We start from the raw sequence: 113,259 nt of genomic DNA on the forward strand, positions 1-113,259 counted from the left end.
CCCGCCACTGCTGTCCGGAGTCCCCCAATGCGCGAAGAGTTGAACCAGGGCCTGATCGATTTCCTCAAGGCCTCGCCCACCCCCTTCCACGCCACCCGCAGCCTGGCCAAGCGCCTGGAAGCCGCCGGTTATGTGCGCCTCGACGAACGTGAGGCCTGGCGTATCGAAAGCGGTGGCCGTTATTACGTCACCCGCAATGACTCCTCCCTCATCGCCATCAAGCTGGGCAAGCGCCCGGTGCTGGAAGGCGGCCTGCGCCTGGTCGGTGCCCACACCGACAGTCCTTGCCTGCGCGTCAAGCCGAACCCCGAGCTGCACAAGCAGGGCTTCTGGCAACTGGGCGTCGAAGTCTATGGCGGCGCCCTGCTGGCGCCCTGGTTCGACCGCGACCTGTCGCTGGCCGGCCGCGTCACCTACCGCGCGGCGGGCATGGTGGAAAGCCAGTTGGTGGACTTCCAGGCGCCCATCGCCGTGATCCCCAACCTGGCCATCCACCTCAACCGTGAAGCCAACCAGGGCTGGGCCATCAACGCCCAGACCGAGCTGCCGCCAATCCTGGCGCAACTGGCAGCCGGCGAGGCCCGCGAATTCCGCGATCTGCTGGCCGAACAGCTGACCCTGGAACACGGCGTGGTTGCCGATGCGGTGCTGGATTACGAACTCTCCTTCTACGACACCCAGAGTGCAGCGGTGATCGGCCTGGACGGCGACTTCATCGCCGGTGCGCGCCTGGACAACCTGCTGTCCTGCTACGCCGGCCTGCTGGCCCTGCTGGCTGCCGAGGCCGACGAGAGCTGCGTGCTGGTCTGCACCGACCACGAGGAAGTGGGCTCCTGCTCCGCCTGCGGCGCCGACGGCCCGATGCTGGAACAGGTGCTGCGCCGCGTACTGCCCGAAGGCGACGCCTTCGCCCGGGTGATCCAGCGCTCCCTGCTGGTTTCCGCTGACAACGCCCACGGCGTGCACCCGAACTACGCCGACAAGCACGATGGCAACCACGGCCCGAAACTCAACGCCGGCCCGGTGATCAAGGTCAACAGCAACCAGCGCTACGCCACCAACAGCGAAACCGCCGGTTTCTTCCGCCACCTGTGCCTGGAGAACGAAGTGCCGGTACAGAGCTTCGTGACCCGCAGCGACATGGGTTGCGGCTCCACCATCGGTCCGATCACCGCCAGCCAGCTGGGCGTGCGTACCGTGGACATCGGCCTGCCCACCTTCGCCATGCACTCCATTCGCGAGCTGGCGGGCAGCCATGACCTGGCCCATCTGGTGAAGGTGCTGGCCGCCTTCTACTCCAGCCACGACCTGCCCTGATCAGGAAGGAAGCCCGCATGCTCAGCCATATTCGCAACAGCCTGGAGGAAGCCAGGCGCGCCCTGGACAACTTCATTGCCAACGAGCAGACGCTGAAGAACGTCGAGCGTGCGGCCGAACTCCTGGTCGAGAGCTTCGAGAACAAGGGCAAGGCGTTTTCCTGCGGTAACGGCGGTTCCATGTGCGATGCCATGCACTTCGCCGAGGAACTGACCGGCCGCTACCGCAAGAACCGCCCCGGCATCGCCGCCGTGTCCATCAGCGATCCCAGCCATATCAGCTGCGTCGCCAACGACTTCGGCTACGACTACATCTTCTCCCGCTACGTGGAATCCCACGGCCGCGCCGGCGACGTGCTGATCGCCATCAGCACCAGCGGCAAGAGCCCCAACGTCATCAAGGCCGCCGAAGCCGCCCGTGCCCTGGGCGTGAAAGTGGTGGCCCTGACCGGCAAGCCCGGCTCCGCCCTGGAAGCCCTGGCCGACGTCTGCATCTGCGCCCCCGGTGGCGACTTCGCCGATCGCGTGCAGGAACTGCACATCAAGGTGCTGCACATCCTGATCGAACTGGTCGAACGCAAGCTCAGCCCCGAGAACTACGCCTAGCCACCTCGCAGGTTAGCCCGGGCGCAGCAAAGCCCAACGGGTCCACCATCAGCCACGAAATGTTGGGTTTCGTTCCTCGCGGAGCGCCGCCCGACCCAACCTACAAGTGCCGCCGTTTCCTGTGGGGCGAACTCATTCGCCAAGGGCAGCGCAGCTGCCCCATAGGTTGGTCCGAGCCTGCGGGGCCCAACGTGGCGAGTCATAGGGGGTTCGTTCCTCCGCTCAACCTGCGACGTCACTCCGGCACTTCCACACTCACCTGAATGGCATCGTGCCGCCAGAACTCCAGGTCGCAGTCAATTAGCCGCCCGTGCTGGTCGCGGTTGATGCGGGTGATCTTCAGCGCCGGGCTGCCGGCTGACACCTTCAGCGCCGCTGCCGCCTCCGGGTGCAGGGCGGTGGGCACCATGTCGAAGCGTACGCGGCCGTAGCGGATGCCGTACTGGCTGTCGTACAGCTCGGTCAGCGAGCGGGTCAGGTCGAAATCGATGATGCCGGGGAAGCAGGCCGGATTCAGGTAGTGCTCCACGTAGAGCACCAGACGCCCGTCGATGCGGCGGGCGCGACGGATCTGGTAGACGCTGGACAGCGCCGGCAGCTCCAGCAACTCGCAGATTTCCACGCTGGCCGGAATCAGCCGCGCCCCCAGCACTTCGGTGGCGGGTACGCGCCCCTGCCCGGCCACCATGGCGTGGAAGTGGCTGCGCACCAGTGGGTTGTAAAGCAGTCGCGACGGCGAAACGAACCAGCCGCGGCGCTCCTCGCGGTAGATCAGCCCCTGGGCTTCCAGCTGCCCCAGCGCCTCGCGCAGGGTGATGCGGGTGGTACCGAACAATTCACTCAACTTGCGCTCGGCCGGCAGCTTGCTGCCCTGGGGCAACAGGCCGTGCCCGATCTGCTCCTGCAATGCATTGCAGATGGCGGTCAGGGTGCGGGGCGCCTCATCGCGCATCGAAAACTCCGATCTGGAATAGACCAGCACCACTCGGGTGCATCACGGCCGGACTTGCCCGCCATCCTAGGCAGCCTAGATGACTGCGGGATGACAGCAAGGCACGCCTGCAGGCGTCATGCCATCGTCAACCGCGACCTCCCCGGATTCAGCCCTCTGGCCATGGTCTACGCTTTTCAAGCGCTCTCCGCCGCAGGATGCTGCTGCACCCTGCAATCAAACCGTCATCCAGGGCTTTTAGATTTGGCCTGGGTCTTGCTGATCTAGACCAACCTGCAAACCTGCTAAGGAGCTTCATATGAAACGCCTGTTGCTGGCTTCACTGATGGGAACGGCCATTGCCCTGGGGACCCAGGCCATGGCGAGCGACGCAGATCTGAAAAGTCTCGAACAAGCCGCCCGCCAGGAAGGCGCGGTGAACAGCGTGGGCATGCCCGACAGCTGGGCCAACTGGAAGGACACCTGGGCCGACCTGAACAAGCAGTACGGCCTGAAGCACGTCGACACCGACATGAGCTCGGCCCAGGAAATCGCCAAGTTCGCCGCCGAGAAGGACAACGCCACCGCCGACATCGGCGACGTGGGCGCGGCCTTCGGCCCCATCGCCGTCCAGCAGGGCGTGACCCAGCCCTACAAGCCCAGCACCTGGGCGCAGATTCCCGACTGGGCCAAGGACGTCGACGGCCACTGGATGCTGGCCTATACCGGCTCCATCGCCTTCATCGTCAACAAGCAGCTGGTCAAGGAAGCGCCCAAGTCCTGGGCCGACCTGAAGCAGGGCAAGTACAAGGTCGCCATCGGTGACGTCAGCGCCGCCGCCCAGGCGGTCAACGGCGTGCTGGCCGCCGCCATCGCCAATGGCGGTGACGAGAAGAACATCCAGCCGGGCCTGGACTTCTTCGCCGAGATCGCCAGGCAGGGCCGCCTGTCGCTGTCCAACCCGACCATCCAGACGCTGGAGAAGGGTGAGGTGGAAGTGGGTATCGTCTGGGACTTCAACGGCCTGTCCTACCGCGACCAGATCGACCCCGGCCGCTTCGATGTGCTGATCCCCTCCGACGGCTCGGTGATCTCCGGCTACACCACCATCATCAACAAGTACGCGAAGAATCCGAACGCGGCGAAACTGGCCCGCGAGTACATCCTCAGCGACGCCGGCCAGATCAACCTGGCCAAGGGCTACGCCCGCCCGATCCGTGCCGAACACCTGACCCTGCCGGCCGATGTCCAGGCCAAGTTGCTGCCCAACGAGCAATACGCCAAGGTCCAGCCGATCAAGGACGCCAAGGCCTGGGAAGAGACCTCCAAGGTGCTGCCGCAGCTGTGGCAGGAGCACGTGATCATCGAGATGGAATGAAAATCGCCCAATGGCTGGCTGCGCTTGACCGATCTTGAGGCCAGGGAAAATGAACAAAGTCATCCTCGTCCTGCTGGATGGCCTGAACTACGAGGTGGCCCGGCATGCGCTGGGTCACCTTCAGGCCTGGTGCGGCGCCGGCAAGGCGGTGCTGTACAAGCTCCAGTGCGAGCTGCCGGCGCTGTCCCGCCCGCTCTACGAATGCATTCTCACCGGCGTTCCGCCGATCCGGAGCGGCATCGTCCACAACGATGTGTCGCGCCTGTCGAAGGAGCGCAGCATCTTCCACTACGCCAGCGCCGCCGGGCTGACCACCGCTGCCGCCGCCTATCACTGGGTCAGCGAGCTGTACAACAACTCGCCTTTCGACGCCGCCCGCGACCGCCACACCGAAGCGCCGCAGCTGCCGATCCAGCACGGCCACTTCTACTACGCCGACCACTACCCGGACTCGCACCTGTTCGCCGACGCCGAGAGCCTGCGCCAGCGCCACAACCCGGATTTCCTTCTGGTGCACCCGATGAACGTCGACGACGCCGGCCACAAGCACGGCCTGGACTCGCCGCAGTACCGCAACAGCGCGCGGGTCGCCGACATCCTCCTGGCCGAGTACCTGCAACGCTGGCTGGACGCCGGCTACCAGGTGCTGGTGACCGCCGACCACGGCATGAACAACGACCGCTCCCACAACGGCCTGCTCCCCGAGGAGCGCGAGGTGCCATTGTTCGTCATCGGCGACGCCTTCAGCCTGGACGCGACGGCACAACCGAAACAGACCGAGCTGTGTGGAACCGTTTGCGAACTGCTCGGCGCCGCCCACGACAAGTCCGTCTGCCGGGAGCTGCTCAAGTGAATACCTCCATCCGGGGCAAATGGCTGGCGCTGCTCTGCCTGCTGCCCTTCGCCCTGTTCTTCATCCTGTTCCAGATCGCGCCGCTGGCCTGGGTCGCCCTCCACAGCCTGAACACGCCGGATGGCTGGGGCCTGGGCAACTTCGCCAGGGTGTTCAGCTCGAAGTTCTACCTGCAGGCCATCAAGCACAGCCTGCAGATCGCCTTCTGGTCGAGCCTGTTCGGCATCATCATCGCGGTGATCGGCAGCTACTCGCTGCGCAAGGTGGATTCGAAGCTGCGCGACTTCGTCATGGCCTTCTCCAACATGACCAGCAACTTCGCCGGCGTGCCGCTGGCCTTCGCCTTCATCATCCTGCTCGGCTTCAATGGCGCGCTGACCCTCCTGCTCAAGCAGTCCGGCGTGATCGAGGACTTCAACCTCTATTCCAAGACTGGCCTGATCGTGCTCTACACCTACTTCCAGATTCCCCTCGGGGTGCTGCTGCTCTATCCGGCCTTCGACGCCTTGCGCGAAGACTGGCGCGAATCCGCGGCGCTGCTGGGCGCCAGCACCTGGCAGTTCTGGCGGCACATCGGCCTGCCGGTACTGACCCCCGCCCTGCTCGGCACCTTCGTCATCCTCCTGGCCAACGCCCTGGGCGCCTACGCCACCGTCTATGCCCTGACCACCGGCAACTTCAACGTCCTGACCATCCGCATCGCGGCCATGGTCGCCGGCGACATCGCGCTCAACCCCAATCTGGCCAGCGCCCTGGCGATGGTGCTGGTGGGGCTGATGGCGCTGATCACCGTGGTGCACCAGTGGCTGCTGAGGAGGAGCTACCATGTCTCCCGCTGAATCCTGCAGAGGCAGCCTCTACCATCGAGCGGTGGTCTGGTTGCTGTTCCTGATCCTGCTGCTGCCGCTTGCCGGCACCCTGCTCTACTCGCTCTCCACCAGCTGGTCAGCGACCATCCTTCCGGACGGCCTGACCTTCAAGTGGTACCTGGCGCTGTGGAGCGACAGCCGCTTCCTCACCGCCTTCGGCCAGTCGCTGCTGGTGTGCTTCGCTGCCCTGGCGCTGTCGGTGGTGCTGATCCTGCCGCTGCTGTTCGTGGTGCACTACCACTTCCCGAAGCTCGACGCCCTGATGAACATCCTCATCCTGCTGCCCTTCGCGGTGCCGCCGGTGGTGTCTTCGGTGGGCCTGCTGCAGATCTATGGTTCGGGTCCGCTGGCCATGGTGGGAACGCCCTGGATCCTGATCGGCTGCTTCTTCACCATCGCTCTGCCCTTCATGTACCGCGCCATCACCAACAACCTGCAAGCGATCAACCTGCGGGACCTGATGGACGCCGCCCAGCTGCTCGGCGCCAGCACCTGGAAGGCCGCCTTCCTGGTGGTGCTGCCCAACCTGCGCAAGGGCCTGATGGTCTCGCTGTTCCTGTCGTTCTCGTTCCTGTTCGGCGAGTTCGTCTTCGCCAACCTGCTGGTGGGCACCCGCTACGAGACCCTGCAGGTGTACCTGAACAACATGCGCAACAGCAGCGGCCACTTCAACAGCGCGCTGGTGATCTCCTACTTCTTCTTCGTGCTGCTGTTCACCTGGGCAGCCAACCGTCTGAACAAGGACAAGGCATGAGCTTTCTTTCCATCCGCGGCCTGCACAAAAGCTACGGCCAGACCGCGATCTTCAGCGACATTCACTGCGAAATCGGCAAGGGTGAATTCGTCACCCTGCTGGGCCCTTCCGGCTGCGGCAAGTCCACCCTGCTGCGCTGCATCGCCGGCCTGACCGAAGTGAACGGCGGGCAGATCCTGCTGGACGGGCAGGACCTGGTGCCGCTGTCGCCGCAGAAGCGCGGCATCGGCATGGTGTTCCAGAGCTATGCGCTGTTCCCCAACATGACGGTGCAGCAGAACGTCGCCTTCGGCCTGCGCATGCAGAAGGTCGGTGCCGCCGACAGCCAGCGCCGGGTGGACGAAGCCCTGGCCATGGTGGAGCTTGCCGACTTCGCCGCGCGCTATCCGCACCAGCTTTCCGGCGGCCAGTGCCAGCGTGTCGCCCTGGCGCGTTCGCTGGTCACCCGCCCACGCCTGTTGCTGCTGGACGAACCGCTGTCGGCACTGGATGCGCGCATCCGCAAGCACCTGCGCGAACAGATCCGCTCCATCCAGCAGGAGCTGGGCCTGACTACCATCTTCGTCACCCACGACCAGGAGGAAGCCCTGACCCTGTCGGACCGCATCTTCCTGATGAACGCCGGCCGCATCGTCCAGAGCGGCGACGCGGAAACTCTCTACACCGCTCCAGTGGACGCCTTCGCTGCCGGCTTCATCGGCAACTACAACCTGCTCGACGCCGACAGCGCCAGCCGCCTGCTGCAACGCCCGGTGAGCGGCCGCATCGCCATACGCCCGGAAGCCATCATTCTCAGCCACGAAGGCGGCATCGAGGCCGAAGTGCGCGGCCACAGCCTGCTGGGCAACGTGGTGCGCTACCGCGTCGAAGCTCGCGGCGTGGAACTGGTGGTGGACGTGCTCAACCGCTCCGTCGAAGACCTGCACTGCAAGGGACAACGCATCGGCCTGTGCATAGACGATCTGGCGATCCGGGAGGTGGCCTGATGACCCTGGCAATCTTCGACCTCGACGACACCCTGATAGACGGCGACTGCGCCAGCCTGTGGAGCGCCCACATGGCCGAACTGGGGTGGGTCGACGGAGAATCCTTCATCCGCAAGGACCGTGAACTCATGACCCTCTACGCCGAAGGCCAGCTGGCGATGGAGGACTACATGGCCTTCAGCCTGTCGCCGCTGGTGGGGCGCACCGCTGAGGAAGTGGACTTCGTGGCCGGGCCTTTCGTCGAGGACGTGATCGAACCGCTGATCCACTCCGACGCCATGCGCTGCCTGGCCCGGCACCGCGCCGCCGGCGACCGCATCCTGATCATCTCCGCCTCGGCGCACTTCCTGGTCAGCGCCATCGCCGAACGCCTGGGCGTGGCAGAAGTGCTGGCCATCGACCTGGAAGAACAGCACGGCTGCTACAGCGGCCGTACCCGCGGCGTACTCACCTACCGCGAAGGCAAGGTGACGCGCCTCAACGCCTGGCTGGAAGAACAGGGCGAAACCCTGGAAGGCGCCTACTTCTATTCCGACTCGCGCAACGACCTGCCGCTGCTCTCGCGGGTGGCCAACCCGCACACGGTCAACCCCGACCCGACCCTACGCGCCCACGCCGTACAGGCCGGCTGGCCGATCCTTGACTGGCGCTGACGCAACGGGCGCGGCATCAACCACGAAATGTTGGGTTTCGTTCCTCGCGGAACGCCGCCCGACCCAACCTACAAATGCCGTCTTTTCCTGTGGGGGCGAATTCATTCGCGAAGGGCCGCGCAGCGGCCCCGTAGGTTGGTGCGGGCGGCGTACCGTCAGAGCGCAGCGAGGCCCAACCGACGAGAAGAGAAGCGCCGTGCACCACCGCAAAACTTGACCACAAAATCAAAATCCGACAAGAATGCCAACCTTATCGCTGTATAGTTTTATACATAGCGAAAACCAGACAAGAATAAGCCCTGCCGGGAGCCCCCATGAGTCATCGCCTCACCCGCGCCACCGCCGCGCTTATCGCCCTGTTCGCCCTGGGCAGCGCTGCGGCTGCGGAAGTCCAGGTGGCCGCCGCCGCCAACTTCACCGCGCCGATTCAGGCCATCGCCAAGGTTTTCGAGAAGGACACCGGCCACAAGCTGATTGTCGCCTACGGCGCCACCGGCCAGTTCTACACCCAGATCAAGAACGGCGCGCCCTTCGAGGTCTTCCTCGCGGCTGACGACACCACCCCGGCCAGACTGGAGAAGGAAGGCGATGCCGTACCCGGTTCGCGCTTCACCTACGCCATTGGCACCTTGGTGCTCTGGTCGCCGCAGGACGGCTACGTGGATGCCAGGGGCGACGTACTGAAGACCGGCCAGTACAAGCACCTGTCCATCGCCAACCCGAAAACCGCGCCCTATGGCCTGGCAGCCACCCAGGTACTGGACAAACTGGGCCTGACCGCAACCGTGAAGCCCAGGCTGGTTGAAGGACAGAACATCACCCAGGCGCTGCAGTTCGTCTCCAGCGGCAATGCCGAGCTGGGCTTCGTTGCCCTGTCCCAGGTGTACAAGGACGGCAAGATCACCAGCGGTTCCGCCTGGATCGTGCCGGCCGAGCTGCATGAGCCGATCAGGCAGGACGCGCTGATTCTGAAGAAAGGTGAAACCAACCCGGCCGCCAAGGCGCTGGTGGACTACCTGAAGGGCCCGAAAGCCGCGGAAGTGATCAAGTCCTACGGCTATCAGCTGTAAGGATCGAGAGGGTCACCGTAGGTTGGGCTGAGCTCCGCGAAGCCCAACGTGCAAGGCATGAGCCAGGCAATCGTTGGGCTTCGCTTCGCTCAGCGCCAACCTACAAAAGCGGATACGGCGACACGACTCAGTCGTCGTCGCCCTCTTCCATCGCGGCCTTGAGGGCCTCGTAGGCCGGCGCGGCGTAGATGCCGACTTCCACCGCCAGCTGCATGACCCTTTCCAGGTCGCATTTGTAGACCAGCACGCACTGCAGTTCGTCATCCAGCGGTTCGCTGAAGTCCACCAGCACGTAGCCGCCCTTCTCCGGGTAGAGACTGGCCATCTGCACCTGGATGCGGTTCAGGGCCTTGAGCGGCTCGACCTTCACCAACTGCTTGGGTTTGAGCACGAAGTTCACGCTCGGGCCGAAGGAGTCCACCACCTGCTGGAACAACTGGTCGTAGCTGTCGGCCTGGAACAGCACGGTATCGGGCAGGCTGCCCACCACCACCCACTCGCCGAGGGGGATGGGGAAGCTGTCGTCGTAGTTGATATCGGGGTTCGCGGCGAGGAAGGCGTCCGCATCGGCGTAGGCCTGGGCCGCCTCAGTGGCGATACCGTCGATCTCATCCTCGGCCATGCAGCCGGAGCTGATTGCCGTAATCAATTCGATAAGTTGCTGTTTCACGCGATGAGCCCTGCCGCTTTAGGATCCAAAGCGCGAAGGATACAGGGAAGCCGCGCGGACATAAAAAAAGCGGAGGACTCTTGCGAGCCTCCGCCACTTCAGCACACCACGCTGAGTAAAATCAGGTCGTACGGATCAGGTGATCGAAGGCGCTGAGCGACGCCTTGGCGCCCTCGCCCACGGCGATCACGATCTGCTTGTACGGAACCGTAGTCACGTCACCGGCGGCGAACACACCGGGGATATTGGTCTGGCCCTTGGCGTCGATGATGATCTCGCCACGCGGCGACAGCTCCACCACGCCCTTGAGCCATTCGCTGTTGGGCAGCAGGCCGATCTGCACGAAGATGCCTTCCAGCTCGACGGTATGCAGCTCGTCGGTGGTGCGGTCCTTGTAGACCAGGCCGGTGACTTTCTGGCCATCGCCTTTCACCTCGGTGGTCAGCGCGCTCTTGATGACCTTGACGTTGGGCAGACTGGCCAGCTTGTTCTGCAGCACGGCGTCGGCACGCAGCTTGTCGTCGAACTCGATCAGGGTGACGTGGCCGACGATGCCGGCCAGGTCGATGGCCGCTTCCACGCCGGAGTTGCCGCCACCGATCACCGCCACGCGCTTGCCCTTGAACAGCGGGCCATCGCAGTGCGGGCAGAAGCACACGCCCTTGGCCTTGTATTCCCGCTCGCCCGGCACGTTCATTTCGCGCCAGCGGGCACCGGTGGACAGGATCACGGTCTTGGCCTTGAGGCTGGCACCGCTCTCGAATTTCACTTCATGCAACTCGCCTTCAGCCTTGGCCGGAACCAGTGCGCTGGCGCGCTGCAGGTTCATGATGTCTACCTCGTACTGCTTGACGTGCTCTTCCAGGGCACGGGCCAGTTTCGGACCTTCGGTCTCCTTCACGGAGATGAAGTTCTCGATGGCCATGGTGTCCAGCACCTGGCCGCCGAAACGCTCGGCAGCAACGCCGGTGCGGATGCCTTTACGCGCAGCGTAGATGGCCGCGGAGGCGCCAGCGGGACCACCGCCGATCACCAGCACGTCAAAGGCTTCCTTGGCGTTGAGTTTTTCGGCATCGCGAGTGGCGGCGCCGGTGTCGATTTTGGCGAGGATTTCCTCCACGCCCATGCGGCCCTGGCCGAACACTTCGCCATTCAGGTAGATGCTCGGCACCGACATGATTTGGCGCTCGTTGACCTCATCCTGGAACAGCGCGCCGTCGATGGCGACGTGGCGGATGTTCGAGTTGAGCACAGCCATCAGGTTCAGCGCCTGCACCACGTCGGGGCAATTCTGGCAGGACAGCGAGAAATAGGTTTCGAAATTGAACTCGCCCTCGATGGACTTGACCTGCTCGATCACATCACTGGCGAGCTTGGACGGGTGGCCGCCCACTTGCAGCAGGGCCAGCACCAGCGAGGTGAACTCGTGACCCATGGGGATGCCGGCAAAGCGCAGGGAAATGTCCGCACCGGGGCGGTTCAGGGAGAACGACGGACGACGGGCGTCGCTGCCATCGGTCTTCAGGGTGATCTTGTCGGTCAGGCCGACGATGTCTTGCAACAGCCCGAGCAGCTCACTGGATTTGTCGCTGTCATCGAGGGACGCGACGATCTCGAACGGCTGGGTGACCTTCTCGAGGTAGGCCTTCAACTGGGTTTTAAGATTGGCGTCCAACATGTGCGAACTCCTTTATTGCGGGCATGAGTCACCCCTCGACGGTCGTCGCCGGCCGCCCGAAGCGGGATGAGGGGTGTGAAGCAGGCGGATGGCCAGGCCATCCGCCGGAGCATGGAGCGAAAATGGGATGGAACACGTCGCGAGCGACGGCAGTGCAAGGTGAAATCAGGCCGGGGCGCGCAGTCAGGGCGCGGAGTTTACGAGCTGTAAATGAGCAGCCCGAGCCTGACTTCAACGCAGCAATGCCTAGCGCAGCAGCGTTCCGCCCATTTTTAGATCTTGCCTACCAGGTCGAGGGACGGAGCCAGAGTGGCTTCGCCTTCTTTCCACTTGGCCGGGCAGACTTCGCCCGGGTGAGCGGCAACGTACTGGGCAGCCTTGACCTTGCGCAGCAGCTCCTGGGCGTCACGGCCGATACCGCCGGCGTTGACTTCAACGATCTGGATCTTGCCTTCCGGGTCGATCACGAAGGTGCCACGGTCAGCCAGGCCAGCTTCTTCGATCAGCACTTCGAAGTTCTTGGACAGAACCCAGGTCGGGTCGCCAACCAGCGGGTACTGGATCTTGCCGATGGTGTCGGAAGTATCGTGCCAGGCCTTGTGGGTGAAGTGGGTGTCGGTGGACACGCCATAGATTTCCACGCCCAGCTTCTGGAATTCGGCGTAGTTGTCAGCCAGGTCGCCCAGTTCGGTCGGGCAAACGAAAGTGAAGTCAGCCGGGTAGAAGAAGAACACGGACCACTTGCCTTTCAGGTCGGCTTCGGTCAGCTCGACGAACTTGCCCTGGTGGTAGGCGGTGGCTTTGAACGGTTTGACTTCGGTGTTGATCAGAGACATCGCAACGTCCTCGTTGGGTTGGAAATTTACCCGACAAAGACTATTGGGTTATTCCAAAAAGATCATATTGATTGACCCCATCAGAACGATTGATTACCTCAATGTTGCCCCGACGCCCCGTGCCACGTGGGCTGGAGCATCGGAGCAGCGAGCCTCAGGCCAGGCTTTCGTCCAGCACCAGTACCAGTTTTCCTTCCACCTGGTTGCTGGCCAGGGTCTCGAAAGCGGCCTCGGCGTCCCGCGCAGGGAAGGCACGTTCCAGGCGCGGCTGCAGACGACGCTCCTCGAACAGCGGCCAGACATGCTGGCGCAACTCACTGATGAGGTCGGCCTTGAACTGATCGTCACGGCTGCGCAGGATCGAGCCGATCAGTTGCACCCGCTTGCCCAGCAGCAGGGCCATATCGAGTTCCGCCTTGCGGCCGCCCATCAGGCCGATGTTCACCCAGCGGCCGTCGACCGCGGCCAGTGCCAGGTTGAGACTGGCGTAGTTGCCGCCGACGGGGTCGAGGATCACATCGAAGGGACCGAAGTCGCGCAGGCTTTCCAGGCCCTCCCCCCGCAACACACCCCCCTGGGCACCAAGGGACTTGCAATAGGCCAGGCGCTCGGCAGAACCCACGCTGACCCAGCAGGGGCTGCCGAAGGCCTTGCACAGCTGGATGGCCGCGGAACCCACGCCACTGGCCCCGGCGTGCAACAGCACCTTCTCGCCGGGTTTCAGGGCCGCCAGCTGGAACAGGTTGAGCCAGGCGGTGGCATAGACTTCCGGCAGCGCCGCGGCTTCGGCCAGGGACAGCCCCTCGGGCACGGGCAGCACATGGCGCGCATCCACGACCACCTCCTCGGCCATGCCGCCGCCGGCCAGCAGGCAGCAGACGCGATCGCCCACCTGCCAGGCACCGCTGCCGGCGCCGACTTCGCTGATCACCCCGGAGGCTTCCAGGCCGAGGATGTCACTGGCCCCCGGCGGTGGCGGATAGAGCCCCGCACGCTGCAGCAGATCGGCACGGTTCAGGCCGGCGGCGGCCACACGGATCCGCACCTGCCCCACGTCACAGGCCGGGCTGGCCCGCTCCCCCCACTCCACGCGTCCGTCGACGCCTTGCAATGCCTTCACGGTGCCTCCATAGTGAAGTTGGATCCGGCCCGGCGACCTGCCGGGCCTTCGCGTTGCGCCAATGGAACCCGGCGCCCTCAAATACGGCCTAATATGCGTTATCACCTGTCCCGACGTCGAATCAGCATGAAGCGCTCCCTGATCAGTTCCGCACTTGCCCTGGCCCTCAGCATCAGCGCGCTGCCGCTGCATGCCGCCCAAACCGCCCCGAACAGCTGGGACGCCCTTCAGCCCGACCGTGAACAGGTCATTGCCAGCCTCAATGTGGTGGAGCTGCTCAAGCGCCATCACTACAACAAGCCGCCGCTCAACGACGAGCGCTCGGTGAAGATCTACGAGGGCTACCTGAAGATTCTCGACCCGGCGCGGATGTACTTCACTGCCGGCGATATTGCTGAATTCAACAAGTGGCGCACGCGGTTCGACGACCTGCTGAAAAGCGGCGACCTGGAGCCCGGATTCATCATCTACAAGCGCCACCTGGACCGCCTCAAGGAGCGCCTGGACTTCGCCCTGGCGATGCTCAGCCAGGGCGTCGACAAGATCGACTTCACCGTCGACGAAGACCTGGATACCGATCGCGAGAAAGCGCCCTGGGCCAAGGACCGCGCCGCCCTCGACGACCTCTGGCGCAAGCGCGTGAAGGACGAAGTCCTGCGCCTGAAGCTGGCCAAGAAGGAACCCAAGGCCATCCAGGAACTGCTGGTCAAGCGCTACAAGAACCAGCTTGCGCGCCTCGACCAGACCCGTGGCGAAGACGTGTTCCAGTCCTATATCAACGCCTTCGCCCAGACCTACGACCCGCACACCCAGTACCTCTCCCCGGACAACGCGGAGAACTTCGACATCAACATGAGCCTGTCCCTCGAGGGCATCGGCGCCGTGCTGCAGAGCGACAACGAGTACGTGAAGGTGGTGCGCCTGGTACCAGCCGGCCCGGCCGAGAAGAGCAAGCAGGTGGCCCCGGCCGACAAGATCGTCGGTGTCGCCCAAGGCAACGGCGAGATGGTCGACGTGATCGGCTGGCGCCTGGATGAAGTGGTCAAGCTGATCCGCGGACCGAAGGGTTCGGTGGTGCGCCTGGAATTGATTCCGGCAAGCAACGCGCCGAACGACCAGACCAGCAAGGTGGTCGCCATCACCCGTGAAGCGGTGAAGCTGGAAGAACAGGCGGCGAAGAAATCCGTCCTCAACCTCGAGCATGAAGGCACCAAATTCAAGCTCGGCGTGATCGAGGTGCCGGCCTTCTACCTGGACTTCAAGGCGTTCCGCGCCGGCGACCCCGAGTACAAGAGCACCACCCGCGACGTGAAGAAACTCCTCGGCGAACTGCAGAAGGAGAAGGTCGACGGCGTGGTCATCGACCTGCGCAACAACGGCGGCGGCTCCCTGCAGGAAGCCACCGAGCTGACCGGCCTGTTCATCGACCAGGGGCCGACCGTGCTGGTACGCAACAGCGACGGCCGCGTCGACGTGCTGGCCGACGAGAACACCGGCGCCTTCTACACCGGCCCGATGGCCGTGCTGGTCAACCGCCTGTCCGCCTCGGCTTCGGAAATCTTCGCCGGCGCCATGCAGGACTACCACCGAGCGCTGATCATCGGCGGCCAGACCTTCGGCAAGGGCACCGTGCAGACCATCCAGCCGCTGAACCACGGCGAACTGAAGCTGACCCTGGCCAAGTTCTACCGCGTCTCCGGCCAGAGCACCCAGCATCAGGGCGTACTGCCGGACATTGAGTACCCCTCGGTGGTGGATACCAAGCAGATCGGCGAAAGCGCCCTGCCCGAGGCCATGCCCTGGGACAGCATTCGCCCGGCGGTCAAGCCTGAGCTGGACCCGTTCAAGCCGTTCCTCGCCGAGCTGAAAGCCCGCCACGACGCACGTACCGCGCAGAACCCGGACTTCGTCTACAGCCGCGAGCGCCTGGCGCTGTCGCAGAAGCTGATGAAAGACACCGTGGTCAGCCTCAACGAGACCAAGCGCCGCGCCCAGCAGGCCGACATCGAGTCCAAGCAACTGGCGATGGAGAACACCCGCCGCAAGGCCAAGGGCGAAGAGCTGCTGAAGGAACTCAAGCCGGAAGACGAGGACGCCGTGCCGGTGGAAGAGGAAAAGACCAAGCCGGAAGACGACGCCTACCTGGCCGAGACCGGGCAGATCCTGCTGGATTACCTGGGCCTGAATGCCGCGGTGGCCAAACACTGAAATGATGTCATCAGGTTACTGACGTGAAATCCGGGGCCGCAAATGCGGCCCCTTTGTTTTTCACGAGAAACAGCATGACTGTCACAAGGACGTGCTAAAGCCGATTGCCGAACTGAAGGTTCAGCAGGCCCGCCACGCCGGGGCCGTGCCCGGCTACAGCCTGCACATCATAGAAACGGGACGAGGACCTGCAGGCGCGGACAGCGCTTTCGCGAGCATGCTTGCGCCTGCGGGCAGGTACTGCATGGCGTCGCGACTCAGCCAGTCAGAGTCCCAGGCTGTCGGCCCGCCGCGCCATTTGCTCGGCGGCCTCGGCATCGGCCTCCAGACCCGGCCCGCCGTCGCGATAGAGATCGGCCAGTTTACGCGCGGCCAGCGGATGACCGGCATCGGCCGCCAGGCTCCACCATCGCGCAGCCTCGGCGGCATCCGGCGCCTGCCGGGCATCACCCGCTAGGCTCAGTACGCCCAGCTGGTAGGCGGATTTTCCATCACCGCCCTGCGCGGCCAGGCGCAACAGGCGAATGCCCTCCTCCCGCGCCCCAAATCCGTGACCACGATGCAGCAACAGGTGGCCGTAGAAGCTCTGCGCAGGCACGTCCCCCAGGGCTGCCATGCGCGAATACTGGCCCTGCATCCACTGCCAGGCACGGGGCTGGGCCACCAGTTTGGGGAAGCGCATCAGCCAACGCGCTACCTGGTAGCCGATCCGGGCCCGCAGTTTCCAGAGCATCATTGCTCCGTGGGGTAATTGAATTCGAACACGCGTACCACTTCGGCGGCATGCCAGGACGCCGCGGCAGTGCCATCCGGCGGACCGGAGAAGCGGCCCAGGCGTTCGACGCACTCGAAGAAGCCGGTGCGCGGCAGGCGACTGGCGCCCTGACTGATCACCAGGGAACTGCGCAGTGGACGCTCGGCACGGGCGTCGAGGGCGGCCAGGTGCTCAAGCGCCGCGGTGAGGGTCTGCATGGCCGGGGACGGCAGTTGCAGGCGCTCGATCAATGCACGATAGGTCAGCAGATGGCGCTGACGGCGGGCATCTTCCAGTTCGGTCAACAGGGCTTGCCAGTGCTGGCGGCTGATTCGCAGGCTCAAGATCCGGACTCCCAGCCGGAGACCCCGAGGACACGCGCCAAGCCGCGCTTGATGGCTTCATCAGGTTCGCGCTCGCCGCTTTCGATCAGCCCGAGGTAGTGGGGGCTGATGCCCACGGCGCGGGCCAGTTGCTCCAGGCTCTGGCCCTGGGCCTCGCGCAGCGACTTCAGTTGTCCGAGCGCTTTCCTGGCTGGTTCGGCGGCCGTTTCTGTCGTGGCCTGGCCGGCGGCGCGCAACAGCGCCTGGTACTCGGCCCAGGGCAGAACCGCATATTCCGCCTGGCCGTCACGCATGATCACTTGCACACTCATTGAAGCTCCCCGTGGAACGCAGTGCCGACGGCTTCAGCACCTCCATGCAGGCCGCCATCTTATCAGGCCAAGGGCCTGCAGAGGGTGAACTATACTGCGTCCACCAGGCAGGGGAAGGCTCGTGACGCGGCAATTTCGTGCAGTGTTGTGGATACTTGCCAGTCTCTGGCCCGGCCTGCTGCTGGCCCAAGAGCTGCGCTGGGGCTTCGACCCTGCCGACGGCATGCCTTACGCACAGATCAGTGACCATGCCCTGCTCGGCGGCTTCGTCCTCCGCCTGGGCGAGCGAATCGCCAGGGATCTGTCCGTCTCGGTGAGCTTCATCGAAACCCCGAACAAGCGCATCGAGGCCTCCCTGAAGAGCGGCCGCATCCACCTGATCTGCAATTCCAATCCGGAATGGATGATGGACGCCTCGGCCTATCACTGGTCACCGCCCCTGTTCGAGGAGGAATACGCCCTCCTCCAGCACCGCGACACCCCGAGCATCCAGGGTCTGGCCAACCTCAAGGGCAAGGTGCTGGGTACGAGCCTTGGCTTCGCCTACAGCCTGCCGCTGATGGAAGCCTTCGCCAGTCACGCTGTGGAACGCAAGGACGTACGCGACCTGGATACCCGCCTGAACCTGCTCAGCCATAAGCGGCTCGACGCCATCATCGACATGCGCCGCAGCCTGGCCTACGAACTGGCGACGCGCCCCGAAGCTCCACTGGTCTTCAGCCCCTGGGTGGTGGAGCGTTACCGCATCCATTGCGCCTATGGCAGCCAGTTGCCAATAGCGGCGGATCGACTGGATACCGCGCTGCAGAAGCTGCACGACAGCGGCGAACTGGAAGCGCTGCTACAGGGCGAGCAGCGGCGCGCCGGGCGTCAGGATCGCTGAGAGTCCGGCGCCGGCAAACGCTCCAGCGCCGCCTGAACCTCCGGGGCCTGCCCCGCGCGCCAGGCACGAAAGGCATCCAGCTCACCGCTCCAGGTCTTCAGGACCCAGGCCAGCACCGCCAGGTCGTCGACGAAGCCCATCCCCACCAGCCAATCCGGTAGCGCATCGAGCGGCGTGACGAAATAGAGCAAGGCACCCACCACGGCGAGAAACGCCTTGGGATTGATCTGCCGGTACTCGCCCTTCAGCCAGGCGTTGGCGAGGGACAGTAACAGTCGCAGGTCGTCCTTCACCGAACCGAGCCGGCCGCTCTGGCTCGAACTCTTGCGCGATACCGCCAGCAGCAGCGAAGGCAAGCGCCCTCCGGCGAGGAAACGCTGTGCCAGAGTCAGGTAACGCTCGAAGTTCCAGGGTGCTTTCATGGGGTGATCCTCGGCAGAAGCCTGGTCTAGAGAGGGCGGCGCGGTTATCCACGAAATCTGTGGATAACCTTGTTAGCAGTTTTCCACGAAACCGGGAAGAAGCCCATGTCATGGGGCTCCGCGACAGATCGGGCAAAATTTGCCCAGCGCCAAAAGACCAGCAAAATCAAGCATTTGACCGGACGGTCGGCAATGCGACTCCAGGTCGCAGCCATCGCGTCCGCGGCTGCCCGGTCATGTGCATAACCGTAACACTCAACCGACGCTCCACTCCCGATGTGACCAAAAGGTCGGTTCGTGGTTCAAGCGGGACCGCCGCGGAAACGAAAACGCCCCGTCGAGACGGGGCGTTGCGGGGGCCGGCTGTCGCTTACTCTTTGTCGGCAGCGTTCGGGTCCTTGATGCCGAGCAGTTCCAGGTCGAACACCAGCACCGAGTTGGCCGGAATGGCCGGGCTCGGGCTCTGCTCGCCATAGGCCAGCTCGCTGGGAATGTAGAGCTTGACCTTCTCGCCCACATGCATCAGCTGCAGACCTTCGACCCAGCCGGGAATCACGCCATTGACCGGCAGGTCGATGGGGCTGCCACGCTGGATGGAGCTGTCGAACACGGTGCCATCGGTCAACTTGCCTTCGTAGTGAACGGTCACCACGTCGTTGGGCTTGGGCTGGGCGCCTTCGGCCTTCTTCACGATTTCGTACTGCAGGCCGGAGGCGGTGGTCACCACGCCTTCGCGCTTGCCGTTGTCTTCGAGGAACTTCTTGCCGGCCTTGGCGTTCTCGGCGTTCAGTGCGGTCATGCGCTCTTCGGCACGCTTCTGCAAGAAGGCGAAGGCTTCCACCAGCTCTTCATCCTTCAGGCGCTGCTCCTTCTTGCCGATGGCGTCTTCGATGCCTTGGGCGACAGCCTTGGGATCGAGGTCATCCATGCCTTCCTGGGCGAGGCTCTTGCCCATGTTCAGGCCAATACCGTAGGAGGCCTTCTGGGCCGGAGTCTTGAGTTCAACGCTGGTCTGCGAATCGCAGCCCGCGAGAACCAGGCCCACGAGGGCCACGGCGGCGGCCAACCGATGTTGTTTCATGCTGAATCCTTGTCTGTCGCCATGCTGGCAATACGATGGAGCGGCGAGCTTAACAGGCCGCCGCGCAGAGTGGCTATGGGCAATAAGAACGGAGTTCCGGCAATTAGTTCAGCGACTTGCCCGGCATCACGTAAGCAATGATGTCGGACTTGCGGACACTTTCCGCAAGGCAAAGTAAAAGCCCTCAGGTATCGCTACCTGAGGGCTTTGTAGTGGCGCAGCGGACGGGACTCGAACCCGCGACCCCCGGCGTGACAGGCCGGTATTCTAACCGACTGAACTACCGCTGCGCGTAACTGCGAGATTGGTGGGTGATGACGGGATCGAACCGCCGACCCTCTGCTTGTAAGGCAGATGCTCTCCCGGCTGAGCTAATCACCCAAATACGATCCAAACAGGACCGCATTCAAATTAAAAGCCCTCAGGCATTACTACCTGAGGGCTCTGAATATGGCGCAGCGGACGGGACTCGAACCCGCGACCCCCGGCGTGACAGGCCGGTATTCTAACCGACTGAACTACCGCTGCGCGTAACTGCGAGATTGGTGGGTGATGACGGGATCGAACCGCCGACCCTCTGCTTGTAAGGCAGATGCTCTCCCGGCTGAGCTAATCACCCTTCACTCTCGAAGTGGGGCGCATTCTAGAGAGGTATCCGAACCCTGGCAAGCCCCTTTTGAAAAAAAATTCTCAGGCCTTCCAAAGGCTTAGCTCAGGGTTGAGCCCGACGCCTCCCGGTGAGAATAATGCGCGCTTTGTGTCCGGAGGTTTTCCCCCTATGTGGTTTCGCAACCTGCTTGTCTATCGCCTCACCCAGGATCTGAATATCGATGCCGAGGCGCTGGAAGCCGCGCTGGCAACCAAGCCGGCCCGGCCCTGTGCCAGCCAGGAGCTGACCACCTACGGTTTCGTGGCGCCCTTCGGCAAGGGCGCGGATGCGCCGCTGGTGCACGTGAGCGAGGGCTTCTTCCTGATCGCCGCGCGCAAGGAAGAGCGCATTCTGCCGGGCAGCGTGGTGCGCGATGCCCTCAAGGAGAAGGTCGACCAGATCGAAACCGAGCAGATGCGCAAGGTCTACAAGAAGGAACGCGACCAGTTGAAGGACGAGATTGTCCAGACCTTCCTGCCCCGCGCCTTCATCCGCAAGTCCACCACCTTCGCCGCCATCGCCCCGGCCCAGGGACTGATCCTGGTGGACGCTTCCAGCCCGAAGCGCGCCGAGGACCTGCTTTCCACCCTGCGTGAGGCCATCGGCTCGCTGCCGGTGCGCCCGGCCTCGGTGAAGATCGCCCCCACCGCCACCCTCACCCAGTGGGTCCAGACCCAGGAAGCCGCCAGCGACTTCTACGTGCTGGACGAGTGCGAACTGCGCGATACCGACGAAGACGGCGGCGTGGTGCGCTGCAAGCGCCAGGACCTGACCAGCGACGAAATCCAGCTGCACCTGACCTCCGGCAAGCTGGTCACCCAGCTGTCCCTGGCCTGGCAGGACAAGCTGTCCTTCATCCTCGACGACAAGCTGGTAATCAAGCGCCTGCGCTTCGAGGACCTGCTGCAGGAGAAGGCCGAGCAGGACGGTGGCGAAGATGCCCTGAGCCAGCTCGACGCCAGCTTCACCCTGATGATGCTGACCCTGGTGGAGTTCATCCCCCAGCTCTTCGAAGCCCTCGGCGGCGAAGAGATTCCCCAGGGCATCTGACCCTGCCGCGCCGGCCCCGACCGGCGCACTCCTGCCTGGGCAGGTCCGTCGATCCCGGCGGACTTGCCCAGCCAGTCAAGATGTGCAAAATACTGCACAGCGTAAGGACGACCTTACCACTCTGCGAGTGATCACCGGGGACGGCCCCGCCTCAACCTGTCGTCCATCTGGAGTTCACCATGTCCTGGATCATTCTCTTCTTCGCCGGCCTGTTCGAAGTGGGTTGGGCCGTAGGCCTGAAGTACACCGACGGTTTCAGCAAACCGCTGCCCACCGCCCTCACCGCCCTCGCCATGATTATCAGCCTTGGTCTGCTGGGCCTGGCCATGAAGGAGCTGCCGCTCGGCACCGCCTATGCCATCTGGACCGGCGTCGGCGCGGTCGGCACGGTGATCGCCGGGGTCATCCTGTTCGGCGAGTCGATGGCGCTGGTGCGCCTGCTCAGCGTCGCGCTGATCGTCGGCGGCCTGATCGGCCTCAAGCTCAGCCACTGACCGGCCACCCTGAAACGAACAGCCCGCCAATTGGCGGGCTGTTTCATTCAGCGGGCATCCCCCCGCAATTCGGCCACCTGCAACTGCAAGGTCTGCCGATCGGCCAGTTCCGGCGACAGGGGCGCACCGGCCACCAGACGGATGCGCGACCAGAATCGCTTGAAGAGCCCCTTGGCCGGGTCGCGGCTGAAGAAGCTGCCCCAGAGCCCCTGCAACGCCATGGGAATCACCGGCACCGGGTTTTCCTCGAGGATGCGTTCGATGCCGCTCTTGAACTCGTTCAGCTCGCCATCGCCAGTCAGCTTGCCCTCGGGGAAGATGCACACCACTTCGCCGTTGCGCAGGTACTCGGCGATCTTCTTGAAGGCCGCGTCGTACACCAGCAGGTCCTCGTGGCGCGCGGCGATGGGCACCGTCCCGGCGGTGCGGAAGATGAAGTTCAGCACCGGCAGCTGGTAGATCTTGTAGTACATGACGAAGCGCACCGGCCGCCGCACCGCGCCGCCGATCAGCAGCGCATCGACGAAGGACACGTGGTTGCACACCAGCACCGCCGGGCCTTCTTCGGGAATCGCTTCCAGGCCCTTGTGCTCCACGCGGTACATGGAATGGCCCAACAGCCAGACCAGGAAGCGCATGGTGAACTCGGGAACGATCTTGAAGATGTAGCTGTTCACCGCGATGTTCATCAGCGACACCACCAGGAACAACTCGGGAATCGACAGCCCGGCGACGCTGAGGAAAAGGATCGAGACGACGGCCGACACCACCATGAACAAGGCATTGAGGATGTTGTTCGCGGCGATCACCCGGGCCCGCTCGTTCTCCGCCGTGCGCGCCTGGATCAGCGCGTAGAGCGGCACGATGTAGAAGCCGCCGAACAGGCCGATGCCGAGGATGTCGCCGAGGATCAGCCAGGCCTGGCCGTGGCCCAGCAGCGCCAGCCAGTCGTGCGGCGCCGCGCCCTGCGGGAATTCGCCGGAATGCCACCAGAGCAGCAGGCCGAACAGGGTCAGGCCGATGGAGCCGAACGGCACCAGGCCGATCTCCACTTTGCCGCCCGAAAGGCGCTCGCAGAGCATCGAGCCCATGGCGATCCCCACCGAGAACACGGTGAGGATCAGCGTCACCACGCTCTCGTCGCCATGTAGCAGTTCCTTGGCATAGGCCGGGATCTGCGTCAGATACACCGCGCCGAGGAACCAGAACCAGGAGTTACCCACCAGCGAGCGCGACACCGACGGCCGCTGGCCCAGCCCCAGGCGCATGATCTGCCAGGACTGGCGGAAGATGTTCCAGTCCAGTTTCAGTGCCGGCAGCGCCGCCGCCGCCCGGGGAATGCCCCGGCTGGCGAGATAGCCCAGGCTCGCGGTGAAGACGATGGCGCAAGCCACCACCGGCTCGTAGCGTTCGACGGACATCATGACGCCGGCGCTGATGGTGCCGGCGAGGATGGCCAGGAAGGTGCCCATTTCCACCAGGGCGTTGCCCCCCACCAGCTCATCCTCCCGCAGCACCTGCGGCAGGATCGAATACTTCACCGGGCCGAACAGCGCCGAGTGGGTGCCCATGGCGAACAGTGCCAGGAACAGCAGCGGCAGGCTGTCGAAGAAGAAACCCAGCGCCCCCACCGCCATGATCGCCACTTCGGCCAGCTTGATCGCGCGGATCAGCGCGTCCTTGGCGAACTTCTCGCCGAACTGTCCACCCAGGGCCGAGAACAGGAAGAACGGCAGGATGAACAGCAGCGCGCAGAGGTTGGTGAAGATGCTCTTGTCGCCAGAGATGGCGAGCTTGTAGAGGATGGCGAGGATCAGCGACTGCTTGAAGATGTTGTCGTTGAAGGCGCCGAGCAATTGGGTCACGAAGAACGGCAGGAACCGCCGCGTGCCCAGCAGGGCGAATTGCGAGTGTTGGCTCATCTTCCTTGGTACCTGGTGATTGGCTGGAAACCGCACGTCGCTGATTGGACAGCAGGACCATGGCCGAAAGCCACATCTACCAGGAAGATGTTTGCGCGAATTCGCAGGTGTCTCCGTGTAGGAGAATTCATTCGCCAAGGGCAGCGAAGCTCCCCCCCTGCAGAATCGAAGGGCGCACCTGCGGTCCGCGTGGCGATTGAAATCGCCCCTTCTACAAACCCGTTTCCCGATTCAGATCGGCAACTGCCCCAGCGCCCAGCGCAGCAGGAAGAACAGCACCAGGCCACCGAGGATGGTCGCCAGCAGGTGACGGCTCAGGGAGGCGATCAGGATGGCGCCGAGGCCCGCCAGCAGGTAGGCGTTATCCAGCGCCAGATGCAGGTTCTGGCCATCGGGCATCAGCATTCCCGGCACCACGATGGCGGTGAGCACGGCGGTTGGCACGTAGTGCAGACCCTGGCGCACCACCGGGGGAAAGCTCAGGTTCGGCCAGGCGAACAGGCTGTAGCGGATGGCGAAGGTAATGGCCGCCATGCCGAGAATCAGGCTCCAGGCTTGCACGAGATGTCCTCCCGGATCAGATCGAGGCGATAACGATGTTCCAGCACCACGCCCACGGCGATGCCGCAGAGGGCCGCGGCCATCAGGCCCAGCTTGTACGGCAGGCCCTGGCAGGCCAGCGCCACCGCGCCAGCCACCAGTGCGGCGGCCACCTGCGGCTTGTTGCGCAACATGGGCACGACAATGCCGATGAAGGTGGCGAGCATGGCGAAGTCCAGGCCCCATGCCGCCAGGTTGGGCACCGCCTGGCCGAAGAGCACGCCCACCAGGGTGCACAACTGCCAGTTCAGGTACATGGCCAGGGCGGCGCCGAGGAAGTACCAGTGCTTGTGCGGCGAATCGTCCTTCTCGGCGTAGCGGTGCTGCACCACGGCGAAGGCTTCGTCGGTCAGCCAGAAGGCCAGCGGCATCCGCCAGCGGGCAGGCAGGTGGCGCACGAAGGGCTGCAGGGTGGCGCTGTAGAGGGCATGGCGCAGATTGACCACGAAGGTGGTCAGCAGGACCACCGCGGCCCCGGCGCCGCCGCTGAGCAGGGTGATCGCGATGAACTGGGACGAACCGGCGAACACCAGCATCGACATGCCGATGGCCTGCCAGGCGGACAGCCCGGCACCGCCCGCGAGCGTGCCGAAGATGATGCCGAACGGGATGGCGCCGACGATCATCGGGACGATGTCGCGGGCGCCGTGGATGAACTCAGTGATACGGGACATGCGGCCTCCTTGTCCCGGAAGGCTAGCGGACGGCCGTCAATGGGTCTTGAACGATCTTGCGCAGGCGTTGCGGTATTCGCCCGGTCCCACGCCATAGGCCTGCTTGAACTGGCGGGTCAGGTGGCTCTGGTCGGCAAAGCCCAGCTGGGCCGCCACGCCGGCGGGCTCGCAACCGGCCTTGAGCAGGGCACGGGCCTGGTCCAGACGCTGCTGTTTGAGCCAGGCATGCGGCGGCATGCCAGTGGCGCGACGGAAGGTGCGGGCGAAATGGAATGGCGAAAGCCTTACCGCGGCGGCCAGTTCCTCCAGGGACGGCGGCTCGGCCAGGCGTTCGCGCAGCAACTCCTTGGCACGCAGCACGGCCAGGGGCTCGCGACCCGGGGCGCCGGGCTCCGGCAGCCGGGCATGGCGACGGAACAGCGCCAGCAGGGCCTCGCGCCAGGCGGTCTGTTGCTCCAGGGCACAGGCATTGGCCTCCAGCAACCGATGGAGATAGGTGAACATCCGCACCAGATCGGCATCGTGGTGAACGCTACCGATGAAGGCCGGCATTCCCGCCAGCGGCAGTTCGAGTTCTTCCAGGGCGCTGCGCACCTGGGCGATATCAGGATAGAACACCCGGTAGCGCCAGCCGTCGTCGTGCCCCTTGGAGCCGGTGTGCACCTCATCCGGGTTGATCAGCGCCAGGCTGCCGGCACCGGCCAGGTGATCGACGCCACGATAGCGGTAGCGCTCAGCGCCCGCCTCCACCACGGCGATCACATAGCCGTCGTGCACATGGGGCGCGAAGCGATGTTCGATATAGCGCGCAGACAGCAGCTCCAGGCCATCCAGATGGCCCGCCTGCCAGAAATGCGCGTCTTCCCTCTGCCCGCCCATGGCTATGCGCTGAACAGCGCCTCCAGGCGTTGCTTCACGTCCGGCCAGTCGCGGTCGGTGATGCTGTAGAGCACGCTGTCGTCGAGCCGGCCGTCCGCCAGACGGCGATGGTTGCGCAGCACACCCTCACGCTGGGCGCCGAGTTTCTCGATGGCGCGCTGGGAGCGCAGGTTGCTGGCGGCGGTCTTCAGTTGCACCCGCACCAGCTGCCATTCCTCGAAGGCGTGGCGCAGCATCAGGTACTTGATCGAGGCGTTCAGGCCACTGCCATGCTCGCCGGCGGCCAGCCAGGTCCAGCCGATCTCGGCGGCCGGCAGGCTGGGCATGAAATCGGAAAAGCGCGTGGTGCCCACCAGGTTGTCGCCCAGACGGATGGCGAAGACTACCGCCTGCCCTTCCCGCTGGGCAGCCACAGCCTGGCGATACCAGTCGGGCCGCAGCGGACCGTTCATGTACACCAGGGCTTCGCGATTGGCTTCGGCCAGGGTCACCAGCACCGGGATATCGGCCTCCGCCAGCGGTTCGAGGCGCAAGGCGCCGCGCTGCAGGGTGACCGGTTGTGGATTGAACATCTGCGCCCTCCTCAGGCGAAAGAACCCTGCCGGATGAGTACGTCGCGCCAAGCGAATTGCCGTGCAGGTGCCCGCGCAAAAAACCGGACGGCGCGGGTGAACGAGCACGCTAACAGCCCCGGTGCGGGCGCTCAAGAGCGCCTGCGACCTTGGTCGCAGCCGCCTGACGAATTGCCGACTTTGATGCGAAACTGCGGGAAGCCGAATTTTCGCGGGCCTCCCCCGCCACCGTACCAACCGGAGTCGCAATGTCGCTGTCCAGCGGGCTGATCGCCACGGTCGCCTTCCTCTATATGGCCATCCTCTTCGCCATAGCCTTCTACGGCGACCGCCGCAGTGCGCCGCTGTCCCCGCGCCTGCGCGCCTGGGTCTACAGCCTGTCGCTGGCGGTCTACTGCACCAGCTGGACCTTCTTCGGCGCCGTTGGCCAGGCCGCCGGACAGGTCTGGAACTTCCTGCCCATCTACCTCGGCCCGATACTCCTGCTGCTGCTGGCACCCTGGGTGGTGCAGAAGATGGTGCTCATCAGCAAGCAGGAGAACATCACCTCCATCGCCGACTTCATCGCCGCGCGCTATGGCAAGTCCCAGACCCTGGCGGTGGTGGTGGCGCTGATCTGCCTGGTCAGCGTGCTGCCCTACATCGCCCTGCAGCTCAAGGGCATCGTCCTCGGGGTGAACCTGCTGATCGGCTCCGGCGCCGACTCCTCCGGCACCCGCGCCCAGGACACGGCGCTGATCGTGTCCCTGGTGCTGGCCCTGTTCACCATCCTCTTCGGCACCCGCAACCTCGACGCCACCGAGCACCACCGCGGCATGGTGCTGGCGATCGCCTTCGAATCCCTGGTCAAGCTTCTGGCTTTCCTCGCGGTGGGCGCCTACGTCACCTTCGGCCTGTTCGACGGCTTCGACGACCTGTTCGAGCGCGCCCGCAATGCCCCGCAGCTGGAGCACTACTGGTCGCAGTCCATGGACTGGTCCTCGCTGCTGGTGCAGACCGGCGTCGCCATGCTCGCCATCATCTGCCTGCCCCGGCAGTTCCACGTCACCGTGGTGGAGAACATCGAACCCCGCGACCTGCGCCAGGCGCGCTGGGTGTTCCCGATCTACCTCGCCCTGGCCGCCCTGTTCGTCGTGCCCATCGCCCTGGCCGGACAGATGCTGCTGCCCGGCGGCGTGATGCCGGACTCCTTCGTCATCAGCCTACCGCTGGCCGAGGCCCATCCGACCCTGGCGCTGCTGGCCTTCATCGGCGGCGCCTCGGCGGCCACCGGCATGGTGATCGTCGAAGCCGTGGCGCTGTCGACCATGGTCTCCAACGACATGCTGCTGCCCTGGCTGCTGCGCCGGCAGAACGCCGAACGGCCGTTCGAGGCATTCCGCCACTGGATGCTCTCGGTACGCCGGGTGAGCATCGTGGTGATCATCCTGCTGGGTTACGTCAGCTACCGCCTGCTGGGTTCCACCGCGAGCCTGGCGACCATCGGCCAGATCGCCTTCGCCTCCATCGCCCAGCTCGGCCCGGCGATGATCGGCGCGCTGTTCTGGAAACAGGCCAACCGTCGCGGCGTGTTCGCCGGCCTCGCCGCCGGCGCCGCGCTCTGGGCCTACACCCTGGTGCTGCCGGTGATGGCGCGTGGCCTGGGCTGGCCGCTGGAGAACTTCCCGGGCCTGACCTGGATGATGAACAACCCCCTGAACCTGCCCATCGATCCACTGACCCAGGGCGTAGTGCTGTCCCTGGCCGGCAACTGGATCCTCTTCGCCTGGGTATCGGTGTTCTCCCGCACCCGCGTGTCCGAACACTGGCAGGCCAGCCGCTTCATCGGCCAGCAAGTGTCCGCGCGTTCCAGTTCCCGCACCCTGCTGGCGGTGCAGGTGGACGACCTGCTGATGCTGGCTTCGCGCTTTGTCGGCGAAGAACGCGCACAGCAGAGCTTCGTCCGCTTCGCCTATCGCCTGGGCATCAGCTTCAACCCGGCGCAGAACGCCAACCAGGACTGGATCACCCACACCGAACGCCTGCTCGCCGGCGTACTCGGCGCCTCCTCGGCGCGGGCCGTGGTGAAGGCGGCCATCGAAGGCCGCGAGATGCAGGTGGAAGACGTGGTGCGCATCGCCGACGAAGCCTCGGAGGTGCTGGAGTTCAACCGCGCCCTGCTGCAGGGCGCCATCGAGAACATCACCCAGGGCATCAGCGTGGTGGACCAGTCGCTGCGCCTGGTGGCCTGGAACCGCCGCTACCTGGAACTGTTCGACTACCCCGACGGGCTGATCAGCGTCGGCCGCCCCATCGCCGACATCATTCGCTACAACGCCGAACGCGGTCTGTGCGGCCCGGGCGAGGTGGAGTCCCATGTAGCCCGTCGCCTGTTCTGGATGCGCCAGGGCACGCCGCACACCTCCGAGCGCCTGTTCCCCAATGGCCGGGTGATCGAATTGATCGGCAACCCCATGCCCGGCGGCGGCTTCGTCATGAGCTTCACCGACATTACCGCCTTCCGCCAGGCCGAGCGGGGGCTCAAGGACGCCAACGAAGGGCTGGAACAGCGGGTCGCCGAACGTACCCGCGAGCTGTCCAAGCTCAACCAGGCGCTTACCGAGGCCAAGGGCACCGCGGAAGCGGCCAACCAGTCCAAGACCCGCTTCCTCGCCGCCGTCAGCCACGACCTGATGCAGCCCTTGAACGCTGCGCGACTGTTCTCCGCCGCCCTCAGCCACCAGCAGGACGCGCTGCCCCCTGAGGCCCGCGAACTGGTGAACCACCTGGACAGCTCGCTACGTTCGGCCGAGGACCTGATCACCGACCTGCTGGACATCTCGCGCCTGGAAAGCGGCCGTGTGACCCCCGACCGCAACGCCTTCCCCCTGGCCTCGCTGTTCGACACCCTCGGCGCCGAGTTCAAGGTGCTGGCCCAGGAGCAGGGCATGGACTTCCGCCTGCGTGGCAGCAAGCTGCGGGTAGAAAGCGACATGAAACTGCTGCGCCGGGTGCTGCAGAACTTCCTCACCAACGCCTTCCGCTATGCCAGGGGACGGGTGCTGCTGGGCGTGCGGCGCGACGGCAACAACCTGCGCCTGGAAGTCTGGGACCGTGGCCCGGGCATCCCGGAAGACAAGCGCAAGGTGATATTCGAGGAGTTCAAGCGCCTGGACAGCCACCAGACCCGCGCCGAAAAAGGCCTTGGCCTTGGCCTGGCGATTGCCGACGGTCTCTGCCGTGTGCTCGGCCACAAGCTGGAAGTGCGCTCCTGGCCGGGCAAGGGCAGCGTGTTCAGCGTCACCGTGCCCATGGCCCGCGCGCAGCAGCCCTCCCCCATCGTGCAGAAGCAGGCCGAAGCCAATGGTCAGGCCCTCGCCGGTACCCAGGTGCTGTGCATCGACAACGAGGACAGCATCCTCACCGGCATGCACAGCCTGCTATCGCGCTGGGGCTGCCAGGTCTGGACCGCGCGCAACCGCCTGGAATGCGAGCACCTGCTGGCCGAAGAAGTGCGGCCGCAACTGGCGCTGGTGGACTACCACCTGGATGAAGGGGAAACCGGCACCGAACTCATGGCCTGGCTACGCACCCGCCTGGGCGAACCGCTGCCCGGCGTGGTGATCAGCGCCGACGGCCGCGCCGAACTGGTGGCCGAAGTCCACGCCGCCGGCCTGGACTACCTGGCCAAACCGGTGAAGCCGGCTGCGCTGCGGGCACTGATCAGCCGGCATGTGAGCCTGCGCTGAAAAACGGTGGATGAAAGAGCGTCATCCACCGGCTGGCTGAAGCTCGCACGGAAACACAATCGCGGGCTCGGACTGCATCCTTGTGGGGGCGAATTCATTCGTCAAGGGCAACGCACCTGCCCCTGACACCAGAGAGCAGGCCCTTGGCCTGTCTGGCGAATGAATTCGCCCCTTCAGGAGTATCCCGGCCTACCCCACCACACAGGTTTCCAGACGCTATTCCAGGCCCCCTATGCGGGATCGATAAAGCGTGTCCACCCTGCAAACGGCATCAGCCCCGCAGCGGAACTCAGAGCTCCTCGTCTTCGCGCACCAGCACGCAATGCAGGCCGTCGTCGTCTTCGATGCAGTCGTAGAGATAGAACATCTGCACTTCGCTGGAGGCGGTGACCACTGCAACGAAATCGCCGGCATCGGCGAGGAAGAATTCGCGGGTTTCCGGGTCGGCCTGGCATTCGATCAGCGCGGTGACGAAGGCAGAAGGCTCGATGTCGCCGAAGTAGTCGTCGCGTTCCTGTGCGCTCCACTCGGCTGGTGCCTCGAAGTGGCCGGTGAAGAGGATGCGCGCATCGCCCAGGTCTTCCTCTTCGGCGTCCAGGTCGTTCTCGTCGGGGCGATAGAGGCTGCAGTCCAGGGCATCGGCGTGGCCGAGTACGGCCTGGCGGGCGGCCAGGCGCTTCTGCGGATCGAGGCCGGCAGCCAGGCAAATCTGCTCCCAGCTGTCTTGCGGGCGTGGGGACACGGATGGATTCCTTCTAGGATGGGGAGTGGTAAAGGAGTCTAGTGTCAGGCACGCCGAAGCGGCGGGCAATTCTCCTGTGCCCCGGGATGGGCTTCATCATCCCCGCCGCGACCCCGTCCGGCTCAGACAGCGCGGCGTCAGAAGCGTTCGAGCTGCATCTCGCGCAGGCGGCTCAGGGTACGTCGGAAAGGAAACTCCAGATAACCCTCGGTGTAGAGGCGCTCCAGGGCTACGGCCGCTTCCACGAAGAGCGGCACCCGGCGGTCGTAGCACTCGTCCACCAGGGCGATGAAGCGGCGCACGCCATCGTCATGCACTGACAGCTGCGGCAGCTCGCGGTCACCGGCGGCCACGCGCTCGACGCCATCCTCGGTACCACGGGCGATGCGCCCTTCGCGGCGGGCAGCGCTGAGGTTGGGTACATCTCCCAGCAGGATCGCCGGGAAACGGTCACACAGGGCGATGAAATCCAGCGCCGCCAACGGCTGCTCGCACAGGTCGGCATAGCGGAACCAGGCGGCTGCCGCGCATTGCCGCACCACCGGCACCGGGCGATGTCCCAGTTCCACCGGTTCGTCCGATACGCCCTGCCCCGCCGCCAAGGCCTCGAATACCCCGGCCAGGGCACTCGGCCGTCCGGGTTCGGCCACCCAGTAACGCTGGTGGGCCGCGCCGGGATGCAGGCGATGGTCCTGTCCACCGTCCACCGCCACCACCTGCATGTGCTGTTCGATGGCCTCGATGGCAGGCAGGAAGCGCTCGCGATTGAAGCCATCGGCATAGAGCTGCCGGGGCGGCTGGTTGGAGGTGGCGACCATGGCAACGCCCTCCTCGAACATCGCCCGCAGCAGGCGTCCGAGCAGCATGGCGTCACCGATGTCGTTGACGAACAGCTCGTCGAAGCAGAGCACCCGGACCTCTTCCGCCAGTTCACGGGCCAGCGCCCGCAGCGGGTCCGGCGTGCCGGTGAGCTGGAACAGCCGCTGGTGCACCCAGCGCATGAAGTGATGGAAGTGCTGACGCCGGGCCGGGACCTTGAGGCTCTGGTGGAAGCGATCCATCAGCCAGGTCTTGCCGCGCCCCACCGGGCCCCAGAGGTAAACGCCGGTCGCCTCGCCAGCACGGTGCAGCGCCTCATGACAGGCCTGCAGGCAATCCACGGCATGGCGCTGGGCCGGCTCCGGCTGGAACCCGCCCTGCTCCAGGGCATGGCGGTAGGCGGCAAGAGGGGATTCGAAAGTCATGGCGCCGCATTGTGCGGGTTGGGTCATGGGAAGCAAGGGTACCGGCCTATCGACTGCTCTGATTGTGGGGGCGATTTCAATCGCTAAGCAGACCGCAGGCCTGCCTTGCCAACTTCCTGGGGCCACGGTGTGGCCCTTGGCGAATGAATTCGCCCCCACAGATTTGCAGCAGGATTGATCCTTAGAACTGCTCCAGCGCCAGCAGGTCGGCCAGGGGCTGGCGACGGCGGATCAGGCGCAGCTCATCACCGTCCACCAGCACTTCCGGCAGCAGCGGACGGCTGTTGTAGTTGGAGGACATGGACGCGCCATAGGCACCGGTATCGTGGATCAGCAGCAGGTCGCCGACCTGCGCCGCCGGCAGGACACGCGGTGCCACCAGGCCGCCGTCGTGCTGGGTGAAGACGTCACCGGACTCGCACAGCGGGCCGGCCACCACCGTCTCACGCTGCGCAGCGGTGGACGGGTTGCCGTCGGCGTCCAGCAGGCTCATGCCGTGGAAGCTGCCGTACATGGATGGACGCATCAGGTCGTTGAAGCCGGCATCCACCAGGATGAAGTGGTTGTTACCCACATCCTTCACCGCACGCACTTCGCTGAGCAGGCAGCCGGATTCAGCCACCAGGAAACGCCCCGGTTCCAGCTCCAGGCGCACCGGATGCTGCACGATGCCCTCGATTTCGCGGCGGGCCAGGTTCCACAGCTCGGCATAGCGCGGAATGTCCACCGCCGGGTCGTTCTCGCGATAGGGAATCGACAGGCCGCCGCCGGCGGAAATCGCTTCCAGGTCGCAGCCCAGGTCGCGCACCGCGCCGACCATGGCGCCGCAGACTTCTTCCAGGTGGCGGTAGTCGACGCCCGAACCGATGTGCATGTGCAACCCCACCAGCACCAGGCCGTATTCGCGGATCACCGCCACCGCGTCGTGCAGCTGGCTGTGCCAAATGCCGTGCTTGCTGTTCTCACCGCCGGTGTTGGTCTTCTGGCTGTGGCCATGGCCGAAGCCGGGGTTGATGCGCAGCCAGACGCGGTGGCCGGGGCTCGCCTGGCCAAGCTGGGTGAGCATGTCGATGGAGCCGACGTTCACCTCGATGCCCAGTTCCACGGCGCGCGCCAGCGTGGCGCGGTCGAGCAGGTCGCAGGTCAGCACCACGCCGGCCGGTTCACCCTTGGGCGAGTAGCCGGCCAGCAGCGCGCGTTCGATCTCGCCGAGGGACACCGCGTCCACCTGCACGCCCTCCTCGCGCATCAGCCGCAGAATGCTCAGGTTGGAGCAGGCCTTCTGGGCGAAGCGGATCACGTCGAAGCCCTTGAGCTGGGCGATGCGCTCGCGGATCACCGCGGCGTCGTAGCACCACAGCGGGGTGCCGTGTTCACGGGCGAGAGTGGCGAGGGTAGCGGCGGGAATGTTCGGGCGCATGGCAGCCTCCGGATTCAGGATGGCGTCATCATGGCGAGGCGGGACGATTCAATAAAATACCAATTCATGAACACACCATTCATTATTGATATGTACCGACACCCGTTTCCGAGCGCCCCATGGACCTTTCCATTCGCCATATCGAAATCTTCCGCGCCGTGATGACCGCCGGCAGCGTCACCGGCGCCGCGCGCCTGCTGTTCACCTCGCAGCCCACCGTGAGCCGCGAGCTGGCGCGCTTCGAGCATTTGCTTGGATTCCAGCTGTTCGATCGCCAGGGCGGCCGTCTGACGCCCACCGCCCAGGGGCTGGCGCTGTACGACGAAGTGCAGCGTTCCTACGCCGGCCTGGAACGCATCGTCGGCGCGGCCCAGGCCATCCGCCGCTTCGACCAGGGCCAGTTGGCCATCACCGCCCTTCCGGTCTTTGCCCAGACCCTGCTGCCGGGGTTCTGCCAGGCCTTCCTCGAACGCCACCCGGGTGTGCGCCTGTCCATCAGCGCCCAAGAGTCGCCCCTGCTGGAGGAATCACTGAGCGGCCAGCGGCATGACCTGGGCCTGTCGGAAACCGACCTGCTGCCCCGAGGTACCCGGGGTTCGACGCTGTTCGCCGCCGATATGGTCTGCGTGCTGCCGGATGGCCACGAGTTGCTGGCCAGGTCAGAACTCACCCTGGCGGACTTCCACGGCCGACCGTTCATCAGCCTGGCCGGGCTGGACATCTACCGACAAAGCCTGGATGCCCACTTCCAGGCCGCCGGGGTGGAACGCCGGATGGTGGTGGAAACCAGCACCGCCGCCTCGGTCTGCGCCATGGTCCGCCGGGGGCTGGGCCTGGCCATCGTCAACCCGCTGAGTGCGCTGGACGAGGCCGGGCGCGGGGTGCAGATACGCCGGCTACAGACCTCCGTGCCCTTCCGCGTGCAGCTGATCCGCCCGGAGTACCGGCCCTCGTCGGCGCTGGTGGACGAAGCGGAGGACGTGTTGAAGGACGTGGCGGAGGGATTCCTGGGACGGCTGGAGTCCCGGCTGCGCGGAGTCATTGCATAGGGGCGCCGCGCGCACCGGGAAGCCGGCACCTGTCCTGGGCATTGCCTCGGTGCGCATGGCGCACCCTACGACCTGTGGGGGCGATTTCAATCGCTGGGCAGGTGAAAACCTGCCCTTCGCTCATTACTGCGAACCCGCCTGCACCGTCGCCTGGCGCAGCTGGTTGTCCTTGTACTGGCGGTAATTCTTCGCGGCCGCCGGCACCGGGCCGCTCTTGCCGGTTTCCAGCCAGCGGCGCATGCGCGTGGCGTCCGCCACGTGGGTGTATTTGCCGAAGGCATCCAGCAGCACCATGGCCACCGGGCGACCGTTCATGTGAGTCAGCATCACCAGGCAGTGACCCGCCTCATCGGTGAAGCCGGTCTTGGTGACCTGAATGCTCCAGCCGGCCTTGCGCACCAGATTGTTGGTATTGCGGAAGCCCAGGCTGTAGCGCGGCTTGACGAAAGTGATGGTCTTTTCCGGAGTGGTGCTGAGCTGGCTCAGCATCGGGTACTTGCGCGCTTCCTTGAGCAGCAGCACCAGGTCGTGGGCGCTGGAGACGTTGTGCAGCGACAGGCCGGTGGGTTCGACATAGCGGGTGCTGGTCATGCCCAGCGCGCGTGCCTTGGCGTTCATCGCCTTGATGAAGGCCGAATAGCCGCCCGGATAGGCCTCGGCCAGGGCGGTGGCGGCGCGGTTCTCCGACGACATCAGGGTCATCAGCATCATGTCGTGGCGGCTGACCTGGCTGCCCACGCGCACCCGCGAGTACACGCCTTTCATGTCCGGGTTGTCACGGATGGTCACGGTGATGATCTCGTCCATGGACTGTTTGGCGTCCAGCACCACCATGGCGGTCATCAGCTTGGTCACCGAGGCGATCGGGGCGACCAGGTCGGGATTGCGGGAATACAGGACCTTGTCGGTCTTGAGGTCCAGCAGCATCACGCTGCCGGAAGCCAGGTGCAGTTGCGCCGGGTCGCGAACCGGCGGCGGCGCTTCCTGGGCTTGGGCCGGGGAGCCTGCGAAGACGAACAGGCAGGTACCGAGAACGAACAGCTTGGCGATCGAACTGCAAATTTTCACGATGCGTCCAGTAAAGAAAGAAAAAAGGAAGGAAAAGAAGAGTAGGACCCATACCTCAGGAGTATAGGAAGGAAGACGCGCTGATACTCAGCACCTTCCGTCAATGAGGCCCGATTCTGCGCCTTTGGCCGTAGGACTGCCAGAGGAAGTACCAGGTGTTTCCGCTATATCTGCGTTAAGTGTCGGGACGTCTCGCCAAGACGGTTTCTACCAGGTTCCGAGGGCTGACTGGACGGTGGTCAGGCAAACCGGAGCGGATGGCTGGAACGAAGAAGGGGCGCTGCGCGGCGCCCCTTTTTTCCTGATTCAGATCACCCGTGCCGGATGCTGCTGGCGCGGGCTGCCGAGCATTTCGCGGTAGGACGGCGGCTGGCGGCCCTCTGCTTCGCCGATGCCATAGCCCTCGGCCAATTCGGCGGTGATCAGGGTCTGCCCGCTCAGCGCCTTGAGCTTCGGGTCGTTCAGCAACGCATGGATCACCCGGCCGTTGAACTCCGGCGTTTCCGCCATGGCGAGGAAGGCCTCGTACTGGTCGGCCCGCTCGGCACCGGCAATGGCGGTGCGTTCGGTACGCTGCGGCCCCAGCCACAGGGACACAGCGCTGACGCCGGTACCTTCGAGGTCCACCGCCATGTCCGCGGCGAACTTGTCCACGCCGGCCTTCTGCGCGCCGTAGGCCGGGCCGTGCATGTAGCAGCCAGCGCCGTAGGACGAAACGAAGGCGATGAGCCCGTGGCCGTTCTTCACCAGCAGCGGCGCCGCGTAGTAGCTGACCACGTAGGCCGAGCGCAGTCCCACGTCGAGGATGTCCACCAGTTCCAGGGGTTTCTCCCAGAAGGGACCGGGGTCGATCAGATTCTCGTGCAAGAAGGCCACGTTGTTCACCAGCAGGTCGAGGCAGCCCTGCTCCTCTTCGATACGGGCGAACAGCGCGCGCACCTGCTCGTCATCACGATGGTCGCAGGGCACGGCGATACCCAGGCCACCGGCGTGGGTCACTGCCTCGGCGGTTTCGGCGAGGCTGCCAGGCAACAACTGGCCACGCAGGTGGCTGGTGCTCTCGGTCGCGGAGCGGCCGCTGAGGTAAACGGTCATACCGGCGGCCCCCAGGGCAATGGCGATGCCCTTGCCGACGCCACGGCTGGCACCGGTGACCAGGGCGATGCGGGGTTTGTTTGCAGTCATGGGTTTCTCCCGTATGGGTGCGCCAAGCGCACCAAAAGCCCGCACGAATGCTTCGGTGCGCTTGGCGCACCCTGCGGGGCGTAGTTGGCTTCGCTCTTCCCGGACTCAGGAGGGCAGGCCTTCGGCCTGTTTCGCGAATGAATTTGCGTCTGCAGGTTCAGTGGCGGCGCCATGCATATGGCTGGCCGCCAGGAAGCCGAACACCATGGCCGGGCCGAGGGTGGCGCCGGCACCCGGATAGGTGCGGCCCATCATCGAGGCGGCGGTGTTGCCGATGGCATAGAGGCCCTCGATGGGGCTGCGGTCTTCGCGCAGCACGCGAGCATGCACGTCGGTGAGCAGGCCGCCCTTGGTGCCGATGTCTCCGGCATCCACCTTCACGGCGTAGTACGGCGCTTTCACCAACGGGGCGAGGCAGGGGTTGGGCTGCACGCTGGGGTCGCCGTAGTAGCGGTCGAAGAGCGAATCGCCCTTGTGGAAATCTTCATCCCGGCCCGCCTGGGCCATGGGGTTGAAGCGCTCGACGGTACGCAGCAGGCCGGCGGGATCGACGCCGATCTTCGCGGCCAGTTCCGCCAGGCTGTCGGCCTTCTGGTAGTAGTTGCGCAGGTTCTTCGGCAGCCGGCCGTCGGGCATGGCGTAGCCCGGCAGCAACGCGCCGCAGGGGTACTTGCGGCGGAACTCGGCATCGAACACCAGCCAGCAGGGCACGCTGCGGGCGCCTTCGCTGTCGTGCTGGTACATCGCATAGACGATATCGGTGTAGGGGGCTGCCTCGTTGACGAAGCGCTGGCCGGCCGAGTCCACCATGATGCAGCCGGGCAGGGTACGTTCGACGAACAGCGCGCGCTGCTTTTCTTCGCCCTCAACGAAAGTGGTCGGTGCCCACCAGCTGTGGTCCATCAACGCAGTGGCCGCGCCCAGGGCCTGGCCGGCGCGGATGGCATCACCGGTGTTGCAGGGCGGCGTGGCGCTCCAGCTGCTACGGGACGGCTGCGGATGATGCTGGCTACGCATCTCCTGGTTGCGCTCGAAACCACCGGCGCCGAGCACCACGCCACGACGGGCGCGGATCAGCAGGCGGCGGCCAGCGCGCATGACTTCGGCCCCCACCACCCGGCCGTTTGCCTCGATCAGCCGTTCCAGGCGGCAGCCGAGCCAGAGCGGCACGTCGCGATCCAGCAGCGAACAGCGCAACGCGCCGATCAACGCATTGCCCAGGGTGAGGAAGCGGTCGCGCTTCGAGCGCAGGCGCCCCGGCAGATCGCGCCAGTAACGCCAGAGAATCTTCAGGGTCAGGCCGAACCAGCCGGGGCCACGGCAGAGCAACACCTGGGCTTCCTTCATGGTCATCGCCACGCGGCCCATCATCAGGGTGCCGGGAGAAGGCTCGCGCATCTGGGCGAACGCATCGCCGAGCAGACGCGCATCGAAGGGCATCGGGTCCATGGAGCGGAAGCCGGGCTTGCCGCCCGGAACCTCCGGGTAGTAGTCGGCATAGGCCGGCTGCGACTCGAAACGCAGCCGCGAATGCTCTTCGAGGTAGCGCACCACCTTGTGACCGTGCTCGACGTAGGCCTCGATGCGGCCGTCGTCGATCTCGCCGTGGGTCACGGCGCGGATGTAGGCAATGGCTTCTTCCGCCGAATCCCGCCCGCCGAGAGCCTCCATGCGGTGGTTGCAGGGTATCCAGATACCGCCACCGGATACCGCCGAGGTCCCGCCGTAGCGGTCGCTCTTCTCCACCACCAGCACCTTCGACCCCAGGTCATGGGCACGCAGGGCGGCGGTCATCGCGCCGGCTCCCGATCCCACCACCAGCACGTCGCAACTGTGGTCCCACTGCAGGCTGTTCGCGCTCATCGGGTCGCTCCCTTGTTGTTCTGTATGCGCATTCCAGCCGGATTCTCGACAGCCCTTCTCGCCGCAACATCGTCCGTTGGGACTAACGGCCAGCCAAGTCGCCCGAACCGATCCGCGTAGTCTTTTTGGACGATGTTGCGCCCCCTCGCTGACCACATATTCAGGCCGCCTCATTCACCAACCCTTAGGTGTGGTCCGCGTGCGGCTGCGCCACGACTCCCCGGAGAGGGACCCGATGATAAGAACAACAATCGACAACACTGGAACTCCGCTCGGCAGGGCAATCCAAATCGCCTTGGTGGGCCTGCTCGGCGGGCTGGCCACACAGAGCCAGGCAATGAGCTTCAACCCCAATCCCGATATCAAGGTCGACTGGGATACCACCCTGAGCTATGGCATGGCCTGGCGCCTGGAGGACCGCGATCATCAGTTGAGCGACGAGGCACGCAACCCCGACGGCAATGACGGCGATAACGCCTTCGACAAGGGCAGCCTGATCAACAACCGGATCAGTTTCCTCAGCGAAGCCAACCTCAGCTGGCGCGAGGATTTCGGCATTTTCGTGCGCGCCACCGGCTTCTACGACGCGGTCTATGACCAGGGCAACGACAACGGCACCGGCACCTCCAACTGCTTCGCCGGCGGCAAGTGCTCACGCCCCGACCGCTTCTCCGATGAGACCATCGACCAGCACCGCGACGACCTGCGCTTCCTCGACTACTACGCCTACGGCACCTGGGATCTGGGCGGCCACGCCTTCAACCTGCGGGTTGGCGACCAGGTGGTGAGCTGGGGCGAGAGCCTGTTCTACCAGGGCATCTCCTCCGCACAGAGCCCGGTGGACGCGACCAAGGCCACCAGCCCCGGCGTAGAGGTCAAGGAAATCCTCCTGCCCGTCGGCCAGGTATTCGCCCAGTTCAGCCTGACCGACGACCTCAACCTGCAGGCCTACTACCAGTACGAGTGGGAGGAGACGCAACTCTTCGGTGTTGGCAGCTACCTGTCCACCACCGACTTCATCGACGAAGGCGGCTTCAACGATGCCACCGGTTTCGTGCGCCGGTTGCACGACGATAAACCGTCCGAAAGCGGCCAATACGGTGTGGCCATGACCTACACCGCCGAGTCGCTGAACAACACCGAGTTCGGCCTCTACTACTCGCGCTTCCACGCCAAGACGCCGATGCTCGACTTCCAGACCGACCTGGGCAGTTACCGCGCGCGCTACTTCGACAATATCGACCAGTACGGCTTCAGCTTCGCCACGGTACTCGGCGACACCAGCTTCGCCGGTGAAGTGAGCTACCGCGATGGCCAGCCGGTGCTGGTGAACAACGCCTTCAGCAGTGCCGTGCGCGCCCAGACGCTGCAAGCACAGACTTCGCTGATCCATGTGGTCGGCCCCACCTCATTCGCCGACAACACCACCCTGGTCGGTGAGCTGGTCTACAACACCGTGCTCGACAACGACGAGTCGGCGCCCTTCAGCCCCTTCCCCGGTTTCAGCATTCCGGGCACCGACACCCTGGTCGGCGACCGCGACGCCTGGGGTTACACCGTGCAGGCCTCGTTCGACTACAACAACGTGTTCAGCGGCTGGGACCTGACGGTACCTATCACCTACAGCACGGCGGCACAGCACGACAGCGCCCTGCTCGGTTCGATCAACGACGGACAGGGTGACGACCGCATGAGCGTCGGCACCAACTGGCGCTATCTCGGCAACTTCTCGGTCGAGGCGCTCTACAGCGCCTACCTCGGCAATGCCAACAACGCGTCACTCGCGGACCGCGACAACATCGCCCTCACCTTCAAGTACCGCTTCTGAAGCCCCCACGGAGGAGCGCAGCATGTCCATGATCACTCCCACCCTGTTTCGCACGGCCCTTGCCCTCGCCCTGTTCGGCTGCAGCCTGGCCAGCCATGCCAGGGTCAGCGAATCGGAGGCCGCACGCCTCGGCCAGGACCTCACGCCGATGGGCGCCGAGAAAGCCGGCAATGCCGACGGCAGCATTCCGGCCTGGAGCGGCAAATGGCGCGGTACCCCGCCCCACGTGAAGTTCGGCGGTCCCGGCAGCCCCTATCCGGACCCTTACGCCGACGAGAAGCCGCTGTTCGTTATTACCGCGCAGAACATGGACCAATACGCCGACAACCTGTCTGACGGCGAAAAAGCCCTGCTCAAACGCTACCCCGACACCTTCAAGATGCCGGTCTATCCGAGCCACCGCGACTTCCGCCTGGACGCGAAGATGGAGGAGTTCATCAAGAAGAACGCGCTGCAGGCCGAACTGTCTGCGGATGGCTACGGCACCAACAATGCCTGGGGCGCATCACCGTTCCCGATTCCGAAGAACGGCACCGAGCTGATCTTCAACCACACCATGCAAGGCCGCGCCGCCACCGAGGAAGCCACCTACGTGCAGGCGGTCAACTACGCCGACGGCAACAAGGTGTTCGAGAAGGTCAACTACAAGATCTATTCGATCTGGTCGTCGTCCGACCATGACCTCAGCAACTCCGAAGGGATCCTCTCGCACTTCCTGCTGACCAGCCTCGAACCGGTCCGCAAGAAAGGCGAGATCGTCGTCGGCCACGAGTACATCAACGCCGTCACCCAACCCCGCCAGGCCTGGCAATACGCGCCCGGACAGCGCCGCGTGCGCCGCGCCCCCACCGTTGGCTACGACTCGCCCACCGGCGCCGGCGGCTTCCGCGTGTACGACGAGGACCGCCTGTTCAACGGCGCGACTGACCGCTACGACTGGACAATCGTCGGCAAGAAAGAGGTGTACATCCCGTACCACAACTACAAGATCGACGACCCCAGCGTAAGCCACAAAGAGCTGCTCTCCAGCGCTGGGCACATCAACCCCGAATACATGCGCTACGAGAAACACCGCGTCTGGGTGGTAGAGGCCAAGCTCAAGCCGAGCGCCCGGCATATCTACGCCAAACGCGTGCTCTACCTCGACGAAGACAGCTGGGCCGCCGCCCTGGCCGACAACTACGACAGCCGCGGCCAGTTCTGGCGGACCAACATGCAGACGTCGATCTACGCCTACGACATGCAGCGCTTCCACGCCCGCCTGGGCATGTACCACGACCTGATCGCCGGCTCGTACATGGTCGACCGCCTGCTCGACGAACAGAAACCCGCGCTGCTCAATGCCAGCAATTTCAGCTCCAGTGACTTCACCCCCGGCAATCTGCGCAAACTGGGTACGCGCTGATGCCTGGTTCCGGCTGGCGCCATAGCGCCAGCCGGACTGCCCACCCGACGCTTGCATGCCATCCATCAGGAGCCTTACGCCACCTCCCCCTTGCACCTGGCGTGCATGAAAACAACAAGGAAAGCCAGACATGACGATGCGTGCCCCTCTCCGGCCGATTTTCGCACTAGCACTCATTGCAGCCCTGCCCCCGGTATTGCGGGCCGAAGAATCCGCGACGCCTCCTGTCCACCCCGGCTTCGCTTTCGAAGCCAGCAACTTTCCTTCAGCAGCCACCAGTCAGCGCCTGTACGACGAGCTCGACTATCAGCGGGCGGTACAGGCCTACATCTGGGGCCAGCCACTGGTCGGCCTCGCCGCCATAGCCGAAGGCGCGCGCCGGATCGGCATCCAGCCGAACGAGCTGTTCGTCTTCGACCAGGGTCTGAAGGTCAACCAGGCGCTGCAAACCGGCAACGACGACGTCATCTACTCGTTCAGCTATTTCAACCTCAAGGACAGCGGTCCCCTGATCGTGGAGATTCCGAAGGGAAACCAGTCCGGCGTCCTGCTGGATGCCTGGCAACGACCGATCGAAGATGTCGGCCGGATCGGTCCGGATCGCGGCGAGGGGGGCAAGTACCTTATCGTTCCGCCCGGCTATACCGGCGCGCTCCCCGACGAGGGTTACATCATTCGCAACGCGGCCACCTTCAACGGCCTGCTGTTCCTGCGTGCAGTGCGCACCCCTCGGCAGACGCAGGAGAGCGCCGTGGAACGCCTGGCGCAGAGCAATCTCTATCCCTATGCGCAGCATGCTTCGCCGCCGCCTCTGCGCATGCGCAAGATGGGCCTCGACGACTATGACGGCCTGACTCCGAAGGGCCTGGACTACTTCGAACTGCTCGCCCTCCGCGTACGCGAAGAGGTCGGCGAGGAGCGCGACCGGATCATGCTCGACATGCTTGCCAGCCTCGGCATCGAGTCCGGTCGGCCCTTCACACCGGATGCCCGCATGCAGCGGACCCTGGATGAAGCCGAGCGCACCGGCCGGGTCATGGTCGCCAACCTGGAGATCAACCCACGCAATCCGCGCCGCGCGATCTTTCCCGGCACACAGTGGCGAAACGGCACCGGCATGACCCACTACACCCAGGAGCGCGGCTCAGTGACCGAACTTGACGAGCGCGCCGCGCTGTTTCGCTTCGGCTTCGGCATGCACAAGTTTCTCGCCCCCGGCTTCAAGCCGGTTCCTGGCAAAGGCGCGGCCTACGCCATCGCTTACCGTGACGGACAGAACCGCTACCTCGTGGGCGACAAGACCTACCGCCTGCATGTACCCGCCGCGGTGCCGGTAGCCGACTATTGGTCGATCACCGCCTATGACGCGGACAGCTTCAACTTCGTCGACAACCGGCAAGAGCGTCCTTCGCTTTCCTCGCTGCAGGATCTGGCGCGTAACGCCGACGGCTCGATCGACCTGTACTTCGGCCCGCAAGCCCCCGCTGGCGAGGACAGCAACTGGATCCAGACCATTCCGGGCAAGGGTTTCCTGCTGTTGCTGCGTCTGTTCGGCCCGACGCAACCCTTCCATGACGGCAGCTGGGTACTCGGTGACGCCAGCGCGATTCCCGCGTCGGAACTGGCCTCCAGTCAAGATTGAGTTCGAGCACCCGCGAGGTCTCCATGCACACATCCATCCATGCATTTGCCGCGATTCGTCGCAGCCTCTCGACGTCGTCCCTGCTCCCGGCTCTCGCGCTCGCCGCGTTGTGCCTCATCCAGGCTCCGCTGGTACAGGCCGGTGACGCAGCTATGGAGCAGATCGACCCGACCCTGACACCGACCGAAATCCGCCAGTTGAGCAAGCAGGCCTTCTTCTGGGGCATGCAGCAGGCGGGCTTCTATGAGCTGCGCTACCTGTTCACCCAGCAAGACAAGGCGCCGACCTACCGCGGGCTCAATCGCCTGCAGCACGGCCGCCAGTTATTCACCGCCAAGCAACGCTTCGCCACCACGCCGAATGCCTCGACCCTGTACTCCGGCGGCTTCTTCGACCTGCGCGAAGGGCCGGTGGTGGTCCTCTCCCCCGAGGTGAAGGACGGCCGCTACTGGAGTATCCAGGGCATGGACCAGTACGCCCGCTGGTTCTTCATGAGCGGCAGTCCGTTCAGCGGCAACGCTCCGCAGCAATATCTGATCGTCGGTCCGGACTGGAACGGCAGCTTCCCGGCCGGTTTCAGCGCCACCCAGATCGTCCGCGCGCCATCCAACGCCATCGTGATGACGCTGCGCCTGGCTGTGAAAGACAAACACTCTGCGGCGGACCTGGCCGCCGCCGGCAAGATCATGGACGGCGTGGCCATCCTCCCGCTCACGCTCTGGCTGCAGCACGACCGCCAGGCACCGGCCCTGGAAAAGCAGCCAATCGTCAAGGCTGGCTACGCCAGCTTCCCGCGCATGGCGCAGATCGGCGACCTGACCCGAGGCATGACGCCGATGGATTACCTGCAACTGGTCAGCCTGGTGCTCAACGATGCCTCGATGACCCCGCGCCGCGACTCTCAGAAGGAACTGGAAACCCTGCGCGACCTGGCGCGCATCGGCCTGCGCCCGGGCGTGATATTCGACCCCGCACGTCTCAGCGACAGCCAACGCAGCGCCCTTGAAGCAGGTTTCCTCGAAGCGCGCCAGCAGGCGCGCCAAGCCTTCCAGCACGCCTTGCGCGACATGAACGGCTGGAAGCTGCAAACCAGCCTCGGCTACGACGACAACGATTACGTGCTGCGCGCTGGCGCCGCCGAGATCGCCTGGGGCAGCCCCGTTCCCTACCAGTCGCACACCATCGCCTACGGCCTGCAGGATGCCGACGGCCAGCCTCTCGATGGCCGGCACCGCTACACCCTGACCTTCGACCTCGATCAGTTGCCGCCCGTGACCGAATTCTGGGAGCTGCCGATCTATGACGACTACGGCTATTTCGTCGACAACCCCATCGACCGCTACAGCGCCACCAGCTACATGCAGCGCAACGGCGATTTCGCCGTCCACGACGGCAAGCTCACCTTCTACCTGCAAAGCACCCGGCCAGACATCCCGGAGCAGGCGCGCAACTGGTTGCCAACCCCGAGCAGCGGCCAGTTCCGTCTGGCGCCGCGCTTCTACGGGCCGACGTCGGCCCTGATCGACGGCTCATATCCCATGCCGAAGATCGTCCGCGTGCCCGACTGACACACGCACCCGATAGTCGATCCTCCGGATCGACTTCACCAACCCGAGCAGGAGCCTTGCATGCCCCGTCTCACTCAACTTGGACTCACCTTCTGCCTGTCATTCGGCCTGCTGGGTGGAACGCCCCAGGCGAACGTTCTCGACGCTGAGCAGAAGCTCATCGGTGAGGCGTTCTACTACACCTATCCGCTGTACAAGCTGTCCGACTACCGCTGGATCGCCCTCAACGACGCGACAGCCCGTACCCATACCCAGCTCAACAAGTTCGCCCACTCGCGCGAGATCACGACGCCGGAAGATCGCTGGGCCAATGCCCCCATCGTCGATGCGCTTTACTCGACCGCCTGGATGGACCTCGCCAGCGGCCCGGTCACCTTGCACGTACCCGATACGGGCAAGCGCTACTACGTGCTCACCCTGATCGATTTCTACAGCAACACCTTCTCCTATACCGGTACGCGCGCGACCGGCAATGCTGCTCAGCGCCTGTGGCTGGTCGGGCCTGACTGGAAGGGCGAGGTGCCGGCGGACGTGCGCCTGGTGCGGGCGCCAACCAACGATGTCTACGTGAACCTGCGGGTGCTGGTGGATGGCAAAGCCGACCTCCCGGCGGCGCACGCCGTGCAGGATGGCTTCCGGATCGAGCCCGTCAGCACGGCCAGGGCCAACGCGCCGGCTCGCCCCCAGCCCCTGCGCGACGATGCCGAACGCTATCTGCAGGTGGTCAACCAGATGCTCGAGCTGGACCCACCGCCGCCGGAGCAGCGTCAGAAACTGCAGGCGTTCGCCAAGGTTGGCGTCTGCGGCAAAGCCTGTAGCTGGGACAAGCTGCCCACCTCGCAGCAGCAGGCCTGGCGCATAGCGCTGCCGAAACTGCAGGCTGCCTTCATGCAGACCTACCTCCAAATCAGTGCGGCCAACAGCTGGATCGACTACAGCCCGCCCGGCTCGCTGCTGGGTACCGACAAGCAACGGGACTTCCAGCAGCGGGCCTACGCGCTTGCCCTGGGCATGGGCATGCTGGGCCTGCGCCGGGAAGAGGCCAACTACTGGATCACCCTGCGTGACGAACAGGGCCAGGCCCTGAAAGGTGATGCCCGCTACCGCTTGCGCCTGCCACCCGGCGGCCTGCCCGCACAAGCATTCTGGTCGATCAGCCTGTACACCGCCGGCAAGGATGGACAGTTCCTCTACGCCAACCCATTGAAGCGCCACCACCTGGGTGATCGCACCGGCCTCACCGCCAATCCGGACGGCAGCGTCGACATCATCCTGCAGCCGCAGCCGCCTGCCGAGCTTCACAGCAACTGGCTGCCAACTCCGGCCGATGGCCAGGAATTCGAACTGTTCGTTCGCGCCTACATCCCCACGTCCGAGGTACTGGCGGGCAGCTTCAAGATGCCACCGGTGCACCGGCTGGACTGACCCTGGCGAGCCGGCAATACCGGCTCGCTGATCCCGGGCATGCCGGGAGGCGAACGCCACAATGGCGCCGCTGCCCGGCAGTAGTTGCAACAGCACCTTGTTAGACCTGAAACAAACCGTCCGTTAGGTCAGCTTTTCCAAGCAGCCCCACCTCACGAGGAAACAATAATGAAAACGCTGTTGAGCGCCGGTATTGGCGCGGCCGCCCTTGGTCTCTCCCTGCAGGCCAGTGCCTTGAACATTCTCCTGACCAACGACGACGGCTGCCGCGCTCCCGGCATCGATGCCGTGTACCAGGAGCTGGTCGCCGCCGGCCACCAGGTGACCCTGGTGGGTCCGCAGAACGACAGCAGCGGCATCGGCGCCGCCAGCGTGGTGGTGCCAGGCCAGGCCGTAGCCGTCACCCAGCTGGCCCCGGGCAAGTACTGCGTAGGCGCCCCCGCCGACTACACCCCACCGGCCGGCAAGACCTCAGCCATTGGCACCCCGGTGGACGCGGTGAACGTCGGCCTCGACCTGTTGCTGAAAGACAACCGCCCGGACCTGGTGGTCTCCGGCACCAACTTCGGCGACAACGTCGGCCCGCTGACGCAGATGTCCGGCACCGTCAACGCCGCCGTGCGCGCCATGTTCAAGGGCATACCGGCGGTGGCCGTGTCCACCGCCATCGACCTGCAACTGTTCGCCCAGGACCCGCAGGCCGGCTACCAGAAAACCCTCGACGCCATGGACGACACCGCGCGCTTTGCCGTCCGCGTGATCGACCGTGCGGCCGGCGTCGGCGCCGAGGCCCGGCGCATCTGCGACAAGAGCCACGGCAAGGCCAAGCCTCACTGCGAGACCAACGTGATCGGCCTGCCGGGCACCACCGGGCTGAACATCAACTACCCGGCACTGGAAGCCGGTCAGGTGACGGGCGTCGCCTTCGCCCCCATCGGCGACTGGGGCAATGTGGCATTCGCCCCGCAACAGGGTGCCGATGGCGTGGTGCGGGTCAACCTGGTCCCGCCGCCCGCCCCGACCGCCGAACAGAAACAGGCCGACGCTTACCAGCTCGGCCTCGGCAAGGCAGTGATCACTGTGATCGACGGCAACCTCACCGCCTCGGCCATCATGCAGGCTCAAACGAAGCTGATGCTGGAAGGGGTGAAACCCTGAGCATTCGCTGATTGAAAAAACAGCCCCGCGAGCATGCGGGGCTTTTTTGCGTGTGCGAAAGGCCTGGTGATTCGCAGCAAAGCGTAGCCCGGTTGAAATCCGGGAGTAGCGGAGGGACTTTCCCCGGATTTCATCCGACTACGGAACTGGTTCAAAGATCAATCGGAGGGGCAGGCCTTGCCACCAAGATCTTCATAGAAGGGGCGAATTCATTCGCCCCTACAGGAATGTCGAGTATCGAGTCAGGCAAACACCGTCGGTTGGTTCAGCACGCAGCGAATCCCGCCCGGCAGCCCCATGCTGGCCACGCACTGGTTGCAGTGGGTGCAGCCGCTGCGCCAGGTTGCGCCTTCGTCCTGCAGGCGTTGCGGCAGGTGCGGGTCATTGAGCAGAGCGCGTCCCAGGGCGAGGAAGTCGAAGCCTTCCTCCACCGCACGCGCCATGCCGTCGGCGCTGGTCACGCCGCCCAGGTACACCAGGGGCATGGATACCGCCCGGCGCATCTGACGGGCCAGTTCGAGGAAGTAGAGTTCCTCGAACGGCAGGTCCGGGAAGCTCGCGCCGCCGAACCATTTCATCGCCGTGCGCTGCAACGGGTTCTTCTCCAGCGGCACCATCTGTTGCAGCGGGCTGTCGCCACGGAAGAGGAACATCGGCGTGCGACTGACCAGCCCGCCGCTCATGACGATCGCGTCCAGCCCCGCCTGCTCCAGCAATAGCGCGGCCTGACAGGCTTCCCCTATGTCCAGGCCGCCCTTGAAACCGTCGCTCAGGTTGAGCTTGGCAAGGATCGGGAAATCCCGTCCCACGGCGCTGCGGACCGCCGCCAGCACCTGCAGCGGCAAGCGCATGCGGTTTTCCAGACAGCCACCGTAAGTGTCGCGACGCTTGTTCAGCGCCGGGGAGATGAACTGGCTGAGCAGGTAGCCATGCCCCATGTGGATTTCGACGGCATCGAATCCCGCGTCACGTACCAGGCTGGCTGCCGCCGCGTACTCGGCGACGGTGCGGCCGATATCGGCGCTGTCCATGGCGCCGCCGAAGGGAATTCCGGAGAACAGCCCGTACTGGTTGATGCAGGCGCTGGGGCCGCGCGGACGTGGGATGGTGCGCGGGCGATTGCGGCTGAAATAGCCGCAGTGGGCAAGCTGGGCAGAGATGGCGCCCCCTTCGGCATGCACCGCTGCAGTCAGGCGCTGCAACTGCGGGAAGATGCCGGCGTGCATCCACATCTGGTCGGGGAAGGTCAGGCCATCCGGGGAGACACCGCAATAGGCCACCGTGGTCAGACCGACACCGCCCCGCGCCATGGCGGCGTGATGGCGGATCAGGTCGTCGCCCGGAATCCCGCCCGGGCACATGCCTTCGAAGGTGGCGGTCTTGATCAGGCGGTTGCGCAGTTGAAGGCCGGCCAGGCGAGCCGGCTGCCGCAGGGTATCCAGTTGCGGGCTCATGCCGGCTCCCGTGCGTCGAAGGGGACGAATTCGGCGACTTCCAACTCGAAGCCGGACACCGCCTTGTAGCTCACCGGAAAACTCAACAGACGCATCTTGCGCACACCCACGTCGCGCAGGATCTGCGCACCAACGCCCAATGTGCGCTGCGGGAAGCTGGGCGGACGTGGCTTCTGCGAGCCATGCTGGAGCTGCTCGATCACCGCCGTCGGGGTTTCCTGGTGCGCCAGCAGCACCACCACGCCTGCGCCCTCCTCCGCCACCTTCGCCAGGGAGCGCTCGAGGTTCCAGTGGTTCGGGTGGGTGTCGAGCAGATCGCGCAGGGTCTCCACCGACTGCACCCGCACCAGCGTGGGCCGGTCGCGGCGGACTTCACCACGAACCAGGGCCAGGTGCAACTGCCCCTGGTAGTCGTCTAGGTAGGTGATGGTGCGGAACTCGCCGTGGCGGGTGCGGATGGGGTACTCGCCCGAGCGGCGAATAGTGCCCTCGTGGAGGATGCGGTAGTGGATCAGGTCGGCCACGCTGCCCAGGGGCAAGCCGTGGCGCTGGGCGAAATCGCGCAGCGCCTGGCCACGGGCCGGTTCGCCCTGTTCGTCAAGAATGCTGACCAGCACGGCGGCCGGCATCAGGCCGGCGAGCCGCGCCAGGTCGCAGGCCGCTTCCACATGGCCGGCCCGCTGCATCACGCCACCGGGCTGGGCACGCAAGGGGAAAATGTGACCGGGCTGCACCAGGTCGGCGGCGCTGCTGGCCGGGTCCACGGCGACTGCGACGGTGCGGGCGCGGTCGGCAGCGGAAATGCCGGTGGACACGCCGCTGCGCGCCTCGATGGACAGGGTGAAGCCCATGCCGTGGCGGGCCCGCGAGTTGGGCACCATGAGTTCCAGGCCGAGGGCCTTGCAGCGCTCCTCGGTCAGGGCAAGGCAGATCAGCCCGCGCGCCTCGCGCGCCATGAAGTTGATGGCGGCGGCATCGGCATGGCCAGCGGCAATCACCAGCGAACCTTCGCCCTCCCCCTCATCGTCGGTCACCACCAGCATGGCGCCGCTGGCCATGGCTTCGATCAGTCGCTGCGGGCTGTTCATTTTCGTTTCCTCAGTTCAATGCCTGGCGCAGGTCGGCAGCCGCCGCTTCCAGTGCTGACTGCGCCTTTTCGACGAACGCGGCCATGCTGATGAAGCCGTGGATCATGCCATCGCAACGCTCCAGGCGAACCTTGACCCCGGCCTGCTGCAGACGCCTGGCGAAGTCTTCGCCTTCGTCGCGCAGGGGGTCGTATTCGGCAGTGATCAGGGTGGTGGCCGGCAGGCCGGCGAGGTCTTCGGCACGCAGGGGCGAAGCCAGGGCATCGTCGACCAGCTCGGCGCGGGGCAGGTATTGGTTCCAGAACCAGCGCATCTGCTCGTACGTCAGGAAGTAGCCGTCGGCAAAGGCTTCGTAGGAGGCGCTGTCGCAGCGGGCATCGGTGACCGGATAGAACAGGCACTGGTAAGCGATGCGCGGGGCCTTGCGGATTTGCGCCAGGCGGCTCACAGCGATGGCCAGGTTGCCGCCGGCGCTGTCTCCGGCCACGGCCAGGCGACAGGCATCGAAGCCCAGTTCACGGGCGCGCTCGGCCAGGTCGCAGATGGCGCGGTAGCAGTCGTGGGGCGCCGCCGGAAAGCGGCTCTCCGGCGCCAGGCGATAGGCCACCGAAACCACCACGGCATTGCACAGGCACGCGAGGCTGCGGCAGAGGTTGTCGTGGGTGTCGAGATTACCCATGACGAAACCGCCGCCATGGAAGTACACCAGCAGCGGCAGGTCGTCACGCTCCTCCGGTCGGTACAGTCGCGCATCCAGCTCGCCTTCGGCGCCGGCCAGCTTGAGGTTGCGCACCTCGAACAGGCGCTCGCCAGGCACTGGCGGCATCAGGTTGTCGCAGAACTGCCGGTATTGCAGCGGGTCGAGCTGGCTGTAGTCCGGTTGCGGCATGCCGCTGAACTGCTGGAGGACAGCTGCGATCTGTGGATCGAGGGACATGCTGGTGCTCCTTATGCGTCGGCCATCTGGAAGACCGGATTGGTCTCGTCGAGGATGCTGGCCAGGCGCCGTTCCAGCGCCGGCTTGAAGTTCTTGTGGGGCAGCAGCCAGAAGCGCCCGGCCTCGATACCGGCGACGACTTCGCGGGCCAGTTCGCGCGGGGCCATGCCCTGGCGGATGCTGCTGTCGAGCAGTGCGTCGAGCTGGCCGGCAGCGGCGCTGGCGGCCTGGTTGGAAGTCATGATGTCGCTGGCCACCGGGCCCGGGCAGAGCACGGACACGCTCACCTGGGCCTGGAGCATGGCCAGTTCGTAGTGGAGGGTTTCCGACAGGGCCACCACCGCCTGCTTGCTGACGGTGTAAGGGCCGAGCATCGGGCTGCACACCAGGCCGGCGAGCGATGCCGTGTTGACCACCTGGGCCGGGCGCTGCTGGCCGAGCAGCAGCGGAACGAAGCTGCGGATGCCGTTGATCACGCCGCCGAGGTTGATGTCCAGCAGACGCTGCCAGCGGTCTGCGCCGATTTCCCAGCTGAAGCCGGTCTGCATGACTCCGGCGTTGTTGAACAGCAGGTCGACGCCGCCAAAGCGTTCCACCGCCAGATCACGCAGCTGATCCACCTGGGCCGCATCGCCCACGTCGGCCACCCGGCTTACTACCTCCACGCCCTGCCCCTGCAGATGCTCGGTGAGGGCCGCCAGGCGCTGCCCGTCGACGTCGCTCAGTACCAGGCGCAATCCCCTCGCGCCCGCTTCTTCCGCCAGGCCGCTGCCTATGCCGCCTGCCGCACCGGTGATCACCGCCACCTGGCCCTGTTCGATTCGCATGGCTGACGCTCCTGCCTCTTGTTGTAGTGGCCGCCAGTAGAGCGGCTCCGGCTCGCCACTCCATCGTCCGAGCGGACGAGGCTGCAGGTCAGCCAGCGACTTGCAGCACCTGTTTACGTCGCGCGTGCCCGTGCTGGAGCCGATCGTGGGCGCTGGCCACGTCGCTCAGGGGCAGCAGGTCCAGCGCGGGTGGCCGTACCCGGCCGGCGGCCAGCAGGCTGGCGATGCGGCCGAGCAATTCACCGCTGGGCATGCGGCTGTAGGCCACCGCCGTGCGCAGGCCGCGTCGGGCCGCCTCGGCGTGATCGGGACCGGCATCGCCCGGGGCCAGGGTGAGGATGGCGACCAGGGCGCCGCCCGGCCGCAACAGGTCGAGCCCGTTCGGCAGGCTGCCCCCACCGATGCAGTCGAGCACCAGGTCTACGCCCTCCGGAGCCCAGCGGCGCAGGGCCCCGTGGATATCGCCGGCACGGTAATCGATGGCGAGTTCGGCGCCCGAGGCCTTGGCCTGGCCGGCGTTATCGGCGCTACAGGTGGTGGCGATGCGCGCACCGGCACAGCGGGCGAACTGAATGGCGAATCCACCCACCGCACTGCCGCCGCCATGCACCAGCACGGTCTGGCCGGGACGCAGGGCGCCCTCTTCGAGCAGGCCGGTCCAGGCCGCCAGTGCTGGCGTCGGCACAGCGGCGGCAGCGGCGAAGTCGAGGTTCTCCGGCATCGCCACCAGGGAGGCACGGGAGACGCAGGCGTACTCGGCGTAGGAGCCCCACTTGCCGGCGCCGACATCGCTCTGGGCGAACACCCGGCTGCCCAGCGGCAGGTCGTCCACGCCCTCGCCCAACGCGACTACGGTTCCAGCCAGGTCGAAGCCGAGGACGAAGGGAAAGCGATAGTCGAGGAAGGCACCCAGGTAGCCCTCGCGGCATTTCCAGTCCGCCGGGTTCACCCCGGCACACACCACTTGCACCAGCACTTCGCCGGGGCCGGGTTGTGGACGTTCCAGTTCCTTGAGTTGCAGGACTTCGGCTCCGCCGAGGCGTTCGATCACCACTGCACGCATGCGTGTCTCCAGGTCAGCTTTCTGAGAATTCGGCGGCCCGAGCCAGCAGGCTCTGCTGGAAGGGACAGAAGGCATGGGCGATGGCGTCCACCGCCCAGTCCGGGCAATCGGGGTCGAACCAGCGGTCCACCCAGGCCCAGTGATAGGGATGGCTGAGGTATTCGCCCAGCAGGTCCTCGACCCGGGCGAACTCCTGCTGCCAGACGTGAGTCCAGGGCGACGGGGACGTCACCCGCGACAATTGCCAGTTGCGGATGCCCGGCATGTAGCCGGGCATCCGCAGAAGGTCCTGCTCCAGTGCTGCGCGCTGCTCCATTGCCTGCGGGCGTACCCGCAGCAGCAGCGTGCGCCAGGCACCGCCGGTCAGGGCCGGTTCTCTGAGCCCGCCACCGATGCGCTGGTACGGGATGCGCTGGAATCCGGCGATGCCCGGCAGGTGGCTGAGGATGTCGTCCAGGGCGACAGGGGGCGACTCCGCAAACAGCAGGTCGAGGGTGCAATCGGCGGCGCCCCAACTGCCCGGCAGGTTCTGGCCGAACCCCAGGTACAGCAGGTCGGGCAGTGCCTGCAGGCGCTCACGCAGCAGAGAGTCCAGGACGGAAGGATCGCTATCGGCGGACAGCGTCAGTTGCAGGGTTTCACTCCACATGGGGCGCCTCCAGTGGCAGCCCTGCCGGGCCGAGCACGTGACGGCGACGGCCTTCGCCGTGCGATTCCACCTGGTCCCAGAAGGCGCGGACTTCCTCGCCCGCACCACTGCGCATGGCGTAGTAGGCCCAGACGTCGGCCACCTGCCAGAGCAGCCAGAGGGTGTTCACCTGTCCGGGAATCTCCACGGGTGGCGACACCCAGCGCCGCTCCAGGGTCAGGCCACGGGCGGCGCAAGCCGGCAGGTAAAGCTGGTCCAGGGCCTCCAGCACCGGCGCAAGGCGCGCGGGGGCGAGCGGAATCTCATCGAGTATGTGGATCACCCTTGGGCGCTCCCTTTTGTTGTTCTTCCGCGCAGTAGAACCGTGGCGCCAGCCGGGGCCATCGTCCGATCAGACGATGCCGGGAAATGCTGGCACCGCAGAATCCGGTCGGTGCACGCGCTGCAACGGTCTGCCTGAATCGGATGCAGCCCTCCAGAACCCCGATGGGAGAAGAACAAGATGAGTACCCTGCACCGCATCGAAGCCAAGCAGCTGGAGCCCCGTTACGCGCGTGGCTGGCACTGCCTGGGCCTGGCCAGCCAGTACCGTGACGGCAAGGCCCACCGACTGGATGTATTCGGCACCCGCCTGGTGGCCTTCGCCGGAGAGGACGGGCAGATCCGCATCCTCGATGGCTACTGCCCGCACATGGGGGCCGACCTGAGCCAGGGTTGCGTCGAGGGCGACGCGATCCGCTGCCCCTTCCACGAATGGCGCTGGCGCGCCGACGGCATCTGCGACGACATTCCCTACGCCAAGCGCATTCCGCCGCGGGCGAAGATCAAGTCCTGGCCGGTTTCCGAGCAGAACAAGCTGCTGTTCGTCTGGAACGACCCGGAAGGCAACCCGCCGATCGAGGAGCAGGCCATTCCGCGTATCGATGCCTGTTTCAGCGACGAGTGGGCGGAATGGGAAGTGGCCGAACTGAAGATCGACACAAACTGCCGCGAGCTGATCGACAACGTCTCGGACATGGCGCATTTCGATTCGGTACACGGCACCGGCCTCAACCACTTCAGCAATACCTTCGAGGGCCACAAGGCCGTGCAGGTGATGCGTGGCAAGAGCGCGCGGCTGTCCGGCGATGACGAGCTGACCACAGTGGCCACCTACTACGGCCCGGCCTACCAGATCACCGAAATGACCGGTGCCATGGGCGGCGTGCCGATCCACTCGATCCTGCTCAACTGCCACGTGCCCATCGACCTCAACAGCTTCACCCTGCGCTACGGCGTACTGGTGAAGAAGGTGCCGGGCCTGACCGACGAGCAGAACCGCGAGATGGCCCGGGTCTACGTGAAGCAGGCCCAGGACGCCTTCTACGAGGACGTGGCCATCTGGCACAGCAAGACCCGTGTCGACAACCCGTTGCTGTGCGACGGCGACGGTCCGGTCTACCAGCTGCGCAAGTGGTACGAGCAGTTCTACACCGACATCGCCGACCTGCCCTCCGGCATCGCCGAACCCCGCACCTTCGTAGTACTGGACGTCACCGAAACGGCCTGAACGCCGCCTACAGGTCCGGTCGTCTGCCGATCAGCGGAAGACGACCGGACTTGATGAAACGTCCCGTAAGTCTGTAAGTAGCATTCTAAAAAAATAAAAAGCGGTTCAGACATGGCACATAAACTCACGCACGAAGAGTTCAGCGGGATGCTCGGCAACCTCTATCAGGGGCCACTGGAAGACACCCCCTGGGCTAGCTTTCTCAACCAGTTGAAGCAGTACCTGCAAAGCAAATACGTCACCTTCATCCTGCGGCCACCGAGCGAGCAATCCGAAGGCCTGATGGTCAACACCACAGGCAGCTCCTCCGAGGTCACAGCGTCCTACAACAGGCACTTCTTCGCCCTCGACCCCTTCGTCGACCTGCCCAACCGGCAAGTGGTCACCAATAGCGAGTTCCTCTCGCGTACGGAGTGGGAAGAGTCGGACTTCTTCAAGAGCTTCCTGGAGCCAGTGGGGGTGTTCCACATCCTCGGCGCGGACATCCGCACCAACGACGGCGCCCAGTGCCGCATCCGCGTCAGCCGTGGCCGCGAGGACCCGGAGTTCACCGAGGACGACAAGGCGCTGGTGGCGCAGTTCATCCCGCACCTGGAACGCTCCATCAAGATCCACATGCAGCTGAACCGCATCGAGACCGAGCGTAACCTCTACGCCGGTGCGGTGGACCAGTTGGCTGTGGGCACCATCATCCTCGACGAGGATGGCAAGGTGCTACAGACCAACCGCGTGGCCGAGCGCCTGCTGCAGGACAAGGACGGGCTGAAGCTGGTCAACGATGGCCTGCAAGTGGGTAACCCACGGGATACCCAGGAGTTCCGCCGACTGGTCAAGCAGGCCCTGCAATCCCAGAAGAACAACCAGCCTTCGGTGGTGGAAGCCCTGCGGGTGCAGCGCCCGTCCGGCAAGGCGGACCTGGGCATCATCGTGCGATCGGTGCCCTTGTCGGCCTGGAACGAGGGCAAGCAATGCCCATCGGTGGTGATTTTCATCAGCGACCCGGAGCAGGAATCCAGCGCGCCCCAGGAAATCGTCAAGGCGCTGTTCGACCTGACCCCGGCCGAGGCCCAGCTGGCGATGCTGCTGGCCAACGGCCTGACCCTGGACGAAGCCTCCGACGCCCTGGGCATCAGCCGCAACACCGCACGGGCCCACCTGCGTTCGACCTTCTCCAAGACCGGTGTGACGCGGCAGACCATGCTGGTGCGGCTGATCCTGCGCAGCGTGGCGACGTTGGGTTGAGCGGTCTGCTCACGAACCGCGCCCGCACCTTTCGTCAGCAAGCTGACTCCTACAGCCGCACCAGCGGTTGCTGGATCTCCCCGGATTGTATACGGGCTACTCTCCGCCACCATCCTGTAGGAGCGAGCTTGCTCGCGAATCGCGCCCGCACCTTTCGCCAGCAAGCTGGCTCCTACAATGTCTCCCGCAGTCGCTTGACGTAGTCCATCCAGACGATGCCCCAGGTCCCGTTGCGCGCGACCCTCTTGCCCAACCGCCACGGGAGCCCGCCATGCGCAGCCTGCCCACCATCCTCAAGACCGAACTGCGCGCCAGGAGCGACTGGTTCCAGATCGAAGCCCTGCACCTGGAGTTCGCCAACGGCCAGCAGCGGGTTTACGAGCGACTGCGCGGCTCCGGCTATGAGTCGGTGCTGGTGGTGGCCCTGGTCGATCCACAGCAGGTCCTGCTGGTGCGCGAGTATGCCGTCGGCGTGGAGCAGCGGGTGCTGGGCCTGCCCAAGGGCGGGGTAGAACCCGGGGAGACCACGCTGCAGGCGGCCAATCGCGAACTGATGGAGGAAGTCGGCCTGCGCGCCGGACGCCTTCGTGAACTGGGCGTGCTGACCCTGGCGCCCGGCCACCTGTGCCACAGCTGCCGCGTGGTTCTGGCCGAAGACCTGCAACCCTGCACCGCCACGGGCGATGAGCCGGAACCCCTGGAGGTCTTGCAGGTAGCCCTGTCACAGCTGCCGGCCCTGGTGGCGTCGGGAGAGCTGCAGGAAGCGCGTGCCATTGCCGCGCTGTTCATGGCGCTCAGCAGATCGTCCCGGATCTAGTCCATTTGGACGAGGCAGCTTGTCGCAGCCCTTCCTAGTCTTGCCTCACAAGAAGATGTCCCTCCCTTGTAGAGGAATGACCATGACAATAAGAAAAAAGCTCTGTCTCTCCATCGCCATCTGCGCCTTTGGCGCTGCCTACACCGCAGTGCTGATGCGCCCGCTGCCGCAGCCCCTGGCTGCAACCCAGTACTGCCCATCCGCGTACCCCACCTGCGTCATCCCGGTTGCCAGCATAGGATCGATGTTGCGCTGATGACCGTTCTGCCGCGCGTCTGGGCGGATCAGCGCCGCTTGTCTCGCCCGACGGCCCGCGACCGGATGCCGCACAGCTGTCATGGCCCCCGCACACGGTGCCCATGCCACGCGCGTTGCGGCCTGGCGCCTGGCCCAGGCTCATCTGATATGGTTTTTGCCGTCTGATCTGAATCTGTTTTGCCCATCAGTGCCTTCCTATAGTCCGCCTCGCCGTAACAGCCTGATGGGCACTGATCATGAGCGAGAGAATTCCGGCGCAGGTCATCGAGGTCACCCCCGCCCTGCCCCCCATTGCCAGCAAACCCCTTTCCGCCTCCAGCGGCCCCATCCACACCCGCCGCTTCACCGGCCTCTTCCGCGACCTGCGCCGCTTCGGTGCGGGCCTTCTCTGTCTGCTCTTCTTCGGCACCCTCTGGCTCGACTGGGACGGTCGCCAGGCGGTGCTCTGGAGCCTGGAAGAGAGCAAGTTCTACATCTTCGGCGCCACCTTCTGGCCCCAGGACTTCATCCTGCTCTCGGGGCTGCTGATCATCTGCGCCTTCGGCCTATTCTTCATCACGGTGTTCGCTGGCCGCGTCTGGTGCGGCTACACCTGCCCGCAGAGCGTCTGGACCTGGATGTTCATGTGGTGCGAGCAGCTCACCGAAGGCGACCGCAACCAGCGCATCAAGCTGGCGGCCGCGCCCTGGAGCGCCAACAAGCTGCTGCGCCGTTCCGCCAAGCATGCCCTCTGGCTGACCATCAGCCTGGCCACGGCGATCACCTTCGTCGGCTACTTCACCCCGGTGCGTGACCTGGTGGCGAACCTGGTCACCTGGGAAATCGGCGGCACTGCATTGTTCTGGGTGATCTTCTTCGCCGCGGCCACCTATATAAATGCAGGCTGGATGCGCGAGCAGGTGTGCATCCACATGTGCCCCTATGCCCGCTTCCAGAGCGTGATGTTCGACAAGGACACCCTGATCGTCTCCTACGACCCGCGCCGCGGCGAGTCCCGCGGCCCGCGCAAGAAGGGCAGTGACCCGAAGGCCCAGGGCCTGGGCGACTGCATCGACTGCCAGATGTGCGTGCAGGTCTGCCCCACCGGCATCGACATCCGCGATGGCCTGCAGATCGCCTGCATCGGCTGCGCCGCCTGCATCGACGCCTGTGACTCGATCATGGACCGCATGGGCTACGCCCGTGGCCTGGTGGGCTACAGCTCGGAGCGCGCACTGGAAGGCGGCAAGACCCATCTGCTGCGCCCGCGACTGATCGGCTACGCCATCGCCCTGGTGCTGATGATCGTCGCCCTGGCCTGGCTGGGCGCCACCCGTCCGCAGCTGTCGGTGGACGTGATCAAGGACCGTGGCATGTTCCGCGAGAACGCCGCCGGCGAGATCGAGAACATCTACAACCTCAAGCTGATCAACAAGACCCAGCGCGACCAGCGTTACGTGGTGGAGTTGGAGGAAGCCCCCGGCTTCCGCTTGCAGGGCGAGCACGAGGTCAGCATCGGCGCTGGCGAGATCCTCTCGCTGCCGGTCTCGGTGGCACTCATCGACGACGAAGGCCCCGCCAGCTCCCGCCCACTGCGCTTCGTGGTGCGCAGCCTGAATGAGCCGGAAACCGCGGTCAGCGCCGGCAGCACCTTCGTCAGCCCGAGGCGCTGAAGCATGGGCCGGAACCATGGCGGCGTTCGCGCCGAGCGCTTAGAGTTGGGCACTGCCTTGCCGCTGCCCAGCCAGGAAAAGATGAAGCGCTACGAGAAATTCGCCGACGAGATCGCCGAACTGATCCGCACCGGGGTGCTGGCCCCGGGGCAGAAGGTGCCCTCGGTGCGGCACGCCAGCCGCACCTACGGCGTCAGCGCTTCCACCGTGTTCCAGGCTTATTACCTGCTGGAAAGCCGCGGACTGATCATCGCCCGCGCGCGCTCCGGCTACTTCGTCTGCGAACACGTGCGCCGCCCCCTGCCCGAACCCCGGCCGGGGCCACGGGAAGCGGCCACCACCGAGGTGGATGTCAGCGAACTGGTGTTCTCGGTGCTGAGCTCCATCAAGGACCCGGACACAGTGCCCTTCGGCTCGGCCTTTCCCAGCCCGGAACTCTTTCCCCTGCAGCGCCTGGCGCGCTCCATGGCCCATGCGGTCCGGGAGATGGACCCGCGCTCCACTGTGGCCGACATGACACCGGGCAACCATGCCCTGCGCCGGCAGATCGCCTTGCGCTACATGGTCGGCGGCCTGCCTCTGCCCATCGAGGAGCTGGTGATCTGCAACGGCGCCCTGGAAGCCCTCAACCTCTGCCTGCAGGTGGTTACCCGCCCCGGCGACCTGGTGGCCATCGAAGCGCCGGCCTTCTATGCCAGCCTGCAGGTACTCGAACGCCTGAAGCTCAAAGCGGTGGAGATTCCGCTGCACCCGCGCGACGGCATCGACCTGCAGGTGCTGGAAGACAGCCTGGAGCGCCTGCCGATCAAGGCCTGCTGGTTCATGAGCAACTTCCAGAATCCGCTGGGAGCGAGTCTCTCGGAGGACAAGAAGCGCCAACTGGCCACGCTGCTGGCCAGACACCAGGTGCCGATGATCGAGGACGACGTCTACGCCGAGCTGTACTTCGGCCAGCACGCTCCCAAACCGGTGAAGGCCTACGACAACGAAGGCCTGGTGATGCACTGCAGCTCCTTCTCCAAGAGCCTGGCACCTGGCTACCGGGTGGGCTGGGTCGCCGGCGGGCGCTTCGCCGGGCAGATCGAGCGGCTGAAGCTGATGACCAGCATCTCGGCCTCGGTGCCGGCCCAGGCCGCGATTGCCGATTACCTGCAACACGGCGGCTACGATCGTCACCTGCGTAAATTGCGCTACGCCCTGGAGAGTCAGCGCAACGCCATGCTCGCCGCCGTGGCGCGCCACTTCCCCGAAGAGACCCGCGTCAGCCGCCCGGAAGGGGGCTACTTCCTCTGGCTGGAATTTCCCGAGCAGGTGGATTCGCTACGCCTGTTCCAACTGGCCCTGGCGCAGGGCATCAGCATCGCTCCGGGGCCGATTTTTTCCGCGACACGGCGTTTCGGCCATTGTGCCCGTCTCAACTTCGGTCATCCCTGGAGCAACTCCAGCGAACAGGCGATGGAAACTCTTGGCAGAATTATCCGGTCTCTTCTGGATAACTCCTGACATTCGAAAAGTAGATATCGCTCGCACCCTTGGGAACTCTCCGTAATGGAGCTTTCTCGATTCCTTGTTATACTTCGCGATGTTCTCTCGGGGTTTTCAGGGAAATCGACTTCCTATCCCGGAATTTTCGCAGGGACTTTCTGATGTGCGTAGGAAAGTCCCACTTTGTTGCGATTACTGAACTTTGTCCTACAAGAAGGCCGCAGCGACGGCCTCGACCGGGCGACCGACGCCAAGGGGGCCAAGGCCTCTAGATCGCCCGATCCAGCTGACGACCATTGATCAAGAAGACGGAATTAAGCACGTGACGAAAGACGAACTGCGCGCCGAACTCGAGCGCCAGGCGCAACGTTACAAGGACGTATACGGCGGCGAAATCACTACCTATGCCGCGCAAAGGGACCCCGAACGCAAGCCCTGGCGCAAAAAACCCAGCCTGCTCGACAAGAGCTTTGAAAGAGAGCTGGAAAAGATCGAGAAAGAGCTGCGAGAGGAACCCTGAGAAATCGTCGTCCAGCCCGCGGGGAGATTCTCTCGTAGTGTTCTGCGACAACTTCTGTAGGGAACGTCGGAAACCGCTCGGCGTCGAGGAGTGAGCGACGACCGGTTTTCTGGCATAATCGCGGCCCCTTCATGACCTCAGTCACAAAACATTCATGTTCGATCTCTTCAGCGGGCTAGATGCCTGGCTGGTGCTGAGCCTCTGTCTCGCCCTGGCATTCGTCCTGACCTTCGAGTTCATCAACGGCTTCCATGACACCGCCAACGCGGTGGCCACCGTCATCTACACCAAGGCCATGTCGCCCTACCGGGCAGTGATCCTCTCGGGGATCTTCAACTTCCTTGGCGTGCTGCTGGGCGGCGTCGGCGTGGCGTACGCCATCGTCCACCTGTTGCCGGTGGAGCTGCTGATCAATGTCAATACCGGCCATGGCCTGGCCATGGTGTTCAGCCTGCTGACTGCGGCCATCGCCTGGAACCTGGGTACCTGGTATTTCGGCATTCCGGCCTCCAGCTCCCACACCCTGATCGGCTCCATCCTCGGCGTCGGCCTGGCCAACGCCCTGATCACCAACGTGCCGCTGGCCGAAGGTGTGAACTGGGGCAAGGCCATCGACATCGGCCTGTCGCTGATCTTCTCGCCGGCCGCCGGCTTCCTGGTCGCGGCCCTGGTGCTGCTCGGCCTGAAGTGGATGTATCCGCTGTCGAAGATGCACAAGACCCCGGAAACCCGCAAGGAGCTGGACGAGAAGAAACATCCGCCCTTCTGGAACCGCCTCGTGCTGGTGCTTTCCGCCATGGCCGTGAGCTTCGTGCACGGCTCCAACGACGGTCAGAAAGGCATCGGCCTGATCATGCTGGTGCTGATCGGTATCGTTCCGGCCAAGTTCGTACTGGACCTCAACAGCACCACCTACCAGATCGAGCGTACCCGTGATGCCGCGATCCACCTGAGCCAGTTCTACCAGCGCCACACCGACACCCTTGGCGAGATGCTGGCCCTGGGCAAGAGCAATGGCAGCGACATGCCGGAACTCTATCGCTGCGATCCGAAGCAGACCGAGCCGACCATCGCCGCCCTGCTGAAGACCCTCGACGGCGTCTCCAACTACAACGACCTGAGCGAAGAGCGCCGCATCGAATCCCGCCGCTACCTGCTCTGCCTGGACGACACCGCGAAGAAGGTAGGCAAGCTCGCCGGACTGCCGGCCCGCGAGAAGGCCGACCTCGACAAGCTGCGCAAGGACCTGACCGCCACCACCGAATACGCCCCGTTCTGGGTGATCCTGGCCGTAGCCCTGGCGCTTGGCATCGGCACCATGGTCGGCTGGAAGCGTGTGGTACGCACCGTCGGCGAGAAAATCGGCAAGCACGGCATGACCTACGCACAGGGCATGAGCGCGCAGATCACCGCCGCCTGCGCCATTGGCATGGCCAACATCTACAGCCTGCCGGTGTCCACCACCCACGTACTGTCCTCCGGCGTCGCCGGCACCATGGTCGCCAACAAGAGCGGCCTGCAGAGCGGTACCGTGCGCAACATCGTGATGGCCTGGGTACTTACCCTGCCCATCACCATCGTGCTGTCCGCTGCCCTCTTCTGGCTGGCCATCACCGTCATCGTCTGATTCGGACGAGGAAGAAAAAGGGCGCTCTCGGGCGCCCTTTTTCGTTTCCTGCGGGAGCGAATTCATTCGCGATTGGAATCGCACAGGCAAATCGTAGCCTGGATGAAATCCGGGAGCGGCGGTGGGACGTTCCCCGGATTTCATCAGGGCTACGGAACTGCTTGCGAAACATTGTGCCTGCCCGATTCGCGAGCAGAGTTCGCTCCTGCGCAAGACAGGTTCTACCCGCACAGTAAAAGGGCGCCCCAAAGCGCCCTTTCTCGTTGCTGACCTTCGGCCTGCACGTCGATTGAAACGACCTCTCGCCTCAACGGCGTTTGCTGCCTCCCAGCAATGATCCCATCAATCCACGCACAAGTTGCCGGCCAAGCTGGTTGGCGGCCTGGCGTACCGCCGTCTTCACTGCCTGGCTGGCAAAGGTGCCCAGCAGTTCGCCGGCCAGGTCGCCCACACCGGACTGATTGGTCTTGACCTTGCCGCCCTTCGGCTCGGGTTCTTCGACCGGTGCCTGGGCCGCTCGGGCCGTGAGCATTTCATAGGCGGATTCACGGTCGATGGGTTTGTCGTAACGCCCGGCCTGGGGCGAGCTGCGCACCAGCGCGGCGCGTTCGCTGTCGTTCAGCGGGCCGATACGCGATTGCGGCGGAGCGATGGCCACGCGCTGGACCATGGCCGGTGTGCCCTTTTCCTCCAGGGTGCCCACCAGGGCTTCGCCAATCCCCAATTCGGTGAGCACGGTGAGGGTGTCGAATGCCGGATTGGGACGGAAGCCGTCGGCCACCGCGCGCAGGGCCTTCTGCTCCTTGGCGGTGAACGCGCGCAGGCCGTGCTGGATACGCAAGCCAAGCTGGGCCAGCACGTCATCGGGCAGGTCACTGGGAGACTGGGTGACGAAATAGACACCCACCCCTTTGGAGCGGATCAACCGCACCACCTGCTCCAGGCGTTCCTGCAATGCCTTCGGCGTATCGCTGAAGAGCAGGTGCGCCTCGTCGAAGAACAGTGCCAGCACCGGTTTGTCGGCATCGCCGCGTTCGGGCAGTTGTTCGAAGAGTTCCGCCAGCAGCCAGAGCAGGAAAGTGGCATAGACCTTGGGCGCTTCATGGACCAGGCGGCTGGCATCCAGCAGGTGGATGCGGCCACGGCCGTCGCGATCGGGCTGGAGGATGTCCTCCAGTTGCAGGGCCGGCTCACCGAACAGCGACTCGGCCCCCTGCTGCTCCAGGGTGGCCAGGCGCCGCAGCAAGGCCTGCGCGGAGGCACCGGCGAACAGGGCGCGGTCTTCTCCAAGCAGTTCCGGATGATCCTTGAGGTGGTTGAGCAGCGCCTTGAGGTCCTTCAGGTCAAGCAGCAGCAGACCTTCGCGATCGGCCACCTGGAAGGCGGCATAGAGCGCGGCCTGCTGGCTGTCGGTCAGCTCCAGCAGGTTGCCCAGCAGCAGCGGCCCCATTTCACTGAGGGTGGTGCGCAGCGGATGACCGGTCTGTCCGGCAACATCCCAGAGGGTGACCGGGTAGGCCTGGGGCCGGTGACCCAGCCAGGACATGGAAGCGATGCGCTCGGCCACCTTGCCCTGGGGATTTCCCGCCGCGCCAAGGCCGCAAAGGTCACCCTTGATGTCCGCCGCGAACACCGCCACGCCGGCATCGCTGAAGACTTCCGCCAGGCGCTGCAGGGTCACCGTCTTGCCGGTACCGGTAGCGCCGGCGATCAGGCCGTGGCGGTTGGCCAGTTTCATGGCCTGGGCGACGGGGTTGCCCTGTGGATCGGCACCAAGCGTCAAGGACCGGGGTTCGGGCATTTTGTACTCCTCGAATTAAAGCTTTCATCAAATCCCGCCGATATATAAACCGACGTTTCTAATCAGTTTTTCCAGCACTCACGTGCGGTAAAGACTGGTGCCTGACCCAATCGGACGCAAGCAGACATGATTAAAAACCTGCGGTTCAGCCACAAGATTCTGCTCGCCGCCTCCCTGGTGGTAATTGCAGCCTTCTCGCTGTTCACTCTGTACAACGATTACTTGCAAAGGAATGCGCTCCGTGACGACCTGGAAAACTATCTGCAGGAGATGGGCGATGTAACCGCCAGCAATATCCAGAACTGGCTTTCGGGCCGGATTCTGCTGGTGGAAAGCGTCGCCGAATCCCTTGCGGCCAATCCAGCCGCCGATGCCGTACCCACCCTGCTGCAACAGCGGGCCCTGAGCTCCACCTTCGCCTTCACCTACTTCGGCACCCAGGACGGGCAGTTCACCATGCGCCCGGACAGCGCCATGCCCGAGGGCTACGACCCGCGTACCCGCCCCTGGTACCAGGGCGCCAAGAGCGCCGGCGGCACCATCCTCACCGAGCCTTATGTGGACGCTGCGACAGGCCAGCTGACCATGACCATCGCCACGCCGGTGCAGTCCCTCGGCGTCGCCGGCGGTGACCTGAGCCTGCAGACCCTGGCACAGATCATCAACGCCCTGGACTTCGACGGCATGGGCTATGCCTTCCTGGTCAGCGCCGACGGCAAGGTCCTGGTGCACCCGAACAAGGACATGGTGATGAAGAGCCTGCGGGACATCTACCCGCAGAACACCCCGGCCATCAGCACCGGCTTCAGTGAAGTCGAGCTGAACGGCACCCCCCGCATCCTCACCTTCTCCCCGGTGAAGGGCCTGCCGTCTGTGAACTGGTACATCGGCGTATCGGTGGACAAGGGCAAGGCCTACAGCATGCTCAACGAGTTCCGCGCCTCGGCTATCGTCGCCACCGTGATCGCCGTGGTGATCATCATGATCCTGCTGGGCATGCTGATCCGCGTGCTGATGCAGCCGCTGCACACCATGGGCCGCGCCATGCAGGACATCGCCCAGGGCGAAGGCGACCTGACCCGCCGCCTGGCGATCCATACCCAGGATGAATTCGGCGAGCTGGCCAGCGCCTTCAACCGTTTCGTCGAGCGTATCCACGGCTCCATCCGCGAAGTGTCCTCGGCCACCCATCAGGTGAACCAGGTGGCCAGGCTGGTGCTGAACGCCTCCAACTCGTCCATGAGCAACTCCGACGAGCAGGCCAACCGCACCAACAGCGTCGCCGCCGCGATCAACGAACTGGGCGCTGCCGCCCAGGAAATCGCCCGCAACGCCGCCGACGCCTCGCAGCAGGCCTCCTCCGCGCGCACCCTGGCCGAAGACGGTCGCCAGGTGGTGGAACGCACCATCGCCGCGATGAACGAACTGTCCGGAAAGATCCGCGCCTCCTGCGGCAACATCGAGACACTGAACAGCAAGACGGTGAACATCGGGCAGATCCTCGAAGTCATCAAAGGCATCTCCGAACAGACCAACCTGCTGGCGCTCAACGCCGCCATCGAGGCCGCCCGCGCCGGGGAAGCCGGCCGTGGCTTCGCCGTGGTGGCCGACGAGGTGCGCAACCTGGCTCACCGTACCCAGGAATCGGCGCAGGAAATCCAGCAGATGATCGAGGAACTGCAGGTCGGCGCCCGCGAAGCGGTCACCACCATGACCGAGAGCCAGCGCTACAGCGAGCAGAGCGTGGAAATCGCCAACCAGGCCGGCCAACGCCTGGGCAGCGTGACCCAGCGCATCGGCGAGATCGACGGCATGAACCAGTCGGTGGCCACCGCCACCGAGGAACAGACCGCCGTGGTCGACTCGCTGAACATGGACATCACCGAGATCAACACCCTCAACCAGGAAGGCGTGGAAAACCTCCAGGCCACCCTGCGCGCCTGCGCCGACCTGGACCAGCAGGCCGCACGGCTGCAGCAACTGGTGGGTAGTTTCCGCATCTGACGCCGGCCCCACTCCCCCTCCCTTCAGGGAGGGGGAAACCAAGCAGCACTAGAACCAAAAACAAGAAAGGCGCCCTAGGGCGCCTTCTTCTTTTCCTCCTCTTCCTGCACCTTGCGCCACAGCTCGGCGGCCCCGGGAAACTCGGTGCCGTTCTCCTCGCTCAGCTCCTCCGGGTCATAGCGCCGGACACAGCCTTCGCCAAGGGTGGGCGGCGGGGTGGAGGTGGCGCGGTCACACGGGTCGGCCATGGCAGAGTCCTCAGACTTCCGGAGGTTGTTCGCGGTCATGCTGAGCAAAAGCCTTCACTGCACGCAAGACATCGCGGCGGCTGATCTGGCCGACCAGCACCCCCTCCTCCACCACCGGGAAACGCCGGCGATTGTCGCGCAGGAAGCGCTGACAGACTTCGATGATGTCGGTTTCGGGGGAGACACTCTCGACCCCGGTGGACATGTAGCTGCTGACGCTACCGCCGACGGCATCGAAATACGCGCCGGAGAGAATGCCACGCAGGCAGTCGCTGTCGGAGATCATGCCGATCAGGTGGCCTTGGGAATCCACCACCGGAGCACCGGATATGCGGTGCTCCAGCAGGCGGTCGATGGCGAGGAAAAGGTCGGTGTCGGACCTGAAGGTCACCAGGTGGTGCGTCATGTAGTCACGCACCTTGACGGACTTGAGCATGGGGCGGACTCCTCTGTCGGTGGACCGACGCGGGCGCCCGCCTGAGGCATCAGTCGAACACGACGGTCTTGTTGTCGTGTACCAGCACCCGGTCTTCCAGGTGATAGCGTAGTCCACGGGACAGAACCATCTTTTCCACGTCCTTGCCGAGTCGAACCATGTCCTCGACGCTGTCGCGGTGAGTCACGCGCACCACGTCCTGCTCGATGATCGGACCGGCATCCAGCTCCTCGGTGACGTAGTGGCAGGTAGCGCCGATCAGCTTCACGCCACGTAGCGAGGCCTGATGGTACGGCTTGGCACCGACGAAGGACGGCAGAAAGCTGTGGTGGATGTTGATCACCTGGTGGGCGTAACGCTGGCACAGCGCAGGCGGGAGGATCTGCATGTAGCGGGCGAGCACCACGGTATCGGCGTTGTGCTCTTCCACCAGGCGCGAAACCTCGTCGAAGGCCGGCTGCTTGTTCTTCGGGTCCACCGGCACATGGAAGTACGAAATACCGTGCCACTCCACCATGCTGCGCAGGTCGTCGTGGTTGGCGATCACGCAGGGAATCTCGCAATCCAGCTCGCCGCTGTGCCAGCGGTGCAGCAGGTCGGCCAGGCAGTGGGACTCGCGGCTGGCCATCAGCACCACGCGCTTCTTCACCGCGGAGTCGGTGATGCGCCATTCCATCGAGAACTCGCGGGCGATAGGCGCAAAGGCCTGGCGGAAACCGTCCAGATCGAAGGGCAGGGAGTCGGCACGGATTTCATGGCGCATGAAGAACCAGCCGCTCTGATTATCCGAATGATGGCTGGCTTCGGTAATCCAGCCGTTGTAGGTAGCCAGGAAGTTACTGACCTTGGCTACGATGCCGACGCCGTCCGGACAGGCAATCACCAGACGAAATGTGCGCATTGGGGAACACTCCAGAGACTTCGCAAAGGCGGCCATTCTAGCCAGTATGCGCAAAAACTTCAGTAACCTCGTGGCCTCCAGGGGATTGCCGCTGATCGCGGAACAACACCAGACAGGCAAACTAAGGGCCGAAAGCGAAGGCTGATATAGCGAGTATCCCGCGCGCAATTACGCATTAGACGGCCCGTGGGACTAGTATGAAAGAAGAAGTCGCCAACAATGCGTACAAAACTTTTCCTGCTTATTTACTTGCAGATAATCGCTGTCTATTATTGCTGACACTTCGCAATCGCAAGTCAACGCAAGATTCCAACAAGGGACGCCGACATGTCGCTGATCAACGAATACCGGGCTACGGAAGAAGCCATCAAGGAGCTCCAAGAGCGCCTGAAGAACCTGTCCCAGGACGACAAACTGAAGAAAGAACTGGAGTTTGAGGGCAAACTGCGCACTCTGATGGGTGAATATCAGAAGTCCCTGCGCGACATCATTGCCCTGCTCGATCCGGAAGCCCGCTCCGTCAAGGCTCCGCGCGCCGCCAAGGCCGCTGCCGCCGGCAGCAAGCGCGCTCGCAAGGTCAAGCAGTACAAGAACCCGGAGACGGGTGAAGTCATCGAAACCAAGGGCGGCAACCACAAGACTCTGAAAGAGTGGAAAGCCAAGTGGGGCGCCGAGGTCGTTGAAGGCTGGGCCACCATCCTGGGCTAAGCCTTCGGCAATAAAGAACGCCAGCATCTGCTGGCGTTTTTTATTGCCGGGGGAAAAACCGCAAAGTTTCCGGTGTCTTTATCGCAACTGATAGCGCTGCCCCAGTTCCGTGGCATATCGGCGCCACTCCAGCAAGATCGCCTGTTGTGCCGGATCTGCCTTGGTCTGGAATTCATCCAGCGCGCGAAAAAAACTCTCCAGGGTATTAGGCGCCCCGAATTCCGGGCTTCTCAGCCGATTTTTACAAAACTCCTTCCAGCGCGACCGGTCAGTCTCCGACAAAGTTTCAGGAAAGTTTCTGGCACGGTAACGGAACAGCAACTCCGGTAGACGCGGGTCGTCGAACGGCCAGCTCTCCCGGGACAGCCGTTGCGGATCGGCGCGGCGCACTTGTTCGCAGAGCCGACGATCGCGATCACCGAGAAATCCGTCATACAACTGCTGCTCCGGATCATCCGACGAAACGAACTCTTCTTCGGCATAAATGACCGGCAACTTCTCTTGCCACACGGCGGTTTGCGCAGTGAGCAGCGTGGCGCGGCGCTGGCAGAGCTCCAGGTCGACGCCCAGACGCTGGCGATCGGTTTCACGCAGCACGCCGAGGGGCGCTACCACCGGGCAGCGGTTGATGTGCAGCAGCTTCAGCGGCACCGGCAGCTCGCCTTCGGCCAGTTCGTCGCTGCGGGTGTAGAGCCGCCGGCGCAGGGTTTCCCCGTCCAGCTCCAGCAGGGGGGCAGGGTCCGACTGCAGGTCGAGCACGATCAGCGCATTGCGGTTGCGCGGATGCCAGGCCAGCGGCAGCACCACCGCCAGGTAATGACGCTCGCCGGAGTAGCGTCCGGAAATGTGCACCAGCGGCTGCAGCAGGCGAACCTGTTCCTGCACCTTGTGCTTGCTGCGCAACTGATAGAGGTAATCGAAGAGCTTCGGCTGGCGCTCCCGCAGCAGACGCGCCAGGGCGATGGTCGCGCGAACGTCGGAGAGTGCGTCGTGAGCCTGGCCATGATCGATGCCATTGGCCGCCGTGAGCAGCTCCAGGCGCAGGCTGACGCGCCCGTCCTGCTGCGGCCATTCGATGCCTTCCGGGCGCAGGGCATAGGCGGTGCGCACCAGGTCGATCAGGTCCCAGCGGCTATTGCCGCCTTGCCACTCGCGGGCGTAGGGATCGTAGAAGTTGCGGTAGAAGCTGTAACGGGTGACCTCGTCATCGAAGCGCAGGGTGTTGTAACCGGCGCCGCAGGTGCCCGGCAGCGACAGCTCGGCATGCACCCGCTGCATGAACTCGGCCTCGCCCAGCCCCTTCTCCGCCAGGGTGCCGGGCAGGATGCCGGTAACCAGGCAGGCCGCCGGATGGGGCAGGATGTCGTCGCTGGGCTTGCAGTAGAGGTTGATCGGCTCGCCGATCTCGTTGAGCGCTTCGTCGGTGCGAATGCCGGCCACCTGCAACGGCCGATCGCAGCGCGGATTGATGCCGGTGGTTTCGTAGTCGTGCCAGAAGATGCTGGAAGTCACGGCGTCCCCCTGATTCGTGAGCGGGCCAGTCTATCACCGTGCCGAACGCGGCAACGTCGCCGAACGAAGCAGGAAACTTCGCCATCGGTCGTCTTGCTGGCCGCTTTGCCGCGCGCCTAGAATCGCCGCCACTGGATGATCGACCCGACAAGGACTGGCCCATGCCCGCGCCCACCGCACCCCGCGCCGATACCTGCGCGCCATTCGCCTTGTCGAATGCCCCGCGCCCTTCACAGCATGCCAGCTGAGTCCTCCCTGCCCGGTTGCCTGGATACCAGCCGCTCGCTAGCATCGGGTTTTCCCCTTGGCGCCCAGCCGATGCCCGCACCTCGATCCGGTTCCCATCCCGCCGATTCTCAGGCCCGGCCGCTGGACACCCGCTATCAGGTCGAAACACCGGAAGGCATCGACCTGGTCCTGCGTCCGGCCGGCCTGCTGCCACGCGCCCGGGCCTATGCCATCGACCTGGCGATCCGTGGTGCGATCATGCTGGTGCTGTTCATCGCCCTGGCCCTGCTCGGGCAGCTCGGCATGGGCCTGGGGCTGATCCTCATGTTCCTGCTCAACTGGTGGTACATGGTGCTGTTCGAAGTGCTCAACCAGGGCCGCTCGCCGGGCAAGCAGATGATGGGCCTGCGCGTGGTGCATGACGATGGCACGCCCGTCGGCTGGTCCTCGTCCCTGGTGCGCAACCTGCTGCGCTTCGTCGACCTGCTGCCCTTCGCCTACACCCTGGGCGCCCTCAGTTGCCTGCTGCACCCCACTTTCAAGCGCCTGGGGGACATCGCCGCCGGCAGCCTGGTGGTCTACCGCGACGAGAAGACCCAGCGCCCGACCTTGCCCAACGCCGAGCCGGAACGCGCGCCCTTCTCCCTGACCCTTGCCGACCAGCGCGCCCTGCTCGGCTTCGCCGAGCGCCAGGCCAGCCTTTCCCCGGCCCGCCGCGCCGAGCTCGCCGGCATCCTTGCCGAGCCGCTGTCGGTGCCGGAGGAACAGGCGCAGGCGCGCATCAACGGCATCGCCCGCGGCCTGCTGGGTTCGGATTCGCCATGAAACAGAATCTCTTCGAACGCCAGCACCGGGCCGCCTGGAAAGCCTTCGTCGAGCAACTCGAACGTCTCGAACGCGGCAAGGCCGACGCCCGTGCCTGTGAATCCTTCTCCGCCGACTACCGGCAGATCTGCCAGCAACTGGCCCTGGCCCAGGAGCGCGGCTACAGCAGCCATCTGGTGGAACACCTGCAGCAACTGGCCATGCGCGGCCACCAGCAGTTCTATCGCCACCGCAGCCACCTCGGTGCGCGCCTGCTGGGCTTCCTGCTCGGCGGTTTCCCGCGCCTGGTGCGCAGCCAGTGGCGCAGCATCGCCGCTGCCAGCCTGCTGTTCTACGGCAGCCTGCTGCTGATGGGCCTGCTGGTGCACAACTGGCCGGACCTGGTCTACAGCGTGCTGGACCCGGAACAGGTGTCGTCGATGGAATCCATGTACGACCCGGATGCCCGGCGCATCGGCCCCATGAGCGAGCGTGACGCGGGGGACGACTGGATGATGTTCGGCCACTACATCATGAACAACATCGGCATCGCCTTTCAGACCTACGCCGGCGGCCTGCTGTTCGGGGTCGGCAGCCTGTTCTTCCTGCTGTTCAACGGCCTGCATATCGGCGCTGTTGCCGGCCATCTGACCCAGGTCGGCTTCGGCGAAACCTTCTGGTCCTTCGTCATCGGTCATGGCGCCTTCGAACTCACCGCCATCGCCTTCGCCGGCGCCGCCGGCCTGCAACTGGGCTGGGCGCTGCTCGCTCCCGGCCGCCTGCCCCGAGGCGAGGCCCTGCGCCTGGCCGCCGGGCGCAGCGTGCAGCTGGTGGCCGGGGTGATCCTGCTGTTGGTGATCGCCGCCTTCGTCGAGGCCTACTGGTCGTCCATGACGCTGGTGACGCCACAGGTGAAGTACCTGGTGGGCGCAGGCCTGTGGCTGCTGGTGGCGCTCTACTTCGGCCTGGTGGGCAGGAGGACGCATGCGCCTGACTGACGCCAGCGTCGCCATCCGCCCGCGCAGCGCCTGGGAAGCCATGGACCTCGGCGTGCTGCTGGCGCGCCGTCACGCCGGTCTGCTGATGGCCAGCTGGGCCATGGTCACCGTCCCGGTATTCGCCCTGCTCACCCTGCTCTGCTGGAACTCCCCGGGACTTTCGGTGTTCCTTTTCTGGCTGCTCAAGCCCGCCTACGAACGGCTGCCGCTATACATCCTTTCCCGTGCCCTGTTCGGTGACACGCCGACCCTCAAGGAAGCCCTGCGCGCCTACCCGCGTCTGCTCAAGCCGCAACTGCTCGCCAGCCTCACCTGGCGTCGCCTGAGCACCACCCGCAGCTTCGACCTGCCGGTGCTGCAACTCGAGGGGCTCTCCGGACAAGCCCGCAGCCAGCGCCTGGTGGTGCTGGGCCAGCGCGACGCGGGCGGCGCCACCTGGCTGACGGTCATCGGCGTGCACCTGGAATCGGCCCTCTGGTTCGGCCTGCTCACCCTGCTCTACCTGATGCTGCCCCAGCAGGTGGCGATCGACTGGGACTGGCAGAAGCTTCTGGAAATGACCTCGGGCGAATGGCTCTGGCTGGAACACCTGTCCAACAGCCTCTACGTCCTGGTGCTGACGATCTGGGGACCGGTCTACGTCTCCTGCGGCTTCACCCTTTACCTGAACCGCCGCACCTCCCTGGAAGGCTGGGACATCGAGCTGCAGTTCCGCCGCCTGCGCCAACGCCTGACCGGCGCCGCCTACGCCCTGCTACTGGGCCTCGGCCTACTCTTCAGCCAATGGCCGCAGCCGGCCATGGCCGTGGATGCACCCGCCCTCTGCCCGGCACCCCAGTCCTTCCTGGACGGTCCGGACGCCGAGCGCCTCACCCACCAGCCGCTCACCAGCCGGGCCGCGAAGGACAGCATCACCGCGCTGCTCGACGCCGCGCCCTTCCAGAACCGCGAAAGCGTCACCCGCTGGCGCCTGGGTGATGAAAGTGCCGACAAGGAAGTGAACCCCGAAGACGTCGAAGGCTGGGCCGAATTCATCCGCAACCTGTTCAGGCTGGCTGAGTACGCCAGGAGCCTGGACAGCGTCGCGCTGGTGATCAAGGTGCTGCTCTGGGGCGTGCTGATCAGCCTGATCGCCCTGCTGCTCTGGCGCTATCGCGATTGGCTGGGCGCCTTCGTCGGACGCCTGGGCCTGCCCCAACGCCGCTCGCGCGAAGCCCCAGCGGTGCTGTTCGGCCTCGAACTCGCACCGGAAAGCCTGCCCGACGACGTCGCCGGGGAAGCCGAACGTCTCTGGGCCAGCCAACCCCGCGAGGCCCTCGGCCTGCTCTATCGCGCCCTGCTCAGCCGCCTGCTGCACGACTACCGCCTGCCCCTCAGGCAATCCCACACCGAAGGCGAAGTGCTGCAACTGGTGCTGCACCTGGAAAACAGCGAACTGGAATCATTCAGCCGCACCCTCACCGGCCACTGGCAGAACCTCGCCTACGGCCACCGCCTGCCCGCCGCCGAACTGCGCCAGGGACTCTGTGATGGCTGGCGGCGCCTGTTCGCCAGCGGAGCCGCGCAATGAACCTGCGTCCGCGTTTCCTCATCGGCGCCGGGCTGTTCCTGCTGCTGGGCCTGATCACGATCTACCTCGCCGGGCGTCTGCAGCCCTACCAGGAGACCATCGAACACGGCCCCTCACCCGAGGTGCGGGGCAACCCCTATCTGGCCGCCGAACATTTCCTGCGCAAGCAGGGCCTGCAGGTGACCCGCGCCGACGGCCTGGAAGTGCTGAACAACCTGCCCAGTGCCGGCAACACCCTGCTGCTGCTCGGCAGCCGTGCACGCATGACCCCGCGCCAGGCCGACCGCCTGCTGGACTGGGCAAGCAAGGGTGGCCACCTGCTGTTCATCGTCGAGCGCCTGTATGACGAGAAGGAAGGCAAGAGCGACGACCTGCTGGCCGACCGCCTTGGCATCCAGCAATACGAAAGCCGCGACCTCAAGGAAGACGAAAGCACCGAGCCGGAAGAGCCCGAAGCGCCGGACGGCCTGCGCGCCGCGGAACGGACGGAGGACGCCGCGCCTTCCCGGGACGACGAGACCGATGCCGAGAACGACCCATTCCCCGAGCTGACCAAGCTCTACCTGGAAAACGAACAGGCGCCGGCCTACGCCAGCTTCGATACGGACTTCCACCTCTACGACAGCCAGAACCGCGCCCACGCCTGGGCCAACAGCGCCAAGTCCACCCACATGCTGCAACTGAACCACGGCGACGGACTGGTCACAGTGGTCACCGATGGCTGGCTCTGGCAGAACCGCGAGATCGGCCAGTACGACAACGCCTGGCTGCTCTGGTACCTCACCCAGGACAGCACCGTCACCCTGCTCTACCGCGCCGAACGCGATAGCCTGGCCACCCTGCTCGGGCAGAACTTCCCCGAAGCCCTGGTAGCCCTGGCGTTGCTCATCGCCCTGGCTCTCTGGCACGTCGGCCAGCGCCAGGGTCCGTTGCAGGCACCGGCCAGCCGTGCCCGCCGGCAGCTGGAAGAACATCTGCGCGGCAGCGCCGACTTCCTGCTCCGCCGCAGCGGCCCTGCCAGCCTGCTGCAAGGCCTGCAGCGGGATATCCAGCGTCGCGCACGGCATCGCCATCCCGGCTTCGAACGGCTCCCCGTGGCCGAGCAGTGGCAGGTGCTGGGCCGCCTGACCCGCCTGTCGCCCAGCGCCATCAGCCAGGCCATGCGGCCGTTGCCCAGGCAACGCCTCAGCGCCGCCGACTTCACCCGCCAGGTCGCCCACCTGCAAACCCTCAGGAATGCCCTATGAGTGAACAGATTTCCGAGCCGTCGCAAGCCGAAACCGCCAGCCCCACGGCGACGTCCACCGCCACCCAGCGCCAGCGCGCCAGCCAGCTGGCCCAGGCCCTGCGCCTGGAACTGCAGAAGGCCGTGGTCGGCCAGGCGGCGGTGATCGACGACGTACTCACCGCCCTGCTGGCCGGCGGCCACGTGCTGGTGGAAGGCGTGCCGGGCCTTGGCAAGACCCTGCTGGTCCGCGCCCTTGCGCGCTGCTTCGGTGGCGAGTTCTCGCGCATCCAGTTCACCCCGGACCTGATGCCCAGCGATGTCACCGGCCACGCCGTGTACGACATGCAGAGCGAGCAGTTCAAGCTGCGCAAGGGACCGGTGTTCACCAACCTGCTGCTGGCGGACGAGATCAACCGCGCCCCGGCCAAGACCCAGGCCGCCCTGCTGGAAGTGATGCAGGAGCGCCAGGTCACCCTGGAAGGCCGCGCCCTGCCGGTACCCCAGCCGTTCCTGGTGCTGGCGACGCAGAACCCGATCGAGCAGGAAGGCACCTATCCCCTGCCGGAAGCCGAGCTCGACCGTTTCATGCTCAAGCTGCGCATGGACTACCCGGCGGCCGACGAAGAACTCACCCTGGTACGCCAGGTCACCCGTTCGGCCCGTGCCGACATGCTCGAAGTGGCGCCCCTGCGCGTCCTGGCCCAGGCCCGCGACCTGATCGCCCTGCAGAAGATCGCCAGCGAACTGCCGGTGGATGATCAGGTGCTCGACTACGCCGTGCGCCTGGCCCGCGCCACCCGCAGCTGGCCGGGCCTGGCCATGGGCGCCGGGCCTCGCGCCTCCATCGCCCTGGTCCGGGGCGGTCGCGCCCGGGCGTTGCTGCGCGGCGGCGACTTCGTGCTGCCGGACGATATCAAGGGCTGCGCCCTGGCCGTGCTGCGCCACCGCGTACGCCTGTCGCCGGAACTGGATATCGAAGGCCTTTCGGTGGATCAGGTGCTCCAACAGATCCTCGACCAGGTGCCGGCGCCGCGCCTATGAAACCGTCCCGCGCCCTGCTCGCGCTGGTAGCCGGACTCTTCGCTCTGGCCCTTCTGCTCGGTGCCCTGCCTGCTCTGGGCGTCGACCTGCCGGCGCAGTTGCAGCCGCTCTGGTGGGGCCTGCTCTGCGCCCTGGTCCTGCTTGCCCTGCTCGACGCCATCTGGCTGCGCCGTCTGCCTTCGCCGCGCCTGGAACGTGCATTGCCGGGCAACCTGGCGCTGGGCCGCTGGAGCGACGTGCGCCTCACCCTGCACCACGGCTACCAGCGCTCGCTGATCGTCGATGTGTTCGACCAGGTGCCCGCCGCCATGGACTTCGAGCCCCTGCCCCAACAGGTGGCCCTGCATCCCGGCGAACACACCGAGTTCGGCTATCGGGTGCGGCCGCTCAAGCGCGGGCATTTCCACTTTCCCGCCTGCGAATTGCAGCTGCCCAGCCCCCTGGGCCTGTGGCGGCACAAACGGGTGCTCGACCTGCCCGGAGAAGCCCGCGTCTATCCGGACTTCGCCCGCCTTTATGGCGCCCAGCTGAAAGCAGTGGACGACTGGCTCAGCCAACTCGGCGTGCGCCAGCGACCACGCCGCGGCCTCGGCCTGGAATTCCACCAGTTACGGGAGTTCCGTGATGGCGACACGCTGCGCCAGATCGACTGGAAAGCCACCGCCCGCAAGCGCACACCCATCGCCCGCGAATACCAGGACGAGCGTGACCAGCAGATCGTCTTCCTGCTCGACTGCGGCCGCCGCATGCGCAGCCAGGACGGCGACCTGTCGCACTTCGACCACGCCCTCAATGCCAGCCTGCTGCTCAGCTACGTGGCCCTGCGCCAGGGCGATGCGGTGGGCCTGTCCACCTTCGCCGCCGAACGCGACCGCTTCGTGACGCCCGTGAAAGGCCCGGCCCAGTTGAATGTCCTGCTCAATGGCGTCTACGACCTGGACAGCACCTTGCGCCCGGCCGACTTCAGTGCCGCTGCCGAAGCCCTGCTCACCCGCCAGCGGCGCCGCGCCCTGGTGGTGCTGGTCAGCAACCTGCGCGACGAAGACGATGCCGAGCTGTTCAGCGCGGTGAAGCGCCTGGGCCGCCAGCATCGCCTGCTGGTGGTCAGCCTGCGCGAGGAAATCCTCGACCACCTGCGCCATACCCCGGTGCAGGGCTTCGATGACGCCCTCGCCTACTGCGGCGCGGTGAACTATCTCAACGCCCGCAACAGCCTCCACGAACGCCTCGCCGCCCACGGCGTCCCCGTGCTGGACGCCCGCCCCAGCGAACTGGGCCCACAGTTGGTGAGCCGTTATCTGGCGTGGAAGAAGGCGGGGGCGCTGTAAGGACGGTTCTGCGCCGGAACGTTGGGTTTTGCTGCGCTCTGCGCCAACCTACGTCCCTGCAGTTCCGTAGCCTGGTTGAAATCCGGGAAAGTCCCACCGCCGCTCCCGGATTTCATCCGGGCAACGATCTCCCCGATTCACGCCGAAAAGAAAAAGGCGAAGCCTCAGCTTCGCCTTTTTCATTGCACGCGATCTCAGTGGTGCTTGCGCGGCACCGGCTTGAGCAGTTCGGTGGGGGGCATTTCACAGTTGATCTTGCGGCCCAGCAGCTCCTCGATCGGCGGCAGGGCGAAGGCATCGTCCTCGCCGGCGAAGCTGATGGATGTGCCGGTGGCGCCGGCGCGGCCGGTACGGCCGATGCGGTGAACGTAGTCGTCCGGGTCTTCCGGCAGAGTGAAGTTGATCACGTGGCTGATGCCGTCGATGTGAATGCCACGGCCGGCGACGTCGGTGGCCACCAGGACGCGGATCTTGCCTTCACGGAAGCCTTCCAGGACCTTGATGCGCTTGTGCTGAGGCACGTCGCCGGACATCTGGGCGGCGCTGATGCCGTCCCTGGTCAGGCGCTCTTCGATGCGGCGCACTTCGTCCTTGCGGTTGGCGAAGACCATCACCCGCTCCCAGTTGTTCTGCGCCACCAGGTTGTAGAGCAGCTTGTACTTGTCGCTGCTGGCCACGGCGTAGACGTGCTGTTCGACGGTCTCGCTGGCGACGTTTTCCGGCTCGATCTCGACGATGGCCGGGTCGACGGTCCACTGCTTGGCCAGGTTCATCACGTCTTCGGTGAAGGTGGCGGAGAACAGCAGGGTCTGGCGTTCGCCCTTGTACGGCGTCTGGCGGATGATCTGGCGCACCTGCGGGATGAAGCCCATGTCGAGCATGCGGTCGGCTTCGTCCAGGACCATCACCTCGACCATGTCCAGGTGCACTTCGCCGCGCTGGTTGAAGTCCAGCAGGCGGCCGGGGGTGGCGACCAGGATGTCGCAGAAGCGGGATTCCAGCTGCCTGAGCTGCTTGTCGAAGTCCATGCCGCCGACGAAGCTCATGACGTTCAGGCCGCTGTACTTGGTCAGCGCCTGGGCATCCTTGGCAATCTGCACCACCAGTTCGCGGGTCGGCGCGATGATCAGCGCACGCGGCTCGCCCATGTAGCGCTCTTTCGGCGGCGGGGTCTGCAGCAGCTGGGTGATGATGGAAATCAGGAAGGCGGCGGTCTTGCCGGTACCGGTCTGGGCGCGGCCGATGGCGTCCTGGCCCTTGAGGGTGAAGCCCAGCACCTGGGCCTGGATCGGTGTGCAGTAAGGGAAACCCAGGTCGTGGATGGCGTGCATCAGCCGTGGGTCGAGGTTGAAGTCGTGGAAGCGGGTCTTGCCCTCCTGGGGCTCCACCACGAAATCCTCCAGCTTCCAGTTGTCCACCGGGGCAGCCGCCTTGGCCGGACGCTCACGGCGCGGCTTGTCGGCCTTGGGTTTGTCGCTGCGGGGCTTTTTCTCGCCACGGGGCGGGCGTTCGCTGGAGCCTTCGGCCTTTTCGCCTGCTTCACGAGGCGCTTTCTTCGGTTTGGCCGGACGCTCTTGCTTCTCGGTCTGGGCGGGGACTGACGCGGTGGGGGCGGGTTTGGCCTGCGGCTCTTCACCCTTGCTGAATATCTTCTTGAGTGCCTTGAGCACGGTGGTCTCGTCGATTGATTAAGGAATGAACGGCCGCCAGTGTAAAGCAAGATGCCCGCAGGGCGAAGAGCCGCGGGCACTCAAGGGCTTGACTTGGACTAAGGAAGGGACTCCAGCAGCAGCCGGCGGAGGTTTCCGCCCATGATGGCGGCGATGTCCTGCTCGCTGAATCCGGCCTCCTGCAGGCCCTGGGTCAGCTGCGCCAGGCCGCTGGTGTCGAAGGGCGTGCGCACCGCGCCGTCGAAGTCCGAGCCCAGCGCCACATGCTCTACACCGACCTTGTCGGCGACATGGCGCATGGCCCTGACGATGGCCTTGACCGAAGTTTCGCAGACGGCGGTATCCCAGTAACCGATGCCGATCACCCCTCCAGTGGCAGCGATGCGCTGGAGATGCGCGTCGGTAAGGTTGCGCGGACCCGGGCAGGTGCCCTCGACGCCGGTGTGGGAAACCAGCACCGGACGCTCGGCCATGTTCAGCACGTCGTCGATCAGGGCGCGGGAGGCGTGGGCCAGGTCCACCAGCATCTTCTTCTCCTCCAGGCGGTCGATCACCCGGCGGCCGAAGGGAGTCAGGCCGCCCTTCTCCAGGCCGTGGGCGGAGCCGCCCACCTCGTTATCGAAGAAGTGGGTCAGGCCCATGATGCGGAAACCCGCGTCGTACATGCGATCGATGTTTTCCAGCCGTCCTTCCAGCGGGTGCAGGCCTTCGGTGGCGAGGATGGCGGCAACCTGGTTCGGGTCCCTTTCCCAGGCCGCGAGGTAGCGGGTGAAGTCGTCGCGGCTGCGCACCAGGGTCAGCTTGCCCTGGCTGCCGGCGGCGGCCTCTTCCAGTTTCCGGCCCTGATAGAGGGCACGCTCCAGCAGGCTGTGCCAGGTCGCACGGGGCCAGCGCTGGGCCATGACCAGCAGGGTGATGTTGTCGCTGTCGGCGCCATTGCGCTCGTAGTTGAGGCCACGCGGGGTCTTGGTCACGGTGGAGAACACCTGCAGGCCGACATGACCTTCGAGCAGGCGCGGCAGGTCACTGTGGCCGAAGTCATGGCGCTCCAGCAGATTGCGGTTCCACAGCAGGGCATCGTCGTGCAGGTCGGCGACGAACAGGGTCCTGTGCAGCTTCTCGGCCTCGTCCGTGGCGCGATAGGGCGGCGGCGATTCCACCGTGTTCATCTGCCGGTCGAGGAGCCCCGGCAGGTAGAAGAATATCCCCAGGCCAACGGCCACCAGCAGTAGCAACGCGATCAGGAGTTTGCGCATGTCCAGCTTCCCGGCTGTCTTGTTTGTGCACGGACTCTAGCAAACCGACGATTCAAGCCAGGGGAAATCAGGGGAACATTCGCGTTGCCGAATACCGGGGCATTAACTGTCGAGGCCCGGAACCCGCAGTGGGTCGTTACCCGTACAGGCGATTTCGGCCATTCTGCTTGGCCTGGTAGAGCGCGTTGTCGGCGCGGGCGATCAGGCCCTGCAGGCTGTCCGGCTGCTGCATCTCGGCCATGCCGATGGAAACGGTCACGCCGGGCAGCACGCCCAACGGCGAATAGAAGGAGGTGATCTGCTCCAGGCTGACGCGCAGTCGCTCGCCGATGACGCGCGCCTCAGCGTCACTGATTTCCGGCAGCAGGATGACGAACTCTTCGCCGCCGTAGCGCGCCATGCTGTCTTTGGAGCGCAACTGGTTGCGCAGAGTGTGGGAGACCAGGCAGAGCGCGTAGTCGCCGGCCAGGTGGCCGTGGCGATCGTTGTAGGCCTTGAAGTGGTCCACATCCAGCATGAGCATCGACAACGGCTGCTCATTGAAGACGCAGCGGGTGCTTTCGCGCTGGTAGATCTGCTCCAGCCAGCGACGATTGAAGAGCCCGGTGAGGGTGTCGATCTTGGCGTTCTGTTCAGTGTCGAGAATGATCCGGTTGCCCTGGCGCAATCGCTCGCAGAGCACTTCCAGCAGGTTCTGCATCAACTGCGGCGACAGCTGGAACAGCTTGACCAGGGATTGCCGGTGCAGGCGCAGCACGGTGGTGGGCTCACTGGCCACCACGTAGGCCGAAGGATGGTCGTTGTCGATGAAGCTGATCTCGCCGGCGCACTCGCCCGCTTCGATGGTGCTCATCGGATTGTTATCCAGGGAACCGAGATAGACCTTCAGCCGCCCGCTCAGGACCAGGTAGAGGTACTGGTTGCGGTTGAACGGCGACAGCAGCACTTCCCCTGCCTCCAGATCGCAGGCACGAAATTCCTTGAGCATCTGCGCGAGACAGTTCGCGGTGACGTTCTGGAACAGACGCAATCGACTCAGCAGAGCCGGGTCTTCTTGCCAGTGGACATGCTTCATGGCTGCAACGGCCTCGGATGGCAGTCGAAGCGGACGACCCCCGCTAACGATCCTTGTCTCAGCTGTAAACCCGGTGTGACAGTATTCCCGCACTTTTTGCCTGGCAATGCCCGCCTGGAGCCGGGCCGACAGACGGCCGGATAACGGTAAGGAGCGCGACGATTGCCGATATTCACCACAATTTCACAGCAGCTTTATCAGCGCACAGAAATACCCGGAGCCGCTGCTGGCGGTCCGGATCGACAAGTGTGGATGGTGCGCAGAGCAGAAGGCCGCCCCAGGAGGCGGCCTTCGACAGCCAGTATAGATAGCCTCAGGCAAGCAGGCGGAATTTCACCGCATAGCTGGCCATGCGTGCTTCCAGCTTCGCCTGCAGCGATTCGTCCAGCCCCGGCACGCGAATCTCCGCGACCTGACCGTGGCGGTCGTCGTTGACCACTTCCACCGCCACTCCCGGCGCGATGGCGCCCAGTATCTGCTCCAGCACGCGGCGGATGGCGTCGAAACGCAGTGCCGGCTTGAAGGTCTTGCCCACGGCGGTGACCGGAATGGCATCGATGATCCAGACATCCTTGGGCACCGCCGCGCGCTCGGGCACATGCTGGGCGGCGTGCGCCAGCAGTTCGGCCTCGCTGACGCTGGCGCCGGGCTTGAGCTGCACATAGGCCACCGGCAGTTCGCCAACCTTGTCGTCCGGCTTGCCGACGGCGGCGGCCATGGCCACGGCGGGATGGCGGTGCAGGGCTTCCTCGATCATCTGCGGGTCGATGTTGTGGCCGCCGCGAATGATCAGGTCCTTGCTGCGACCGGTAAGCCAGATGTAGCCGTCTGCATCCATCCGCCCCAGATCGCCGGTGTTGAACCAGTCGCCGTCGACCCAGATGTCCTTGTTCTTGCTGGCCTGCAGGTAGCCCTTGAACACCGTCACGCCGCGTACGCAGAGGTTGCCGATCTCGTTCGGCGCGGCATCGCGCAGGTAATGCCCCTGCTCGTCGAGGATCGCGATCTTCACCTGGCAATAGGGCATGCGCATACCGATGGAACCGGGTCGGCGCTCGCCGTGGGCGGGGTTGCCGCAGGTGCCGCAGGTGGCCTCGGTCAGGCCATAGCCTTCGATCAGCTTGAGGCCGGTCTTGGCCTCGAACTGGCGGATCAGCTCCACCGGCATGGGCGCGGCGCCGCACAGGGCATAGCGCAGGCTGGACAGGTCGTGCCCCTCGCTGGGCACCTGCAACAGGCCCGCGTAGATGGTCGGCACGCCGCTGAAGAAGCTCACCCGGTAGCGCTCGATGATTTTCCAGAAGTTCTGGATCAGCCGTGTATTGCGATAGCCCTGGGGGGTGGCGATGAGGAACTCGGCCCCCGCGAAGATCGGGGCGAGGCCGGTGACCATCACGCCATTGACGTGGAACAGCGGCAGGCCGCAGAGGGTGCTGTCGCCCTCCCCCAGGTTGATGGCATAGGCCAGGATCATCGCCATGGCCACTTCGTTGCGGTGGCTGTGGGGCGCCAGCTTGGGCGTGCCGGTGGTGCCGCCGGTATGGAAGTAGGAGGCGACGTCACCGGGCGCAATCACCCGTCCGCTCTGCAGGTGATCGGCGGGGAAACGGTCGAGCAGTTCGTCGAAGTCCAGCACGCCTTCCGGCAATGGCTCGCGTTGGGCCTTGATGGCGCTGCGCTGGGGTTCAGGCAACAGGTTGGCCAGGTCGACGGCGACGATGGCCTCAAGCTCCGGCAGGCGGTCACGCAGGCCGGCCACCTTGTCCCAGAGATCGGTGCCGGGGAACGGCGCCAGGGTCACCAGCACCCTGGAGTCGGCCGCATGGACCAGTTCGGCGATGTGCTCGGGCTCCAGCAACGGGTTGATGGCATTGACCACGCCGGCCGCTTCCCCACCCCAGATGGTGAAATGGGTATGAGGCAGGTTCGGCAGCAGGAAAGACACCGCCTTGCCCGGCCGCACACCCAGGTGGTGGAAGGCGTTGGCCGCCTGGGTGACCCGCGCCAGCAGCTCGGCATAAGTCAGCTCGAACGGCGCTTCTTCGGTGTCGCCCTGGAGCAGGAAGGTCATGGCGCGCTTGTGCGGATGGCGCTCGGCGCTCTGACGGATCAGCTCATAGGTGCTGTCCGGCATACCGCGTTGTTCCAGCGAAAGGCGTTCAATTTCTTCGATGTCGCGCAGGGTGGCGATGGGCGGAGCTGAGGTCTGGGCCATGGTCGGTACTTGTTCTGTCGGGTTGAGGGGTCAGCTGTGCAAGCGCTCCACCAGCCAGGCGCCGATGTCGCGGATCTGCTGCGGCAATACCTCGTGGGCCATCGGATAGTCGCGCCACTCCACGGGAACGCCGGCAGCCGCCAGGCGATCGTGGGCGGAGCGGCCCATCGCGGGCAGCACCACGTCGTCGAAGGTGCCATGCAAGCAAAGGACCGGCAGTAGTCGTTTTGTATCCGACAGTTTCATTTCGTCAGTGAAGGTGGGGGCGTAGGTGGACAGCGCCAGCACACCACCCAGCTCGTCCTCCCAGCGCAGGAAGGCGGTGTGCAGCACCACGGCGCCCCCTTGGGAGAAGCCGGCCAGGTAAATGCGGCGGGGTTCGATGCCGCCATCGATCTGCGCCTGTATCAGCGCCATGACCCGCTCGGCCGATTCCTCCAGCTGCGCCTCATTGATCGCGCGCTCCGGGCGCATGGCGAGGATGTCGTACCACGACGGCATGGCCCAGCCGCCATTGATGGTCACCGCGCGGGTAGGCGCCTGGGGCAGCACGAAGCGCGTGGTGCCCAGCACTTCCTGCAGGTCCTCGGCCACCGGCAGGAAGTCGTAGCGGTCCGCGCCCAGGCCATGGAGCCAGATGACGCAGGCATCGGCGCGATGTGTGGGTTCCAGGATCAGTGTGTCGCTCATGTGTGGCTCCGTTGTGGTGCATCTGCCCAACTTTGGGGCTATGCCATCAGAAGAGGAGGTTTGATAACTGAAAAATATGTCGCAAGGCTAAAACTTTACCTATTGACCTATAGGAATAGACGTACTGGCGCCGTGCTGGTACGGCCCTTGCTAACCAGCAACTCACAGAAACACAGCCGTGGCACGGTAACACTTGCCCGGTGTGCAACGGGTTGGGCAACGGCTGCGGCCGCTGCCTTGCAGGCGGTCACCTGGCGTCATTCGTGGTGCGAGGGTGGGCGCAAATCCGTCTCCAGCCCATTTGACCAATGGGCAAGGAAAGGTCTGGTGGCGATAGGAGCAGCGCCAACTAGACTTCTTCCTTAGGTCCGACACCCCGGTTGACCTTTTCAGTGCATAAAGGTTGAACCTGCCTCACGAGGGTACGGCGGTGGGATCGAGACTCCAACACCAATAAAAGCAACTGGAGGTTTTAATGAAGATGGTGAAATCCACCCTGGCCGTGCTGACCGCGGCAACCGTTCTCGGTGTCAGCGGTTTCGCACAGGCGGGCGCCACCCTGGACGCGGTGAAGAAGAAGGGCTTCGTGCAATGCGGCATCAGTGACGGCCTCCCGGGCTTCTCCTATGCCGACGGCAAGGGCAACTACAAGGGCATCGACGTTGACGTCTGCCGCGCAGTTGCCGCCGCTGTGTTCGGCGATGCCAGCAAGGTCAAATTCAGCCCCCTGACCGCCAAGGAACGTTTCACCGCGCTGCAGTCCGGCGAAGTCGACGTCCTTTCGCGCAACAGCACCTGGACCAGCTCCCGCGATGCTGCCATGGGCCTGAACTTCACCGGCGTGACCTACTACGACGGCCAGGGCTTCCTGGTGAACAAGAAGCTCGGCGTTTCCAGCGCCAAGGAACTCGATGGCGCCACCGTGTGCATCCAGGCCGGCACCACCACCGAGCTGAACCTGTCCGACTACTTCCGCGCCAACAACCTCAAGTACACCCCCATCACCTACGACACCTCCGACGAGAGCGCCAAGTCGCTGGAATCCGGTCGTTGCGACGTGCTGACCTCCGACCAGTCCCAGCTCTATGCACAGCGCATCAAGCTGGCCGCTCCGGACGAGTACGTGGTGCTGCCGGAAGTGATCTCCAAGGAACCCCTCGGCCCGGCCGTGCGCCAGGGTGACGAGGAGTGGTTCGACATCGTGCGCTGGTCCCTGTTCGCCATGGTCAACGCCGAAGAACTGGGCCTGAACTCGAGTAACGTCGAAGAAATGGCCAAGACCACCAAGAACCCCGACATTGCCCGCCTGCTGGGCACTGAAGGCGAGTTCGGCAAGGACCTGAAGTTGCCGAAGGACTGGGCGGTGCAAATCGTCAAGCAGGTCGGCAACTACGGCGAAATCTTCGACCGCAACATCGGTGCCGGTAGCGAGTTGAAGATCGAGCGCGGTCTCAACGCCCTGTGGAACAAGGGCGGTCTGCAGTACGCACCGCCGGTGCGCTGACCGTCGCCCGGCGGCCGCATGAGGTGGCCGCCGGGATCGAGTTCCGTTTCAACGCGAACCCTGGCCGCCGTCCCCCATCCGGCTGGCCAGCGGTTCCCAGAGGGCCGTCATGCAAAAAACTGCCAACGCCCCACGCGCTCCGAAAGGTTCGGTCTGGACCGATCCGAAGGCACGTGCGTGGCTATTCCAGATCATCGCCGTCATCGCGGTCGTGTCACTGGGCTGGTACCTGTTCCAGAACACCCAGCACAACCTGCAACAGCGCGGCATCCTGTCCGGCTTCGATTTCCTCGAACAGAGCGCCGGCTTCGGGATTTCCCAACACCTGATCGACTACAACGAAAGCAACAGCTACGGCCGCGTTTTCGTCATCGGTCTGCTCAACACCCTGCTGGTCTCGGGTATCGGCATCTTCTTCGCCACTATCCTCGGCTTCATCCTGGGCGTGGCGCGGCTGTCGCCGAACTGGCTGATCCGCAAGCTGGCGACCATCTACATCGAGACCTTCCGCAACATCCCGCCGCTGCTGCAGATCTTCTTCTGGTACTTCGCGGTGATGCTGCCCATGCCGGGGCCGCGCCAGAGCCTGTCCATCGGCGAACACTTCTTCCTCAACAACCGCGGCCTGTACATGCCGGCGCCGACCATGGCCGATGGCTTCTGGCCCTTCCTGGTCAGCCTGGTACTGGTGCTGCTGACGAGTATCGCCATCGCCCGCTGGGCCAAGGTCAGGCGTGAGGCCACCGGCCAGCGCTTCCCGGTACTGATCAGCTCGCTGGTGCTGCTGGTGGTAATACCCGGCCTGGTCACTCTGGTCTTCGGCCATCCCTTCGACTGGAGCATCCCGCAGCTGCAGGGCTTCAACTTCCGCGGCGGCTGGGTGGTGATTCCGGAACTGATCGCCCTGACCCTGGCGCTGACCGTGTACACCGCGGCGTTCATCGCCGAGAACGTGCGCTCCGGCATCCAGGCGGTCAGTCATGGCCAGACCGAGGCGGCACGCTCCCTGGGCCTGCCCGCCGCCAAGACCCTGCGTCTGGTGATCATCCCGCAGGCCCTGCGCGTGATCATCCCGCCGCTCACCAGCCAGTACCTGAACCTGACCAAGAACTCGTCCCTGGCGGCCGGCATCGGCTACCCGGACATGGTCTCGCTGTTCGCCGGTACGGTGCTGAACCAGACCGGCCAGGCGATCGAGGTGATCAGCATCACCATGAGCGTCTACCTGGCCATCAGCATCAGCATTTCGATCCTGATGAACTGGTACAACAAGCGCATTGCGCTAGTCGAGCGGTGAGGGCCGAGCCATGACGACACATGTATTCAAGCCCGACCAGCCGCCACCCCGGATGAGCGTCGGCGTACTGGGCTGGCTGCGCGCCAACCTGTTCTCGAACTGGTTCAACACCCTGCTGACCCTGTTCGCCATCTACCTGGTGTGGCTGATCGTGCCGCCGCTGATCCAGTGGGCCTTCCTCCAGGCCGACTGGAACGGCACCACCCGCGCTGACTGCACCAGCGAAGGCGCCTGCTGGGTCTTCATCAAATCGCGCTTCAGCCAGTTCATGTACGGCTTCTACCCCGAAGCCCTGCGCTGGCGAGTGGACCTGGCGGTATGGCTCGCCATCATCGGCGCCGCGCCGCTGTTCATTCCGCGCTTTTCGCGCAAGGCGGTGTACGGCCTTGGCTTCCTGGTGATCTACCCGATCGTCGCCTACTGGCTGCTGCACGGCGGCTTCCTTGGCATGAGCACCGTGTCCACCAGCCAGTGGGGCGGCCTGATGCTGACCCTGGTGATCGCTGCGGTGGGCATTGTCGGCGCGCTGCCGCTGGGCATCCTGCTGGCATTGGGACGACGTTCGAACATGCCGGCGATCAAGGTCATCTGCGTGACCTTCATCGAGTTCTGGCGTGGTGTTCCGCTGATCACCGTGCTGTTCATGTCCTCGGTGATGCTGCCGCTGTTCCTGCCCGAAGGCCTGTCCTTCGACAAGCTGCTGCGGGCGCTGATCGGCGTGATTATGTTCCAGTCGGCCTATATCGCCGAAGTGGTGCGTGGCGGCCTGCAGGCAATCCCCAAGGGCCAGTACGAAGCCGCTGCGGCCATGGGCCTGGGCTACTGGCGGATGATGGGCCTGGTGATCCTGCCGCAAGCCCTGAAGCTGGTCATCCCCGGCATCGTCAACACCTTCATCGCGCTGTTCAAGGACACCAGCCTGGTGATCATCATCGGCCTGTTCGACCTGCTCAACAGCATCAAGCAAGCCACCACCGACCCGGCCTGGCTGGGCATGGCGACCGAAGGCTACGTCTTCGCCGCCCTGGTGTTCTGGATCTTCTGTTTCGGCATGTCCCGCTACTCCATGAGCCTGGAGCGCAAGCTGGACACCGGCCACAAGCGTTAGGAGTCATCCCATGACTGAAACAAGCAAGAAAGTAGCCGGCGAGCCAATCATCCGCCTGCAGGGCGTGAACAAGTGGTATGGCCAGTTCCACGTGCTGAAGGACATCAACCTCGACGTGCAGCAGGGCGAGCGCATCGTCCTCTGCGGTCCGTCCGGTTCCGGCAAGTCCACCACCATCCGCTGCATCAACCGCCTGGAAGAGCACCAGCAGGGCCGCATCATCGTCGACGGCACCGAGCTGACCAGCGACCTCAAGCACATCGAGGCGATCCGCAGCGAAGTGGGCATGGTGTTCCAGCACTTCAACCTGTTCCCGCACCTCACCGTGCTGCAGAACTGCACCCTGGCGCCGATGTGGGTCCGCAAGATGCCCAAGCGCCAGGCCGAGGAAATCGCCATGCACTACCTGGAGCGCGTGCGTATTCCGGAGCAGGCGAACAAATTCCCGGGCCAGCTCTCCGGCGGCCAGCAGCAGCGCGTGGCCATCGCCCGCGCCCTGTGCATGAAGCCGAAGATCATGCTGTTCGACGAACCCACCTCGGCGCTCGACCCGGAAATGGTGAAGGAAGTGCTCGACACCATGATCGGCCTGGCCCACGACGGCATGACCATGCTCTGCGTGACCCACGAGATGGGCTTCGCCCGCACCGTGGCCGACCGGGTGATCTTCATGGACAAGGGCGAAATCGTGGAACAGAACGAACCCAACGCCTTCTTCGACAACCCGCAGAACGAGCGGACCAAGCTGTTCCTGGGGCAGATCCTGCACTGACAGCCGTTCGCCGCAACGAAAAAGGGAGCCTTCGGGCTCCCTTTTTCCTGGCTACGATTTGCCGGTTCGCTTCGCTCTACACCAACCCGGGTGTAGCCAGCGGCCGATCCATCAATCGCCGTAGATATCGAAGTCGAAGTACCTGGCCTGGATCGCCTGGTATTTACCATTCTCCCGCAGGGCCTTGATGGCGCTGTCAAACTTCCCGCGCAGCTCGCTATCGCCCTTGCGCACGGCGATGCCGGCGCCCTCGCCAAAGTACTTCGGATCGTTCAGCACCGGACCTACGAACTCGTAGTCCTTGCCGTTCGCAGTCTTGAGGAAGCCTTCGTTGAGCGGGAAGACATCGGCCAGCACACCGTCCAGGCGGCCGGACAGCACGTCCAGGTAGATCTCGTTCTGGGTGCTGTAGCGCACCACCTTCACGCCCTTGGGCTCCAGCACCTCGGCGGCGAAGCGGTCGGTGGTGGTGGAGCGCTGGGTGCCGATGGTCTTGCCCACCAGGCTCTTGAATTCGGGGTCGACCACGCTGCCCTTCTTCATCACCAGGCGCGCCGGGCTGTAGTAGTACTTGCCGGTGAAGTCCACGGACTTCTTGCGCTCATCGGTGATGGTCATGGACGACAGCACGGCGTCGACCTTCTTCACCTTGAGGGATGGAATCAGGCCATCGAACTCCTGCTCGATCCACTGGCACTTGACCTTCATCTCCTCGCACATGGCATTGCCGATGTCGTAGTCGAAGCCGGCGATCTGGCCGTCCGGCGTCTTGAAGGCGAAGGGCGGATAAGCAGCTTCGATGCCGATGCGCAGAGGCTTCTCGGCAGCGAACGCGCTGGAGGCCAGCAGGCCCAGGGCAAGGCTGCCCAGCAGAACGAGTTTCTTCATGGTGCGACTCCCGCAGTACGGATGGATGCCCGCCACACAACGGGGCGAGCAGGTTCGGAATGGCTTTGCGAGGCAGAAGAAGACACGGCCAGAAATGGCCGGGATGGGAAGGGGTGGGTAGCTGGCTGTGGATCATCATGGACGCCGCTAACTTGTACTTGTTAGTCCATGTTGGACTTATATGTACACGCCGTCAATGACCCAGGAAAAAGCCCAGCAATAGCCAGGCTCGTTCGAAACTTGTGGGGTGAATTTATTCGCCAAGCAGGCCGCAGGCCTGCCATTGGGAGTCCCCGGGGGCAGCTTCGCTCCCCTTCGCGAATAAATTCGCCCCCACAGGAAAAGCAGTCCGCACTCGGTTCATTCCCAGCGCTCGGCCGCCGCCTTGTCGCTGCACCGCCCTTCCACCCAGCGCGGGCCTTCGGCGGCGTCTTCCTTCTTCCAGAAGGGTGCACGGGTCTTGAGGTAGTCCATGACAAAGTTGCACGCATCGAACGCTGCCTGGCGGTGGGCGCTGGCGGTGCCGACGAAGACGATGGGCTCGCCCGGTTCCAGCCGGCCAACGCGGTGGAGAATCTCAACGTTGAGCAGCGGCCAGCGCTCCCGTGCCTCCACCTCGATCTTCTCCAGGGCCTTCTCGGTCATCCCCGGATAATGCTCGAGGAACATCCCCGCCACTTCCTGACCATCATTGAAGTCGCGCACGTAGCCAACGAAGCCGACCACGGCACCGATGCCGACGTTGGCCGCGTGCAGCGCGTTGAGTTCAACACCGGGATCGAAAGCACCTTCCTGCACGCGAACAGCCATTTCAGCCTCCTGTGACCGTGGGGAAGAAGGCGACCTCGTCGCCATCCGCGAGGACCTCGTCCAGGCCACACAGCTCCTGGTTGCGGGCGCACATCAGGTTCTGTTCGGCGAGCACTTCCCACACGCCGCCACGGGCCAGCAGGTGCTGGCGCAGGTCATCCAGTTTCGCGAACGCCGAGTCCCAGCTGAGCTGCTCGCCGTCGATGCCAAGCGCTTCACGGTAGCGAGCGAAATACTGCACGCGAATCATCATTGCTCCCCGGCCTGATAGTGGCCGCTCTTGCCGCCCAGCTTTTCCAGCAGGCGGACGTTTTCGATGGTCATGCCGCGATCCACCGCCTTGCACATATCGTAGATGGTCAGGGCGGCGACGCTGGCGGCGGTCAGCGCCTCCATTTCCACTCCGGTCTGCCCGGCCAGCTTGCAGCGGGCGACGATGCGCACACAGTCGTCCCCATCCGCCTCCAGCTCTACCTTGACGCTTGTGAGCATCAGCGGGTGACACAGGGGAATGAGATCGGATGTCTTCTTCGCCGCCTGGATGCCGGCGATGCGTGCCACGGCGAACACATCGCCCTTGGGGTGGCCGCCGGCCTGGATCATGGCGAGGGTTTCCGGGCGCATGCGCACACGGGCTTCAGCCGTCGCCTCACGGGAGGTCACCGCCTTGTCGGTGACGTCGACCATGTTGGCGCGGCCTTGGGAATCGAGATGGGTAAGCACTGCACGTCTCCTTGGACAGGAGACCGATTGTATACAGAAACCCGCACCGGGCGGCAGCTGCCGCCCGGCGGGATCCCGAGGTTACATGTGGGCTTCGGCGAACTCGGCCAGCACGGAGCGCGGCACACCCTGGAGAGTGATATGCACGCCGTGGGGGAAGTCCTTGAAGCGTTCGGTCAGGTAGGTCAGGCCGGAGCTCGGCGCGGAGAGGTAGGGAGTGTCGATCTGCGCCAGGTTGCCCAGGCAGATCACCTTGGAGCCAGTACCGGCACGGGTGATGATGGTTTTCATCTGGTGCGGCGTCAGGTTCTGGCATTCGTCGATGATGATCAGGCTCTGCTGGAAGCTGCGGCCACGGATGTAGTTCAGGGATTTGAACTGCAGCGGCACCTTGCTGAGGATGTAGTCCACGCTGCCGTGGGTGTTCTCGTCATCCATGTGCAAGGCTTCCAGGTTGTCGGTGATTGCCCCCAGCCAGGGTTCCATCTTCTCCGCCTCGGTGCCGGGCAGGAAGCCGATCTCCTGGTCCAGCCCCTGCACGCTGCGGGTGGCGATGATGCGGCGATAGCGCTTGCTGACCATGGTCTGCTCGATGGCAGCGGCCAGCGCCAGGATGGTCTTGCCCGAGCCCGCCGCGCCACTGAGGTTGACCAGGTGGATGTCCGGGTCCAGCAGCGCGTAGAGCGCCAGCGCCTGGTACACGTCACGCGGACGCAGGCCCCAGGCTTCCTGGTGCAGCAGTGGCTCCTGATGCAGGTCGAGGATCAGCAGCTCATCGGCCTTGATGCCCTTGATCCAGCCGACGAAGCCCTGCTCGTCGACGATGAACTCGTTGATGTGCACGGCCGGCAGGTTGTCGGTGAGCTGTACCCGGTGCCAGGTGCGGCCATGATCCTGGCGCGTCTCCACCTTGCTCACGCGGTCCCAGAACGAGCCCGGCATGTCGTGGTAGCCACGGGACAGCAGGGAGACGTCATCCACCAGCTGGTCGGTGTGGTAGTCCTCCGAGTCGATCCCGCAGGCCCGTGCCTTCAGGCGCATGTTGATGTCCTTGGTCACCAGCACCACGGACATGCCCGGCTTGCGGCTCTTCAGCTCCACCAGCTGGTTGATGATCTTGTTGTCGTTGAGGTCTTCAGGCAGCCAGGTGATGGGGGCTGCGCGCTTGCTCATGAGGATCGAGAGAAAACCGCAGGGGCCGCTCTTCTCTCGCTGGATGGGTACGCCGTGCTCCACTTCCTCGGGGGTGGCGCCGCCGAGGATCTTGTCGATGTTACGGATGGCCTGCCTGCATTCGGCAGCGACGCCCTGCTTGCCGGTCTTGAGCTTGTCCAGTTCCTCCAGCACGGTCATCGGAATGGCCACGTGGTGTTCCTGGAAGTTGAACAAGGCGTTGGGATCGTGAATCAGGACGTTGGTGTCGAGCGCGTACAAGGTTGGAGCGGTAGGGCGGGAGCGTCCATGGTCATCCATACTCGGTCACCTTCTTATAGGGCCAGGCGACGGAATGCCAGACAGGCGCTCCGCCGCGGGGGACCACCGACCTCCCCGCTCCGGGTCATGCCGGGTAGGGGATGGAGCCAACAAGGTGAGGGCCTATGGCCGCCACCTGTCTGCAGGATTCGGCGGTCTGTATTTTTTTTACTCCAATCGGGATGACAGAAAAAAGAACTTTTTTGCCTGTACGAGCCTTTTTTCACAGTGCAGCAAAAAGCCCTTGGCGCGCAGGAAAGCGCCCGTTAAAGTCGAAAGTCCCCTCCCCCGGAATTTCCCCAATTTTCCGTCCCGGGCGTTGATTCCAGCCCCGCATCCAGCCTGCCTATCGGCGGGATAGGTAGAGCCAGCAGGCGCAAATCCCTAGAATCGTCGCATTCCCGAAGGAGACGATTCGATGCTGCTGGTGATTTCCCCTGCCAAGACCCTGGACTACGAAACCCCGCCGGTGACCTCGCGCTTCACCCAGCCGGAGTTCCTCGACCATGCCCAGGAGCTGATCGAGCAACTGCGCGAACTCAGCCCCGCGCAGATCGCCGAGCTGATGCACCTGTCCGACAAGCTCGCCGGCCTCAACGCCGCGCGCTACGGCAGCTGGCACCCGGACTTCACCCCCGACAACGCCAAGCAGGCCCTGCTGGCCTTCAAGGGCGACGTCTACACCGGCCTCAATGCCGAAGATTTCGTTGACGCCGACTTCGACTTCGCCCAGCAGCACCTGCGCATGCTCTCCGGCCTCTACGGCCTGCTGCGCCCGCTGGACCTGATGCAGCCCTACCGCCTGGAAATGGGCACCCGGCTGGTCAACGCCCGCGGCAAGGACCTCTACGCCTTCTGGGGCGATCGCATCAGCAACTGGCTGAACGAGGCCCTGGCGGCCCAGGGCGACGACATCCTGCTCAACCTCGCCTCCAACGAATACTTCAGCTCGGTCAAGCGCAAGGCGCTGAATGCCCGCGTCATCGACACCGAATTCAAGGACCTGAAGAACGGCCAGTACAAGATCATCAGCTTCTACGCCAAGAAGGCCCGCGGCCTGATGGCCCGCTACGTGATCAAGGAACGCCTCACCAGCCCGGAAGGCCTGAAGGACTTCAACTACCAGGGCTACCGCTACTCGGCGGAGCACTCCGGGCCGGACAACCTGGTATTCCTGCGCGACGAGCCGCAGGAATGAGATGAGCCCCCGCCCAACGGCGTAATGCTGTTCACAAAGGAACGCCGCTTGTCCCTCGCCGGGTAAGCGGCGTTTTTCTGCACCCGGGGATCCCTGCCGGAACCAGACTGCCGGCGAAACGGCGATCTCCCGGAAAGCTTCGCGGGCACGCTCGCTCCTACAACAGCCATTGCGCCCCGTTGGCGGTGCCCCACCGGCGCCCGACCAACGGCCCTCCGCCACCCGTCACCCGTCACCCGTCACCCGTCACCGGCCAGAGCTGGCACGCCTGTTCCGTGATTCCCACCTTCGAACCTCGAATCCAATATCAATTCAAGATCATTTAGCCCTCAGAACTTTGATTCATATACTGGCCAACTTAACTTCAAGTAGTGGCCAACTTGCAAAATGCAATCACCGGAAAAATGCAATTTGCACTATCAGGAACTTTTCCAGAACCGCAAAACTCTGAGTTCCCGTCAGCGCGAATCATGCATAGTCAGGATTTCGCAATAAATCAAATCGGGGACGAACGGTAGGAACTATCCGAAAACACAGATACTCATACCCCCGACACCTGAATTCCTCACACGACATTTCCGTGTGATTTCAAACTGCCTTAATAACTATCGGCGTAAAACCGAGGGGTAGTTTTTATCTGGTGAAAACCAAAGAAGCTTATTAAGGAGAAGCGCAACAAACTCGACCTACTGGACAAAACCAACGAGCCAGAGCCTTCGCGGCGATCAGCTCAGGACTCTACCCGGGTAAGCAATTTCACATACCCAGTTCAGGCGCCCCAGATTTGGCGTCCGGTATTACTCATGCCTGTGCATCTTGAAGTTGCATTTGCGACATGACGATGCAAATGGAAGTGACACTTACGTCACATATTAAACAGCGTGCTGAAAGGACGAGGTGAATACGATGCAAATCAGCATCTTCGGTTTGGGCTATGTTGGTGCAGTGTGCGCCGGCTGCCTCTCTGCTCGTGGTCATGAAGTTGTCGGTGTCGATGTCTCTCAGACCAAGATCGACCTGATCAACAATGGCAAATCGCCCATTGTCGAGCCAGGTCTTGAAGAACTTCTGCAACAGGGCGTGAAGACTGGCCGCCTGCGCGGAACCACCGATGTCGCCGGTGCTATTCGCGATACCCAGGTGTCGTTCATCTGCGTCGGCACCCCGAGCAAGAAGAACGGCGACCTGTCGCTGGATTACATCGAAGGCGTCTGCCGCGAAATCGGCTTCGCCCTGCGCGACAAGGCCGAGCGCCACACCGTGGTCGTGCGCAGCACCGTGTTGCCGGGCACCGTGAAGAACGTGGTGATCCCGATCATCGAAGACTGCTCGGGCAAGAAGGCCGGCGTGGACTTCGGCGTGGCGGTGAACCCCGAGTTCCTGCGTGAAAGCACCGCGATCAAGGACTACGACTACCCGCCCATGACGGTCATCGGCGAACTGGACAAGGCCGCCGGCGACGTCCTGGAAACCCTGTACCGCGAGCTCGACGCCCCGATCATCCGCAAGGACATCGAAGTGGCCGAGATGATCAAGTACACCTGCAACGTGTGGCACGCGGCCAAGGTCACCTTCGCCAACGAGATCGGCAACATCGCCAAGGCCGTTGGCGTCGATGGCCGTGACGTGATGGACGTGGTCTGCCAGGACCACAAGCTGAACCTGTCCAAGTACTACATGCGTCCGGGCTTCGCCTTCGGCGGCTCCTGCCTGCCCAAGGACGTGCGCGCGCTGAACTACCGCGCCACCTCCCTGGACGTGGATGCCCCGCTGATCGGCTCGCTGATGCGCAGCAACACCGGCCAGGTGCAGAAGGCCTTCGACATCATCGCCGGCCACGACAAGCGCCGCGTCGCCCTGCTTGGCCTATCGTTCAAGGCCGGTACCGACGACCTGCGCGAAAGCCCGCTGGTGGAGCTGGCCGAGATGCTCATCGGCAAGGGCTACGACCTCAGCATCTACGACCGCAACGTCGAGTACGCCCGCGTCCACGGCGCCAACAAGGACTACATCGAGTCGAAGATCCCCCACGTCTCCTCGCTGCTGGACAGCAACTTCGACGCCGTGGTGGACAAAGCCGACATCATCGTCCTCGGCAACCGTGACGAGCTGTTCGCCCCGCTGGCGCAACAGGCTCCCGCCGGCAAGCAGGTAATCGACCTGGTGGGCTTCATGCCCCGGGGCACCCAAGGCAATGCCGAGGGTATCTGCTGGTAAGCGCCCTGCCTCCTCCCCTTGCGGGAGGAGGCACGCCCGAAACGACCAGTACAGGACGATCATCCCAATGGAAAAACTCAAAGGTGGCCTGCTCGAAGCCTCGGGCTGGCTGTTCTACCTCATCGCGCTGATGCTGCTGGCACTGGCACTGCCCAAGTCCGTCTTCGATCCCGATTCCAAGCATTTCCTGCTGCTGATCGGGGCCGTGGGCATCTGGCGCTACTCCATGGGCGCCCTGCACTTCGCACGCGGCACGCTGTTCCTCTACTTCGTCTACCCCTGGTACAAGCGGCGCCTGGCCAAACTCGGCGACGCGGCGGCCCCGTCCCACGTGTTCCTGATGGTGACCAGCTTCCGCATCGAGGCACTGACCACCGCCATGGTCTACCGCTCGGTGATCCAGGAAGCCATCGACTGCGGCTACCCGACCACCGTGGTCTGCTCCATCGTCGAGCTGTCCGACGAGCTGCTGGTGAAGAACCTCTGGGCCAAGCTGGCGCCGCCGCCGCGGGTCAAGCTGGACTTCGTGCGCATTCCCGGCACCGGCAAGCGCGATGGCCTGGCCTACGGCTTCCGCGCCATCTCCCGCCAGCTGCCGGACGCGAATGCGGTGGTGGCGGTGATCGACGGCGACACCGTGCTGGCCGAAGGCGTGGTGAGAAAGACCGTGCCCTGGTTCAAGCTCTTCCCGAATGTCGGCGGCCTGACCACCAACGAGTTCTGCGAGGTGCGCGGCAGCTACATCATGAGCGAGTGGCACAAGCTGCGTTTCGCCCAGCGCCACCTCAACATGTGCTCCATGGCGCTGTCCAAGCGCGTGCTGACCATGACCGGGCGGATGTCGGTGTTCCGCGCCAGCGTGGTGACCGATCCGGACTTCATCGCCGACGTGGAAAGCGATCACCTGGACCACTGGCGCCTGGGTCGTTTCCAGTTCCTCACCGGCGACGACAAGTCCAGCTGGTACAGCCTGATGCGCCTGGGCTACGACACCTTCTACGTGCCGGATGCGGCGATCAACACGGTCGAGCACCCGCCGGAGAAGAGCTTCATCAAGGCCAGCCGCAAGCTGATGTTCCGCTGGTACGGCAACAACCTGCGGCAGAACTCCCGCGCCCTGGCGCTGGGCCCGCGCCGCCTCGGCTGGTTCACCACCGTGGTGCTGGCCGACCAGCGCGCGTCGATGTGGACCTGCCTGCTGGGCCTGGCCGCGGCCATCATCGCCAGCCTGAAATACAGCATCGCCTACCTGCTGGTGTACCTGCTGTGGATCGGCATCACCCGCTTCGTCCTGACCCTGCTGCTCAGCATTACCGGGCACCGGATCGGGCCGGCCTACCCGCTGATCCTCTATTACAACCAGATCGTCGGGGCCCTGGTGAAGATCTACGTCTTCTTCCGCCTCGACCAGCAGTCCTGGACCCGCCAGAACACCAAGCTCAACCGTGACCTCGCCAGCTTCTCGCGCTGGTTCAACACCTGGTCCTCACGCGCCATGACCTTCTCCGCAACCAGCGTATTCATCGCCACGCTGCTGGCGATCGTGTGAGCACAAGGAACCTGACAGGAATCGAAGCCATGAATACAGCCGTCAATCTCAATGTGGTGCATGAATCCGAAGCCCAGCGCCAGCACGCACGGGTGAAGATCCCCGGCAAGATCCGCTACATCGCTCGCGGCGAACGCTTCGAAGCGTCGCTGCTGGACGTCTCCGCCGGCGGCTTCGCCTTCACCGGCGGACGCTCCGGCGCCAACATCGGCGACCACCACAGGGGCCGCCTGATGTTCCAGATCGACGGCCTCAGCCTGGGCCTGGACATCGAATTCCAGATACGCGCCGTGGATGCGCGCAAGGAGCGCGTCGGCTGCGTGTTCCACAACCTGCAGCCGCGCGACATCGCCACCCTGCGCTACCTGATCAGCGCCCACCTGTCCGGCGAACTGGTCAGCGCCGGCGACCTGCTCAACACCCTGCAGCGCGAAAACTTTACCAAGCCGCGCAAGGGCGGCGCGGGCGGCGGCATGGGTCCCCTGGCCCGCCTGAAGGCGGTCGGCCTCAGCGCCGGAATCTTCGTCGTCGGCGTCGGTGCCTTCGGCTACATCCTCAACTCGTTGTACAGCCTGTACTTCGTCACCCACGCCGACTCGGCCATGGTGGCGGTGCCCTCCATGCAGGTCACCATGCCCCGCGAAGGCACCGTGCAGAGCCTGGTCGGCGCCGATGCCAGCGTGGAGAAAGGCGCGCCCATCGCCTCCTTCAACGCCACCATGCTGGAGATGCTCAAGGGCCACCTGACCGACGACCAGCTCACCCCGAAGAACGTCGAAGAACTCTTCGGCAAGCAGATGAAGGGCACCCTCACCAGCCCCTGCAACTGCAAGATCGCCCGCCAGCTCGTGGCCGACGGCCAGTTCGCCAGCAAGGGCGACGTGATCTTCGAACTGGTCCCTCAGGACACCCAGGCCACCGTCCAGGCGCGCTTCCCGTTCCGCAACATCGGCCAGGCCAAACCCGGCGCCCGCGTCACCTTCCAGGTGGCCGGCGAGGACCAGGTACGCCACGGCAAGATCCTCAGCAGCAACCTGCACGACGGCAGCATGTCCGCCGACATCCGCGCCACCATCCAGCCCGACGAGCCTCTGCCCAGCACCCTCGCCGGCCAGCCGGTGGAAGTCAGCGTCGATCGCGGCCCGTCCCTCGACTGGCTGATCGATCGCGCCCTGGCGACAGGCTTCTGAGGAGGGCGCCGCCATGGCCCATCACGCTACTCCCGTCCTGTTGCTGGCCGCGGCCGTCGCCCTGGCCGGCTGCGCCGGTCTGCCCGACGAGCGCCTCGCCCGCGAAGCCCTGAAACGCGGTGACAGCACCACCGCCGAGCAGAACTTCCGCCAGCTGGCCGAACTCGGCTACGCCGACGCTGCGGTTGGCCTGGCCGACCTGCAGGTGGCCAGCGGCGATCCCGAACAGCTGGCCAGGGCCGAGCAGACCTATCGCCAGGCCATGGACCAGTCGCCGCGGGCCAAGGCGCGCCTGGGCAAGCTGCTGGCGCGCAAGACCGAGCTGAACCCGGCCGAGCGCCGCGAGACCGCGCAGCTGCTGGAAGAGTCCTTCAGCGCCGGAGAAGAGAGCAGCCTGCTGCCGCTGGTGATGCTCTACCTGCAATACCCGCAGGACTTCCCCGAGGTGAACGTACCGGCGCGCATCGCCACGTGGCGCGCCGAAGGCCACACCCAGGCCGAGCTGGCGCAGATCCTCTTCTATCGCACCCAGGGCACCTACGATCAGCACCTGGGCGAGATCGAACAGATCTGCACCCGCAACCTGGCACTGGCCGATGTCTGCTACGTCGAGTTGGCCACCGTGTATCAGAAGCAGGGCAACGCCGATGCCCGGCAAAAGCTGCTGGACCAGTTGATGGCTGGCTACCGCGCCGGGCGCATTCCCGCCCAGCGCGTGGATTCGGTGGCCAAGGTGCTGGCCGACGCCGACCTCGGCGAGCCGGACGACGGCAAGGCCAAGGAACTGCTGGAAGCCGTGGCGCCCACCTACCCCGCCGCCTGGGTCAGCCTGGCCGAGCTGCTCTACAACTACCCCGGCCAGGGCGATACCGAACAGCTGCTGGGTTACCTGGAGAAGGGCCGCGCCGCTTCCCTGCCCCAGGCCGAGCTGCTGCTGGGCCGCCTCTACTACGAAGGCAAGTTGGTGCCGCTGGACCCGAAGAAGGCCGAGGAACACCTGCTCAATGCCGCGCCGACCGAGCCCCGCGCCGACTACCTGCTGGGGCAGATCTACCTGCGCGGCTACCTGGGTGAAATCGAACCGCAAAAAGCCCTGGAACGACTGCTGGGTGCCGCCCGCAACGGCCAAATCAACGCCGACTTCGCCCTCGCCCAGATGTACGTCCAGGGCAAGGGCATCCAGCGCAACCTGGTCAATGCCTACGTCTTCAGCCAGCTGGCCCTGCCCAAGAACACCCCGCAGGCCCAGGAACTGGCACAGCAGGTGGCGCAGCAACTGCCGCCGACCGACCGCGCCCGCGCCGAGCAACTGCTGCGTGAAGAACGCGCAGTCCGTGGCGTCGCGACTCCGGACACCCAGATGAGCAGCCTATGAATCCCCCTCCGCAGCTCCCCCGCAGGTTGGCGCAGAGCGCAGCGAAGCCCGACAGCGGAGCACGACCGCGGTACGAGAGAGATGAAACGCACATGAACAAGAATCCCTGGATCAAGGCAGGCCTGGGCCTGTCCCTGCTGGCCGCGAGCATCGCCCACGCTGCCGAACCCGAAGGCAGGAACTTCGGCCTGGACGTGAAGATCACCGCGCAATCGGAAGACGACCGCGACCTCGGCACCCGCGATGGCGGCGACGTCAACGGTATCGGTCTCGACCTGCGCCCCTGGGTCTACGGCGAGCGTGGCCAGTGGAGCGCCTTCGCCATGGGCCAGGCGGTCACCGCCACCGACACCATCGAGACCGACACCCTGGAATCCAGCGATATCGAAGCCGACGCGGGCCAGCGCAACAACGGCCGCGAGCCGGACAAGAGCTACCTGGCCATGCGCGAATTCTGGGTCGACTACGGCGGCCTCACCGCCTACCCCGGCGAGCACCTGCGCTTCGGCCGCCAGCGCGTGCGCAGCGAGGAAGGCACCTGGTGGGACACCAACATCGAAGCCCTGCGCTGGAGCTTCGACACCACCCTGCTGCGCGCCCATGCCGGCGTCGCCGAGCGCTTCAGCGAGTACCGCACCGACATCGATGAGCTGGCCCCGGAAGACGAGGACCGCCGGCACTTCTTCGGCGACATCACCACCCAGTGGCGCCCCGGCCACTGGGTCGGCGCCAAGCTTCACCACAGCCGCGACAACGGCGACCTGCCCAATGTCGGCGAGGAAGTGGATGAACTGGACAAGCGCACCACCGGCGACCTGACCTGGCTGGGCCTGGAAGCTGACGGCGGCTTCTTCGACCGCCGCTCCACCCTGCCACTCAACTACTGGGCCCAGGCCACCTGGCTGACCGGCGACGTGGACGAACTGCAGCAGACGCCCGTGGGCAATCAGAACATCGCCAGCGGCAAGCGCAATGTCGACGTCGACGCCTGGGCCCTGGACCTCGGCCTGCGCTGGAACATCGACGATCAGTGGAAGGTCGGCGGCGCCTACGCCCGTGGCAGCGGCGGCGGCGATAACGACAGCTCCGAGCAGTTCCGCCAGACCGGCCTCGAGAGCAACCGCTCCAACTTCACCGGCACCGAGTCGCGCATGCACCGCTTCGGCGAGGCCTTCCGCGGTGAGCTGAGCAACCTGCAAGTGGCCACCGCCTTCACCTCCTGGCAGATGGGCGAGGACTACGACGCGAGCCTCGTCTACCACCGCTTCTGGCGCGTGGACGACAACCAGGACGTAGGCCAGAGCGGAATCATCGCGCCGCTGGAAGACGGCGAGAAAGACATCGGCCAGGAGATGGACCTGGTGGTCACCCGCTACTTCAAGCAGGGCCTGCTGCCGGCTTCCATGGCCGAGCACCTGGACGAACGTTCGGCCCTGGTGCGCTTGCGTGGCGGCGTGTTCAAGCCCGGCGATGCCTATGCCAGCGGGACCGACTCGCTCATGCACCGCGCCTTCGTCGACTTCATCTGGCGCTTCTGATGGGCATTGGGCGCAAGGGAGGAACAGCCATGAAACGTGGCATGGGAACCACACTGCTGGCAGGCGGCGTCATACTTGGCGCCCTGCAGTTCGCCGCGCCCTGGGTCCAGGGTGCGGAGCTGACCCAGCAACTCAAGCCGATCAAGAACTACAAGGTGCTCACCGCGCCCGTCGAGCAGTTGCACCTGGACACGCCCGAACTGCCGGACATGAGCGGCTACACGGCTGAGGCCGTGGAGGCGAAGATCGACCGTGGCACCCGTGGCCGCGTGGTGGTCCGGCGCATGCTCCAGCAGGATGCGCTGAAGGACTTCATCGGCGGCAACGATCGCTTGCGCGAATGGGTCCGGCGCCAGCACGGCATGCCCCAGGCGATCTTCGTCGAGGGCGGCCACGTGACGCCGCAGGACCTGGCCAGGGCCCTGCCCGACAGCCAGTTCAGCGAGACCGAGCCAGGCGTGTACCTCGCCCGCCTGCCGCTGGTGGTGGCCCAGGGCGCGAGCCTGGAGATCGGCAAGGAGACCAGGGATTTCCGCCTCTCCCAGGAGCGCGGCGCCTTCCTGGTCAACGACGGCAAGCTGTTCGTCACCGGCACCCGACTCACCGCCTGGAACGAGAAGAACAAGGCGCCGGCCTGGTTCCGCAAACCCGAGGAATTCCGCCCGTTCCTGGTGTCCTGGGGCGGCAGCGAGCTGTACATCGTCGGCAGCAAGGTCACGAGCCTCGGCTACGACAACTCCAAGTCCTACGGCGTCTCCATCACCCAGTACACCCCCGGCCAGGCCAAGCGCCTGAAGCGCGCCGCGCCCACCGGCTGGCTGCTGGATTCGGAGTTCGTCGACCACTGGTACGGCTTCTACTGCTTCGAAGCCGAGAACGTGGTCATCAAGGGCAATACCTACCGCGACAACATCGTCTACGGCATTGACCCCCACGACCGCTCCAAGGGGCTGCTCATCGCCCACAACACTGTCTTCGGGACCAAGAAGAAACACGGGATCATCGTCTCCCGCGAGGTGGACGACAGCTGGATCGTTCACAACAAGTCCTACGACAACAAGCTTTCGGGCATCGTCATCGACCGTAACTCGGTAAACAATCTCGTGGCCTGGAACGAGGTGTACCAGAACCACTCCGACGGCATCACCCTCTACGAGAGCTCGAACAACCTGCTGTGGGGCAACAAGATTCTCGGCAACCAGCGCCACGGCATCCGTGTGCGCAACAGCGTGAACATCCGCCTGTACGAGAACCTCTCGGCGGCCAATGGCCTGACCGGCGTGTACGGCCACATCAAGGACCTCTCCAACACCGACCGTAACGTCAAGCTCGACCCCTTCGACACCAAGGTCTCGCTGATCCTGGTGGGCGGCAAGCTCGCCGGCAACGGTTCCAGCCCCATTTCCATCGACTCGCCGCTGTCGGTCGAGCTGTACCGCGTCGAAATGCTCGCCCCGAGCAAATCCACCGGCATCAGCTTCGCCGGCGTACTCGGCGAAAAGCAGGACGAAATCCTCGACCTGATGGTGCGCCGCAAGAAAGCGGTGCTGATCGACCCCGTCGAAAGCCAGGCCGAGCTCCAGGACTGAGGTACCCGCCCATGACCAGACTATCCCGCAAGTGGTTCACCCCCTCCGCCCTGGCCGCCGCCCTGCTGGCCGCCACCCAGGGCGCGCACGCGGCACCGGAGTACAGCGTGCAGGCGACCGGCCCGCTCTGTGCCGCGGCGCAGAATCCGGCCAACTACAACACCAAGTACCTGAGCTTCTTCACCACCCTGGTGCAGGGACAGGGCGACTGGCTGTTCCGTACCCAGTACGACCTGCGTACCGACTTCGGCACCACGCCGTTCGGCTGGAGCCAGCTCAAGCGCCTGCGCGATTCGCTCAAGGCCAAAGGTGTCGAGCTGATGGTGGTCTACCAGCCCACCCGCGGCCTGATCGATCGCGAGAAGCTGACTCCGGAAGAGAAGGCCCGCTTCGACTACGACCTGGCGAAGAAGAACTACCTCGCCGCCGTGGAGCGCTTCCGCAAGGCCGGCATCTGGGTGACCGACCTCTCGCCGCTGTTCGACGAGAAGGGCGTGGACACCGCCTACTACTTCAAGGCCGACCACCACTGGACCCCGGCCGGTGCCGAGCGCACCGCCCGGCTGGTGGCCGAGACCCTCAAGCAGATTCCCGGCTTCGACGCCATCCCCAAGAAGGAATACCAGAGCAAGGTGGTGGGCCTGCTGCCCAAGGCCGGCACCCTGCACAAGACCGCCGCGCAGTTCTGCGGCACCGGCTACGCCACCCAGTACGTCGACCGCTACGAGACCGAAACCGCCGGCGATGGCGGCGACAGCCTGTTCGGCGACGAGTCCAACCCGCAGGTGGTGCTGGTGGGCACCAGTAACAGTGGCCCGGCCTACAACTTCGCCGGTTTCCTGCAGCAGCACAGTGGCGCCGAGGTGCTCAACATGGCGGTCAGCGGCGGCGGTTTCGAAAGCGCCCTGATGCAGTACATGAGCAGCAAGGAATTCCACGAGAACCCGCCGAAGGTGCTGATCTGGGAGTTCGCCACCCACTACGACATGGCCCAGGCGAGCTTCTATCGCCAGGCGGTGCCGATGGTGAACAACGGCTGCGAAGACCGGCCCAGGGTGCTGAAGAACAAGGTCAGGCTGAAACCCGGCGCCAACGAGGTGCTGGTCAACAGCAATGGCCTGCCCCTGCGCGGGGGCGACTACCAGGTGGACCTGCGCCTCAGCGATCCGTCCATCCATGAGTTGAAGACCACCGTCTGGTACCTCAACGGCCGCCGCGAGAACTTCAAGCTGGAACAGAGCGACCGCATCGATACCGGCGGGCGCTACGCCTTCGAGCTGCGCAATGAAGCCGACTGGGCCGACCTGAACATGCTCGCCCTGGAAATTCACAGCCCCGAACCCATGCCCCAGGAACTCAGCGTCGACGTCAGCGTCTGCGCGCGTCCCGGCAAGGGCGGCGGCGCCCTCACGGCCAACGCCGAGTGAGGAAGAGGAGGTACCCATGAACACCAGACACTGGCTGATCGTTCCCCTGCTCGCGGGCATGCTGCTCGCCGGGCAGAGCCATGCCGCCGACCTGGTGCCACCCAGGGGCTATTTCGCGCCCGTCCCCGCCGACGCCAGGTCCGGCGGCACCTGCAAGGCGCCCCCGGCGCCCTACACCGCCAAGCTGGAGTTCCGCAGCAAGTACGAAGGCTCCGACAAGGCCCGCTCCACGCTCAACCCGAAAGCGGAAAAGGCCTTCCGCGAGAAGACCGCGTCCATCACCGAGATGGAGCGCGGCGTCAGCAACATGGTCACGAACTACATGCGCAAGGGCCAGCGCACCCAGCTCGAATGCAGCCTGCAATGGCTGGATAGCTGGGCCAGGGCCAATGCCCTGCTGAGTACCGAGTACAACCACACCGGCATGTCCATGCGCAAATGGGCGCTGGGCAGCATGGCATCGGCCTATCTGCGCCTGAAGTTCTCCGAGTCGCAGCCGCTGGCGCCCTACGCCGCGCAGACCCGGGTGATCGAATCCTGGTTCTCGCGCCTGGCCGACCAGGTGGTGCACGACTGGAGCGGCCTGCCGCTGAAGAAGATCAACAACCACTCCTACTGGGCAGCCTGGTCGGTGATGGCCACCGCGGTGGCGACCAACCGCCAGGACCTTTTCGACTGGTCGGTGGCGCAGTTCCGCGTGGCCGCCGGCCAGGTGGATAAGGACGGTTTCCTGCCCAACGAACTCAAGCGCCGCCAGCGCGCCCTGGCTTACCACAACTACAGCCTGCCACCGCTGGCGATGATCGCCAGCTTCGCCCAGGCCAACGGCGTGGACCTGCGCCAGGAGAACGACGGCGCGCTGCGCCGCCTCGGCGAGAAGGTGCTGGCCGGCGTGGATGACCAGGATGCCTTCCGCGACAAGGCCGGCAAGGGCCAGGACATGAGCGAGCTGAAGAAACACAGCAAGTTCTCCTGGCTGGAGCCCTGGTGCGCGCTCTACCGCTGCTCGGCCGAAACCCTCGAACGCAAGGACGAGATGGGCCCCTATAAGACCTTCCGCCTCGGCGGGGACGTGACCCAGGTCTTCAACCCGAAGAAGGCGGGGGGCAGCTAGCAGAAGCGCCCTCTCCCCAACCCTCTCCCGCAAGCGGGAGAGGGGGCTGTCCGTGCGGACTGCCTGCCTCCCCACTCCCTTCAGGGAGTGGGGAGCAAAACGCCCCCGCCCCACAGGCGGGCCTGACATCAAACGTTCAACGGAGAGACTCGGATGGTCTTTTCTTCCAACGTGTTCCTGTTCCTGTTCCTGCCGACATTCCTCGGCTTGTACTACCTGGTCGGGACACGCTACAGAAACCTCTTGTTGCTGGTCGCCAGCTACATCTTCTACGCCTGGTGGCGCATCGACTTCCTGGCGCTGTTCGCCGCCGTCACGGTGTTCAACTACTGGATCGGCCTGCGCATCGGCGCGGCCGGCGTGCGCACCCGCTCGGCACAGAAATGGCTGATCCTCGGCGTGGTGGTGGACCTGTGCGTCCTCGGCTACTTCAAGTACGCCAACTTCGGCGTCGACAGCCTCAATGCCATCATCACCTCGTTCGGCATGGAGCCCTTCGTGCTCACGCACATCCTGCTGCCGATCGGGATCTCCTTCTACGTCTTCGAGTCCATCAGCTACATCATCGACGTCTACCGCGGCGACACCCCGGCGACGCACAACCTGATCGACTTCGCGGCCTTCGTGGCGATCTTCCCGCACCTGATCGCCGGCCCCGTGCTGCGCTTCCGCGACCTGGTGGACCAGTTCAACCACCGCACCCACACCGTGGACAAGTTCGCCGAAGGCTGCACGCGCTTCATGCAGGGCTTCATCAAGAAGGTCTTCATCGCCGACAGCATCGCGCCGATCGCCGACCACTGCTTCGCCCTTTCCGACCCGACCACCGGAGATGCCTGGCTCGGCGCGCTGGCCTACACCGCGCAGCTGTACTTCGACTTCTCCGGCTACAGCGACATGGCCATCGGCCTCGGCCTGATGATGGGCTTCCGCTTCATGGAGAACTTCAACCAGCCGTACATCAGCCAGTCCATCACCGAGTTCTGGCGGCGCTGGCACATCAGCCTGTCCACCTGGCTGCGGGACTACCTGTACATCAGCCTGGGCGGCAACCGTGGCGGCACTTTCCAGACTTACCGCAACCTGTTCCTCACCATGCTCCTGGGCGGTCTGTGGCACGGCGCCAACTTCACCTACATCATCTGGGGCGCCTGGCACGGCACCTGGCTGGCCATCGAACGCGCCCTGGGCGTGAACGCCGCCCCGCGCGCACTCAACCCGCTGAAATGGGCCTTCACCTTCCTGCTGGTGGTGATCGGCTGGGTGATCTTCCGCGCCGAGAACCTGGACGTGGCCTGGCGCATGTACGCCGCCATGTTCAGCTTCGGTGACTGGAGCCTTTCCGAGCTCAACCGCGCCCAGCTCACCAGCCTGCAGATCGCCACTCTGGTGCTGGCCTACGTGGTGCTGGCCGTATTCGGCATCCGCCAGTTCTACGCCCAGCCGCTGGCCGGCGCGCCCAAGGCGAAGGCCCGCGATGAGGACGAGGGGATCGCCATCAATGCGGACGGCAGCGTCAGCCTTGCCACCAGCCGCGTGAAGCTCGGCGCCCTCGCCTTCCACGCCGCCGTGCTCCTGCTGTTCGCCGCCTCGGTGCTGAAGCTCTCGGCGCAGAGCTTCTCGCCCTTCCTGTACTTCCAGTTCTGAGTGGAGCCGACCATGAACAGAACCCTGAACCTGCTCTACATCCTGCTTTTCTGCGCCCTGCTGCTGGCCCTCAGCCTGTGGTCCCTGCGCGCGGTGTTCGGCTTTTCCGTGGCCAGCGAAACCAGCGTGCTGGACGGCAAGCTGGCGCAGGCCTTCGAGAAGCGCTACGACGACCAGTTCCCAGTCAAGCAACTGGGCACCAACCTCTGGGCGCTGCTGGACTACAAGCTGTTCGGCGAAGGCCGCCAGGGCGTGGTCATCGGCCAGAACGGCTGGCTGTTCTCCAATGAAGAGCTCGACCCGGTGGCCGACGGCGCGCGCCACATGCGCGACAACCTGGCGCTGATCCGCGGCGTACGCGACGAGCTGCAACGGCATGACGTGAAACTCCTGCTGGCCATCGTTCCGGCCAAGTCGCGGCTCTATCCCGAACACCTCGGCGAGGCCACCCCGACCGCCCTGCGCCAGGACCTCTACGAGCGCTTCCGTGGCGCCGCGCGCAAGGCCGGGATCACCGCCCCCGACCTGCTCGCCCCGCTGGAACGGGCCAAGGACCAGGGCCAGGTATTCCTGCGCACCGACACCCACTGGACACCCTTGGGCGCCGAAGTGGCGGCCGGCAGCCTGGGCAGGGCCGTGGGCCAGGCCATGAGCCTGCGCGGCGACCCGCAGCCCTACGTGACCGACATCCAGGGCGTGGATACCTACAAGGGCGACCTGACCCGCTTTCTGCCCCTTGACCCGCTGTTCGAGAACCTGATGCCGGCTCCGGACCAGCTGCAGAAACGCGCCACCCGCAGCGAAAGCGAAGGGGCCGCCAGCGACGACGCCCTGTTCGCCGAAAACGATGTGCCGGTGGTGCTGGTGGGCACCAGCTACAGCGCCAACGACAAGTGGAACTTCGCCGGTGCCCTGCGCCAGGCCCTGCAGCGCGACCTGGTCAACCACGCCGAGGACGGCCACGGGCCGATCCTGCCGATGCTCAAGTACCTCAAGAGCGACGAACTCAAGGACGCCCCGCCGCAGCTGGTGATCTGGGAGTTCCCGGAACGCTACCTGCCGATGCTGAGCGACCTGTCCGACTTCGACCCTGAATGGATCGCCAGCCTGCGCAAGGGCGCCGGCCCCGATGAACGCCTGGCTGCGCGCCCGGGTAACTGAATCTCCCCTCGCAAGGGGCAAACAGGGCCGAAACCGGCCCGATCAAGAGAAAGTGGAGGTACACCTCATGAACCGACAGAACAACCGCAGCTGGACGTCTTATGCCTGCGCCCTCGTGCTCGGCCTCGGCGCCCTGCAGGCCCAGGCCGATGAAGGTGGCCTGTACGGCCCGCAGGCGCCCAAGGGCTCGGCATTCGTCCGCGCCTACAACGCCGGCAGCAGCGAGCTCAGCATTAACGTCGGCAACACCGCGCTGACCGACGTCCCGCCGCTCGGCTCCAGCGACTTCAAGTTCCTCCCGGCAGGCAACTACAGCGCCCAGGTCGGCAGCAACAACCTCTCGGTGAAGCTGGAAGCTGACCGCTACTACACCCTGGTCAACCAGACCGGCAAGCAGCCGCAGCTGGTGGAAGAACCGCCCTTCACCAACAAGCAGAAGGCCCTGCTGCGGGTACAGAACCTGTCCGACGCGAAGCTCACCCTGAAAACCGCCGACGGCAAGACCCCGGTCGTCGAGGACGTGGCTCCGCAGGGCCGTGGCGAGCGCGAGATCAACCCGGTGAAAGTCGGCCTCGCCCTGTTCGACGGCAGCCGCAAGGTCAGCGACCTCAAGCCAGTGTCCCTGCAGCGCGGTGAGGTGGTCTGCCTCTACATCACCGGCAGCGGCGGCAAGCTCTCCCCGGTCTGGGTCAAGCGCCCGGCCGAATCCTGAGACCAGGCCTCAACGGAGCGAGAACCGGCGCGGGACGCACCGCGCCGGTCATTACCCGCCACGCAGAGGGCGGGAAAGAAAGAAATGTGATCGATGGAAGCAGTGCCCTCAACCCATGACAGTTCTAGGAGAAACACCATGATTCCCGTGATCCTCTCTGGCGGTAGCGGCTCTCGCCTCTGGCCTCTTTCGCGCAAGCAGTATCCCAAGCAGTTCCTCGCCCTCACCGGCGAACAGACCCTGTTCCAGCAGACCCTGCAGCGCCTGAACTTCGACGGCATGCAACAGGCCGTCCTGGTGGCCAACCAGGATCACCGCTTCATCGTGCAGGAGCAGCTCGACGCCGTCGGCATCCAGGCCCAGGCCATGCTGCTCGAGCCCTTCGGCCGCAACACCGCGCCGGCGGTGGCGATCGCCGCCATGCAGATGGTGGCCGAAGGCCGCGACGAGCTGATGCTGGTGCTTCCGGCCGACCACGTGCTGCGCGACCAGCGTGCTTTCCAGCAGGCCCTGGCAATGGGCAGCATCGCCGCCGAGAAGGGCGAGATGGTGCTCTTCGGCGTGCCCGCCGAGCGCCCGGAAACCGGTTATGGCTACATCCGCGGCAAGGCCGACGTGCGCCTGCCCGATGGCATCAGCCGCGTTGCCGAGTTCGTCGAGAAGCCGAACGAAGAACGCGCCCGCCAGTACGTGGAGTCCGGCGACTACTTCTGGAACAGCGGCATGTTCCTGTTCCGCGCCAGCCGCTTCCTGGAAGAGCTCAAGCACCACGACGTGGACATCTACGACACCTGCCTACTGGCCCTGGAGCGCAGCCAGCGTGACGGCATCGCAGTAAGCATCGACCCGGCCACCTTCGCCTGCTGCCCGGACAACTCCATCGATTACGCGGTGATGGAAAAGACCGAGCGCGCCTGCGTGGTGCCGCTCTCTGCCGGCTGGAACGACGTGGGCAGCTGGAGCTCCATCTGGGAAGTGCACGACAAGGACCGCGACGGCAACGTCACCAAGGGCGACGTGGTGGTGCAGGACAGCCACAACTGCCTGGTCCACGGCAACGGCAAGCTGGTGTCGGTGATCGGCCTGGACGACGTGGTAGTGGTCGAGACCAAGGACGCCATGATGATCGCCCACAAGGACCGCGTGCAGGACGTGAAGCAGCTGGTCAACCGGCTGGACGCCGATGGCCGCAGCGAAACCCAGAACCACTGCGCGGTGTACCGCCCCTGGGGGTCCTACGACTCGGTGGACATGGGCGGCCGCTTCCAGGTCAAGCACATCACGGTGAAGCCGGGTGCGCAGCTTTCGCTGCAGATGCACCACCACCGCGCCGAACACTGGATCGTGGTTTCCGGCACCGCCCAGGTGACCTGCGACGACAAGGTGTTCCTGCTCACCGAGAACCAGTCGACCTACATCCCGATCGCCTCCGTGCACCGCCTGGCCAACCCGGGCAAGATCCCGCTGGAGATCATCGAGGTGCAGTCCGGCAGCTACCTGGGCGAGGACGACATCGAGCGTCTGGATGACGTCTACGGCCGCGCGCCGCAAAGCGCCACGGTGCCCAGCATCGCCCACTGATGCCCGGCCCGGTGCAATACCGGGTCGCGCTTGCGCTAGCATGGAGGGCCTCAAGGAGGCCCTTCATGCTCATCGGCACCATCCTCATCCTCACCTGGCTGATCCTGCTGCTGCGCTACCCGGCCAAGGCCTTGCCGCTGTCCCTGGCGGCCGTGCTCGGCCTGGCGCTGATCGCCCTCTGGGTGCTTTGGGAAGAACGCGGCACGGAACGCCGTTTCTCCCGCCTCGATATCCAGCTCGCCTACGCCCCGCAAAGCTGCCCCGCCGACCGTCCGTTGTCGATCCGGGTGCGCAATGGCAGCGACGCGGTACTGCGTGATCTCGCCTGGCAGGTACAGGCCTTCCGCCCTGGCGACACCATCAACCTGGCCCAACCCAGCTACGAGCATCCGCGCTACCTCGGCCCCTCCGAACTGCAGCCTGGCGCGCAATGGCAGGACTGCCTCGTGCTACCGCCCATTCGCCAGGGTTATCGCGCACGATCACTGGAGTTTCGCGCCACCCATCTGCGTGGCACATTCGTCGACTGAACTGAAAGCACCCTCTCCCCCGGCCCCTCTCCCGCAAGCGGGAGAGGGGAGACAAGCAATACCCGCCAGCTTCAACCAAGGCACGGACGCCCCCCTCGCCCTTCAGGGAGAGGGCTGGGGAGAGGGTGAAGCGGACGCCACCTCAGCAAAGGACCCAATATGCCCACCCCCACCGCCCTGATCACCGGTTGCTCCAGCGGCATCGGCCGCGCCCTGGCCGAGGCCTTCAAGGCCGCCGGCTACAGCGTCTGGGCGACTGCCCGCAAGCCGCAGGACCTGACCGCCCTGGAAGCAGCCGGATTCACCGCCGTTGCGCTGGACGTGAATGACCAGCCGGCTGTGGCGACCCTCGCCGAGCGGCTGGAGCAGGAGGAAGGCGGACTCGACGTGCTGGTCAACAACGCCGGTTTCGGCGCCATGGGACCGCTGCTGGACGGCGGCGCCCCGGCCCTGCGCAAGCAGTTCGACACCAACGTCTTCGCTCTGGTGGATGTGACCCGCGCCTGCTTCCCGCTACTGCGCAAGCGGCGCGGACTGGTGGTGAACATCGGCAGCGTCTCCGGCGTGCTGGTCACCCCCTTCGCCGGCGCCTACTGTGCCTCCAAGGCCGCGGTGCATGCCCTCTCCGATGCCCTGCGCCTGGAACTGGCGCCCTTCGGCATCGGCCTGATGGAAGTGCAGCCCGGCGCCATCGCCTCCAGCTTCGGCGCCAGCGCCACTCGCGAGGCGGAAAACCTGATCAGCGAAAGCTCGCCCTGGTGGCCGGTGCGCGAAGGCATCCGCGCCCGTGCCCGCGCCTCCCAGGACCACCCAACGCCGGCCGAAGACTTCGCCCGAACCCTGCTTGCCGCGGTGCAACGCAAACCGCGTCCGGCACTGGTGCGCATCGGTAACGGCAGCCACGCCCTGCCGCTGCTGGCGCGCTGGGTGCCGAGAGCCCTGCTGGACCGGGTGCTGAAGAAGCGCTTCGGCCTCGGCGTCGAGCTATGACGCCCCCGCAGGTTGGTCTGAGCGCAGCGAGGCCCAAGGCGGCCCGCGAACAGCTAGAGTTATCCCCGTCCCGGTCCCGAGGAACCACCATGTCGCT

Annotated in this window: 100 protein-coding genes and 4 tRNA genes (1 of these 104 cut by a window edge); 57 read left to right on the forward strand and 47 right to left on the reverse strand. The window is 64.9% G+C overall.

Annotated elements, in window-relative coordinates:
• The first annotated feature begins 27 nt into the window (after positions 1-27).
• Both ACFW0B_RS00510 and lpcA read left to right on the forward strand, forming a co-directional pair.
• Positions 28-1,317: a M18 family aminopeptidase gene (locus tag ACFW0B_RS00510; protein ID WP_449146011.1), complete on the forward strand. Its 1,290-nt coding sequence runs from the start codon at positions 28-30 to the stop codon at positions 1,315-1,317.
• A 17-nt stretch (positions 1,318-1,334) separates the two neighbouring features.
• Entirely contained in the window at positions 1,335-1,922 is a 588-nt protein-coding gene (gene lpcA, locus ACFW0B_RS00515) for a D-sedoheptulose 7-phosphate isomerase (RefSeq protein ID WP_449146012.1), read from the forward strand.
• Positions 1,923-2,157: 235 nt separating this feature from the next.
• Here the strand turns inward: lpcA and ACFW0B_RS00520 are convergent, their stop codons facing one another.
• On the reverse strand, positions 2,158-2,874 hold the full coding sequence (locus ACFW0B_RS00520) for a UTRA domain-containing protein (RefSeq protein WP_449146013.1): 717 nt from the start codon (positions 2,872-2,874) through the stop codon (positions 2,158-2,160).
• A 298-nt stretch (positions 2,875-3,172) separates the two neighbouring features.
• On the opposite strand from ACFW0B_RS00520, the gene ACFW0B_RS00525 reads away from it, so the two are divergent.
• The 7 genes from ACFW0B_RS00525 (at position 3,173) to modA (ending at position 9,416) form a co-directional block, all read left to right on the forward strand.
• Positions 3,173-4,231 (forward strand): ABC transporter substrate-binding protein, encoded by a 1,059-nt coding sequence (locus tag ACFW0B_RS00525; RefSeq protein WP_449146014.1) that lies wholly within the window; start codon positions 3,173-3,175, stop codon positions 4,229-4,231.
• Positions 4,232-4,280: 49 nt separating this feature from the next.
• The gene (locus ACFW0B_RS00530) at positions 4,281-5,084 is read left to right on the forward strand and encodes an alkaline phosphatase family protein (RefSeq protein WP_449146015.1); all 804 of its coding nucleotides are present in this window, start codon (positions 4,281-4,283) and stop codon (positions 5,082-5,084) included.
• Positions 5,081-5,923 carry an ABC transporter permease gene (locus ACFW0B_RS00535; RefSeq protein WP_449146016.1) on the forward strand — a complete coding sequence of 281 codons (843 nt, stop codon included), beginning with the start codon at positions 5,081-5,083 and terminating at the stop codon, positions 5,921-5,923. Before ACFW0B_RS00530 ends, ACFW0B_RS00535 begins: the two co-directional genes overlap by 4 nt.
• Positions 5,910-6,707 (forward strand): ABC transporter permease, encoded by a 798-nt coding sequence (locus tag ACFW0B_RS00540; RefSeq protein WP_449146017.1) that lies wholly within the window; start codon positions 5,910-5,912, stop codon positions 6,705-6,707. The genes ACFW0B_RS00535 and ACFW0B_RS00540 overlap by 14 nt, the downstream gene beginning before the upstream one ends.
• Complete coding sequence (locus ACFW0B_RS00545) at positions 6,704-7,693, forward strand: ABC transporter ATP-binding protein (RefSeq protein WP_449146018.1); 990 nt, start codon at positions 6,704-6,706, stop codon at positions 7,691-7,693. The genes ACFW0B_RS00540 and ACFW0B_RS00545 overlap by 4 nt, the downstream gene beginning before the upstream one ends.
• Positions 7,693-8,346 carry an HAD family hydrolase gene (locus tag ACFW0B_RS00550; RefSeq protein ID WP_449146019.1) on the forward strand — a complete coding sequence of 218 codons (654 nt, stop codon included), beginning with the start codon at positions 7,693-7,695 and terminating at the stop codon, positions 8,344-8,346. Before ACFW0B_RS00545 ends, ACFW0B_RS00550 begins: the two co-directional genes overlap by 1 nt.
• Before the next feature lie 314 nt (positions 8,347-8,660).
• The gene (gene modA / locus ACFW0B_RS00555) at positions 8,661-9,416 is read left to right on the forward strand and encodes a molybdate ABC transporter substrate-binding protein (RefSeq protein WP_449146020.1); all 756 of its coding nucleotides are present in this window, start codon (positions 8,661-8,663) and stop codon (positions 9,414-9,416) included.
• 127 nt (positions 9,417-9,543) lie between these two features.
• Here the strand turns inward: modA and ACFW0B_RS00560 are convergent, their stop codons facing one another.
• The 4 genes from ACFW0B_RS00560 to ACFW0B_RS00575 all read right to left on the reverse strand — a co-directional run bounded on the left by ACFW0B_RS00560 (position 9,544) and on the right by ACFW0B_RS00575 (position 13,720).
• Positions 9,544-10,086, reverse strand: a complete 543-nt coding sequence (locus ACFW0B_RS00560) for a hypothetical protein (RefSeq protein WP_449146021.1) — start codon at positions 10,084-10,086, stop codon at positions 9,544-9,546.
• 121 nt (positions 10,087-10,207) lie between these two features.
• On the reverse strand, positions 10,208-11,764 hold the full coding sequence (gene ahpF / locus ACFW0B_RS00565) for an alkyl hydroperoxide reductase subunit F (protein ID WP_449146022.1): 1,557 nt from the start codon (positions 11,762-11,764) through the stop codon (positions 10,208-10,210).
• Positions 11,765-12,036: 272 nt separating this feature from the next.
• A complete protein-coding gene (gene ahpC, locus ACFW0B_RS00570) occupies positions 12,037-12,600 on the reverse strand; it encodes an alkyl hydroperoxide reductase subunit C (protein WP_449146023.1) in 564 nt (187 codons plus the stop codon).
• A gap of 154 nt (positions 12,601-12,754) precedes the next feature.
• Positions 12,755-13,720 (reverse strand): NAD(P)H-quinone oxidoreductase, encoded by a 966-nt coding sequence (locus tag ACFW0B_RS00575; RefSeq protein WP_449146024.1) that lies wholly within the window; start codon positions 13,718-13,720, stop codon positions 12,755-12,757.
• Between the two features lie 126 nt (positions 13,721-13,846).
• On the opposite strand from ACFW0B_RS00575, the gene ACFW0B_RS00580 reads away from it, so the two are divergent.
• A complete protein-coding gene (locus ACFW0B_RS00580; RefSeq protein ID WP_449146025.1) occupies positions 13,847-15,928 on the forward strand; it encodes a carboxy terminal-processing peptidase in 2,082 nt (693 codons plus the stop codon).
• Between the two features lie 265 nt (positions 15,929-16,193).
• Here ACFW0B_RS00580 and ACFW0B_RS00585 read toward each other — a convergent pair whose 3' ends face one another.
• Genes ACFW0B_RS00585 through ACFW0B_RS00595 form a run of 3 tightly spaced genes read right to left on the reverse strand, consistent with a single transcriptional unit; the run spans position 16,194 to position 17,337 of the window.
• A complete protein-coding gene (locus ACFW0B_RS00585) occupies positions 16,194-16,661 on the reverse strand; it encodes a tetratricopeptide repeat protein (RefSeq protein WP_449146026.1) in 468 nt (155 codons plus the stop codon).
• Complete coding sequence (locus tag ACFW0B_RS00590; RefSeq protein WP_449146027.1) at positions 16,661-17,026, reverse strand: hypothetical protein; 366 nt, start codon at positions 17,024-17,026, stop codon at positions 16,661-16,663. The genes ACFW0B_RS00585 and ACFW0B_RS00590 overlap by 1 nt, the downstream gene beginning before the upstream one ends.
• The gene (locus ACFW0B_RS00595) at positions 17,023-17,337 is read right to left on the reverse strand and encodes a helix-turn-helix domain-containing protein (protein ID WP_449146028.1); all 315 of its coding nucleotides are present in this window, start codon (positions 17,335-17,337) and stop codon (positions 17,023-17,025) included. Before ACFW0B_RS00595 ends, ACFW0B_RS00590 begins: the two co-directional genes overlap by 4 nt.
• 121 nt (positions 17,338-17,458) lie before the next feature.
• Between ACFW0B_RS00595 and ACFW0B_RS00600 the strand changes: the two genes are divergently transcribed.
• Entirely contained in the window at positions 17,459-18,220 is a 762-nt protein-coding gene (locus ACFW0B_RS00600) for a substrate-binding periplasmic protein (protein WP_449146029.1), read from the forward strand.
• Here the strand turns inward: ACFW0B_RS00600 and ACFW0B_RS00605 are convergent.
• The 6 genes from ACFW0B_RS00605 to ACFW0B_RS00630 all read right to left on the reverse strand — a co-directional run bounded on the left by ACFW0B_RS00605 (position 18,208) and on the right by ACFW0B_RS00630 (position 20,342).
• The gene (locus ACFW0B_RS00605) at positions 18,208-18,642 is read right to left on the reverse strand and encodes a YkvA family protein (protein ID WP_449146030.1); all 435 of its coding nucleotides are present in this window, start codon (positions 18,640-18,642) and stop codon (positions 18,208-18,210) included. The two genes, ACFW0B_RS00600 and ACFW0B_RS00605, sit on opposite strands and share 13 nt — an antisense overlap.
• Positions 18,643-19,012: 370 nt before the next feature.
• Positions 19,013-19,723 carry an FKBP-type peptidyl-prolyl cis-trans isomerase gene (locus tag ACFW0B_RS00610; protein ID WP_449146031.1) on the reverse strand — a complete coding sequence of 237 codons (711 nt, stop codon included), beginning with the start codon at positions 19,721-19,723 and terminating at the stop codon, positions 19,013-19,015.
• Between the two features lie 213 nt (positions 19,724-19,936).
• A tRNA-Asp gene (locus tag ACFW0B_RS00615) sits at positions 19,937-20,013 on the reverse strand.
• A gap of 15 nt (positions 20,014-20,028) precedes the next feature.
• Positions 20,029-20,104 (reverse strand) — tRNA-Val (locus ACFW0B_RS00620).
• A gap of 70 nt (positions 20,105-20,174) precedes the next feature.
• Positions 20,175-20,251 (reverse strand) — tRNA-Asp (locus ACFW0B_RS00625).
• Between the two features lie 15 nt (positions 20,252-20,266).
• Positions 20,267-20,342, reverse strand: a tRNA-Val gene (locus ACFW0B_RS00630).
• Positions 20,343-20,501: 159 nt separating this feature from the next.
• On the opposite strand from ACFW0B_RS00630, the gene rdgC reads away from it, so the two are divergent.
• Positions 20,502-21,422: a recombination-associated protein RdgC gene (gene rdgC, locus ACFW0B_RS00635; RefSeq protein ID WP_449146032.1), complete on the forward strand. Its 921-nt coding sequence runs from the start codon at positions 20,502-20,504 to the stop codon at positions 21,420-21,422.
• Between the two features lie 179 nt (positions 21,423-21,601).
• Positions 21,602-21,916, forward strand: a complete 315-nt coding sequence (gene sugE / locus ACFW0B_RS00640; protein WP_449146033.1) for a quaternary ammonium compound efflux SMR transporter SugE — start codon at positions 21,602-21,604, stop codon at positions 21,914-21,916.
• A gap of 47 nt (positions 21,917-21,963) precedes the next feature.
• On the opposite strand, the gene ACFW0B_RS00645 is transcribed toward sugE, so the two are convergent.
• From ACFW0B_RS00645 to ACFW0B_RS00665, 5 genes are all read right to left on the reverse strand, one after another.
• Positions 21,964-23,838 carry an MFS transporter gene (locus ACFW0B_RS00645; RefSeq protein ID WP_449146034.1) on the reverse strand — a complete coding sequence of 625 codons (1,875 nt, stop codon included), beginning with the start codon at positions 23,836-23,838 and terminating at the stop codon, positions 21,964-21,966.
• A gap of 231 nt (positions 23,839-24,069) precedes the next feature.
• Complete coding sequence (locus ACFW0B_RS00650; RefSeq protein WP_449146035.1) at positions 24,070-24,399, reverse strand: AzlD domain-containing protein; 330 nt, start codon at positions 24,397-24,399, stop codon at positions 24,070-24,072.
• On the reverse strand, positions 24,381-25,112 hold the full coding sequence (locus ACFW0B_RS00655; RefSeq protein ID WP_449146036.1) for an AzlC family ABC transporter permease: 732 nt from the start codon (positions 25,110-25,112) through the stop codon (positions 24,381-24,383). Before ACFW0B_RS00655 ends, ACFW0B_RS00650 begins: the two co-directional genes overlap by 19 nt.
• Positions 25,113-25,148: 36 nt before the next feature.
• Complete coding sequence (locus ACFW0B_RS00660; protein ID WP_449146037.1) at positions 25,149-25,991, reverse strand: AraC family transcriptional regulator; 843 nt, start codon at positions 25,989-25,991, stop codon at positions 25,149-25,151.
• Between the two features lie 2 nt (positions 25,992-25,993).
• On the reverse strand, positions 25,994-26,563 hold the full coding sequence (locus tag ACFW0B_RS00665; RefSeq protein WP_449146038.1) for a GNAT family N-acetyltransferase: 570 nt from the start codon (positions 26,561-26,563) through the stop codon (positions 25,994-25,996).
• A 248-nt stretch (positions 26,564-26,811) separates the two neighbouring features.
• On the opposite strand from ACFW0B_RS00665, the gene ACFW0B_RS00670 reads away from it, so the two are divergent.
• Positions 26,812-30,291 carry a hybrid sensor histidine kinase/response regulator gene (locus ACFW0B_RS00670; RefSeq protein ID WP_449146039.1) on the forward strand — a complete coding sequence of 1,160 codons (3,480 nt, stop codon included), beginning with the start codon at positions 26,812-26,814 and terminating at the stop codon, positions 30,289-30,291.
• A 289-nt stretch (positions 30,292-30,580) separates the two neighbouring features.
• Here ACFW0B_RS00670 and ACFW0B_RS00675 read toward each other — a convergent pair whose 3' ends face one another.
• The 3 genes from ACFW0B_RS00675 to lysA form a co-directional block, all read right to left on the reverse strand.
• On the reverse strand, positions 30,581-31,000 hold the full coding sequence (locus ACFW0B_RS00675; protein ID WP_449146292.1) for a hypothetical protein: 420 nt from the start codon (positions 30,998-31,000) through the stop codon (positions 30,581-30,583).
• Between the two features lie 170 nt (positions 31,001-31,170).
• A complete protein-coding gene (gene zapE, locus ACFW0B_RS00680) occupies positions 31,171-32,277 on the reverse strand; it encodes a cell division protein ZapE (RefSeq protein ID WP_449146040.1) in 1,107 nt (368 codons plus the stop codon).
• 181 nt (positions 32,278-32,458) lie between these two features.
• Positions 32,459-33,697, reverse strand: a complete 1,239-nt coding sequence (gene lysA, locus ACFW0B_RS00685; protein WP_449146041.1) for a diaminopimelate decarboxylase — start codon at positions 33,695-33,697, stop codon at positions 32,459-32,461.
• 119 nt (positions 33,698-33,816) lie between these two features.
• Between lysA and ACFW0B_RS00690 the strand changes: the two genes are divergently transcribed.
• Positions 33,817-34,746: a LysR family transcriptional regulator gene (locus ACFW0B_RS00690; RefSeq protein ID WP_449146042.1), complete on the forward strand. Its 930-nt coding sequence runs from the start codon at positions 33,817-33,819 to the stop codon at positions 34,744-34,746.
• A 123-nt stretch (positions 34,747-34,869) separates the two neighbouring features.
• On the opposite strand, the gene pbpG is transcribed toward ACFW0B_RS00690, so the two are convergent.
• The 3 genes from pbpG to ACFW0B_RS00705 form a co-directional block, all read right to left on the reverse strand.
• The gene (gene pbpG / locus ACFW0B_RS00695; RefSeq protein ID WP_449146043.1) at positions 34,870-35,814 is read right to left on the reverse strand and encodes a D-alanyl-D-alanine endopeptidase; all 945 of its coding nucleotides are present in this window, start codon (positions 35,812-35,814) and stop codon (positions 34,870-34,872) included.
• A 306-nt stretch (positions 35,815-36,120) separates the two neighbouring features.
• Positions 36,121-36,999, reverse strand: a complete 879-nt coding sequence (locus ACFW0B_RS00700) for an SDR family NAD(P)-dependent oxidoreductase (protein ID WP_449146044.1) — start codon at positions 36,997-36,999, stop codon at positions 36,121-36,123.
• 105 nt (positions 37,000-37,104) lie between these two features.
• Complete coding sequence (locus tag ACFW0B_RS00705) at positions 37,105-38,862, reverse strand: FAD-binding protein (protein WP_449146045.1); 1,758 nt, start codon at positions 38,860-38,862, stop codon at positions 37,105-37,107.
• A gap of 235 nt (positions 38,863-39,097) precedes the next feature.
• Between ACFW0B_RS00705 and ACFW0B_RS00710 the strand changes: the two genes are divergently transcribed.
• The 6 genes from ACFW0B_RS00710 (at position 39,098) to surE (ending at position 47,888) form a co-directional block, all read left to right on the forward strand.
• Entirely contained in the window at positions 39,098-40,690 is a 1,593-nt protein-coding gene (locus ACFW0B_RS00710) for a DUF1302 domain-containing protein (protein ID WP_449146046.1), read from the forward strand.
• A gap of 22 nt (positions 40,691-40,712) precedes the next feature.
• On the forward strand, positions 40,713-42,095 hold the full coding sequence (locus tag ACFW0B_RS00715; RefSeq protein ID WP_449146047.1) for a DUF1329 domain-containing protein: 1,383 nt from the start codon (positions 40,713-40,715) through the stop codon (positions 42,093-42,095).
• A 130-nt stretch (positions 42,096-42,225) separates the two neighbouring features.
• Positions 42,226-43,737, forward strand: a complete 1,512-nt coding sequence (locus ACFW0B_RS00720; protein ID WP_449146048.1) for a DUF1254 domain-containing protein — start codon at positions 42,226-42,228, stop codon at positions 43,735-43,737.
• Positions 43,738-43,760: 23 nt separating this feature from the next.
• On the forward strand, positions 43,761-45,305 hold the full coding sequence (locus tag ACFW0B_RS00725) for a DUF1254 domain-containing protein (protein WP_449146049.1): 1,545 nt from the start codon (positions 43,761-43,763) through the stop codon (positions 45,303-45,305).
• Between the two features lie 60 nt (positions 45,306-45,365).
• Complete coding sequence (locus ACFW0B_RS00730) at positions 45,366-46,730, forward strand: DUF1254 domain-containing protein (RefSeq protein ID WP_449146050.1); 1,365 nt, start codon at positions 45,366-45,368, stop codon at positions 46,728-46,730.
• A gap of 168 nt (positions 46,731-46,898) precedes the next feature.
• Positions 46,899-47,888, forward strand: a complete 990-nt coding sequence (gene surE / locus ACFW0B_RS00735) for a 5'/3'-nucleotidase SurE (protein WP_449146051.1) — start codon at positions 46,899-46,901, stop codon at positions 47,886-47,888.
• A 242-nt stretch (positions 47,889-48,130) separates the two neighbouring features.
• On the opposite strand, the gene ACFW0B_RS00740 is transcribed toward surE, so the two are convergent.
• The 7 genes from ACFW0B_RS00740 to ACFW0B_RS00770 form a co-directional block, all read right to left on the reverse strand.
• Positions 48,131-49,342: an NADH:flavin oxidoreductase gene (locus tag ACFW0B_RS00740; protein ID WP_449146052.1), complete on the reverse strand. Its 1,212-nt coding sequence runs from the start codon at positions 49,340-49,342 to the stop codon at positions 48,131-48,133.
• On the reverse strand, positions 49,339-50,430 hold the full coding sequence (gene ribB / locus ACFW0B_RS00745; RefSeq protein WP_449146053.1) for a 3,4-dihydroxy-2-butanone-4-phosphate synthase: 1,092 nt from the start codon (positions 50,428-50,430) through the stop codon (positions 49,339-49,341). Before ribB ends, ACFW0B_RS00740 begins: the two co-directional genes overlap by 4 nt.
• 10 nt (positions 50,431-50,440) lie before the next feature.
• A complete protein-coding gene (locus ACFW0B_RS00750) occupies positions 50,441-51,367 on the reverse strand; it encodes an alpha/beta hydrolase (RefSeq protein WP_449146054.1) in 927 nt (308 codons plus the stop codon).
• 11 nt (positions 51,368-51,378) lie between these two features.
• Positions 51,379-52,194 (reverse strand): SDR family NAD(P)-dependent oxidoreductase, encoded by an 816-nt coding sequence (locus ACFW0B_RS00755; RefSeq protein WP_449146055.1) that lies wholly within the window; start codon positions 52,192-52,194, stop codon positions 51,379-51,381.
• An 88-nt stretch (positions 52,195-52,282) separates the two neighbouring features.
• Positions 52,283-53,257 carry an NADP-dependent oxidoreductase gene (locus ACFW0B_RS00760; protein WP_151132127.1) on the reverse strand — a complete coding sequence of 325 codons (975 nt, stop codon included), beginning with the start codon at positions 53,255-53,257 and terminating at the stop codon, positions 52,283-52,285.
• Positions 53,258-53,270: 13 nt separating this feature from the next.
• Complete coding sequence (locus ACFW0B_RS00765; protein ID WP_151132126.1) at positions 53,271-53,906, reverse strand: Dabb family protein; 636 nt, start codon at positions 53,904-53,906, stop codon at positions 53,271-53,273.
• Complete coding sequence (locus tag ACFW0B_RS00770) at positions 53,896-54,228, reverse strand: hypothetical protein (protein WP_151132125.1); 333 nt, start codon at positions 54,226-54,228, stop codon at positions 53,896-53,898. The genes ACFW0B_RS00765 and ACFW0B_RS00770 overlap by 11 nt, the downstream gene beginning before the upstream one ends.
• A gap of 180 nt (positions 54,229-54,408) precedes the next feature.
• On the opposite strand from ACFW0B_RS00770, the gene ACFW0B_RS00775 reads away from it, so the two are divergent.
• The 8 genes from ACFW0B_RS00775 to ACFW0B_RS00810 all read left to right on the forward strand — a co-directional run bounded on the left by ACFW0B_RS00775 (position 54,409) and on the right by ACFW0B_RS00810 (position 63,056).
• Entirely contained in the window at positions 54,409-55,455 is a 1,047-nt protein-coding gene (locus ACFW0B_RS00775) for a Rieske 2Fe-2S domain-containing protein (RefSeq protein WP_449146056.1), read from the forward strand.
• A 111-nt stretch (positions 55,456-55,566) separates the two neighbouring features.
• Positions 55,567-56,697 carry a helix-turn-helix transcriptional regulator gene (locus ACFW0B_RS00780; protein WP_449146057.1) on the forward strand — a complete coding sequence of 377 codons (1,131 nt, stop codon included), beginning with the start codon at positions 55,567-55,569 and terminating at the stop codon, positions 56,695-56,697.
• A gap of 271 nt (positions 56,698-56,968) precedes the next feature.
• Positions 56,969-57,514, forward strand: a complete 546-nt coding sequence (nudE, locus tag ACFW0B_RS00785) for an ADP compounds hydrolase NudE (RefSeq protein ID WP_449146058.1) — start codon at positions 56,969-56,971, stop codon at positions 57,512-57,514.
• An 82-nt stretch (positions 57,515-57,596) separates the two neighbouring features.
• Positions 57,597-57,770 carry a hypothetical protein gene (locus ACFW0B_RS00790; RefSeq protein ID WP_449146059.1) on the forward strand — a complete coding sequence of 58 codons (174 nt, stop codon included), beginning with the start codon at positions 57,597-57,599 and terminating at the stop codon, positions 57,768-57,770.
• A 238-nt stretch (positions 57,771-58,008) separates the two neighbouring features.
• Complete coding sequence (ccoG, locus tag ACFW0B_RS00795; RefSeq protein WP_449146060.1) at positions 58,009-59,424, forward strand: cytochrome c oxidase accessory protein CcoG; 1,416 nt, start codon at positions 58,009-58,011, stop codon at positions 59,422-59,424.
• 81 nt (positions 59,425-59,505) lie between these two features.
• Positions 59,506-60,927, forward strand: coding sequence for a GntR family transcriptional regulator MpaR (mapR, locus tag ACFW0B_RS00800; protein ID WP_449146293.1), 1,422 nt, complete (start codon positions 59,506-59,508; stop codon positions 60,925-60,927).
• A gap of 304 nt (positions 60,928-61,231) precedes the next feature.
• On the forward strand, positions 61,232-61,429 hold the full coding sequence (locus ACFW0B_RS00805) for a hypothetical protein (protein ID WP_151132120.1): 198 nt from the start codon (positions 61,232-61,234) through the stop codon (positions 61,427-61,429).
• Positions 61,430-61,583: 154 nt separating this feature from the next.
• Positions 61,584-63,056 (forward strand): inorganic phosphate transporter, encoded by a 1,473-nt coding sequence (locus ACFW0B_RS00810; protein WP_449146061.1) that lies wholly within the window; start codon positions 61,584-61,586, stop codon positions 63,054-63,056.
• A gap of 307 nt (positions 63,057-63,363) precedes the next feature.
• On the opposite strand, the gene ACFW0B_RS00815 is transcribed toward ACFW0B_RS00810, so the two are convergent.
• Positions 63,364-64,857 carry a helicase HerA-like domain-containing protein gene (locus ACFW0B_RS00815; protein ID WP_449146062.1) on the reverse strand — a complete coding sequence of 498 codons (1,494 nt, stop codon included), beginning with the start codon at positions 64,855-64,857 and terminating at the stop codon, positions 63,364-63,366.
• Positions 64,858-64,983: 126 nt separating this feature from the next.
• Between ACFW0B_RS00815 and ACFW0B_RS25960 the strand changes: the two genes are divergently transcribed.
• Positions 64,984-66,861, forward strand: a complete 1,878-nt coding sequence (locus ACFW0B_RS25960; protein WP_459251676.1) for a methyl-accepting chemotaxis protein — start codon at positions 64,984-64,986, stop codon at positions 66,859-66,861.
• Positions 66,862-66,935: 74 nt separating this feature from the next.
• Here ACFW0B_RS25960 and ACFW0B_RS00830 read toward each other — a convergent pair whose 3' ends face one another.
• Genes ACFW0B_RS00830 through purU form a run of 3 tightly spaced genes read right to left on the reverse strand, consistent with a single transcriptional unit; the run spans position 66,936 to position 68,446 of the window.
• On the reverse strand, positions 66,936-67,109 hold the full coding sequence (locus ACFW0B_RS00830; protein WP_449146063.1) for a hypothetical protein: 174 nt from the start codon (positions 67,107-67,109) through the stop codon (positions 66,936-66,938).
• Between the two features lie 10 nt (positions 67,110-67,119).
• Complete coding sequence (locus ACFW0B_RS00835) at positions 67,120-67,545, reverse strand: CBS domain-containing protein (RefSeq protein WP_449146064.1); 426 nt, start codon at positions 67,543-67,545, stop codon at positions 67,120-67,122.
• Between the two features lie 49 nt (positions 67,546-67,594).
• Positions 67,595-68,446 carry a formyltetrahydrofolate deformylase gene (gene purU, locus ACFW0B_RS00840; protein WP_449146065.1) on the reverse strand — a complete coding sequence of 284 codons (852 nt, stop codon included), beginning with the start codon at positions 68,444-68,446 and terminating at the stop codon, positions 67,595-67,597.
• A 327-nt stretch (positions 68,447-68,773) separates the two neighbouring features.
• On the opposite strand from purU, the gene mvaT reads away from it, so the two are divergent.
• Positions 68,774-69,154 carry a histone-like nucleoid-structuring protein MvaT gene (mvaT, locus tag ACFW0B_RS00845; RefSeq protein ID WP_449146066.1) on the forward strand — a complete coding sequence of 127 codons (381 nt, stop codon included), beginning with the start codon at positions 68,774-68,776 and terminating at the stop codon, positions 69,152-69,154.
• 78 nt (positions 69,155-69,232) lie between these two features.
• Here the strand turns inward: mvaT and sbcB are convergent, their stop codons facing one another.
• On the reverse strand, positions 69,233-70,666 hold the full coding sequence (sbcB, locus tag ACFW0B_RS00850; RefSeq protein WP_449146067.1) for an exodeoxyribonuclease I: 1,434 nt from the start codon (positions 70,664-70,666) through the stop codon (positions 69,233-69,235).
• 318 nt (positions 70,667-70,984) lie between these two features.
• On the opposite strand from sbcB, the gene ACFW0B_RS00855 reads away from it, so the two are divergent.
• From ACFW0B_RS00855 to ACFW0B_RS00880, 6 genes are read left to right on the forward strand one after another with little or no spacing between them, the layout of a single operon-like run.
• A complete protein-coding gene (locus ACFW0B_RS00855; protein WP_449146068.1) occupies positions 70,985-71,719 on the forward strand; it encodes an RDD family protein in 735 nt (244 codons plus the stop codon).
• The gene (locus ACFW0B_RS00860; protein WP_449146069.1) at positions 71,716-72,696 is read left to right on the forward strand and encodes a stage II sporulation protein M; all 981 of its coding nucleotides are present in this window, start codon (positions 71,716-71,718) and stop codon (positions 72,694-72,696) included. The genes ACFW0B_RS00855 and ACFW0B_RS00860 overlap by 4 nt, the downstream gene beginning before the upstream one ends.
• Positions 72,683-74,266, forward strand: a complete 1,584-nt coding sequence (locus ACFW0B_RS00865; protein ID WP_449146070.1) for a DUF4129 domain-containing protein — start codon at positions 72,683-72,685, stop codon at positions 74,264-74,266. Before ACFW0B_RS00860 ends, ACFW0B_RS00865 begins: the two co-directional genes overlap by 14 nt.
• Complete coding sequence (locus ACFW0B_RS00870; RefSeq protein ID WP_449146071.1) at positions 74,263-75,513, forward strand: DUF4350 domain-containing protein; 1,251 nt, start codon at positions 74,263-74,265, stop codon at positions 75,511-75,513. Before ACFW0B_RS00865 ends, ACFW0B_RS00870 begins: the two co-directional genes overlap by 4 nt.
• The gene (locus ACFW0B_RS00875; RefSeq protein ID WP_449146072.1) at positions 75,510-76,535 is read left to right on the forward strand and encodes an AAA family ATPase; all 1,026 of its coding nucleotides are present in this window, start codon (positions 75,510-75,512) and stop codon (positions 76,533-76,535) included. Before ACFW0B_RS00870 ends, ACFW0B_RS00875 begins: the two co-directional genes overlap by 4 nt.
• The gene (locus ACFW0B_RS00880; protein ID WP_449146073.1) at positions 76,532-77,863 is read left to right on the forward strand and encodes a DUF58 domain-containing protein; all 1,332 of its coding nucleotides are present in this window, start codon (positions 76,532-76,534) and stop codon (positions 77,861-77,863) included. Before ACFW0B_RS00875 ends, ACFW0B_RS00880 begins: the two co-directional genes overlap by 4 nt.
• 194 nt (positions 77,864-78,057) lie before the next feature.
• Here ACFW0B_RS00880 and rhlB read toward each other — a convergent pair whose 3' ends face one another.
• From rhlB to ACFW0B_RS00905, 5 genes are all read right to left on the reverse strand, one after another.
• Entirely contained in the window at positions 78,058-79,533 is a 1,476-nt protein-coding gene (gene rhlB / locus ACFW0B_RS00885; RefSeq protein ID WP_449146074.1) for an ATP-dependent RNA helicase RhlB, read from the reverse strand.
• Between the two features lie 98 nt (positions 79,534-79,631).
• Positions 79,632-80,789 carry a dipeptidase gene (locus tag ACFW0B_RS00890; protein WP_449146075.1) on the reverse strand — a complete coding sequence of 386 codons (1,158 nt, stop codon included), beginning with the start codon at positions 80,787-80,789 and terminating at the stop codon, positions 79,632-79,634.
• A 136-nt stretch (positions 80,790-80,925) separates the two neighbouring features.
• Complete coding sequence (locus ACFW0B_RS00895) at positions 80,926-81,864, reverse strand: GGDEF domain-containing protein (protein ID WP_449146076.1); 939 nt, start codon at positions 81,862-81,864, stop codon at positions 80,926-80,928.
• 313 nt (positions 81,865-82,177) lie between these two features.
• On the reverse strand, positions 82,178-84,079 hold the full coding sequence (locus ACFW0B_RS00900) for an acyl-CoA synthetase (RefSeq protein ID WP_449146077.1): 1,902 nt from the start codon (positions 84,077-84,079) through the stop codon (positions 82,178-82,180).
• Between the two features lie 30 nt (positions 84,080-84,109).
• Entirely contained in the window at positions 84,110-84,769 is a 660-nt protein-coding gene (locus ACFW0B_RS00905) for an alpha/beta hydrolase (protein WP_449146078.1), read from the reverse strand.
• A 475-nt stretch (positions 84,770-85,244) separates the two neighbouring features.
• Between ACFW0B_RS00905 and ACFW0B_RS00910 the strand changes: the two genes are divergently transcribed.
• The 4 genes from ACFW0B_RS00910 (at position 85,245) to ACFW0B_RS00925 (ending at position 89,450) form a co-directional block, all read left to right on the forward strand.
• The gene (locus ACFW0B_RS00910; protein ID WP_449146079.1) at positions 85,245-86,273 is read left to right on the forward strand and encodes an amino acid ABC transporter substrate-binding protein; all 1,029 of its coding nucleotides are present in this window, start codon (positions 85,245-85,247) and stop codon (positions 86,271-86,273) included.
• A 109-nt stretch (positions 86,274-86,382) separates the two neighbouring features.
• Entirely contained in the window at positions 86,383-87,570 is a 1,188-nt protein-coding gene (locus tag ACFW0B_RS00915) for an amino acid ABC transporter permease (protein WP_449146080.1), read from the forward strand.
• A gap of 10 nt (positions 87,571-87,580) precedes the next feature.
• On the forward strand, positions 87,581-88,678 hold the full coding sequence (locus tag ACFW0B_RS00920; protein WP_449146081.1) for an amino acid ABC transporter permease: 1,098 nt from the start codon (positions 87,581-87,583) through the stop codon (positions 88,676-88,678).
• A 10-nt stretch (positions 88,679-88,688) separates the two neighbouring features.
• The gene (locus ACFW0B_RS00925) at positions 88,689-89,450 is read left to right on the forward strand and encodes an amino acid ABC transporter ATP-binding protein (protein ID WP_449146082.1); all 762 of its coding nucleotides are present in this window, start codon (positions 88,689-88,691) and stop codon (positions 89,448-89,450) included.
• A gap of 111 nt (positions 89,451-89,561) precedes the next feature.
• On the opposite strand, the gene ACFW0B_RS00930 is transcribed toward ACFW0B_RS00925, so the two are convergent.
• The 5 genes from ACFW0B_RS00930 to ACFW0B_RS00950 all read right to left on the reverse strand — a co-directional run bounded on the left by ACFW0B_RS00930 (position 89,562) and on the right by ACFW0B_RS00950 (position 93,344).
• The gene (locus tag ACFW0B_RS00930; RefSeq protein ID WP_449146083.1) at positions 89,562-90,338 is read right to left on the reverse strand and encodes an ABC transporter substrate-binding protein; all 777 of its coding nucleotides are present in this window, start codon (positions 90,336-90,338) and stop codon (positions 89,562-89,564) included.
• A gap of 360 nt (positions 90,339-90,698) precedes the next feature.
• Positions 90,699-91,148: a molybdopterin synthase catalytic subunit MoaE gene (gene moaE / locus ACFW0B_RS00935; protein ID WP_449146084.1), complete on the reverse strand. Its 450-nt coding sequence runs from the start codon at positions 91,146-91,148 to the stop codon at positions 90,699-90,701.
• Position 91,149: 1 nt separating this feature from the next.
• Positions 91,150-91,398, reverse strand: coding sequence for a MoaD/ThiS family protein (locus ACFW0B_RS00940; protein WP_449146294.1), 249 nt, complete (start codon positions 91,396-91,398; stop codon positions 91,150-91,152).
• Positions 91,398-91,871 carry a cyclic pyranopterin monophosphate synthase MoaC gene (gene moaC, locus ACFW0B_RS00945; RefSeq protein ID WP_449146085.1) on the reverse strand — a complete coding sequence of 158 codons (474 nt, stop codon included), beginning with the start codon at positions 91,869-91,871 and terminating at the stop codon, positions 91,398-91,400. The genes ACFW0B_RS00940 and moaC overlap by 1 nt, the downstream gene beginning before the upstream one ends.
• Positions 91,872-91,952: 81 nt before the next feature.
• Complete coding sequence (locus ACFW0B_RS00950) at positions 91,953-93,344, reverse strand: PhoH family protein (protein ID WP_449146086.1); 1,392 nt, start codon at positions 93,342-93,344, stop codon at positions 91,953-91,955.
• Between the two features lie 418 nt (positions 93,345-93,762).
• Here ACFW0B_RS00950 and yaaA point away from each other — a divergent pair, with 418 nt between their 5' ends.
• The 16 genes from yaaA to ACFW0B_RS01030 all read left to right on the forward strand — a co-directional run.
• Positions 93,763-94,542: a peroxide stress protein YaaA gene (gene yaaA / locus ACFW0B_RS00955; protein WP_449146087.1), complete on the forward strand. Its 780-nt coding sequence runs from the start codon at positions 93,763-93,765 to the stop codon at positions 94,540-94,542.
• Positions 94,543-95,448: 906 nt separating this feature from the next.
• On the forward strand, positions 95,449-96,759 hold the full coding sequence (gene algD, locus ACFW0B_RS00960) for a GDP-mannose 6-dehydrogenase (RefSeq protein ID WP_449146088.1): 1,311 nt from the start codon (positions 95,449-95,451) through the stop codon (positions 96,757-96,759).
• Positions 96,760-96,826: 67 nt separating this feature from the next.
• On the forward strand, positions 96,827-98,308 hold the full coding sequence (gene alg8 / locus ACFW0B_RS00965) for a mannuronan synthase (protein ID WP_449146089.1): 1,482 nt from the start codon (positions 96,827-96,829) through the stop codon (positions 98,306-98,308).
• Positions 98,309-98,337: 29 nt separating this feature from the next.
• Entirely contained in the window at positions 98,338-99,498 is a 1,161-nt protein-coding gene (locus ACFW0B_RS00970; RefSeq protein WP_449146090.1) for a PilZ domain-containing protein, read from the forward strand.
• Between the two features lie 13 nt (positions 99,499-99,511).
• On the forward strand, positions 99,512-100,873 hold the full coding sequence (gene algK, locus ACFW0B_RS00975; RefSeq protein ID WP_449146091.1) for an alginate biosynthesis TPR repeat lipoprotein AlgK: 1,362 nt from the start codon (positions 99,512-99,514) through the stop codon (positions 100,871-100,873).
• A gap of 92 nt (positions 100,874-100,965) precedes the next feature.
• Entirely contained in the window at positions 100,966-102,411 is a 1,446-nt protein-coding gene (locus tag ACFW0B_RS00980) for an alginate export family protein (RefSeq protein WP_449146092.1), read from the forward strand.
• Between the two features lie 41 nt (positions 102,412-102,452).
• Positions 102,453-104,000, forward strand: a complete 1,548-nt coding sequence (gene algG / locus ACFW0B_RS00985; protein ID WP_449146093.1) for a mannuronan 5-epimerase AlgG — start codon at positions 102,453-102,455, stop codon at positions 103,998-104,000.
• An 11-nt stretch (positions 104,001-104,011) separates the two neighbouring features.
• Positions 104,012-105,427 (forward strand): alginate O-acetyltransferase, encoded by a 1,416-nt coding sequence (locus ACFW0B_RS00990; RefSeq protein WP_449146094.1) that lies wholly within the window; start codon positions 104,012-104,014, stop codon positions 105,425-105,427.
• A 16-nt stretch (positions 105,428-105,443) separates the two neighbouring features.
• A complete protein-coding gene (locus ACFW0B_RS00995) occupies positions 105,444-106,541 on the forward strand; it encodes a mannuronate-specific alginate lyase (protein WP_449146095.1) in 1,098 nt (365 codons plus the stop codon).
• 153 nt (positions 106,542-106,694) lie between these two features.
• Positions 106,695-108,188, forward strand: coding sequence for an MBOAT family O-acyltransferase (locus ACFW0B_RS01000; RefSeq protein ID WP_449146096.1), 1,494 nt, complete (start codon positions 106,695-106,697; stop codon positions 108,186-108,188).
• A 12-nt stretch (positions 108,189-108,200) separates the two neighbouring features.
• Positions 108,201-109,349: an alginate O-acetyltransferase gene (locus ACFW0B_RS01005; protein ID WP_449146097.1), complete on the forward strand. Its 1,149-nt coding sequence runs from the start codon at positions 108,201-108,203 to the stop codon at positions 109,347-109,349.
• A 67-nt stretch (positions 109,350-109,416) separates the two neighbouring features.
• Positions 109,417-110,061 carry an alginate O-acetyltransferase AlgF gene (locus ACFW0B_RS01010; RefSeq protein WP_449146098.1) on the forward strand — a complete coding sequence of 215 codons (645 nt, stop codon included), beginning with the start codon at positions 109,417-109,419 and terminating at the stop codon, positions 110,059-110,061.
• A gap of 138 nt (positions 110,062-110,199) precedes the next feature.
• Positions 110,200-111,642, forward strand: coding sequence for a mannose-1-phosphate guanylyltransferase/mannose-6-phosphate isomerase (locus ACFW0B_RS01015; protein ID WP_449146099.1), 1,443 nt, complete (start codon positions 110,200-110,202; stop codon positions 111,640-111,642).
• A 65-nt stretch (positions 111,643-111,707) separates the two neighbouring features.
• Complete coding sequence (locus tag ACFW0B_RS01020; protein WP_449146100.1) at positions 111,708-112,172, forward strand: multidrug transporter; 465 nt, start codon at positions 111,708-111,710, stop codon at positions 112,170-112,172.
• 159 nt (positions 112,173-112,331) lie between these two features.
• Positions 112,332-113,162 (forward strand): SDR family oxidoreductase, encoded by an 831-nt coding sequence (locus ACFW0B_RS01025; RefSeq protein WP_449146101.1) that lies wholly within the window; start codon positions 112,332-112,334, stop codon positions 113,160-113,162.
• An 89-nt stretch (positions 113,163-113,251) separates the two neighbouring features.
• Positions 113,252-113,259, forward strand: the 5' end (the start) of a protein-coding gene (locus ACFW0B_RS01030) for a hypothetical protein (RefSeq protein WP_449146102.1). It continues 361 nt past the right edge of the window; the window shows 8 of its 369 coding nt (coding positions 1-8); its start codon is at positions 113,252-113,254; its stop codon lies off the right edge, out of view.

Source organism: Metapseudomonas phytobenefica, from assembly GCF_043392685.1.
Classification (GTDB): Bacteria; Pseudomonadota; Gammaproteobacteria; order Pseudomonadales; family Pseudomonadaceae; genus Metapseudomonas.

What these genes read in the sequence shown, in the direction of transcription:
- ACFW0B_RS00700 (WP_449146044.1), bottom strand. Translation starts at nt 36,999, where the DNA reads ATGACTGCAAACAAACCCCGCATCGCCCTGGTCACCGGTGCCAGCCGT.
- ACFW0B_RS00895 (WP_449146076.1), bottom strand. Translation starts at nt 81,864, where the DNA reads ATGAAGCATGTCCACTGGCAAGAAGACCCGGCTCTGCTGAGTCGATTG.
- ACFW0B_RS00530 (WP_449146015.1), top strand. Translation starts at nt 4,281, where the DNA reads ATGAACAAAGTCATCCTCGTCCTGCTGGATGGCCTGAACTACGAGGTG.
- algK (WP_449146091.1), top strand. Translation starts at nt 99,512, where the DNA reads ATGGCCCATCACGCTACTCCCGTCCTGTTGCTGGCCGCGGCCGTCGCC.
- mvaT (WP_449146066.1), top strand. Translation starts at nt 68,774, where the DNA reads ATGTCGCTGATCAACGAATACCGGGCTACGGAAGAAGCCATCAAGGAG.
- ACFW0B_RS00765 (WP_151132126.1), bottom strand. Translation starts at nt 53,906, where the DNA reads ATGTGGAGTGAAACCCTGCAACTGACGCTGTCCGCCGATAGCGATCCT.
- ACFW0B_RS00755 (WP_449146055.1), bottom strand. Translation starts at nt 52,194, where the DNA reads ATGCGAATCGAACAGGGCCAGGTGGCGGTGATCACCGGTGCGGCAGGC.
- ACFW0B_RS00665 (WP_449146038.1), bottom strand. Translation starts at nt 26,563, where the DNA reads ATGTTCAATCCACAACCGGTCACCCTGCAGCGCGGCGCCTTGCGCCTC.
- sugE (WP_449146033.1), top strand. Translation starts at nt 21,602, where the DNA reads ATGTCCTGGATCATTCTCTTCTTCGCCGGCCTGTTCGAAGTGGGTTGG.
- ACFW0B_RS00510 (WP_449146011.1), top strand. Translation starts at nt 28, where the DNA reads ATGCGCGAAGAGTTGAACCAGGGCCTGATCGATTTCCTCAAGGCCTCG.
- ACFW0B_RS01005 (WP_449146097.1), top strand. Translation starts at nt 108,201, where the DNA reads ATGAACAGAACCCTGAACCTGCTCTACATCCTGCTTTTCTGCGCCCTG.
- ACFW0B_RS00880 (WP_449146073.1), top strand. Translation starts at nt 76,532, where the DNA reads ATGAAACCGTCCCGCGCCCTGCTCGCGCTGGTAGCCGGACTCTTCGCT.
- ACFW0B_RS00595 (WP_449146028.1), bottom strand. Translation starts at nt 17,337, where the DNA reads ATGAGTGTGCAAGTGATCATGCGTGACGGCCAGGCGGAATATGCGGTT.
- ACFW0B_RS00545 (WP_449146018.1), top strand. Translation starts at nt 6,704, where the DNA reads ATGAGCTTTCTTTCCATCCGCGGCCTGCACAAAAGCTACGGCCAGACC.
- ACFW0B_RS00705 (WP_449146045.1), bottom strand. Translation starts at nt 38,862, where the DNA reads ATGAGCGCGAACAGCCTGCAGTGGGACCACAGTTGCGACGTGCTGGTG.
- ACFW0B_RS00710 (WP_449146046.1), top strand. Translation starts at nt 39,098, where the DNA reads ATGATAAGAACAACAATCGACAACACTGGAACTCCGCTCGGCAGGGCA.
- ACFW0B_RS01020 (WP_449146100.1), top strand. Translation starts at nt 111,708, where the DNA reads ATGCTCATCGGCACCATCCTCATCCTCACCTGGCTGATCCTGCTGCTG.
- ACFW0B_RS00540 (WP_449146017.1), top strand. Translation starts at nt 5,910, where the DNA reads ATGTCTCCCGCTGAATCCTGCAGAGGCAGCCTCTACCATCGAGCGGTG.
- ACFW0B_RS00780 (WP_449146057.1), top strand. Translation starts at nt 55,567, where the DNA reads ATGGCACATAAACTCACGCACGAAGAGTTCAGCGGGATGCTCGGCAAC.
- ACFW0B_RS00980 (WP_449146092.1), top strand. Translation starts at nt 100,966, where the DNA reads ATGAACAAGAATCCCTGGATCAAGGCAGGCCTGGGCCTGTCCCTGCTG.
- ACFW0B_RS00900 (WP_449146077.1), bottom strand. Translation starts at nt 84,079, where the DNA reads ATGGCCCAGACCTCAGCTCCGCCCATCGCCACCCTGCGCGACATCGAA.
- ribB (WP_449146053.1), bottom strand. Translation starts at nt 50,430, where the DNA reads ATGAACAGCCCGCAGCGACTGATCGAAGCCATGGCCAGCGGCGCCATG.
- ACFW0B_RS00690 (WP_449146042.1), top strand. Translation starts at nt 33,817, where the DNA reads ATGGACCTTTCCATTCGCCATATCGAAATCTTCCGCGCCGTGATGACC.
- algG (WP_449146093.1), top strand. Translation starts at nt 102,453, where the DNA reads ATGGGAACCACACTGCTGGCAGGCGGCGTCATACTTGGCGCCCTGCAG.
- ACFW0B_RS00525 (WP_449146014.1), top strand. Translation starts at nt 3,173, where the DNA reads ATGAAACGCCTGTTGCTGGCTTCACTGATGGGAACGGCCATTGCCCTG.
- ACFW0B_RS01015 (WP_449146099.1), top strand. Translation starts at nt 110,200, where the DNA reads ATGATTCCCGTGATCCTCTCTGGCGGTAGCGGCTCTCGCCTCTGGCCT.
- ACFW0B_RS00725 (WP_449146049.1), top strand. Translation starts at nt 43,761, where the DNA reads ATGCACACATCCATCCATGCATTTGCCGCGATTCGTCGCAGCCTCTCG.
- ACFW0B_RS00740 (WP_449146052.1), bottom strand. Translation starts at nt 49,342, where the DNA reads ATGAGCCCGCAACTGGATACCCTGCGGCAGCCGGCTCGCCTGGCCGGC.
- nudE (WP_449146058.1), top strand. Translation starts at nt 56,969, where the DNA reads ATGCGCAGCCTGCCCACCATCCTCAAGACCGAACTGCGCGCCAGGAGC.
- ACFW0B_RS00810 (WP_449146061.1), top strand. Translation starts at nt 61,584, where the DNA reads ATGTTCGATCTCTTCAGCGGGCTAGATGCCTGGCTGGTGCTGAGCCTC.
- ACFW0B_RS00830 (WP_449146063.1), bottom strand. Translation starts at nt 67,109, where the DNA reads ATGGCCGACCCGTGTGACCGCGCCACCTCCACCCCGCCGCCCACCCTT.
- ACFW0B_RS00860 (WP_449146069.1), top strand. Translation starts at nt 71,716, where the DNA reads ATGAAACAGAATCTCTTCGAACGCCAGCACCGGGCCGCCTGGAAAGCC.
- ACFW0B_RS00730 (WP_449146050.1), top strand. Translation starts at nt 45,366, where the DNA reads ATGCCCCGTCTCACTCAACTTGGACTCACCTTCTGCCTGTCATTCGGC.
- ACFW0B_RS00670 (WP_449146039.1), top strand. Translation starts at nt 26,812, where the DNA reads ATGTCGCTGTCCAGCGGGCTGATCGCCACGGTCGCCTTCCTCTATATG.
- purU (WP_449146065.1), bottom strand. Translation starts at nt 68,446, where the DNA reads ATGCGCACATTTCGTCTGGTGATTGCCTGTCCGGACGGCGTCGGCATC.
- ACFW0B_RS00940 (WP_449146294.1), bottom strand. Translation starts at nt 91,398, where the DNA reads ATGATTCGCGTGCAGTATTTCGCTCGCTACCGTGAAGCGCTTGGCATC.
- alg8 (WP_449146089.1), top strand. Translation starts at nt 96,827, where the DNA reads ATGGAAAAACTCAAAGGTGGCCTGCTCGAAGCCTCGGGCTGGCTGTTC.
- ACFW0B_RS00875 (WP_449146072.1), top strand. Translation starts at nt 75,510, where the DNA reads ATGAGTGAACAGATTTCCGAGCCGTCGCAAGCCGAAACCGCCAGCCCC.
- ACFW0B_RS00660 (WP_449146037.1), bottom strand. Translation starts at nt 25,991, where the DNA reads ATGGGCGGGCAGAGGGAAGACGCGCATTTCTGGCAGGCGGGCCATCTG.
- ACFW0B_RS00580 (WP_449146025.1), top strand. Translation starts at nt 13,847, where the DNA reads ATGAAGCGCTCCCTGATCAGTTCCGCACTTGCCCTGGCCCTCAGCATC.
- ACFW0B_RS00775 (WP_449146056.1), top strand. Translation starts at nt 54,409, where the DNA reads ATGAGTACCCTGCACCGCATCGAAGCCAAGCAGCTGGAGCCCCGTTAC.
- ACFW0B_RS00610 (WP_449146031.1), bottom strand. Translation starts at nt 19,723, where the DNA reads ATGAAACAACATCGGTTGGCCGCCGCCGTGGCCCTCGTGGGCCTGGTT.
- ACFW0B_RS00950 (WP_449146086.1), bottom strand. Translation starts at nt 93,344, where the DNA reads ATGGATGACCATGGACGCTCCCGCCCTACCGCTCCAACCTTGTACGCG.
- ACFW0B_RS00550 (WP_449146019.1), top strand. Translation starts at nt 7,693, where the DNA reads ATGACCCTGGCAATCTTCGACCTCGACGACACCCTGATAGACGGCGAC.
- ACFW0B_RS00990 (WP_449146094.1), top strand. Translation starts at nt 104,012, where the DNA reads ATGACCAGACTATCCCGCAAGTGGTTCACCCCCTCCGCCCTGGCCGCC.
- ACFW0B_RS00790 (WP_449146059.1), top strand. Translation starts at nt 57,597, where the DNA reads ATGACAATAAGAAAAAAGCTCTGTCTCTCCATCGCCATCTGCGCCTTT.
- ACFW0B_RS01025 (WP_449146101.1), top strand. Translation starts at nt 112,332, where the DNA reads ATGCCCACCCCCACCGCCCTGATCACCGGTTGCTCCAGCGGCATCGGC.
- moaE (WP_449146084.1), bottom strand. Translation starts at nt 91,148, where the DNA reads ATGGCTGTTCGCGTGCAGGAAGGTGCTTTCGATCCCGGTGTTGAACTC.
- ACFW0B_RS00715 (WP_449146047.1), top strand. Translation starts at nt 40,713, where the DNA reads ATGTCCATGATCACTCCCACCCTGTTTCGCACGGCCCTTGCCCTCGCC.
- ACFW0B_RS00520 (WP_449146013.1), bottom strand. Translation starts at nt 2,874, where the DNA reads ATGCGCGATGAGGCGCCCCGCACCCTGACCGCCATCTGCAATGCATTG.
- yaaA (WP_449146087.1), top strand. Translation starts at nt 93,763, where the DNA reads ATGCTGCTGGTGATTTCCCCTGCCAAGACCCTGGACTACGAAACCCCG.
- ACFW0B_RS00655 (WP_449146036.1), bottom strand. Translation starts at nt 25,112, where the DNA reads ATGTCCCGTATCACTGAGTTCATCCACGGCGCCCGCGACATCGTCCCG.
- ahpC (WP_449146023.1), bottom strand. Translation starts at nt 12,600, where the DNA reads ATGTCTCTGATCAACACCGAAGTCAAACCGTTCAAAGCCACCGCCTAC.
- ACFW0B_RS00930 (WP_449146083.1), bottom strand. Translation starts at nt 90,338, where the DNA reads ATGAAGAAACTCGTTCTGCTGGGCAGCCTTGCCCTGGGCCTGCTGGCC.
- ACFW0B_RS00970 (WP_449146090.1), top strand. Translation starts at nt 98,338, where the DNA reads ATGAATACAGCCGTCAATCTCAATGTGGTGCATGAATCCGAAGCCCAG.
- ACFW0B_RS00915 (WP_449146080.1), top strand. Translation starts at nt 86,383, where the DNA reads ATGCAAAAAACTGCCAACGCCCCACGCGCTCCGAAAGGTTCGGTCTGG.
- ACFW0B_RS00905 (WP_449146078.1), bottom strand. Translation starts at nt 84,769, where the DNA reads ATGAGCGACACACTGATCCTGGAACCCACACATCGCGCCGATGCCTGC.
- ACFW0B_RS00920 (WP_449146081.1), top strand. Translation starts at nt 87,581, where the DNA reads ATGACGACACATGTATTCAAGCCCGACCAGCCGCCACCCCGGATGAGC.
- ACFW0B_RS00605 (WP_449146030.1), bottom strand. Translation starts at nt 18,642, where the DNA reads ATGAAAGCACCCTGGAACTTCGAGCGTTACCTGACTCTGGCACAGCGT.
- ccoG (WP_449146060.1), top strand. Translation starts at nt 58,009, where the DNA reads ATGAGCGAGAGAATTCCGGCGCAGGTCATCGAGGTCACCCCCGCCCTG.
- ACFW0B_RS00910 (WP_449146079.1), top strand. Translation starts at nt 85,245, where the DNA reads ATGAAGATGGTGAAATCCACCCTGGCCGTGCTGACCGCGGCAACCGTT.
- mapR (WP_449146293.1), top strand. Translation starts at nt 59,506, where the DNA reads ATGAAGCGCTACGAGAAATTCGCCGACGAGATCGCCGAACTGATCCGC.
- ACFW0B_RS00890 (WP_449146075.1), bottom strand. Translation starts at nt 80,789, where the DNA reads ATGCGCAAACTCCTGATCGCGTTGCTACTGCTGGTGGCCGTTGGCCTG.
- ACFW0B_RS00925 (WP_449146082.1), top strand. Translation starts at nt 88,689, where the DNA reads ATGACTGAAACAAGCAAGAAAGTAGCCGGCGAGCCAATCATCCGCCTG.
- ACFW0B_RS00870 (WP_449146071.1), top strand. Translation starts at nt 74,263, where the DNA reads ATGAACCTGCGTCCGCGTTTCCTCATCGGCGCCGGGCTGTTCCTGCTG.
- surE (WP_449146051.1), top strand. Translation starts at nt 46,899, where the DNA reads ATGAAAACGCTGTTGAGCGCCGGTATTGGCGCGGCCGCCCTTGGTCTC.
- lysA (WP_449146041.1), bottom strand. Translation starts at nt 33,697, where the DNA reads ATGCGCCCGAACATTCCCGCCGCTACCCTCGCCACTCTCGCCCGTGAA.
- ACFW0B_RS01000 (WP_449146096.1), top strand. Translation starts at nt 106,695, where the DNA reads ATGGTCTTTTCTTCCAACGTGTTCCTGTTCCTGTTCCTGCCGACATTC.
- ACFW0B_RS00750 (WP_449146054.1), bottom strand. Translation starts at nt 51,367, where the DNA reads ATGTCCCTCGATCCACAGATCGCAGCTGTCCTCCAGCAGTTCAGCGGC.
- ACFW0B_RS00585 (WP_449146026.1), bottom strand. Translation starts at nt 16,661, where the DNA reads ATGCTCTGGAAACTGCGGGCCCGGATCGGCTACCAGGTAGCGCGTTGG.
- ACFW0B_RS00720 (WP_449146048.1), top strand. Translation starts at nt 42,226, where the DNA reads ATGACGATGCGTGCCCCTCTCCGGCCGATTTTCGCACTAGCACTCATT.
- zapE (WP_449146040.1), bottom strand. Translation starts at nt 32,277, where the DNA reads ATGACTTTCGAATCCCCTCTTGCCGCCTACCGCCATGCCCTGGAGCAG.
- ACFW0B_RS00835 (WP_449146064.1), bottom strand. Translation starts at nt 67,545, where the DNA reads ATGCTCAAGTCCGTCAAGGTGCGTGACTACATGACGCACCACCTGGTG.
- algD (WP_449146088.1), top strand. Translation starts at nt 95,449, where the DNA reads ATGCAAATCAGCATCTTCGGTTTGGGCTATGTTGGTGCAGTGTGCGCC.
- ACFW0B_RS01010 (WP_449146098.1), top strand. Translation starts at nt 109,417, where the DNA reads ATGAACCGACAGAACAACCGCAGCTGGACGTCTTATGCCTGCGCCCTC.
- ACFW0B_RS00760 (WP_151132127.1), bottom strand. Translation starts at nt 53,257, where the DNA reads ATGCGTGCAGTGGTGATCGAACGCCTCGGCGGAGCCGAAGTCCTGCAA.
- ahpF (WP_449146022.1), bottom strand. Translation starts at nt 11,764, where the DNA reads ATGTTGGACGCCAATCTTAAAACCCAGTTGAAGGCCTACCTCGAGAAG.
- rdgC (WP_449146032.1), top strand. Translation starts at nt 20,502, where the DNA reads ATGTGGTTTCGCAACCTGCTTGTCTATCGCCTCACCCAGGATCTGAAT.
- ACFW0B_RS25960 (WP_459251676.1), top strand. Translation starts at nt 64,984, where the DNA reads ATGATTAAAAACCTGCGGTTCAGCCACAAGATTCTGCTCGCCGCCTCC.
- ACFW0B_RS00865 (WP_449146070.1), top strand. Translation starts at nt 72,683, where the DNA reads ATGCGCCTGACTGACGCCAGCGTCGCCATCCGCCCGCGCAGCGCCTGG.
- ACFW0B_RS00995 (WP_449146095.1), top strand. Translation starts at nt 105,444, where the DNA reads ATGAACACCAGACACTGGCTGATCGTTCCCCTGCTCGCGGGCATGCTG.
- ACFW0B_RS00815 (WP_449146062.1), bottom strand. Translation starts at nt 64,857, where the DNA reads ATGCCCGAACCCCGGTCCTTGACGCTTGGTGCCGATCCACAGGGCAAC.
- ACFW0B_RS00855 (WP_449146068.1), top strand. Translation starts at nt 70,985, where the DNA reads ATGCCCGCACCTCGATCCGGTTCCCATCCCGCCGATTCTCAGGCCCGG.
- ACFW0B_RS00645 (WP_449146034.1), bottom strand. Translation starts at nt 23,838, where the DNA reads ATGAGCCAACACTCGCAATTCGCCCTGCTGGGCACGCGGCGGTTCCTG.
- modA (WP_449146020.1), top strand. Translation starts at nt 8,661, where the DNA reads ATGAGTCATCGCCTCACCCGCGCCACCGCCGCGCTTATCGCCCTGTTC.
- lpcA (WP_449146012.1), top strand. Translation starts at nt 1,335, where the DNA reads ATGCTCAGCCATATTCGCAACAGCCTGGAGGAAGCCAGGCGCGCCCTG.